Origin of the sequence: Pseudomonas sp. MH9.2 (assembly GCF_034353875.1) — a bacterium.
In the GTDB taxonomy this organism is placed as follows: Bacteria; Pseudomonadota; Gammaproteobacteria; order Pseudomonadales; family Pseudomonadaceae; genus Aquipseudomonas.
On record NZ_CP133784.1, the window covers coordinates 57672 to 173014 of the forward strand.

General features: G+C 57.3%; 101 protein-coding genes and 13 pseudogenes (2 of these 114 cut by a window edge). 61 read left to right on the plus strand and 53 right to left on the minus strand.

Annotated elements, in window-relative coordinates; genetic code table 11:
• Nucleotides 1-546 carry the 5' end (the start) of an ABC transporter substrate-binding protein gene (locus RHM55_RS00230; protein WP_322178975.1) on the minus strand. It extends 639 nt beyond the left edge of the window, so only the first 546 of its 1185 coding nucleotides appear in the window; its start codon is at nt 544-546; the stop codon falls past the left edge of the window.
• A gap of 314 nt (nt 547-860) precedes the next feature.
• Here RHM55_RS00230 and pedF point away from each other — a divergent pair, with 314 nt between their 5' ends.
• From pedF to RHM55_RS00290, 12 genes are all read left to right on the plus strand, one after another.
• Nucleotides 861-1298 (plus strand): cytochrome c-550 PedF, encoded by a 438-nt coding sequence (pedF, locus tag RHM55_RS00235; protein WP_322178976.1) that lies wholly within the window; start codon nt 861-863, stop codon nt 1296-1298.
• 5 nt (nt 1299-1303) lie between these two features.
• The gene (locus tag RHM55_RS00240) at nt 1304-2179 is read left to right on the plus strand and encodes a substrate-binding periplasmic protein (protein WP_322178977.1); all 876 of its coding nucleotides are present in this window, start codon (nt 1304-1306) and stop codon (nt 2177-2179) included.
• A gap of 40 nt (nt 2180-2219) precedes the next feature.
• Nucleotides 2220-3005: a quinoprotein dehydrogenase-associated SoxYZ-like carrier gene (locus RHM55_RS00245; protein ID WP_322178978.1), complete on the plus strand. Its 786-nt coding sequence runs from the start codon at nt 2220-2222 to the stop codon at nt 3003-3005.
• Nucleotides 3006-3034: 29 nt separating this feature from the next.
• Entirely contained in the window at nt 3035-3973 is a 939-nt protein-coding gene (locus RHM55_RS00250) for a quinoprotein relay system zinc metallohydrolase 1 (protein ID WP_322178979.1), read from the plus strand.
• A 132-nt stretch (nt 3974-4105) separates the two neighbouring features.
• Nucleotides 4106-5881 (plus strand): PQQ-dependent methanol/ethanol family dehydrogenase, encoded by a 1776-nt coding sequence (locus RHM55_RS00255; RefSeq protein WP_322178980.1) that lies wholly within the window; start codon nt 4106-4108, stop codon nt 5879-5881.
• Between the two features lie 228 nt (nt 5882-6109).
• The gene (locus tag RHM55_RS00260) at nt 6110-7630 is read left to right on the plus strand and encodes an aldehyde dehydrogenase family protein (protein WP_322178981.1); all 1521 of its coding nucleotides are present in this window, start codon (nt 6110-6112) and stop codon (nt 7628-7630) included.
• A 229-nt stretch (nt 7631-7859) separates the two neighbouring features.
• The gene (pqqA, locus tag RHM55_RS00265; protein WP_010209364.1) at nt 7860-7931 is read left to right on the plus strand and encodes a pyrroloquinoline quinone precursor peptide PqqA; all 72 of its coding nucleotides are present in this window, start codon (nt 7860-7862) and stop codon (nt 7929-7931) included.
• 112 nt (nt 7932-8043) lie between these two features.
• Nucleotides 8044-8370 carry a pyrroloquinoline quinone biosynthesis peptide chaperone PqqD gene (pqqD, locus tag RHM55_RS00270; protein WP_407074671.1) on the plus strand — a complete coding sequence of 109 codons (327 nt, stop codon included), beginning with the start codon at nt 8044-8046 and terminating at the stop codon, nt 8368-8370.
• A gap of 175 nt (nt 8371-8545) precedes the next feature.
• The gene (ercA, locus tag RHM55_RS00275; RefSeq protein ID WP_322178982.1) at nt 8546-9709 is read left to right on the plus strand and encodes an alcohol dehydrogenase-like regulatory protein ErcA; all 1164 of its coding nucleotides are present in this window, start codon (nt 8546-8548) and stop codon (nt 9707-9709) included.
• Complete coding sequence (locus tag RHM55_RS00280) at nt 9693-11423, plus strand: NahK/ErcS family hybrid sensor histidine kinase/response regulator (protein WP_322178983.1); 1731 nt, start codon at nt 9693-9695, stop codon at nt 11421-11423. The genes ercA and RHM55_RS00280 overlap by 17 nt, the downstream gene beginning before the upstream one ends.
• Nucleotides 11424-11618: 195 nt before the next feature.
• Nucleotides 11619-12617: a response regulator gene (locus RHM55_RS00285; protein WP_322178984.1), complete on the plus strand. Its 999-nt coding sequence runs from the start codon at nt 11619-11621 to the stop codon at nt 12615-12617.
• A 3-nt stretch (nt 12618-12620) separates the two neighbouring features.
• Nucleotides 12621-13574 carry a diguanylate cyclase gene (locus RHM55_RS00290; protein WP_322178985.1) on the plus strand — a complete coding sequence of 318 codons (954 nt, stop codon included), beginning with the start codon at nt 12621-12623 and terminating at the stop codon, nt 13572-13574.
• 65 nt (nt 13575-13639) lie between these two features.
• Here the strand turns inward: RHM55_RS00290 and RHM55_RS00295 are convergent, their stop codons facing one another.
• The 7 genes from RHM55_RS00295 to ribBA form a co-directional block, all read right to left on the minus strand.
• Entirely contained in the window at nt 13640-14683 is a 1044-nt protein-coding gene (locus tag RHM55_RS00295; protein ID WP_322178986.1) for an LLM class flavin-dependent oxidoreductase, read from the minus strand.
• A gap of 60 nt (nt 14684-14743) precedes the next feature.
• The gene (locus RHM55_RS00300; RefSeq protein ID WP_322178987.1) at nt 14744-15229 is read right to left on the minus strand and encodes a flavin reductase family protein; all 486 of its coding nucleotides are present in this window, start codon (nt 15227-15229) and stop codon (nt 14744-14746) included.
• Nucleotides 15230-15401: 172 nt separating this feature from the next.
• On the minus strand, nt 15402-16556 hold the full coding sequence (locus RHM55_RS00305) for an ABC transporter ATP-binding protein (RefSeq protein WP_322178988.1): 1155 nt from the start codon (nt 16554-16556) through the stop codon (nt 15402-15404).
• A gap of 17 nt (nt 16557-16573) precedes the next feature.
• Entirely contained in the window at nt 16574-17383 is an 810-nt protein-coding gene (locus RHM55_RS00310; protein WP_322178989.1) for an ABC transporter permease, read from the minus strand.
• 6 nt (nt 17384-17389) lie between these two features.
• A complete protein-coding gene (locus RHM55_RS00315) occupies nt 17390-18334 on the minus strand; it encodes an ABC transporter permease (protein WP_322183131.1) in 945 nt (314 codons plus the stop codon).
• Nucleotides 18331-19356, minus strand: a complete 1026-nt coding sequence (locus RHM55_RS00320; protein WP_322178990.1) for an ABC transporter substrate-binding protein — start codon at nt 19354-19356, stop codon at nt 18331-18333. The genes RHM55_RS00315 and RHM55_RS00320 overlap by 4 nt, the downstream gene beginning before the upstream one ends.
• 272 nt (nt 19357-19628) lie before the next feature.
• The gene (gene ribBA / locus RHM55_RS00325) at nt 19629-20738 is read right to left on the minus strand and encodes a bifunctional 3,4-dihydroxy-2-butanone-4-phosphate synthase/GTP cyclohydrolase II (protein WP_322178991.1); all 1110 of its coding nucleotides are present in this window, start codon (nt 20736-20738) and stop codon (nt 19629-19631) included.
• 86 nt (nt 20739-20824) lie between these two features.
• On the opposite strand from ribBA, the gene RHM55_RS00330 reads away from it, so the two are divergent.
• Nucleotides 20825-21118 (plus strand): DUF1330 domain-containing protein, encoded by a 294-nt coding sequence (locus RHM55_RS00330; protein ID WP_322178992.1) that lies wholly within the window; start codon nt 20825-20827, stop codon nt 21116-21118.
• A 16-nt stretch (nt 21119-21134) separates the two neighbouring features.
• On the opposite strand, the gene RHM55_RS00335 is transcribed toward RHM55_RS00330, so the two are convergent.
• The 18 genes from RHM55_RS00335 to RHM55_RS00420 form a co-directional block, all read right to left on the minus strand.
• Nucleotides 21135-21698, minus strand: a complete 564-nt coding sequence (locus RHM55_RS00335) for an NUDIX hydrolase (protein ID WP_322178993.1) — start codon at nt 21696-21698, stop codon at nt 21135-21137.
• A 2-nt stretch (nt 21699-21700) separates the two neighbouring features.
• A complete protein-coding gene (locus RHM55_RS00340) occupies nt 21701-22453 on the minus strand; it encodes a GntR family transcriptional regulator (protein WP_322178994.1) in 753 nt (250 codons plus the stop codon).
• 125 nt (nt 22454-22578) lie between these two features.
• Nucleotides 22579-24030 (minus strand): NAD-dependent succinate-semialdehyde dehydrogenase, encoded by a 1452-nt coding sequence (locus tag RHM55_RS00345; RefSeq protein WP_322178995.1) that lies wholly within the window; start codon nt 24028-24030, stop codon nt 22579-22581.
• 66 nt (nt 24031-24096) lie between these two features.
• Nucleotides 24097-24582, minus strand: coding sequence for a flavin reductase family protein (locus tag RHM55_RS00350; RefSeq protein WP_322178996.1), 486 nt, complete (start codon nt 24580-24582; stop codon nt 24097-24099).
• 13 nt (nt 24583-24595) lie between these two features.
• Complete coding sequence (locus RHM55_RS00355) at nt 24596-26077, minus strand: aldehyde dehydrogenase (protein ID WP_322178997.1); 1482 nt, start codon at nt 26075-26077, stop codon at nt 24596-24598.
• Complete coding sequence (locus RHM55_RS00360) at nt 26074-26907, minus strand: alpha/beta fold hydrolase (protein WP_322178998.1); 834 nt, start codon at nt 26905-26907, stop codon at nt 26074-26076. Before RHM55_RS00360 ends, RHM55_RS00355 begins: the two co-directional genes overlap by 4 nt.
• 25 nt (nt 26908-26932) lie before the next feature.
• On the minus strand, nt 26933-27523 hold the full coding sequence (locus RHM55_RS00365) for an amino acid synthesis family protein (protein ID WP_322178999.1): 591 nt from the start codon (nt 27521-27523) through the stop codon (nt 26933-26935).
• Nucleotides 27524-27860: 337 nt separating this feature from the next.
• Entirely contained in the window at nt 27861-29186 is a 1326-nt protein-coding gene (gene yegQ, locus RHM55_RS00370; RefSeq protein WP_322179000.1) for a tRNA 5-hydroxyuridine modification protein YegQ, read from the minus strand.
• A 143-nt stretch (nt 29187-29329) separates the two neighbouring features.
• Entirely contained in the window at nt 29330-30112 is a 783-nt protein-coding gene (locus tag RHM55_RS00375; RefSeq protein ID WP_322179001.1) for an IclR family transcriptional regulator, read from the minus strand.
• Between the two features lie 110 nt (nt 30113-30222).
• Nucleotides 30223-30906 (minus strand): sarcosine oxidase, encoded by a 684-nt coding sequence (locus RHM55_RS00380; RefSeq protein WP_322179002.1) that lies wholly within the window; start codon nt 30904-30906, stop codon nt 30223-30225.
• Between the two features lie 2 nt (nt 30907-30908).
• Nucleotides 30909-33848: a 2Fe-2S iron-sulfur cluster-binding protein gene (locus RHM55_RS00385; protein WP_322179003.1), complete on the minus strand. Its 2940-nt coding sequence runs from the start codon at nt 33846-33848 to the stop codon at nt 30909-30911.
• Nucleotides 33835-34140, minus strand: a complete 306-nt coding sequence (locus RHM55_RS00390; RefSeq protein WP_322179004.1) for a sarcosine oxidase subunit delta — start codon at nt 34138-34140, stop codon at nt 33835-33837. Before RHM55_RS00390 ends, RHM55_RS00385 begins: the two co-directional genes overlap by 14 nt.
• Nucleotides 34141-34152: 12 nt before the next feature.
• Nucleotides 34153-35394, minus strand: coding sequence for an FAD-dependent oxidoreductase (locus RHM55_RS00395; protein ID WP_322179005.1), 1242 nt, complete (start codon nt 35392-35394; stop codon nt 34153-34155).
• Nucleotides 35394-36314 carry a bifunctional methylenetetrahydrofolate dehydrogenase/methenyltetrahydrofolate cyclohydrolase FolD gene (folD, locus tag RHM55_RS00400; RefSeq protein WP_322179006.1) on the minus strand — a complete coding sequence of 307 codons (921 nt, stop codon included), beginning with the start codon at nt 36312-36314 and terminating at the stop codon, nt 35394-35396. The genes RHM55_RS00395 and folD overlap by 1 nt, the downstream gene beginning before the upstream one ends.
• Nucleotides 36311-37177, minus strand: a complete 867-nt coding sequence (purU, locus tag RHM55_RS00405; protein WP_322179007.1) for a formyltetrahydrofolate deformylase — start codon at nt 37175-37177, stop codon at nt 36311-36313. The genes folD and purU overlap by 4 nt, the downstream gene beginning before the upstream one ends.
• A gap of 283 nt (nt 37178-37460) precedes the next feature.
• Nucleotides 37461-38675 carry a type II toxin-antitoxin system HipA family toxin gene (locus RHM55_RS00410; protein ID WP_322179008.1) on the minus strand — a complete coding sequence of 405 codons (1215 nt, stop codon included), beginning with the start codon at nt 38673-38675 and terminating at the stop codon, nt 37461-37463.
• Nucleotides 38675-38998: a transcriptional regulator gene (locus RHM55_RS00415; RefSeq protein ID WP_322179009.1), complete on the minus strand. Its 324-nt coding sequence runs from the start codon at nt 38996-38998 to the stop codon at nt 38675-38677. The genes RHM55_RS00410 and RHM55_RS00415 overlap by 1 nt, the downstream gene beginning before the upstream one ends.
• Before the next feature lie 106 nt (nt 38999-39104).
• Nucleotides 39105-39698, minus strand: a complete 594-nt coding sequence (locus RHM55_RS00420) for a helix-turn-helix domain-containing protein (protein ID WP_322183133.1) — start codon at nt 39696-39698, stop codon at nt 39105-39107.
• A 379-nt stretch (nt 39699-40077) separates the two neighbouring features.
• Here RHM55_RS00420 and glnT point away from each other — a divergent pair, with 379 nt between their 5' ends.
• The 5 genes from glnT (at nt 40078) to RHM55_RS00445 (ending at nt 45927) form a co-directional block, all read left to right on the plus strand.
• Nucleotides 40078-41412, plus strand: coding sequence for a type III glutamate--ammonia ligase (gene glnT, locus RHM55_RS00425; RefSeq protein ID WP_219059887.1), 1335 nt, complete (start codon nt 40078-40080; stop codon nt 41410-41412).
• Between the two features lie 93 nt (nt 41413-41505).
• Nucleotides 41506-42411 carry a glutamine amidotransferase family protein gene (locus RHM55_RS00430; RefSeq protein WP_322179010.1) on the plus strand — a complete coding sequence of 302 codons (906 nt, stop codon included), beginning with the start codon at nt 41506-41508 and terminating at the stop codon, nt 42409-42411.
• Nucleotides 42412-42421: 10 nt separating this feature from the next.
• The gene (locus tag RHM55_RS00435) at nt 42422-43105 is read left to right on the plus strand and encodes a protein glxC (protein WP_322179011.1); all 684 of its coding nucleotides are present in this window, start codon (nt 42422-42424) and stop codon (nt 43103-43105) included.
• 22 nt (nt 43106-43127) lie between these two features.
• Complete coding sequence (locus tag RHM55_RS00440; RefSeq protein WP_322179012.1) at nt 43128-44450, plus strand: FMN-binding glutamate synthase family protein; 1323 nt, start codon at nt 43128-43130, stop codon at nt 44448-44450.
• Nucleotides 44451-44595: 145 nt separating this feature from the next.
• On the plus strand, nt 44596-45927 hold the full coding sequence (locus RHM55_RS00445; RefSeq protein WP_322179013.1) for an ammonium transporter: 1332 nt from the start codon (nt 44596-44598) through the stop codon (nt 45925-45927).
• 58 nt (nt 45928-45985) lie between these two features.
• Here RHM55_RS00445 and RHM55_RS00450 read toward each other — a convergent pair whose 3' ends face one another.
• Nucleotides 45986-46198: a DUF1059 domain-containing protein gene (locus RHM55_RS00450; RefSeq protein WP_322183135.1), complete on the minus strand. Its 213-nt coding sequence runs from the start codon at nt 46196-46198 to the stop codon at nt 45986-45988.
• Between the two features lie 967 nt (nt 46199-47165).
• Here RHM55_RS00450 and RHM55_RS00455 point away from each other — a divergent pair.
• The 3 genes and pseudogenes from RHM55_RS00455 to RHM55_RS00465 form a co-directional block, all read left to right on the plus strand.
• Nucleotides 47166-47600, plus strand: a complete 435-nt coding sequence (locus RHM55_RS00455) for a GNAT family N-acetyltransferase (protein ID WP_322179014.1) — start codon at nt 47166-47168, stop codon at nt 47598-47600.
• A gap of 148 nt (nt 47601-47748) precedes the next feature.
• A pseudogene (locus RHM55_RS00460) lies at nt 47749-48228 on the plus strand (DNA/RNA non-specific endonuclease); the annotation flags it as partial.
• Between the two features lie 101 nt (nt 48229-48329).
• Nucleotides 48330-48715 (plus strand): annotated as a pseudogene (locus RHM55_RS00465) (DNA/RNA non-specific endonuclease); the annotation flags it as partial.
• 83 nt (nt 48716-48798) lie between these two features.
• On the opposite strand, the gene RHM55_RS00470 reads toward RHM55_RS00465, so the two are convergent.
• The gene (locus RHM55_RS00470; protein WP_322179015.1) at nt 48799-49764 is read right to left on the minus strand and encodes an endonuclease; all 966 of its coding nucleotides are present in this window, start codon (nt 49762-49764) and stop codon (nt 48799-48801) included.
• A gap of 516 nt (nt 49765-50280) precedes the next feature.
• Here RHM55_RS00470 and RHM55_RS00475 point away from each other — a divergent pair.
• The 5 genes and pseudogenes from RHM55_RS00475 to RHM55_RS00495 all read left to right on the plus strand — a co-directional run.
• Nucleotides 50281-50607: pseudogene (locus RHM55_RS00475) on the plus strand (DNA/RNA non-specific endonuclease); the annotation flags it as partial.
• A 22-nt stretch (nt 50608-50629) separates the two neighbouring features.
• Nucleotides 50630-52048, plus strand: a complete 1419-nt coding sequence (gene gmtY, locus RHM55_RS00480; protein WP_322179016.1) for a gamma-mobile-trio recombinase GmtY — start codon at nt 50630-50632, stop codon at nt 52046-52048.
• 316 nt (nt 52049-52364) lie between these two features.
• Nucleotides 52365-55079 carry a VPA1269 family protein gene (locus tag RHM55_RS00485; protein ID WP_322179017.1) on the plus strand — a complete coding sequence of 905 codons (2715 nt, stop codon included), beginning with the start codon at nt 52365-52367 and terminating at the stop codon, nt 55077-55079.
• A complete protein-coding gene (gene gmtX / locus RHM55_RS00490) occupies nt 55076-55768 on the plus strand; it encodes a gamma-mobile-trio protein GmtX (protein ID WP_322179018.1) in 693 nt (230 codons plus the stop codon). The genes RHM55_RS00485 and gmtX overlap by 4 nt, the downstream gene beginning before the upstream one ends.
• Before the next feature lie 193 nt (nt 55769-55961).
• The gene (locus RHM55_RS00495) at nt 55962-59003 is read left to right on the plus strand and encodes a VPA1269 family protein (RefSeq protein ID WP_322179019.1); all 3042 of its coding nucleotides are present in this window, start codon (nt 55962-55964) and stop codon (nt 59001-59003) included.
• Between the two features lie 112 nt (nt 59004-59115).
• On the opposite strand, the pseudogene RHM55_RS00500 reads toward RHM55_RS00495, so the two are convergent.
• The 8 genes and pseudogenes from RHM55_RS00500 to RHM55_RS00535 form a co-directional block, all read right to left on the minus strand.
• Nucleotides 59116-59778 (minus strand): annotated as a pseudogene (locus RHM55_RS00500) (IS3 family transposase); the annotation flags it as partial.
• Between the two features lie 10 nt (nt 59779-59788).
• Nucleotides 59789-61214, minus strand: a pseudogene (thiC, locus tag RHM55_RS00505) (phosphomethylpyrimidine synthase ThiC); the annotation flags it as partial.
• Between the two features lie 205 nt (nt 61215-61419).
• Entirely contained in the window at nt 61420-61650 is a 231-nt protein-coding gene (locus tag RHM55_RS00510; protein WP_322179020.1) for a CDGSH iron-sulfur domain-containing protein, read from the minus strand.
• Nucleotides 61651-61753: 103 nt separating this feature from the next.
• Nucleotides 61754-62394: pseudogene (locus tag RHM55_RS00515) on the minus strand (peroxiredoxin).
• Nucleotides 62395-62442: 48 nt separating this feature from the next.
• Nucleotides 62443-64233, minus strand: a complete 1791-nt coding sequence (locus RHM55_RS00520; RefSeq protein ID WP_322179021.1) for an NADPH-dependent assimilatory sulfite reductase hemoprotein subunit — start codon at nt 64231-64233, stop codon at nt 62443-62445.
• Nucleotides 64234-64252: 19 nt separating this feature from the next.
• Nucleotides 64253-66001 carry a diflavin oxidoreductase gene (locus RHM55_RS00525; protein WP_322179022.1) on the minus strand — a complete coding sequence of 583 codons (1749 nt, stop codon included), beginning with the start codon at nt 65999-66001 and terminating at the stop codon, nt 64253-64255.
• Nucleotides 65998-66345, minus strand: a complete 348-nt coding sequence (locus RHM55_RS00530; RefSeq protein ID WP_322179023.1) for a BolA/IbaG family iron-sulfur metabolism protein — start codon at nt 66343-66345, stop codon at nt 65998-66000. Before RHM55_RS00530 ends, RHM55_RS00525 begins: the two co-directional genes overlap by 4 nt.
• A gap of 101 nt (nt 66346-66446) precedes the next feature.
• Nucleotides 66447-67055, minus strand: a complete 609-nt coding sequence (locus tag RHM55_RS00535; protein WP_322179024.1) for a MarR family winged helix-turn-helix transcriptional regulator — start codon at nt 67053-67055, stop codon at nt 66447-66449.
• 152 nt (nt 67056-67207) lie between these two features.
• Between RHM55_RS00535 and RHM55_RS00540 the strand changes: the two genes are divergently transcribed.
• Nucleotides 67208-69184 carry an aconitate hydratase gene (locus tag RHM55_RS00540; protein WP_322179025.1) on the plus strand — a complete coding sequence of 659 codons (1977 nt, stop codon included), beginning with the start codon at nt 67208-67210 and terminating at the stop codon, nt 69182-69184.
• 145 nt (nt 69185-69329) lie between these two features.
• On the opposite strand, the gene RHM55_RS00545 is transcribed toward RHM55_RS00540, so the two are convergent.
• Entirely contained in the window at nt 69330-69923 is a 594-nt protein-coding gene (locus RHM55_RS00545; protein ID WP_322179026.1) for a MarR family winged helix-turn-helix transcriptional regulator, read from the minus strand.
• Between the two features lie 136 nt (nt 69924-70059).
• Between RHM55_RS00545 and RHM55_RS00550 the strand changes: the two genes are divergently transcribed.
• The 21 genes and pseudogenes from RHM55_RS00550 (at nt 70060) to RHM55_RS00650 (ending at nt 89805) form a co-directional block, all read left to right on the plus strand.
• The gene (locus RHM55_RS00550; RefSeq protein WP_322179027.1) at nt 70060-70425 is read left to right on the plus strand and encodes an iron-sulfur cluster assembly accessory protein; all 366 of its coding nucleotides are present in this window, start codon (nt 70060-70062) and stop codon (nt 70423-70425) included.
• Between the two features lie 67 nt (nt 70426-70492).
• The gene (gene erpA, locus RHM55_RS00555) at nt 70493-70861 is read left to right on the plus strand and encodes an iron-sulfur cluster insertion protein ErpA (RefSeq protein ID WP_322179028.1); all 369 of its coding nucleotides are present in this window, start codon (nt 70493-70495) and stop codon (nt 70859-70861) included.
• 40 nt (nt 70862-70901) lie between these two features.
• The gene (gene sufB / locus RHM55_RS00560; RefSeq protein ID WP_322179029.1) at nt 70902-72338 is read left to right on the plus strand and encodes a Fe-S cluster assembly protein SufB; all 1437 of its coding nucleotides are present in this window, start codon (nt 70902-70904) and stop codon (nt 72336-72338) included.
• A gap of 20 nt (nt 72339-72358) precedes the next feature.
• A pseudogene (gene sufC, locus RHM55_RS00565) lies at nt 72359-73134 on the plus strand (Fe-S cluster assembly ATPase SufC).
• Nucleotides 73131-74504: a Fe-S cluster assembly protein SufD gene (sufD, locus tag RHM55_RS00570; RefSeq protein WP_322179030.1), complete on the plus strand. Its 1374-nt coding sequence runs from the start codon at nt 73131-73133 to the stop codon at nt 74502-74504. The pseudogene sufC and the gene sufD overlap by 4 nt, the downstream one beginning before the upstream one ends.
• Entirely contained in the window at nt 74501-75760 is a 1260-nt protein-coding gene (locus tag RHM55_RS00575) for a cysteine desulfurase (protein ID WP_322179031.1), read from the plus strand. The genes sufD and RHM55_RS00575 overlap by 4 nt, the downstream gene beginning before the upstream one ends.
• Nucleotides 75760-76245, plus strand: a complete 486-nt coding sequence (gene sufU, locus RHM55_RS00580; RefSeq protein WP_322179032.1) for a Fe-S cluster assembly sulfur transfer protein SufU — start codon at nt 75760-75762, stop codon at nt 76243-76245. The genes RHM55_RS00575 and sufU overlap by 1 nt, the downstream gene beginning before the upstream one ends.
• A 47-nt stretch (nt 76246-76292) precedes the next feature.
• Entirely contained in the window at nt 76293-76535 is a 243-nt protein-coding gene (locus RHM55_RS00585) for a BolA family protein (protein ID WP_322179033.1), read from the plus strand.
• A 20-nt stretch (nt 76536-76555) separates the two neighbouring features.
• Nucleotides 76556-76873: a Grx4 family monothiol glutaredoxin gene (gene grxD, locus RHM55_RS00590; protein WP_322179034.1), complete on the plus strand. Its 318-nt coding sequence runs from the start codon at nt 76556-76558 to the stop codon at nt 76871-76873.
• A gap of 328 nt (nt 76874-77201) precedes the next feature.
• Entirely contained in the window at nt 77202-77762 is a 561-nt protein-coding gene (locus RHM55_RS00595; RefSeq protein WP_322179035.1) for a NifU family protein, read from the plus strand.
• A gap of 188 nt (nt 77763-77950) precedes the next feature.
• Nucleotides 77951-78517, plus strand: a complete 567-nt coding sequence (gene folE, locus RHM55_RS00600; RefSeq protein ID WP_322179036.1) for a GTP cyclohydrolase I FolE — start codon at nt 77951-77953, stop codon at nt 78515-78517.
• 58 nt (nt 78518-78575) lie between these two features.
• The gene (lipA, locus tag RHM55_RS00605; RefSeq protein WP_416152036.1) at nt 78576-79547 is read left to right on the plus strand and encodes a lipoyl synthase; all 972 of its coding nucleotides are present in this window, start codon (nt 78576-78578) and stop codon (nt 79545-79547) included.
• Between the two features lie 62 nt (nt 79548-79609).
• Nucleotides 79610-79933 carry a rhodanese-like domain-containing protein gene (locus RHM55_RS00610; RefSeq protein WP_322179037.1) on the plus strand — a complete coding sequence of 108 codons (324 nt, stop codon included), beginning with the start codon at nt 79610-79612 and terminating at the stop codon, nt 79931-79933.
• A gap of 132 nt (nt 79934-80065) precedes the next feature.
• Nucleotides 80066-81328: a P-loop NTPase gene (locus RHM55_RS00615; protein WP_322179038.1), complete on the plus strand. Its 1263-nt coding sequence runs from the start codon at nt 80066-80068 to the stop codon at nt 81326-81328.
• Entirely contained in the window at nt 81321-82004 is a 684-nt protein-coding gene (locus tag RHM55_RS00620) for a NifU family protein (RefSeq protein WP_322179039.1), read from the plus strand. The genes RHM55_RS00615 and RHM55_RS00620 overlap by 8 nt, the downstream gene beginning before the upstream one ends.
• A complete protein-coding gene (locus tag RHM55_RS00625) occupies nt 82001-83803 on the plus strand; it encodes a protein adenylyltransferase SelO (RefSeq protein WP_322179040.1) in 1803 nt (600 codons plus the stop codon). The genes RHM55_RS00620 and RHM55_RS00625 overlap by 4 nt, the downstream gene beginning before the upstream one ends.
• Nucleotides 83800-85500: a SagB/ThcOx family dehydrogenase gene (locus RHM55_RS00630; RefSeq protein WP_322179041.1), complete on the plus strand. Its 1701-nt coding sequence runs from the start codon at nt 83800-83802 to the stop codon at nt 85498-85500. Before RHM55_RS00625 ends, RHM55_RS00630 begins: the two co-directional genes overlap by 4 nt.
• A gap of 160 nt (nt 85501-85660) precedes the next feature.
• The gene (gene moaA, locus RHM55_RS00635) at nt 85661-86764 is read left to right on the plus strand and encodes a GTP 3',8-cyclase MoaA (protein WP_322179042.1); all 1104 of its coding nucleotides are present in this window, start codon (nt 85661-85663) and stop codon (nt 86762-86764) included.
• A gap of 109 nt (nt 86765-86873) precedes the next feature.
• Complete coding sequence (gene ilvD / locus RHM55_RS00640) at nt 86874-88553, plus strand: dihydroxy-acid dehydratase (protein ID WP_322179043.1); 1680 nt, start codon at nt 86874-86876, stop codon at nt 88551-88553.
• Between the two features lie 368 nt (nt 88554-88921).
• Nucleotides 88922-89140: a BPSL0761 family protein gene (locus RHM55_RS00645; protein ID WP_322179044.1), complete on the plus strand. Its 219-nt coding sequence runs from the start codon at nt 88922-88924 to the stop codon at nt 89138-89140.
• 188 nt (nt 89141-89328) lie between these two features.
• Entirely contained in the window at nt 89329-89805 is a 477-nt protein-coding gene (locus RHM55_RS00650; protein WP_322179045.1) for an antitoxin Xre/MbcA/ParS toxin-binding domain-containing protein, read from the plus strand.
• A gap of 507 nt (nt 89806-90312) precedes the next feature.
• Here RHM55_RS00650 and RHM55_RS00655 read toward each other — a convergent pair.
• A pseudogene (locus tag RHM55_RS00655) lies at nt 90313-91128 on the minus strand (transposase); the annotation flags it as partial.
• Nucleotides 91129-91297: 169 nt separating this feature from the next.
• On the opposite strand from RHM55_RS00655, the gene RHM55_RS00660 reads away from it, so the two are divergent.
• Entirely contained in the window at nt 91298-91459 is a 162-nt protein-coding gene (locus tag RHM55_RS00660) for a hypothetical protein (protein WP_322179046.1), read from the plus strand.
• Between the two features lie 788 nt (nt 91460-92247).
• On the plus strand, nt 92248-92946 hold the full coding sequence (locus RHM55_RS00665; RefSeq protein ID WP_322179047.1) for a metallophosphoesterase: 699 nt from the start codon (nt 92248-92250) through the stop codon (nt 92944-92946).
• 404 nt (nt 92947-93350) lie between these two features.
• Here RHM55_RS00665 and RHM55_RS00670 read toward each other — a convergent pair whose 3' ends face one another.
• Nucleotides 93351-95045 (minus strand): hypothetical protein, encoded by a 1695-nt coding sequence (locus tag RHM55_RS00670; RefSeq protein ID WP_322179048.1) that lies wholly within the window; start codon nt 95043-95045, stop codon nt 93351-93353.
• A 618-nt stretch (nt 95046-95663) separates the two neighbouring features.
• Here RHM55_RS00670 and RHM55_RS00675 point away from each other — a divergent pair.
• Nucleotides 95664-96065, plus strand: a pseudogene (locus RHM55_RS00675) (DNA/RNA non-specific endonuclease); the annotation flags it as partial.
• Nucleotides 96066-96228: 163 nt separating this feature from the next.
• Here RHM55_RS00675 and RHM55_RS00680 read toward each other — a convergent pair.
• A complete protein-coding gene (locus tag RHM55_RS00680; RefSeq protein WP_322179049.1) occupies nt 96229-97128 on the minus strand; it encodes a LysR family transcriptional regulator in 900 nt (299 codons plus the stop codon).
• A gap of 139 nt (nt 97129-97267) precedes the next feature.
• Here RHM55_RS00680 and RHM55_RS00685 point away from each other — a divergent pair, with 139 nt between their 5' ends.
• Nucleotides 97268-97882, plus strand: a complete 615-nt coding sequence (locus RHM55_RS00685; RefSeq protein WP_322179050.1) for an FMN-dependent NADH-azoreductase — start codon at nt 97268-97270, stop codon at nt 97880-97882.
• A 49-nt stretch (nt 97883-97931) separates the two neighbouring features.
• On the opposite strand, the pseudogene RHM55_RS00690 reads toward RHM55_RS00685, so the two are convergent.
• A pseudogene (locus tag RHM55_RS00690) lies at nt 97932-98438 on the minus strand (IS66 family transposase); the annotation flags it as partial.
• Between RHM55_RS00690 and RHM55_RS00695 the strand changes: the two are divergent.
• A pseudogene (locus RHM55_RS00695) lies at nt 98428-99048 on the plus strand (DMT family transporter); the annotation flags it as partial. The pseudogenes RHM55_RS00690 and RHM55_RS00695 overlap by 11 nt on opposite strands.
• A 175-nt stretch (nt 99049-99223) precedes the next feature.
• Here RHM55_RS00695 and RHM55_RS00700 read toward each other — a convergent pair.
• The 3 genes from RHM55_RS00700 to RHM55_RS00710 form a co-directional block, all read right to left on the minus strand.
• Nucleotides 99224-99586, minus strand: coding sequence for a DUF167 family protein (locus RHM55_RS00700; RefSeq protein ID WP_322179051.1), 363 nt, complete (start codon nt 99584-99586; stop codon nt 99224-99226).
• 193 nt (nt 99587-99779) lie between these two features.
• On the minus strand, nt 99780-99941 hold the full coding sequence (locus RHM55_RS00705) for a DUF2986 domain-containing protein (RefSeq protein ID WP_322179052.1): 162 nt from the start codon (nt 99939-99941) through the stop codon (nt 99780-99782).
• Nucleotides 99942-100119: 178 nt separating this feature from the next.
• Nucleotides 100120-101055 (minus strand): aromatic alcohol reductase, encoded by a 936-nt coding sequence (locus tag RHM55_RS00710; RefSeq protein WP_322179053.1) that lies wholly within the window; start codon nt 101053-101055, stop codon nt 100120-100122.
• A gap of 98 nt (nt 101056-101153) precedes the next feature.
• On the opposite strand from RHM55_RS00710, the gene RHM55_RS00715 reads away from it, so the two are divergent.
• Nucleotides 101154-101567 carry a helix-turn-helix domain-containing protein gene (locus tag RHM55_RS00715; protein WP_322179054.1) on the plus strand — a complete coding sequence of 138 codons (414 nt, stop codon included), beginning with the start codon at nt 101154-101156 and terminating at the stop codon, nt 101565-101567.
• A 313-nt stretch (nt 101568-101880) separates the two neighbouring features.
• On the opposite strand, the gene RHM55_RS00720 is transcribed toward RHM55_RS00715, so the two are convergent.
• Together RHM55_RS00720 and RHM55_RS00725 are read right to left on the minus strand one after the other, a co-directional pair.
• On the minus strand, nt 101881-102450 hold the full coding sequence (locus tag RHM55_RS00720) for a nucleotidyltransferase family protein (protein WP_322179055.1): 570 nt from the start codon (nt 102448-102450) through the stop codon (nt 101881-101883).
• 343 nt (nt 102451-102793) lie between these two features.
• A pseudogene (locus RHM55_RS00725) lies at nt 102794-103776 on the minus strand (aldo/keto reductase).
• Nucleotides 103777-103877: 101 nt separating this feature from the next.
• Here RHM55_RS00725 and RHM55_RS25755 point away from each other — a divergent pair.
• The 3 genes and pseudogenes from RHM55_RS25755 to RHM55_RS00735 form a co-directional block, all read left to right on the plus strand.
• Nucleotides 103878-104081 (plus strand): annotated as a pseudogene (locus RHM55_RS25755) (LysR family transcriptional regulator); the annotation flags it as partial.
• Nucleotides 104044-104289, plus strand: coding sequence for a LysR substrate-binding domain-containing protein (locus tag RHM55_RS25760; RefSeq protein ID WP_407074645.1), 246 nt, complete (start codon nt 104044-104046; stop codon nt 104287-104289). The pseudogene RHM55_RS25755 and the gene RHM55_RS25760, both read left to right, overlap by 38 nt.
• A 224-nt stretch (nt 104290-104513) precedes the next feature.
• A complete protein-coding gene (locus RHM55_RS00735) occupies nt 104514-104861 on the plus strand; it encodes a hypothetical protein (RefSeq protein ID WP_322179056.1) in 348 nt (115 codons plus the stop codon).
• Nucleotides 104862-105059: 198 nt separating this feature from the next.
• Here the strand turns inward: RHM55_RS00735 and pcsA are convergent, their stop codons facing one another.
• Nucleotides 105060-105779: a phosphatidylcholine synthase gene (gene pcsA / locus RHM55_RS00740; protein WP_322179057.1), complete on the minus strand. Its 720-nt coding sequence runs from the start codon at nt 105777-105779 to the stop codon at nt 105060-105062.
• 281 nt (nt 105780-106060) lie between these two features.
• Entirely contained in the window at nt 106061-108592 is a 2532-nt protein-coding gene (locus RHM55_RS00745; protein WP_322179058.1) for an arylsulfatase, read from the minus strand.
• A gap of 346 nt (nt 108593-108938) precedes the next feature.
• Here RHM55_RS00745 and RHM55_RS00750 point away from each other — a divergent pair, with 346 nt between their 5' ends.
• Together RHM55_RS00750 and RHM55_RS00755 are read left to right on the plus strand one after the other, a co-directional pair.
• Complete coding sequence (locus tag RHM55_RS00750; protein ID WP_322179059.1) at nt 108939-109979, plus strand: formylglycine-generating enzyme family protein; 1041 nt, start codon at nt 108939-108941, stop codon at nt 109977-109979.
• 194 nt (nt 109980-110173) lie between these two features.
• A complete protein-coding gene (locus RHM55_RS00755) occupies nt 110174-110896 on the plus strand; it encodes a GNAT family N-acetyltransferase (RefSeq protein WP_322179060.1) in 723 nt (240 codons plus the stop codon).
• 18 nt (nt 110897-110914) lie between these two features.
• On the opposite strand, the gene RHM55_RS00760 is transcribed toward RHM55_RS00755, so the two are convergent.
• Both RHM55_RS00760 and RHM55_RS00765 read right to left on the minus strand, forming a co-directional pair.
• The gene (locus RHM55_RS00760) at nt 110915-111766 is read right to left on the minus strand and encodes a CAP domain-containing protein (RefSeq protein WP_322179061.1); all 852 of its coding nucleotides are present in this window, start codon (nt 111764-111766) and stop codon (nt 110915-110917) included.
• A 134-nt stretch (nt 111767-111900) separates the two neighbouring features.
• Nucleotides 111901-112671: a phytanoyl-CoA dioxygenase family protein gene (locus tag RHM55_RS00765; protein WP_322179062.1), complete on the minus strand. Its 771-nt coding sequence runs from the start codon at nt 112669-112671 to the stop codon at nt 111901-111903.
• Between the two features lie 148 nt (nt 112672-112819).
• On the opposite strand from RHM55_RS00765, the gene RHM55_RS00770 reads away from it, so the two are divergent.
• On the plus strand, nt 112820-113440 hold the full coding sequence (locus tag RHM55_RS00770) for a cell wall hydrolase (RefSeq protein WP_322183137.1): 621 nt from the start codon (nt 112820-112822) through the stop codon (nt 113438-113440).
• Nucleotides 113441-113487: 47 nt separating this feature from the next.
• Here the strand turns inward: RHM55_RS00770 and thpR are convergent, their stop codons facing one another.
• Nucleotides 113488-114033 carry an RNA 2',3'-cyclic phosphodiesterase gene (thpR, locus tag RHM55_RS00775; protein WP_322183138.1) on the minus strand — a complete coding sequence of 182 codons (546 nt, stop codon included), beginning with the start codon at nt 114031-114033 and terminating at the stop codon, nt 113488-113490.
• Nucleotides 114034-114118: 85 nt separating this feature from the next.
• Nucleotides 114119-114424 (minus strand): pentapeptide repeat-containing protein, encoded by a 306-nt coding sequence (locus RHM55_RS00780; RefSeq protein WP_322179063.1) that lies wholly within the window; start codon nt 114422-114424, stop codon nt 114119-114121.
• A gap of 189 nt (nt 114425-114613) precedes the next feature.
• Between RHM55_RS00780 and RHM55_RS00785 the strand changes: the two genes are divergently transcribed.
• Nucleotides 114614-115003, plus strand: coding sequence for a hypothetical protein (locus RHM55_RS00785; RefSeq protein ID WP_322179064.1), 390 nt, complete (start codon nt 114614-114616; stop codon nt 115001-115003).
• Between the two features lie 100 nt (nt 115004-115103).
• Here RHM55_RS00785 and RHM55_RS00790 read toward each other — a convergent pair whose 3' ends face one another.
• Nucleotides 115104-115343, minus strand: partial view of a GNAT family N-acetyltransferase gene (locus tag RHM55_RS00790; protein WP_322179065.1) — the 3' portion only. The gene runs 189 nt beyond the window's last position; only the last 240 of its 429 coding nucleotides appear in the window; the start codon falls outside the window, past its right edge; its stop codon occupies nt 115104-115106.

A 115343-nucleotide genomic window follows, 5' to 3' on the forward strand; every position in this document is an offset into this window, starting at 1 on the left:
CTGGCCGACGATCAACAGCCAGCGGTTCCAGCGCCTCACGGTCAGAAACTGGGCCAAGGCGTCGGTCAGCATGGCCCGGCTCGGCAGGGTGTGCAGCACGTTGTTCAGGCACGCAGTGCTGCGCAGGCTGTCATCGGCGCTACCGGCATTAAACAGAAGGCTGTCGGGCAGGGCGGCACTGAGCTGGCGCAGGGTTTCGGCGGGGGCGTTGACGACAAACAGCCGCAGGCCTTGCTGGTGAAGCGCTTGCGCGGCATCGAGCAAGGCTTGCGGGCTGTCGGCGTTGGCGGTTTGCAGGGTGTAGCTGTGATTGAGAAAGCGCCCGGTGCTATTGCTGTCGATGATCGCCAGTTCAGCGCCGCGGAGTCCGGCGTCACGGGGTTCGGGGATAATGTTCGACAGCACCGGGCCTAGGTCTGGGATGAAAGCCAGGTAGCCGATTTGAACCTTCATCTCCTCATTGGCGGCATGGCTTTGGGGCGCCAGCAAGGTCGCTGCGGCGAGGGTTAGCAGATAGATCAATCCGTAACGGACACGCTGACGCATAAGGCACTCCATACAGGTAGTGCCAGCATAGAAACCGATCGGAGGGAGGGGAATATGTAGAAAGTACCAGTCAGCCAGTACCAAGGTAGTAGGTTTGCGGGGTCGCATTGGCTTGGTTGGGCACTACCCCGTCTGGTGCAGGAAATCTTCTGTGTTGCGGGAATGGTTCTCTTGGCCCGCTCATCAAGGCAATCGCCACATGCCCTACTACCAAGGGAGGAGATGGCGGCCACCAAAGCAGCATTCGGTTGCGCTGACTGGGTTCATAAGATGGCGGCATAGCTTTTTTTGCGTGCAATCTCGAGGGCATAACAATGACAACAAAACGCAACGCCTTACTGATAGTGGGTTTGCTGGCTGGCTTGGTCGGCAGCGGCCTTGCTTCGGCGCATGGCGACGTCGTACCACAACCGGTGGCTACCGATGGTTTGACCCCGCTAGGTCCTGAATGGCGCACCGAAAACCCCTATCGCACTTCCAAGGATCATGACCGGGCGCTGGAAATCGGTTCGTCTGCCTATAACCAGAACTGCGCTGCCTGCCATGGCCTGGAAGTCATCTCCGGCGGTATCGCCCCAGACCTTCGCATGCTGGAGCCTGGCGCTGCTGGCGACGAATGGTTCGTAGAGCGGGTGAGAAACGGCGCCGTGCGCGATGGTCGGGTCTATATGCCGAAAATGGCCGACTACCTGAGCCAGGAAGCACTCTGGGCCGTCCGTACCTATCTGGACAGTGTGCACGTCGAGGAGTGACGGCTATGCGTTTTTATGCGCTGTTGTTGAGCGGCTTGCTGTTGTGTTGCCAGGCAGTGCAGGCGCAAGTTCGTAGCTACGACACCATGATCGAATCCGGAGTGCTCAAGGTGGCGGTCTACGAAGACTTCGCGCCTTACAGTTTCCAGGACAATAAAAAGCCACGCGGTGTCGATGTTGACCTCGCCGCTGCATTGGCCAAGGCCTTGGGTGTACGTCTGGAATTGCTCTGGGCGCCACCGGGGGAAAAGCTTGACGACGATTTGCGTGACTCCATTTGGCGCGGTAGCGAATTGCGTCATCAACAACTGGCCGATTTGATGATGCGAGTGCCCTATGACCGGGACTACTCGCTCAAGCGCGACGATCAGGGTGAACTGGCAAACGGTCATGTGGTGATGTTTGGACCCTACCAGACTGAATGTTGGCAGGTCGCTTACGACCGTCGGCGAATGGACGCCGTGCCCAGTGTTGCTGTGTTTCAGGAACACCCTATCGGTGTTGAAGTGGACAGCATCCCTTCGTTCTACCTGACGTTCGTGTTCAACGGCATGCTCAGCGCCAAGACGCATCACTACCCAAGTGTGCAGCAGGCTTTTGTCGCCATGAAGGGCGCCGAGGTCGATGCGGTGATGGGCATGCGCGGGGAAATCGACTGGCAAGTGCACCAGGCCAATGATAAGAACCTGGCTCTGGGGGAAAACGCTTACCCAAATATGGGCCGGCAACGCTGGGAAATCGGCATGGCGGTGCACGAGAGCAATCACCAGATGGCCTATGCCATAGAGGAAGCGCTGGAGGCCCTTATTCGTGACGGCAGTGTGCAAAAAATCTATGCCAGTTACGGTCTGCGTTATGACATTCCGGAGATGTATCAATAAGCGTGACTCTACAAAAACAAGTCATCAGGAGCGATGCGCGATGAACTGGCGAGTGACCTGTTTGCTGGCGGCCTGCCTGCCGATGTGGGTGCTGGCGGCGGGTGCCGACCCGGACACATCGCTGGAGAGGGCGCAGGGCAAGGATCCAGTCACCTCGGTGATGTGGGATTTCTATCACCAGAAAATGCTCAAGGGCGCGCCCTACGTTTTCGACCAGCAGGTGATCCTGCGGGCGCCACCGTTCGCTGAGGATTCGCGTCAGGTGCCTATCGAAATCGATGCCAGGGCCTTCAAAGGCCAAGTGGTGCGCATCCTGGCTTGGGCCGAACTCAATCCGCTGCCACAGATCGTTGACTTCCAGCCGGGGGATCAGATTTTGCCGTGGCTGGCGATTCGTATTCGCATCGAGCAGTCCACACCCCTGCGCGCGGCGGTGCTGACCCGCGATGGCGTATGGCACGTCGGCTCCACCGAGATATCCGCTGCCGGAGGCGGGTGTACGGCACCCAGTGTGGTGCGTACCCAGGCAGGCTGGGAAGAGCATATCGGCGAGGTCTTGGGAGGACGCTATCCCCGCAGTGATTTCAGTCGTTTAAGGCTGCAGATTGCCCATCCGATGGATAACGGAATGGTCAGTGGCATTCCCGAGTTCTACATCAATCACGCTGAATTACGTGACGCCAACAACAAGACCCTGGCGACACTTGAGCTGTTTCCAGCGGTCAGTGAAAACCCGACCCTGGGGTTTGACGTGCAAGGTGCCGGGCAAACCCGGCTGTTGCTGCGCGACAACAGCGGCAACGAATTTAATGCGGTCGTCAATTAACGGCTGCGGGCTGCCGTGCGGAGAGCGCCATGCGTGTGTTGATCTTGTTATGCCTGTGCCTGAGCCTGAGTCAGCCGGCACTGGCCGATCTGGACTATGCTCTGCAGCCTCGACAAATTGCCGAAGGTACCTGGTTGCTGGAGGGCAGCACCGATAATTTTACCAAGGCCAATGGCGGCAATATCGTCAATACAGGCTTCATTGTCACTGACAGCGGGGTGGTGGTGATCGACACGGGGCCGTCGCGACGCTATGGCGAAGCCCTGCGCAAGGCGATTGCCGCCACCACCGACAAACCGGTGATTCAGGTGCTGCTGACCCATCATCACCCTGACCATATGCTGGGTAATCAGGCGTTTGCCGATGTGCCCATCGGCGCGTTGCCAGGGACCATCGAGTTGATGCGCCAGCAGGGCGATGGCTTGGCTGAAAACATGTACCGCATGGTTGGTGACTGGATGCGCGGCACCGAGCTGCGGCTGCCGACCCAGACCCTGGAGAGCGGTACGCTGACGATTGGTGGTCATCCTTTGCGGTTGCTGGCCCTGAGTGGGCACACCGGTTCGGACTTGGCGATTCTCGATGAGAAAACCGGCGTTTTGTTTGCCGGGGATCTGATTTTTTATCAGCGGGCCCTGACCACGCCCAATACACCGGGCCTTGGCGTATGGCTGGCAGATATCGACCAACTGGAGGCTTTGCCGTGGACGGTCATCGTGCCCGGTCATGGCCCATTGGCCGAGGACCATCGACCCTTCGTCCAGATGCGAGACTACCTTGTTTGGCTGGACACACTGATGACGGAAGGTGCTGCCACTGGCGCAGACATGTCCGAGTTGATCCGCAGTCCGATACCTGAGCGCTTTGCCAGTATCAACCTGAGTCGCTACGAATTGATTCGTAGCGTCAGCCACCTGTATCCGCGTTATGAAAAGCACGACATGAAGCGGCTCGACGTCCGTCAATAAACCGCTCTACCTACTAAGGGATTAGAAAACTCCATATTGCGGGCAATTGTTGTCGAGGCGCCTGCCGCGAAGAATCTGCAACAGACCGGGAGGCTCTCCCGAACAAACAAAAAAACCGCAAAGGTAGCCGTCATGACCCAACCCGCACGTCGCCAACCCTTCGCTCTGAGCCTGCTCTTGAGCGCCATGCTGTTGTCAGGTAGCGCCCTGGCAGCCGTGACCGATCAGGATATTCTCAACGATCCCAAGAACCCTGAGCAGGTCGTTACCAACGGTCTTGGCGTTCAGGGCCAGCGCTACAGCCCGCTGGACATCATCAATAGCGACAACGTCAAGGATTTGCGCCCTGTCTGGGCCTTCTCCTTCGGTGGTGAAAAACAACGCGGCCAGGAAGCGCAGCCGCTGATCAAAGACGGCGTGATGTACATGACCGGCTCCTACTCGCGGGTGTTCGCGGTAGATGCTCGCACTGGCAAGAAGCTGTGGCAATACGATGCACGTCTGCCCGATGACATCCGTCCTTGCTGCGACGTGATCAACCGTGGTGTCGCGCTGTATGGCGACTTGGTGTTTTTTGGCACACTCGACGCCAAGCTGGTGGCCTTGAACAAGACCACCGGCAAGGTGGTCTGGAGCAAGGAAGTCGCCGATCACAAGGCCGGTTATTCAATCAGTGCCGCACCGCTGGTGGTCAATGGCAAATTGATTACCGGGGTCGCCGGCGGCGAGTTCGGCGTGGTCGGCAAAATCGAGGCTTACGATCCGAAGAACGGTGACCTGCTCTGGACCCGACCTACCGTGGAAGGTCATATGGGTTATATCTACAAAGACGGCAAGGCCATTGAAACCGGCATTTCCGGCGGCGAGGCGGGCAAGACCTGGCCCGGCGATCTTTGGAAAACCGGTGGCGCGGCGCCTTGGCTGGGCGGCTACTACGACCCGGAAACCAATCAATTGTTCTTCGGTACCGGCAACCCGTCGCCTTGGAACTCGCACCTGCGCCCTGGCGACAACCTGTTCTCTTCCTCGCGTCTGTCGCTCAATCCGGACGACGGCACCATCAAATGGCATTTCCAGAGCACGCCGCATGATGGTTGGGACTATGACGGTGTTAACGAGCTGGTCTCGTTCAACTATCAGGAAAATGGCAAAACCGTTCAGGCCGCGGCCACCGCTGACCGTAACGGCTTTTTCTACGTGCTTAACCGTACCAACGGCAAGTTCATCCGTGGCTTCCCGTTTGTCGACAAAATCACCTGGGCAACCGGCCTGGACGCAAACGGCCGTCCGCTCTATAACGAAGCCAGCCGTCCCGGCGCGCCAGGTGGCGCAACCAAAGGTACTTCAGTATTCGTAGCGCCAGCCTTCCTCGGTGCTAAAAACTGGATGCCTATGGCCTACAGCCAAGACACCAAGCTGTTCTATGTGCCGTCCAACGAGTGGGGCATGGAAATCTGGAACGAAGACATCACCTACAAGAAAGGCGCGGCGTACATCGGTGCAGGCTTTACCATCAAACCGCTTAACGAGGACTACATCGGCGTACTGCGTGCGATCGATCCGGTCACCGGTAAAGAGGTCTGGCGTCATAAGAACTTCGCGCCGCTGTGGGGTGGCGTAATGGCCACCAAGGGTAATCTGGTGTTCACCGGCAACCCTGAAGGCTTCCTTCAGGCGTTCAATGCCAAGACGGGTGAAAAAGTCTGGGAATTCCAGACCGGCTCGGGCGTATTGGGCTCTCCAATTACATGGGAAATGGATGGCGAGCAGTACGTCTCCGTATTGTCCGGTTGGGGCGGCGCGGTTCCATTGTGGGGCGGCGAAGTGGCCAAGCGAATCAAGGATTTCAACCAGGGCGGCATGCTTTGGACCTTCAAGTTGCCGAAGGAGTTAGTGGCCAAGCACTGACTTTAATCAGAGGCAGCTGGTTACTCTGCGAGTGCGAGTGCGAGTGCGAGTGCGCGTGATGCGGTGTGTCTGATCACGCGCCTACGCAGGGTTCCAGCACCCTCTAATTACGACCAAAGAACGAGACTCCCCCTGCCAACGGCGCATTCGTTTGGCGCCTGCGGCTGTCTACCATCGGATCATCGCTTGTTCGACCGACAGGCAACGACCCGTACAGAGGCCACAATAATGATCTACGCACAACCCGGAACCCCAGGCGCTGTTGTTACGTTCAAACCGCGCTATGGCAATTACATTGGCGGTGAGTTCGTGGCACCGATTAACGGCGAATACTTCACCAACACATCGCCTGTCAACGGTGAAGTCATCGCCGAATTCCCGCGTTCCACCGCCGCTGATGTCGAACGCGCGCTGGACGCCGCTCACGCCGCTGCCGATGCCTGGGGCAAGACCTCGGCTCAGGATCGTTCGCTGGTGCTGCTGAAAATTGCTGATCGTATCGAGCAGAACCTTGAAATGCTCGCCGTTACCGAAACCTGGGACAATGGCAAGGCTGTACGCGAAACACTGAACGCCGACGTCCCGCTGGCTGCTGATCATTTTCGTTATTTCGCTGGGTGCATCCGGGCTCAGGAAGGCGGCGCTGCAGAAATCAACGAACTGACAACTGCTTACCACTTCCACGAGCCTCTGGGCGTGGTCGGGCAAATCATTCCCTGGAACTTCCCGCTGCTGATGGCCGCCTGGAAACTGGCGCCGGCGTTGGCGGCAGGCAACTGCGTGGTGCTCAAACCTGCTGAGCAAACGCCGCTGTCTATCATGGTGTTTGCCGAACTGATCAACGACTTGCTACCGCCGGGCGTTTTGAACATCGTTCAAGGCTTTGGCCGTGAAGCCGGTGAAGCCCTGGCAACCAGCAAGCGTATCGCCAAGATCGCTTTCACCGGCTCCACTCCGGTAGGCGCGCACATCATGAAATGTGCGGCCGAGAACATCATTCCGAGCACCGTGGAACTGGGTGGCAAGTCGCCGAATATCTTCTTCGAAGACATCATGCAGGCCGAACCGCAGTTTATCGAGAAGGCCGCTGAAGGCCTGGTGTTGGCGTTTTTCAACCAGGGCGAAGTCTGCACCTGTCCATCGCGTGCCCTGGTCCAGGAATCGATCTACGACGCGTTCATGGTCGAAGTGATGAAGAAAGTCGTCAAGATCAAACGCGGCGACCCACTGGACACCGAGACCATGGTCGGCGCTCAGGCGTCCGAGCAGCAATATGACAAGATCCTTTCGTACCTGAAAATTGCCCAGGAAGAGGGTGCTGAGCTGTTGACTGGCGGCGCGGCGGAACGTCTGGAAGGCGATCTGTCTACTGGCTACTACATTCAGCCGACGCTGCTTAAAGGCAACAATAAAATGCGCGTGTTCCAGGAGGAGATCTTCGGCCCAGTGGTCGGTATCACCACCTTCAAGGACGAAGCCGAAGCCCTGGCGATTGCCAACGACAGCGAGTTTGGCCTGGGTGCCGGTCTCTGGACCCGCGACATCAACCGTGCGTACCGCATGGGCCGGGCGATCAAGGCCGGTCGCGTCTGGACCAACTGCTATCACCTGTACCCGGCGCACGCCGCGTTCGGTGGCTACAAAAAGTCCGGTGTCGGCCGTGAAAACCACAAGATGATGCTTGATCACTACCAGCAGACGAAGAACCTGCTGGTCAGCTACGACATCAATCCGATGGGCTTTTTCTAATCTAAAGCTTCAAAGCGGGACGCGCAGTTGCATGCCTGCTGCCACGGGATTCGCAAGGATCCGTGGCAGCAGGTTTGCCTGGGAAAAGCCATGACGGTGTCTCTGGCAGCGTCATGACCCCCTACCAACGCACCCCACAAACACCCCCCAAAGTAGCATTCGAACCTATACCCCTCACGTGTATTAATTGACTTACCGGAATTGACCGGCCCAAGAAGAGGATTGACCTATGTGGACCAAACCCGCGTTTACCGATCTGCGCATTGGCTTTGAAGTGACCATGTATTTCGCCAGCCGTTGATCAATCAAGTCCCGGCCTATCGTTGCGTTGGCCGGGGCGTTTCTTGTTCGCTGGAGCACTCAGTATGCTCACCCAGAATTTCGGGTCTGCCGCCGGTGGCGGATGCCCTCCAATGACACAGTCCCCCCTCAATGGCGCGAGCGTCCTGCTCGACAGCACGATGAGTGCCAGCAAACGTGAGCGCATCCCGGCCCTCAGACACGGTTTTCGTCTGCAATGGGAGCCGCACCAGCGCTGTTGGGTTCTGCTTTACCCTGACGGCGTGGTCAAACTCAGCGACAGCGCCGGGGTCATTCTTCGCAAGGTCGATGGGCTGCGAAGCACGAACGTGATTATCGAGCAGCTGTGCGAAGGATTTCCCGCTACGCCGGGGGTCGATGACGACATCCTGGTCTTTTTAGAAATTGCCTATGCCCAGCACTGGATTGAGTTCCATTAACCGGTCTGGCCCGCTGCTCTGGCTGTGGGTGGATTGACTTACCGCTGCCCGTCTGTGCTCGCAAATGAAAGGCTTCTCGACTGATCTTCAAGGCATGAGCAATGGTCTGATTGCATTCGCCCAGAGATGGTTTAGGCTGGCGCCCATCTCCGATAACAACAAAAACAGGCTTTGTATGAGCCCTAGCATCAGCCAATTGCGTAAATTCGTTTCTCCAGAAATAATTTTCGGTGCCGGCAGTCGGCACAATGCGGGCAACTACGCCAAAACCTTCGGTGCCCGTAAAGTGTTAGTGGTGACCGATCCCGGCGTAATCGCTGCGGGTTGGGTCGCTGACATTGAGGCCAGCCTGCGAGCGCTGGACATCGAATACTGCCTGTACAGCGATGTATCTCCTAACCCGCGGGTTGAGGAAGTGATGCGTGGTGCCGAGCTTTACCGTGAGAATCATTGCGACGTGATTATTGCTGTAGGCGGCGGTAGCCCTATGGACTGCGGCAAGGCCATTGGCATCGTTGTCGCCCATGGGCGGAGCATCCTCGAGTTCGAAGGTGTGGACATGATTCGGGTGCCAAGTCCGCCGCTGATCCTGATCCCGACCACCGCAGGGACCTCCGCTGACGTTTCGCAATTCGTGATCATCTCCAACCAGCAGGAACGGATGAAGTTCTCCATCGTCAGTAAGGCTGTGGTGCCGGACGTCTCGCTTATTGATCCGGAAACAACACTGAGCATGGATCCGTTCCTCTCGGCCTGTACCGGCATCGATGCGTTGGTGCACGCGATTGAAGCCTTCGTTTCTACCGGTCACGGGCCGCTGACCGATCCTCATGCGTTGGAAGCCATGCGTCTGATCAATGGCAATCTGGTGCAGATGATTGCCAATCCTGGCGACATTGCATTGCGCGAAAAAATCATGCTCGGCAGCATGCAAGCTGGGCTGGCGTTCTCTAATGCGATCCTTGGTGCGGTGCATGCGATGTCGCACAGCCTGGGCGGTTTCCTCGATCTGCCCCATGGCCTGTGTAACGCCGTGCTGGTCGAGCACGTGGTGGCGTTCAACTACAATTCAGCGCCGGATCGTTTCAAGGTGATTGCCGAGACCTTTGGCATTGATTGCCGGGGCCTCAATCACCGGCAGATCTGCCAGCGCCTGGTGGAGCATCTGATCGCTCTCAAACGTTCTATCGGCTTCCATGAAACCCTTGGCCTGCATGGCGTCAGCATGGCGGACATTCCGTTTCTTTCGCAGCACGCGATGGATGATCCCTGCATTCTCACCAACCCGCGGGCGTCCAGCCAGCGCGATGTTGAGGTGGTCTATGGCGAAGCCCTCTGAGGACCAGCAGCGCGCCCTCGCGGGGTTGCTGGGGCTGGGTAATCATTCGACGCGCAAGAGCCACTACCCGGAGCTGGCGGTACGTCTGGATGAACTCGAAAAAGAGCGCAATCGCTATAAATGGCTGTTCGAGCATGCGGTGCACGGGATTTTTCAGGCAAGCCTGAAAGAAGGCCTGCGCGCGGCCAACCCCGCTTTAGCGCGAATGCTGGGCTACGACGATCCGCAAGAGGTGTTGTTTTCCCTGGCCGACCTTGCCGGCAACTTGTTTGCGGGCGGTGCAGCGGAGTTGGAGACCATCGGCGACATACTGCTGCGCGAGCGTAGCCTGTTGGGCTATGAAACCCAGTTGCAACGCAAAGACGGTAGCCATGTCGATGTGCTGATGAACCTGCTGCTCAAACCTGATCAGGATGGCCTGGTCGAAGGCTTTGTTGCTGACATCACTGAACGCAAGTTGGCCCAGCAGCACCTGCAGCAGCTCAACGATGAGCTGGAGCAGCGCGTGATTGCGCGCACCAATGAGTTGCTGGACGTGAACCGCAACTTGCAGCAACAGATCGTCCAGCGGGCGGAAATCGAGCGGGCATTGCGCGAAGCTCGTGACGCCGCTCAGGCTGCCAATCGCAGTAAAGACAAATACCTCGCGGCCGCCAGCCATGATCTGTTGCAGCCACTTAATGCTGCTCGGTTGCTGATCTCGACCTTGCGCGAGCGGCAATTGCCTACGGCTGAGCAGGTATTGGTGGAGCGGACCCATCAGGCGCTGGAAGGCGCGGAAGACTTGCTGACGGATTTGCTGGATATTTCCAGGCTGGATCAGGCCGCGATCAAGCCCGACATCGAATTGTATCGACTCGACGAGCTGCTGGCGCCGCTGGCCTCGGAGTTCCAGTTGGTGGCCGAAGCGGCAGGATTGAACCTGCGCGTGCGCATAGGGGACTTCGCAGTACGTACCGATCTGCGCTTGCTGACGCGGATTATGCGTAATTTTCTCAGCAATGCCTGCCGTTATACCGCGCAGGGCAACATTTTGCTGGGCGCACGGCGGCGGGGCGATTATTTGCGCCTTGAAGTCTGGGACACCGGGCGAGGCATTGCTGAAGACCGCCTCGATTCGATTTTCCTGGAGTTCAATCAACTGGATGTTGGCCGTGCAGCCGACCGCAAGGGGGTGGGCCTGGGCCTGGCAATCGTCGAACGCATCGCGAAGATTCTGGGTTATCGGGTTCTGGTGCACTCACGACCGGGACGGGGTTCGATGTTCGCCATTGAAGTGCCTCTGTCGCACGACGTTCCGCTACCGGCCAATGTCGTGGTGCAGCAGCATCCTGTTGCGGGCAATCCTCTGCCGGGTCGCCGCCTGCTGGTGGTGGACAACGAACTGAGCATTCTCGAAAGCATGGCTGCGTTGTTGGGGCAGTGGGGCTGTGAGGTCCTGACGGCCACCGATCAGGACAGCGCGCTGGCGGTACTGCAAGGGCAACCACCGGAGCTGATTCTGGTCGACTTCCACCTGGATCATGGGGTGATAGGTTGCGACGTGGTAACGCAACTGCGCGAGCATTTCGCGCAATCCATTCCTGCCGTAATGATCACCGCTGACCGCAGTGATCAATGTCGTCGTTCACTGCAAAAGCTGGGGGCACCGCTGCTGAATAAACCGGTAAAACCCGGAAAACTGCGGGCGGTGTTAAGTCAATTGCTGGGTTAGGCTCCTGAATACAGCATAAGCACAAAGATTGCATAAGCACGGAGCGCGGGTTAATAAGGGGGTCTTTATATCCATTGGCTCTAAGAATGCTTCAGGCATTTTGGCGGCGGCGATCTGATTGGTTTTCTTGTGTAACAAATAGCATCCGTACTTGGGTCTAAACCCTGAAACTCTTTTGCAGTGAGAAAGAACACAATGCCCATGATCCCTTTGCTGATATGCGACGACTCCAGTATGGCGCGCAAGCAGCTATTGAGGGCTTTACCCGCCGACTGGGGCGTATCGGTCACCATGGCGGCCAATGGCCAAGAGGGACTCGAAGCCATTCGTCAGGGGTTGGGGCAGGTGGTGTTGCTCGATCTGACGATGCCGGAAATGGACGGGTATCAGGTCCTGGCCGCTGTCCGTGAGGAAAACCTGCAAGCGAAGATTATCGTGGTTTCCGGCGATGTGCAGACGGAAGCGATACGACGTGTGCTCGAACTGGGCGCCTTGGCCTTCCTGAAAAAGCCTGCCGATCCAGACGAGCTCAAAAGAACGCTCGCAAGCCTTGGTCTGCTGGGCGAGCCTCAAACGGCTGTCGCCATCGCGCGGGAAGTTCCTGAGACGCAGACCAGCTTTCAGGATGCGTTTCGTGAAACCATCAACGTCGCCATGGGGCGTGCCGGGGCGTTGCTGGCCCGAGTGCTGGGTGTGTTCGTCCAGTTGCCGGTGCCGAATGTGAGCATGCTGGAGGTGGGGGAATTACACATGGCGTTAGCCGACGCACAGAACGGTGACCGGTTGACAGCAGTCTGTCAGGGGTATATCGGCTGTGGTATCGCCGGCGAAGCGTTGCTGATTTTTCACGGCTCTGAAATTGCTGATATGGCGAAATTGATGCAGCGGGACTCGGTCGAGTATTCGGACATGGAAATGCTCCTGGACTTGTCGACGATTCTGATTGGAGCCTGTTTGAGCGGGATAGCCGAACAAATTGACGTGGTATTTTCCCAGGGCCACCCGCAAGTACTCGGTGAGCAGGGAGGCATCGAAGAGTTGATCCGGGTTAATAAGCAGCGCTGGAAGAAAACCCTGGCAGTGGAAATCAGCTACAGCCTTGAGGGCCACAATATTCATTTCGATTTGTTGATGTTGTTCACCGAAGACTCGGTAGAGCGGCTTTCAAAAAAACTCGCCTACGTGATGAGCTGAGCCATGAACGATCACATCGATATCAAAGAGCTTCACTGGTTGCTAACCATCGTGCAGTGCATCGACGTGGGTGTCGTAGTCTTCGACCGGGATTTCCGGGTCCAAGTCTGGAATACTTTTATGGAGAACCGTTCCGGCGTTGTGCCGAACGAGGCCAGCGGCCAATCGTTTTTCACCCTGTTTCCCGAAATCAATGAGGCCTGGTTTCGCAAAAAGGTCGATAACGTGATCACCCTCGGTACGCCTGCGTTCACCATCTGGGAGCAACGACCATATCTGGTGCATTTCAAGAACTACCAGCCGATCACCGGCCAGGAGGACTTCATGTACCAGAACACCACTCTGTTTCCGCTGCGCTCGATCAACAACGAGATTGGTCACATTTGCCTGGTGATCTATGACGTGACAGACGTGGCCACCCACTCACATCAGTTGCAAGCGGCCAATAGTCAGTTGCAGACGCTGTCCAACACCGACCGACTGACCGGCTTGTACAATCGTGGACACTGGGAGGAGGCCCTTAAACTCGAATACGCCCGCTATCTTCGGTACGACACGGCCACAACGTTGGTCATGTTCGATATCGATCACTTCAAACGTGTCAATGACACCTACGGCCACCAAGCGGGCGACAAGGTGATTCAGCTCGTTGCCGAAACCGTACGTCAGCACATCCGCGATGTTGATATTGCAGGTCGTTATGGCGGTGAAGAGTTCGCAGTCTTGTTGCCCGACACCAATAAAGCAGGGGGCGCGGTGTTTGCCGAACGTTTGCGCAAGGCGATCGAAGCACAAGAGGTCATCCACGACGGCCATTCAATCCGTTGCACCGTCAGCCTTGGCGTTGCAGACATGAGCCAGCCTACGTCCGACTACAAACACCTGATCGAATCGGCCGACCAAGCGCTGTACGTTTCCAAGACCAATGGCCGTAACCTGGTGTCGGTGCATGAGTAAGGGCTGAGTCGCTGATCGTGCACAGTCGGCCCCCTACAGGTACGACGGTGCACAGAACTGCCAGCTTATTCGAACGCCGGCATGACCTGCTTGATGAACAGTTCCAGCGATTTCTTTTTCTCGGCGTGGGGCAAGCTGTTGTCACACCAGAAGCTGAACTCATCAACGCCCAGTTCCTGGTAGTACTTGATCCGGGCAATGACCTCTTCCGGGGTGCCAATCATGGTGTTCTTGTGGATGTTTTCAAGTTCGAACTCCGGGCGATCCGCAAATTTCTCTTCCGGGCTCGGCGCAAGGAAGCCATTGACGGGCACTTGCTTGTTGCCGAACCAAGCGTCGAACGTGCGGTAGAAACGCGAGATGGCCTTGGCGCCGACTTTCCAGCCTTCGGGGTCGTCGACACTGTGGACGTGGGTGTGGCGCAGTACCATCAGTTGAGGGCGCGGAACCTCTGGATTATTGGCCAGCGCGGTTTCGAACTTGTTCTTCAAGTCGAGCACTTCTTCGTCGCCTTTCATCAGCGGCGTGACCATGACGTTGCAGCCGTTTTTCACTGCGAAGTTATGTGAGTCAGGATCGCGGGCGGCAATCCACATGGGAGGATGCGGTTTCTGGATTGGCTTTGGCACGCTGGTGGAGGTGGGGAATTTCCAGATATCACCGTCATGGGCATAGTCGCCTTCCCACAGCTTGCGCACCACCGGGACCATTTCACGCAGGTGATTACCCCCTGAAGCAGCGGGCATGCCACCGGCCATACGGTCGAACTCGATCTGATAAGCGCCACGAGCCAGTCCGACTTCCATCCGTCCATTGCTGATCACGTCAAGCAGGGCGCATTCACCCGCGACGCGTAACGGATGCCAGAACGGCGCGATGATCGTACCGGCGCCCAAGTGGATGGTGGTCGTACGGGCTGCGAGGTAAGCCAGCAGCGGCATCGGACTCGGGGAGATGGTGTATTCCATGGCGTGATGTTCGCCGATCCAGACCGTACGGAAGCCACCGGCCTCGGCCATCAGGGTCAATTCGGTCAGGTCTTCGAACAATTGGCGATGGCTGACTTCCTCATTCCAGCGCTCCATATGCACGAACAAAGAAAATTTCATGACACATTCCTCAAGTCTTTTTAGTGGGCCTGTCAGGTGCAGGCGTGCGACGGTTTCGGATCAAGCAAAGGCTGGCAGTGCGCCCATCTTGCCGCGGCAGTACACCAACGGGCTGGTCTGTTGCTGAGGGACGATAAGGTTTTTCACCGCACCGACCATGATGGCGTGATCGCCGCCTTCGTACTCACGCCACAGTTCACACTCAATGATCGCGGTGGCATTGTTCAGCAGCGGATTACCCAGCTCGCTGAGCGTCCACTCGATACCTTGCGCCTTGTCTTTGCCTTTGCGGGCAAAGGCAAAGGCTTCAGTTTGCTGTTCGCCGGAGAGAAAGTGGATAGCGAAGCGTTTGTTCTTGATCAGTACCGGGTAAGAGTCTGAACTGTAGTTGGGGCAGAACAGCACCAAGGCCGGCTCCATCGACAGCGAACTGAAGGCGCTGGCCGTCAAACCGACGATTTCGCCATTGTCATCCAGCGTGGTTATCACCGTCACCCCGGAGGGGAAGGAACCCATGACTAATTTGTAGACATTTGCATCGATCATTGGATTTTCCTCAGGTGACGGTGGCACCAGGCCTAATTGTATGGATTGTGTGTCTGATGGTATACCGTAATACCTTCTTTGCAAGTGGTATTTTTCCCGTGCGACGAAGACGATATTTCAGGCATAAAAAAGCCGACGCCTGGGTAGAAGCGTCGGCTTGGTGGGGAGTGGATCAGTGTGCGCCAGCCGCCTTGTTCAGGTCGCTTTCGGTCCATTGGGTATAGATACATGCATCGGCGGCGGCCCAGCGCACGCGCACCGGGTCCCCATCGTGGAGCGGCATTCCAGAGGCCGACAGCGCCTTGACGGTCATTACGGTGCCGCCTGCGGTGACAACGCTGCAGGTCTGACTCTCTCCGAGGAACAGGACTTCAGTCACCTTGGCAGCCACTTCGTTCCAGCCTGCTGCGAGAGGCTCGTTCCGGGCCTGTTCTACGCTCAGGGCCTGGGCTTTTTCCGGACGTACCATCAGCAGCAGGTCCTGCTCGGTCTGGAGCCCGGAGGTCAGGCGGATCGACAAGGGTTGGCCTTCAAAGACGCCCACGGCATTGCCCTGAGCCTTGAGCTTGAGGAAGTTCGAGTTGCCGAGGAATGACGCAACGAACGCATTTGGCGGGTTCTGGTACAGGTCATAACCGCTGCCCAGACCGACGATCTTGCCATGGCTGAAGATCGCTATGCGTTGCGACAGGCGCATGGCTTCCTCTTGATCGTGGGTTACGTAAACGATGGTGATGCCCAGCCGACGATGCAACTGACGCAGTTCATCCTGCAAATCCTCCCGCAGCTTTTTATCCAGCGCGCCGAGGGGTTCGTCCATCAACAGGATGCGCGGTTCGTAGACTAGGGCCCGAGCAATCGCCACGCGTTGCTGCTGGCCACCTGACAGTTGTGAAGGGCGGCGATGGGCGAACTGCTCGAGCTGAACCAGCTTGAGCATGGCGTCGACCCGGCGTTCGCGCTCGGCGCTGGCGAGTTTGCGGATGACCAGCGGGAAACCGATGTTGTCGCGTACCGACAGGTGCGGGAACAATGAGTAGCGCTGGAACACCATGCCAATATCGCGCTTGTGCGGCGGTACGTTGACCAGAGACTGACCATTGACCAGGATCTCCCCGGAACTGGGTGTCTCGAAACCGGCCAGCATCGACAGGGTGGTACTTTTGCCGGAGCCGCTGGAGCCGAGGAAGGTTAGGAATTCACCGTCCTGGATATCCAGCGAGATGTTGTCCACGGCGGCAAAGTCGCCGTAGTGCTTGTTCAGGTTGCGCAAGCTGACCAGGGTCTTGTTGGCCTGCTGCGCAGGGTCTTTGATCACAGCACTCATGTCGTACTCCTAGGCGCTCAGGCGCTGACTTCGTTGCGCCGGCGCACAGCGGCGGCGATCACCATGACCAGCACCGACAGCGCGATCAGCAGCGTCGAGGCGACGGCGATCACAGGTGTCAGGTCCTGACGCAGGGTGGTCCACATTTTTACCGGCAAGGTTTGCAGGGTCGGGCTGGCCATCATCACGCTCAGCACCACCTCGTCCCACGACACCAGGAAGGCGAACAGGGCGCCCGCCACCATGCCGGGGCGAATCGCCGGGAATGTCACCCGGAACACCGCCTGCAGGCGCGAAGCCCCACAGATCACAGCGGCGTCTTCGATGGACTGGTCGAACAGTTTCAGTGAGTTGATGATCGAGATAATGGTGAACGGCAACGCGACGATCACATGGCTGACCACAAACGCAAACATCGTCCCGGTGTAACCCAGTTTGAGGAACAACGCGTACACGGCCACGGCGATGATCACCAGCGGCACGATCATTGGCAGGGTGAACAGGCCGTAGAGCATTTCCCGGCCCCGGAAGCGCCCGCGCACCAGGGCAAAGGCGGTCGGCAAGCCCAGAGCTACAGCAAAGATCGTGGTCAGGACCGCGACCTTGAGGCTGGCGAAGGCGGCGTCCATCCAGTCGGCATTGGAGAAAAACTGGCTGTACCACTTCAACGTCCACCCTGGTGGCGGGAACACCAGCCACTGAGATGAACCGAACGACAGCAGCACGATGAACACGATGGGCAGCAGCAGAAACAGCGCAATAGCTCCGGTTGTGAGGTAAAGGCCCAGACGCATGCGCCGGCTCATCGCATTGGCGGTCAATAACATGATGGTTTACCTCGAGTTGCTGGAGCCGACCGGGGATTCCGGTTGCAGCTTCAGGTAGAAGTAGAACAGCACCAGAGTGATCAGGATCAGCAATGCTGCACCTGCACTGGCCAGACCCCAGTTGAGGAAGGACTGCACCTGCTGGATGATAAATTCCGGCAGCATCATGTTCTGCGCGCCACCCAGCAGGGCCGGGGTGACGTAGTAGCCCAGAGACATGACGAACACCATCAAGCCGCCGGAGAACAACCCCGGACGGCACAATGGCAGGAACACCCGGAAAAAATTGCTCCATGGGCTGGCGCCACAAATGGAACCGGCCTGGAGGACCATGGGGTCAATCGCTTGCATGGTGGCCTGCAGCGGCAGAACGATGAACGGGATCATGATGTAGCTCATGCCAATCACCACCCCGGTCAAGTTGTGCACCATTTCCAGGGGTTGATCGATAATGCCCATGGCCATCAAGGCCTTATTGATCACCCCGGAAGCCTGGAGCAGCACGAGCCAGGAATAGGTCCGCGCCAACAGACTGGTCCACATCGACAGCAAGACGATATTGAGTATCCAGCGCCCCCAGCCACGAGGGACCAGGGTGATCGCCCATGCCAGGGGAAAGCCCAGCAGTAGACTGAATACCGTTACCAGACCCGCCACGGCGAAGGTGTTGAACAGCACACGGGCGTATGCGGAATTGGCGAACAACTCGGCATAGTTTCCCAGCCCCGGCGTGGGCTCAAGCACGCCGCGCAGTAACAGGCTGACCAGCGGCGCGAAGAAAAACAAGCCGAGGAACAACAGCGCCGGGATCAGGTTGCTGGCACCGCGCCAACGCTGCATCAGTGGAGTGGAATGCTTCATGACCGCAGCCTTGTCTGGAGCCGGGACGGCAGCGCCAGAGGCGCTCCCGACCGGGTTGGATTGACGGAGCGCGGTGGCCGTCATTTTCATTTGAGAAGCCATTCGTTCCACCGTGTCGCGATGGTCTGACCATTCTTGGCCCAGTACGCGAAGTCGAGAGTGATCTGATCCTTAGCGTAGGCAGTCGGCAGGTTAGGTGCCAGTACTGAGTCCAGACGTTGCACGCTGTCGGTGTTGACCGGTGCATAGGCGGTCAGGTTAGAGAAGTCGGCTTGGCCTTTGGCAGAGCTGGAGTTGGCCAGGAATCGCATGGCCGCATCCTTGTTCTTTGATCCTTTAGGGATGACCAGGAAGTCGGCCATGACCAGGTTCTGTTTCCAGCTCACACCGACCGGTGCGCCATCTTCTTGCAGTGCATGGATACGGCCATTCCAGAATTGACCGAGGCTGGCTTCACCGGAGGCCAGCAGTTGTTGGGATTGCGCGCCGCCGCCCCACCAGACGATGTCTTTCTTGATAGTGTCGAGTTTCTTGAACGCGCGATCCAGGTCCAGCGGATAGAGCTTGTCAGCGGGCACACCGTCGGCCAGCAGCGCCAGTTCAAGCACGCCAGGGCTCGGCCATTTGTACAGGGCGCGTTTGCCGGGGTAGGTCTTGGTGTCGAATAGTGCTGTCCAGTCCTGTGGGGCTTTGCCGCCCAGCTTGCCTTCGTTGTAGCCGAGGACGAAGGAAAAGAAGAACGAACCAACGCCATAATCGGAGACGAAGCGCGGGTCGATCTTGTCGCGCTGGATAACCTTGAAGTCCAACGGTTCAAGCAGACCTTCAGCCGCTGCGCGCAGGGCAAAATCAGCCTCTACATCGACCACGTCCCATTGCACGTTGCCACTTTCGACCATCGCCTTGAGTTTGCCGTAGTCGGTTGGGCCGTCCTGAACCACCTTGACCCCACTGGCTTTGCTGAAGGGATCGGCCCAGGCCTGCTTTTGCGCGTCCTGGGTGGAGCCGCCCCAGCTGACGAAACTCATGCTGTCGGCGGCGATGGCCGCGTTACAAGTTACTGCCAGTAAGCTTGCCGCGAGTACCGCAGCTGCACGTTTATTCAACACCATTTTCACGCCCTCATTTGTTGTGTTTTGAGCGGGCTGTTGACGCCCGCCTATCGGGAGCAGTAGGTCCATTGGAGCCTTGAACATTGACCGTGCCAGGCGCTGTTGTTGTGTGCTGTCCCTTTCAGGCGCACCTGGAAAACTATCCGGTCTATGGAATATCATATTATGGTATTCCAAACTTTCTGCAAGGGTTTCGCCTCACCGATTGTCTGTCTTTGTCTTGTTTTTTTGTTCTGTTTGGTTCGTCACCTGCCTGAGCGTGTTTGACGCCATCAGCCCGTAAACGGAATGCTTTCCACCACCTCCAAGTTGTACCCCGTCAACCCTGCATATTTCAGTGGCGGCCCGAGGTGGCGTAGTTTTCCCACGCCGATGTCTTGCAGAATCTGTGCCCCCGTACCGACTTCTGAATAGATGCGCGATTGCGAGCGGGTGTATTGCCGTGGTGGCTGGGTCAGTTGCGGAATCCGCTCAAGCAGCGCCTGCGAAGATTCATGGTTGGCGAGTACCACCACCACGCCGCAGCCTTCTTCGGCTACTTTTTGCAACGCTGCCCACAGCGTCCAGTTCGACGGTCCAGTGTATTCGGCACCCACCAGATCGCGCAGTGGATCGATCACATGCACGCGCACCAAGGTCGGGGCTTCGCGACGAATATTGCCCATGACCATGGCCATATGGACGCCACCTTCGATCCGGTCTTCGTAGGTGATAAGCCGAAAAGTACCGTGAACGGTAGGGAGTTCGCGCTCGCCGATGCGGGTTACAGTGCGTTCGGTGCTAAGCCGGTAATGGATCAGGTCGGCGATGGTGCCGATCTTGATACCGTGTCTGGCCGCGAACACTTCGAGGTCGGGACGGCGGGCCATGGTGCCGTCATCGTTCATCACCTCAACGATCACCGACGCCGGGGTAAAACCCGCCAGGCGCGCGAGGTCACAGCCAGCCTCGGTGTGCCCAGCACGGGTCAGCACGCCGCCTTCCTTGGCCCGTAATGGAAAGATATGCCCCGGCTGCACCAGGTCTTCTGCTCGGGCGTTGGCTGCGACAGCGGCTTCGACAGTGCGAGCGCGGTCAGCAGCGGAGATCCCGGTGGTGACACCGCTGGCGGCTTCGATGGAGACCGTGAACGCCGTGCTGAACGCACTGCCATTGCTCGGCACCATCTGTTCCAGGCCCAGGCGCTGGCAATGTTCGTCGGTCAGCGTAAGGCAGATCAGGCCGCGTGCTTCCCGGGCCATGAAGCTGATCGCCTGAGCCGTGCAGCGGTCGGCGGCGAGCAGCAGGTCACCTTCGTTTTCTCTATCCTCATCGTCGACCAACAGGACCATTTTGCCTTGGCGGTAATCTTCGATGATTTCTTCGATGCTATTGAAGGCCATGCTTGGGCTCTCTGTATGGCGAATGGTAGAGGGTTTGTTTTTCTGGTATACCATAATACAAATTAAACCGAAATAACGAGGTCGCCATGAAGGCTTACTGGATCGCTCACGTCGATGTCACCGACTTGGATCAATACGCGCAATACACCCAGCGTGCGCCAGCAGCGTTCGCGCTTTTTGGCGGCAAACTGCTGGCCCGTGGCGGGCGTTCCGAAGCGATGGAGGGCAGGGCGACGCCGCAACGCAGCGTGGTGATCGAGTTCGAATCCTACGAGCAGGCGCTGGCGTGCTACCACTCGGAGCAGTATCAGCAGGCGTGCGAGTACCGCCAAGGTGCGGCCAAGGCGGAGGTGATTATCGTCGAGGGGTATGAGTCTTGAGCGCTAGCCGGAGGGTTCAGCGGATGAAATGGATTTTTCCGCTGTCGTCATTGCCGATATAGATACCGTAGACCCCGGCTTGGCGTTCTTCTATGTAGCGTTCGAGGATCTGCCGGATGGCCGGGTAGTAGATGCTGTCCCAGGGAATGTCTTCGGGTGCGAAAAAGCGGCAGTCGAGGGTTTCCGGGCCATATTGCCCCGTGTTCTCCACGGCGATGGCGCGGAAGATAATGTAGACCTCGCTGATCTGCGGCACGCTGAAGATAGAGTAGGGCGAGATGATTTCTGCACGCACGCCCGTTTCTTCCCAAACCTCGCGCAGGGCTCCTTGCTCGGTGGTTTCGCCACTTTCCATAAAGCCTGCGGGGAGGGTCCAGGTGCCGGGACGTGGCGGGATCGCACGTTGGCACAGCAGGTACTTGCCGTCCTGCTCGATGATGCAGCCGGCAATGATCTTCGGGTTGATGTAATGAATGTAACCGCAGCCGCTGCACATCAAGCGCTCATGGGTGTCGCCAGGCGGGAGCTGATGACCGAGATCACTGCTACCGCATTGCGGGCAAAAGCGCGGGCTGGGCATGTTCAGCGACCTATGCGCGGTTCTTTGAGGGCGATGGGCGAGACGATTTCACGCACCTTGCCGGTTTCGTTCTGCTTCAACTTAAGATAGTCCAGCGCCACTTTGGCGGCTGCCCGCACATGGTCGACCGAGGCCTGATGCGCGGCCAACGGATCGCCACTCTTGATCGCCTCGACCATGCGTTCCATTTCCAGATTGCTGACGCCGCGACGGTTTTCCTGGGACACGGAGGTGGCCCGCAGGTAGCTGATGCGGGCCTGCAACTGGCGCAACTGGGTCGCCGCGACGTGATTGCCCGAGCCTTCCAGCAGAACGTCGTAGAAGCCTTGCACCGAGTCGAGTACTTGCTGCAGTTCGCCGTCTTTGAGCGCCTTGCGGTTCTCCTCGAGAGCTTTCTCCAGGGCGCGAATGTCCTTGGCTTTAGCTCTGAGGGTGAATAACTGGACGATCAGGCCTTCGAGCACGCAGCGCAGCTCATAGATATCGCAGGCGTCTTCCAGGGTGATGATGGCGACACTCGGACCCTTGGCGTCGGCGAATTCAACCAACCCTTCGGATTCCAGATGGCGCAGGGCTTCACGAACCGACGTACGGCTGACGCCCAGACGCTCGCAAAGATCTCGCTCGACCAGACGGTCTCCCGGCAAAAGCTGGAAGTTCATGATGGCGCTTCGCAGTTTATCCAGCACGATTTCGCGCAGGGTAATGGGGTTGCGATTGACTTTGAAGCTGTCGTCAAGTGGCAGGCGTTTCATTGGGGCCGCTCTGAGTGGGGCTGTCCATGCAAAAGGAGCACCTTGATCGAGGATCTGCGGCGCTCCAGTCATTATTCAAAACAATGGCGGAGTTTATCATGTCGGGTTCTTTAAGCGACAAGCCCTCAAAGCCCCCCCATCAAGGTGTATTTGAGTTCCAGGTAATCTTCAATGCCGTATTTCGACCCTTCGCGGCCGAGGCCCGAGGACTTGATTCCACCGAAGGGCGCGACTTCTGTGGAAATCAGCCCCTCGTTGATCCCGACCATGCCGTACTCCAGGCCTTCGCTCATGCGCCATGAACGGCCCAGATCGCGGGTGTAGCAATAGGCTGCGAGACCAAACTCAGTGTCGTTGGCCAGGCGCAAGGCCTCGCTTTCGCTGTCAAAGCGGAATACGGCGGCCAACGGACCGAAGGTCTCTTCGCGGGCGACTTTCATCTCGTGTGTCACCTCCGCGAGCACCGTTGGCTGGAAGAAACCATGGCCCAGCGCATGCCGTTCGCCGCCGCAGACCAGGCGAGCGCCTTTAGCCAGGGCATCCTGCACATGGTCCTCGACCTTGGCCACTGCCCGATCGTTGATCAATGGGCCTTGGCTGACGCTCTCGTCGAAACCGTCGCCGACCTTCAGTTCGCGGACACGCTCCTCAAGCCGGGCGACGAAAGCATCATGGATGCCGCTCTGCACGAGGAAGCGGTTGACGCAGACGCAGGTTTGTCCGGCGTTTCGAAATTTGGCGATCAAGGCGCCTTCGATCGCGCGCTCCAGGTCGGCATCGTCGAACACAATGAAGGGGGCATTACCGCCGAGTTCCAGAGAGACCTTTTTCAACGTCGAGGCACATTGGGCCATCAGTAACTTGCCAATGGTCGTGGAGCCGGTGAAGGACAGTTTGCGCACCTCGGGACTGCTGGTCAGCTCGGCGCCGATGGCAATAGCATCGCCCGTAATTACGTTGAAAATCCCTGCGGGAATGCCCGCCTGTTCCGCCAGCACGGCCATGGCCAATGCCGAGAACGGTGTTTCCGGGGCCGGTTTGACGATGCACGGGCAACCGGCAGCCAGTGCCGGACCGGCTTTGCGGGTGATCATCGCCGCCGGGAAATTCCACGGAGTGATCGCCGCGACGACGCCAATTGGCTCCTTGCTGACGACGATCCGCGCATCGCCCTTGTGGCTGGGAATGGTGTCGCCATAGATGCGTTTGGCTTCTTCGGCGAACCACTCGATGAAACTGGCGGCATAGAGGACCTCACCCCTGGCTTCGGCCAGTGGCTTGCCTTGCTCCAGAGTAAGGATCTCGGCCAGGGCGTCGGCGTTTTCCAGCATCAACGCGTGCCAGCGCTTGAGCACCGTGCTGCGGTCTTTGGCCGTGCGTGCGCGCCAGGCCGGCCAGGCGGCATGGGCTGCGGCGATGGCTTCTCGGGCTTGTTCTGCACCGAGGTTCGGCACGTGACCGATGACTTCACCCGTGGCCGGGTTGTAGATGGCGTGGCGAGTACCGTTTTGGGCGTCACACCATTGGCCATTGATAAAGGCCTGCTGGCGAAACAGTTGCGAGGCTGCTGGGGTCATGCCGGCTCCCGGAAATAAAAAGGGGCCGCGACCGAATAGGGTGGCGTGCGGCCCTGAAACATTTGCTCAGGCGAGGGTGGGCAAGGGGCCCAGCTTGCCACGGTGATAGATCATCGGTGTCACCGGCTGATCAGGCAGAATCAGGTTCTTCACTGCCCCAACGATGATCGCGTGGTCGCCGCCATCGTATTCGCGCCACAGTTCACACTCGATGATCGCAGTGGCCTTGGCCAGCAGCGGGTTGCCGAGTTCGCTCAGGTGCCACTCGATGCCTTTGGCTTTGTCCTTACCTTTACCGGCGAAGGCGTAGGCCTCCGCCTGCTGATCCGCCGACAGCAAATGAATGGCGAATCGTTTGCTGTTGCGCAGGATCGGGTACGTATCGGAGGCGTAGTTGGGGCAAAACAGCACCAGTGCCGGGTCAATCGACAGCGCGCTGAAGGCGCTGGCAGTGATGCCGACGATGCCGCCTTCGGGGTCCAGGGTGGTGACCACTGTGACCCCGGAGGGGAAGGAGGCCATGACCTCCTTGTAAATGCCAGGTTCGATCATCTCAGGTCACCTCTCAACGCATGACAAAGGGGTCGGGCATCGGCGCCGACGACAGGTTGATCCACACGGTTTTCAGTTCGGTATAGGCCAGCACCGAATCGATGCCGCTTTCGCGACCGTAGCCGCTGTTCTTGAATCCGCCAATGGGCGCCATGGCCGAAACAGCACGGTAGGTGTTGACCCATATGATCCCGGAGCGCACATCCCGCGCCATGCGGTGAGCGCGGCCCAGATCACGGGTCCAGATGCCTGCGGCGAGACCAAACTGCGAATCGTTGGCGATGGTCAGCGCCTCTGCTTCGTCCTTGAAACGGATCACTGACGCGACCGGGCCGAAGACTTCTTCTTGCATGATCTTCATCGAATTGCGGTCACATTCGAACAGGGTTGGCTCGTAATACCAGCCGTCATTGTCCATCTGCGGGCGCTTGCCACCCAGGCGCAGATGAGCACCTTCGGCGATGGCGTCGGCCACCAGGCCTTCGACGACGGCCAATTGCTGTGCGGTGGCCATCGGGCCCATCTCGCTGGCGTCGTCCTGCGGATTGCCGATACGAATCCGCTTGGCCCGTTCAACCAAACGCTCGACGAATTCGTCGTAGATTTCGTCTTGGACCAACAGGCGTGAACCGGATACACAGCTCTGTCCGGATGCGGCATAAATACCGGCGATGGCACCGTTGATCGCGCTGTCGAGGTCGGCGTCGGCGAAGATTATGTTCGGTGATTTGCCGCCCAGTTCCAGCGACAATTTGGCAAAGTTCTCGGCACTGCTGCGTACCACATGACGGGCCGTTGCCGCGCCGCCGGTAAAGGCGATTTTGCGCACCAGAGGGTGGCGGGTCAGGGCTGCACCGGTGCTGGGGCCATAGCCAGTAACAACGTTGACTACGCCTGGTGGGATACCCGCTTCCAGAGCCAGACGGGCCAGCTCGAGAACCGTTGCGGACGCATGTTCCGAGGGCTTGAGGACGATGGTGTTGCCGGCCGCGAGGGCTGGCGCCAGCTTGATCGCGGTCAGGTACAGCGGGCTGTTCCAGGGGATGATTCCGGCTACCACGCCCATGGGTTCATGCACGGTGTAGGCAAACAGGTCGGGCTTGTCCAACGGCAGGGTGCCGCCTTCGAGCTTGTCGGCCAGGCCTGCGGTGTAGTGAAAAAACTCGGGCAAGTAATTGACCTGACCCCGCGTCTCGCGGATCAGCTTGCCGTTATCGCGGCTTTCCAACTGCGCCAGTTGCTCTTTGTTTTCGGCGATCAGATCGCCAAGACGTCGCAGCAGTTTGCCGCGAGCGGTGGCGGTGAGACCGCGCCACGCCGGACTCTCGAATGCCTTTTGCGCAGCCTGGACGGCGCGCTCGACATCGGCTTCGTCTGCATCGGGCAGTTCGGCCCAGGCTTGGGCCAGTGCCGGGTTGAAGCTTTCGAAGGTCTTGCCGGAGAGGGCATCGACCCATTGGCCGTCGATGCACATTTGGAAGCGTGCGAGCGTCATGCAACGTTCCCCTTTGTTGGGTGTTGTCGGGTTTGTGCGGAGGCGAGAAAGTCCAGCAGCACCTGGTTGACCAGTCGCGGCGACTCCACCAGCATCATATGCCGTTGCTCGTCGAGGACAGCAACTTGCGCGCCAGGGATCCGTTCAGCCAATTGTCGGGCCATCTCCGGTGTCGAACCGGGGTCCAGCGCGCCGGTGGCAATCAGGGTCGGCACCTGAATGCTGCCCAGGTCCTCGGCGCGGTACATGTCTTGGGTGGCGAACAGCTCATACGTGGTCAGATAGCCCTGTGGGTCATTACCGGCCAGCGTCTGGCGGATCGCGGCAATCTGCCCAGGATTAGCAGCCTGGTATTCACGACTGAACCAGCGTGACAGCGCCGCCTCGGCATTCGCATCAGGGCCATGTTCGGCGGCTTGAGTCGTCCGCTCGTTGACCCCGGCGCGCTGTTCGGCGCTACGGTTGAACACGCTGTTGAGCACCACCAGCCCGAGCATGTGCTCTGGATAGTGCAAGGCGAACGCGCGAGCGACCAATCCACCCATGGAGAAACCAATCACCGTGGCTTGCGGCAGCTGCAAATGGTCGAGCAATTCCAGTAACTGATCGGCGTAGCCAAGCAGCCCGGTGCCTGGTTCCGGGCGCGGGCTGGCGCCATGCCCCAGCATGTCATAGGCAATCACGCGGTAGTGCGGAGCGAGACCAACGATCTGGCCGCCCCACATCTCTTTATTCAGGCCCACGCCATGGATCAGTACCACGGGTTGGCCTTGGCCGGTCGCCAGATAGCTGGTGCCGGCCGGGGTACGTTCAGCGGTGAGCCGAATCATGGATCGCTCCTGCAAATCTTATGGGTTACTGGGCTTTCTCTGCGGCCAGTTCTTCCAGATCGATGTAACGATTGCCGATGCGTGGGTGCAGACGACCCCCGTTGGCACAACCGAGGACAACAACGATCTCATCCGCGCGCGGGGCGTCTTCAATCTGCATTTCCAGGGTGATGTAGTGCGAACGCAGACCTTCATCGTCTTTATGCATCATCGGAATCTGGATCGACGTGCCTGGACCACCGCGCTTGTTAGTGAAGCTCAAGTAGCTTTTGGCTTTGACTGCTTCGCGGTAATGGTTGCCGAAACGCAGGGTGTGGATCACCGCAGAGGCGTGCTCGATTTCTCCATCGGCGCCGACCACGGCCGCTTTGCCATAGGCTTCGATCTTGTCCGCACCGCCGATGGTGGCAATCAGACGCTCGACCATCAGTGCGCCCAGATCGGAGCAGTTGGTCCGAATTTCTGGCTTCAAATCTTCAACAAAACCACGACCCAACCATGGGTTTTTGATGACAACAGCCAAGCCAACCATGGTCACTGGCGTGTCGGTGGCTTTGCCGCCCTCGATGAAGGTTTCTTCGATGTAGCTGACGATTTTGCGAATTTCAAAACTCATGAGCGGCTCCAGAAAAGAGGGAGGGGGAATGCGTCGCTGTATGATGGTATACCATAATATTGCGTATGCAAGCCCCAGCTGCATGTTCATGAAAGGGGAAGACGACGGAAGGTAGGGACGTGAAGCGTTGGCCGGTTAAGGATGGGTATTGCGGGGGGCAGGCGGCGGTGTTTGCGCTTAAACAGGAGGGAGTCGCCGCCTGACAGGACGACGCGGTGGGCATCACCGTTCGGCAGTTCGGGCATGCGCACTACTACATGGACGCCGGGCACCGCTGGTTTCGCGGTATGGATGCCCGGATCTTGGGTGCACCAGCAATGGGGGGATTAGGGTGCCTTCAGCTCACACTTACATCCCGCATCAACAACCCGAAATGCAAGTCCACCGCATCCGGTATTGGTAAATACACCGTATGACCGTCCCCTGGTGCAACCTCGGTCGGCTCACCTTTGACGTTCTGCAACTGATGCAGATCGAAGTGGAAGTTGCCCTTGGGCGTCATCAGCTCCATGTGGTCGCCCAGGCCAAAGCGATTCTTGACCTTTACTTCGGCCAATCCATCACGCCGCTCGCCGGTCAGTTCGCCGACAAACTGCTGTCGCTCCGAAACCGAGCTGCCGTTCTGGTAGTTCTGGTATTCATCATGCACATGCCGACGCAGGAAACCTTCGGTGTAGCCGCGCTGAGCCAGGGATTCCAGATCGGTCATCAGGCTACGGTCGAACTCGCGGCCAGCCACCGCATCGTCGATTGCCTGGCGATAGACCTGAGTGGTCCGCGCGCAATAGAAGTGAGATTTGGTCCGGCCTTCGATCTTCAGTGAGTGCACGCCCATCTGCGTCAGCCGCTCGACATGCTGTACGGCGCGCAAGTCTTTGGAATTCATGATGTAGGTGCCGTGCTCGTCCTCGAAGGCCGGCATCAGTTCATCCGGTCGATTGGCTTCCTGCAACAGGAACACCTGATCGGTCGGCGCGCCGGTACCCAGAGTCGGTTCGGGCTGGAAGGTCTGAACGATCTCGCCGAGCTGATTTTCCGTGGCTTCCTGGGCCGAGTATTTCCAGCGGCAGGCATTGGTGCAGCTACCTTGGTTAGCATCGCGCTTGTTCATGTAGCCCGACAGCAAGCAGCGGCCGGAGTAGGCCATGCACAGCGCGCCGTGGACAAACACTTCCAGTTCCATGGCTGGCACTTGCTGACGAATTTCAGCGATTTCTTCCAGGGACAGTTCCCGGGACAGAATGATCCGGCTCACGCCCTGTTGCTGCCAGAACTCGACACTGGCCCAGTTCACCGTGTTGGCCTGCACTGACAGGTGGATCGGCATCTGCGGGAAGTGTCGGCGTACCAGCATGATCAGGCCAGGGTCGGACATGATCAGCGCGTCCGGGGCCATGGCAATCACCGGCTCCAGGTCTTTCAGGAAGGTCTTGAGCTTGGCGTTGTGCGGCGCGATGTTCACCACCACGTAGAAGCGCTTACCCTGGGCCTGGGCTTCTTGAATGCCGAGGGCCAGGTTGGCGTGATCGAATTCGTTGTTGCGCACTCGTAAGCTGTAGCGCGGCTGGCCGGCGTACACCGCATCTGCGCCGTAGGCGAAGGCATAACGCATGTTTTTCAGGGTACCAGCGGGGGCGAGCAGTTCCGGGGTTGAGAGGGTCATGGCAGCGTCGGTCGCAAAAACCGCTGAGGGTAATCGGCTTGCCCGTGGGGTTTATTGATCTGGATCTATGCTTGGTGAACAAACGCATGGCACTACAAATTGCTGTTGGTATAGAGCCGGGTGCAAAGAGCCTGCTCTGAGTGTCAGGCGTTGAAACCCATCTCGGCAGAGATCAGGCGGGCGCTGTCCAGCAGCATGTTCTTGAAGCGTTCGCGATTTTCAGGATTGTCCATGATCGCGTCTGGCCCGGACAGGTTGATGGCCGCGACCACGGCGCCCCGATGATCACGAATGCCGGTGGCGATAGCGGTGGAGTAGTCAGAGCGGTGCAGTACCCAGCCCAGTTGCCGGTCCTGCTCGGCGATTTGTTGCAGCTCGGGCAAGGTTTTGGGCGCGGGTGCCGGGTAATCGTCCAAGCGTACGTGCTGATACAGGCTGATCAGGGTGGCTTCGCTCACGTCGCTGAGCAGCACCCGGCCCAGCGCCGTGCAGTGACAGGCGATCCGGGTGCCAATGGGCACGTTGACCGACAATCGTTGAGAGGCGAAGGCGCGGTAGATATAGACGCTGTCGGTCTGCTCGCGCACAGCCAGGTGGCACGACAGCGAGCTGCGATCACGCAGGATGTTGAGGTAGGGGATCGCGACGTCCACCAAGTCGCGGCTGGCCAGGTAGGTGAAGCCATCGGCGATGACCTGCGGGCCGAGTTCATAGGTGTTCTTCGCGACTTTCTTCAGGTAGCCCATGCCATTGAGCGTCTGCACGATGCGGTAGATCGACGACACGCTGACCCCCAGGCGTTCGGCGATGTCGTTCATGCTCAGCACCCGTTCGGCGCTGCTGAACAGCTGCAAAATCCACAGCCCGCGTTGCAGGGCCGGAACACGGTAATCGCTGTCTTGCGAGGGCTCTTCAATGCTGTTCACAGCGTCTCCTGGGTGTCAGCGGCGATCATAAATCCATTGCAGGAGCTGCCGAAGGCTGCTCCTGCAGAGGATTGCGATCTCCTGTGGGCGAATTATTTCGCGTTCATGGGCTATGCCAACAACGCATCGACCCCAACAGGCTTGCCACCAAACTCCTGCATGGCATCCAGTAACGCGTCCCACAAATATTGGGCCGAAGCCCGATCACACAGGATGTGGAACAGTGGCAAGTCCGGTTGCGAGCCGTTGATGATGATTGCGCTCATCCGTGCCACTGAGGTTTGCGCCACGGCACCCGGGGCGAATGCCTGTTGGCGCAGATCGACGCCGCAGACCTTGGCCATTACTGAACTGATGTGTTCGCCGGTCAGCACCAGCCATGCGTGACTGTCCTGACGTGGCAGCAAATAGCAGCCCTTTTCGGATAACTGCCACTGGTCTTCGAGCTTCTGCAAGCGTGCACCGGCATCCTGAAAACTGCCCAGCAGGAAATACTCGGTCTGCGAAAGGCGGGCGACATGGCTGCCATCGCCTTGCGTTACACAGCGATTGGGTGCGGTCGGCAGATCGAATTGCTCCGCGTGCAGATGCGCAGCGGCATCGACCCCACGAAAGCCGACCCGCGCCAGATTACTCAGGTCAAGCAGGGCGCAGCGGGCCAGTTGTGCTGTTTCGTCCTGCTCGGCATAGCGGCTGACGATCAGGCTGTCACCCAGGCGTGCCAGTCGGGCGGTGGCCTGCAGCGTATACAGAGGGCTGCGCTGGCGAAAATCTTTGGCGTTAAGAGTGACCATGCTTACAACTCCTGGCGTTTGCTGTCGACATCGAAGAACGGCAGTTTGACCACCGTGGCCTGTACCACTTCACCGCCTTCCACCCGAATCGGAATCTGCTGGCCGGGGACGCTTTGATCGACGGCGGCATACGCCAGACCGATGATCATGCCCAGCGTCGGCGAGTACTCGCAGGAGGTGACGTTGCCGCTGATGTCCGGTCCTTTGAGCACCAGATGACCTTCCAGTGGCTGACTGCTGCCTTTGGGCAGGCTGAAACCGACCAGTTTGCGCTTGAGCGGCTGGGCTTCGAGGATGTCCACGGAGCGGCGTCCGACAAAAAACGGTTTCTTCCGGGAGATGGCCCAGCCCATGTCGATCTCTGCCGGATGGGTCATGCCATCGGTGTCCTGGCTGATGATCACGTGGCCCTTTTCCAGGCGCAGCAAACGTTGGGCTTCGACGCCGAACGGGCGAATGCCGTGTGCCTGACCCGCGTCCATCAGCGTGTCCCACAGGTATTCGGCATAACGTGCCTGCACATGGATTTCATAACCCAGCTCGCCGACGAAACCGACGCGCATGACCCGCGCCGCGATCCCGGCAACGGTGCCCTGACGCACGCCCAAATACGGGAAGGCGTCACGCGACAGGTCGATATCGACGCAGAGCTTTTCCAGTACTTCGCGCGAGTGAGGTCCGGCCAGGTTGACTGCTGCGATGGCGGCAGTGACGTTGGCGATATCGACGTTCAGACGCCATTGCACGTTCCACTTGAGCATCGCCTGGTAGATCCGGTCGACGCCGCTGGTGGTGGCCGTGACATAAAAATGCTGATCGGCCAGTCGCGCACAGACACCGTCGTCGATCACTACCCCGTGTTCGTTGGTCATCAGCGCATACCGAGTGCGGCCGATGGGTTGTTTGGCAAAGGCGAAGGTGTACATCCGCTCCAGCAGCTCGGCGGCGTCCGGGCCACGAATATCCAAGCCGCCAAGGGTCGAGACGTCGATCAGCCCGACGCCCAGGCGTACGTGAAGAGCTTCTTCCTGCATGCAGCGTTCACGTGTCGCTGGCTGACCTTTTTCATCCTTGAAAGCGTAATAGGCCGGACGTTGCCAGTTGCCTGCCGGCATCATTTTCGCGCCCGCTTGCAGGTGGCGGTTATGAATCGCGGTACGACGAATCGGGTCAAAGCTGCGTCCGGCGATATGCGCCAGTTTTTCCGCTTCGAAGGGCGGACGCGCCGTGGTAACCCCGGTTTCGCTGACGGTGCGCTGGGTACTGGCGGCAACCAGTCGCGCCGTTGGCAAGGCGGAATGACGGCCTTGGGACGGCCCCATGCCCACCGTGGAAAAGCGTTTGACCAACTGCACGTCGCGGTACCCGTGGCGTGTAGCGTTGATGATGTCGCGGATTTGCAGGTCTTCATCGAAATCGACGAATTCCTTGCCACTTGGGTGGGGGAAAATCGGCCAGTCGAAGTTAACCCGCTGTTCCGGGCTTAAGGTCTGCTCCTGATAGTCCGCTGACAGTCCCAGTGCCGCCGCCGCTTGTGCACCGACTTTGGCGCCATCCTTGAGTACGTTTTCCAGCAGATGACGACCGTTCACGGAGCCGGCGATGGCCAGGTTTTTCGGCAGGCCAGTGATGGCGAACTCGGCCGAAGGGTCGGCGTAGGCCAACTTACCGCCTGCCTGACACGCCAGTTGATAGACCGGCATGTAACCGGCAGTCATGCACAGCAGGTCGCAATCGAGTTGCAGGCTGCCTTGGTCGACTTCGCCACGGCGTGTGATCCGCCGGACATCGACGCCGCTGATATGGCGCATGCCCTTACTGTGCAAGGCTTCATAAACCGTGTGTTGCAGGTGCACGGTGATGCCCAGGCGTTTGAGCTCTGCAGCCAGGCGCGCATCGTCTGCGCTGTTGCGCATGTCGACCACGGCGGCGACGTCGACACCCTGTTCTATCAGGTCCAGGGCGGTGCGATAGCCGTCGTCATTGCCGGTAAGGACCACCGCACGCTTGCCGGGTTTGACCGCGTAAAGCTTCATCAGGCGCTGGGCTGCGCTGCACAGCATCACGCCGGGCAGGTCGTTGTTGCGGAAAATCACCGGCTGGTCGAAAGCGCCGGAGGCGATGATGCATTGGCTGGCGCGCACTTTGTACATGCGCTTGTCTTTGATCACCGGCAGGTAATTGTCGGTGAACCAGCCATTACACGTGGCTTCGGTGAGAACCTGGATGTTGGCATGCTGGCTGACTGCATCTACCAGTGCCTGGCGCACTTTATCGGCTTGCGTGCCCTGTACGTCGAAGCGTGCATAGGTGAGCGCACCACCCAGCAGACGCTGTTGTTCGATCAGCAATACCTTGGCCCCGGCATTGGCGGCGGTCAGTGCCGCCTGCAAACCGGCGGGACCGGCACCCACCACGGCCAGGTCGACGAACAGGTAAGCCTTGTCGTAATACTCGGGTTTGAAGTCCAGGTTGAGGATGCCCAGCCCGGCTTTCTTGCGGATCAGCGGCTCCCATATTTTCCACATGCCCTTGGGCTTGTAGAACGAACGGTAATAAAACCCCACGGGCATGAACCGTGAGAACTTGCCCAGCAGCGCATCGCGGTCGTTGTCCAATGTGCCGCTGTAGTTCTGCCCACTGACTTCGGCACCGGCTTGCAGCCAATGGGTATCGGCCAGCACGTTGGGTTCATCTGGCAGTTGCACCAGGGTGTTCGCATCTTGCCCGGCCATGGTCAACGGTCCGCGAGGGCGGTGATATTTGAATGAGCGCGAGAGCAAATAACGGCCATTGCCGAGCAGGGCGCTGGCGATGCTGTCGCCGGCAAAACCGGTATAGGCCTTGCCATCGAAGTTGAACGCCAGTGGACGCTGACGATCAATCAGCAAGCCCATGGGCAACGGCAAGCGGCTTTCAAAAGTGGAATCAGGCTGGCTCATTGCTGTGCTCCGCAGGGCTGAACTCGACGCGCTGGTTATAGACTTCCCGGGCATCGAAGGTACGCAGGATTTCATCGGTGACGGTGTGTCGTTCGGCCAGGAACCAGTAGCTGGACGCGTTGTGCATCCACCACTCACGGACCACGCCTGCGGCGTTTTCGCTGTTGAACACGTAATGTGCCCATTGCGCATCGCTGCAGGTGGTCGGGTCAGGCATGTCCTTGAACTCGCCGCCGTAGGTGAATTCGGTGATGTTTCGCGGCCCGTTCAGCGGGCAATTCATGACTTTCATACGGTTTGCCCCTTAGTGGCTGGCCGCCGTAGCGCCCATCTCGTTGACTTGCTGGAAGGTCGAAAACCGCTCCAGACCGAAGGGTTTGATCAGGTCCGGCACCTTGCCGCCGGAGGCGACCAGTTCGGCCATGGTCTTGCCGCAGATCGGCGTGGCCTTGAATCCCCACGTGCCCCAGCCCGCGTCGAGGTAATAGTTTTCGACCGGCGACAGGCCCATGATCGGGCTGTAGTCGGGGGTCATATCGGTGATGCCGGCCCACTGGCGCATCAGTTTGGCGTTGGCCAGGAAGGGGAACATTTCGATAGCAGCGGAAATCAGGCTTTCCTTCAGGTCCAGGGTCGAGCGGGTGTTGTACAGCGGGTAGGGGTCGGAACCGCCGCCGAACACCACTTCGCCACGGCCGGTCTGCTGCACATAGCAGTGCAGGGCCGACGAACTCACCAATGGGTCGAGAAATGGCTTGAACGGTTGGGTGACCATCGCTTGCAGGGGATAGCAGACGATGGGCATTTCGATCTTGGCTTTTTTGGCCATCAATGAACTGTGCCCGGCCACGGCCTGTACCGCGCAACCGCACTGGATCGTGCCGCGGTTGGTTTTTACGGCGGTGATCCTGCCGTTTTCGATGATCAGGTCCTGAACTTCGGTCAGCTGATGGATTTCGACTCCGCGTTTCGCTGCGCCCTTGGCATAACCCCAGGCCACGGCGTCATGACGCGCAGTGCCGCCGTCGATATGCCACAGCCCGGCCAGTACCGGCAGGTGCCCGGGGTCTAAATTGAGGCTCGGCACCAGTTCGCGAATCTGCTGGCGGTCGACCATTTCCGTACGGCCGCCGAAGTGCTTGTTCACTTCCGCGCGTTGGCGGAAGGCGCGTACGGTGGCGTCGGTGTGGGCCAGGGTCAGTTGGCCTCGCTCGGAATACATGATGTTGAAGTCGAACTCGTTGGACAGGTCCTTGAACAGCTTCACCGACTCGCTGTAGAACTTCACACCCTCGCTGGTCAGGTAGTTGGAACGGATCACCGCTGTGTTACGTGCGGTATTGCCGCCGCCCAGATAGGACTTTTCCAGCACAGCGACGTTAGTGATGCCGTGGTACTTGGCCAGGTAATAGGCAATTGCCACGCCGTGACCACCGCCGCCGATGATGACTACATCGTAGGAGGACTTGAGTTCCTTGGGCGGCGGCAGGTCCATTTCTGCCGTGTACTCGGCAGAAAGGCCATATTTCAAGAGATTGAATGGCATCACGCCTCCTGAGGCGAAGTGTGAGTGGTCGCGAGTTCAGCGGCGCGCAGCAACTGTCTGCGCGTGGCGGTCACGGTGTTTTTCAGCAGAAAGGCGATGGTCATCGGGCCGACACCACCGGGAACCGGGGTAATGGCGCTGGCAACGGTGCGGGCGCTGGCGTAATCGACGTCACCCACCAGTCGGCTGCCCTGTTCGGTGTCGATGCGATTGATCCCGACATCGATCACCACCGCGCCGGGCTTGAGCCAGCTGGCGTCGATCATCTGCGGGCGGCCGACGGCAGCCACTACGATGTCTGCCAGACGGCACAGCGCGGCAGCATCGACGCTGCGCGAGTGCACCACGGTGACCGAGCAATTGGCTTGCAGCAGCAGGGTGGCCATGGGTTTACCGACGATGTTCGAGCGGCCGATGACCACTGCATGCTTACCACTCAGGTCGCCGCACGTGTCGTGCAACAGGCGCATGCAGCCGCTAGGTGTGCAGGGCGTCAACACGTCCTGGCCCTGGACCAGCCCGCCGACGTTTTGCCGATGGAAACCGTCGACATCTTTAGCCGGGTCGATGGCTTGAATGACCACACCTTCGTCAATGTGGGCAGGTACCGGCAGTTGCACCAGAATGCCATTGACCTCAGGGTTGGCATTCAATTCGGCGATGACTGCCAGCAATTGCGCCTGGCTGGTGGTCGCGGGCAGACACTGCTCCAACGAGCGAATGCCGGCTTCTTTGGCGCGCAGGATCTTGTTGCGCACGTAGACCTGACTGGCCGGGTCTTCGCCCACCAACACCACGGCCAGCGTGGGCGTGACCTGTTGCAGTGCGAGTTCGCGGACGTCGGCAGCAACTTCACTGAGTACTTGGGCTGCGATGGCTTTCCCGTCGATATCGCGGGCGAGTTGAGTCGGGCTGTTCATCGGAAGATCACCGTTTTTTCGCGATTGATAAACACTCGGTGTTGCAGGTGATATTTGACGGCCTTGGACAGCGCGACCGTTTCCGTATCGCGTCCGATACTCACCAGATCGTCGGCTTTGTGCGCATGATCGACGCGTTGCACTTCCTGCTCGATGATCGGGCCTTCGTCCAGGTCCGAGGTGACGTAGTGGGCCGTGGCACCGATCAGCTTGACCCCGCGCTGGTGGGCTTGATGGTACGGCTTGGCACCCTTGAAACCCGGAAGGAACGAGTGATGGATGTTGATCGCCCGGCCCGACAATTGCTTGCACAGGTCATCGGAGAGGATTTGCATGTAGCGCGCCAGCACCACCAGATCGGTCTGCGTCTCTTCAACGATTTTCAGCAACTCGGCTTCCTGCTGGGACTTGGTGTCCTTGGTCACTGGCAAGTAGATGAAGCGGATGCCCTCGCGCTCGGCCATTGGCCGTAGGTCCAGGTGGTTGGAGACGATGGCGGTGATCTGCATGTCCATCTCGCCTTTGTGGTGGCGGTACAGCAGATCGGTGAGGCAGTGGTCGAATTTGCTGACCATGATCAGCACGCGCATCGGGTTGGCGACTGAGTGCAGTTGCCAGTCCATATTCAGCGCCGTGGCCACTTCATTGAAGTCCAGACGCAGCGCATCGATGTCGCCCTTGACGCCGCTGTTGAAGCGAAACACGGCGCGCATGAAGAACTGGCTGGTTTCTTCGTCGTCGAACTGGGCCAGCTCGCTGATGTAGCAGCGGTTGTCGGCCAGAAAAGACGTCACGGCGGCGACGATACCCGACGTCGCGGGACAGCTGATCTTGAAAATGAAGTGGTCCGGATCGGTGCTCATTACGGGTCCTCGCAGGGAGACATGCACGCTGAATGTTCATGGGTGGGGATTAAATTCAGGGATGAAGAAAAATTCCTCACGCGAATAAAATATTCCTGTGGAGCTTTTTATAGGTGAAATAAAAATCCGCGTCCAGCACTGTTTGGTTTTTTTTGCGGGGGAGGGTGGCGAGTCGCGGGGACGCGCAGGCGTGTTTGCGAATGCAGCGTGTCAGGTACACCGCATCAGGGGATATGCAGGGGCGACGTCTGGTTGCTCACCTGCGAGGAGGTAAGGCAACGATCTACGCTTTCATGCGTGCCGAGCCGATTGCCGCGAGGGCAAGCATCAACTCAGTCCCTTTGAGGGTGTGCTTGTAGTGCGTCCGTAGATCGGACTCCCAGGCGATCACTTCAGCCAGGGTCGCGGCCGCTTGATCGGCGGTAAGCGCAAAGTGTGCGCAATGGCTCAACAGGTTGGCGCGACTGATCACCCGGCCCTCACGGCCCACGGCCATTGCGAGGTTGGGCGGAGAATACCCTTCGAGGCACGGCACCACGTCGTACATGGGCGCCAGCCGCCAGCCGCTCTTTAGCCAGAGGATAGCGTGATTCTTCGGGTGATCGTCGTCGTTGCCCACCAAGGCGTTGAAGCACATTCGCTTAAACAACTCCTGGAGGTCTTGCGCCGGCACACCACGGCGACTCATCTCGTTAGCGACGGAGGCATAGACCCAAGCGCTGCGGTCGGTGGTGTGCCATTCGGCGTCGAGCAAGGTGAGTGCGCTGAGCATCGGTATCCGAACGCTCATGTCAGCAGGCGGCATGCGGTCGAAACGCTCCACCAGCAAGGTCGAAGGCTTTTCGGCATACAGCGCGGTACGGGCGACATTCAAACCTTTCCCGGCCGCGAATGTCATGCAGGCATGTTCCAGTGCCGGAATATCGCACTGATCATAGCGGTCACGGGGTTTGACCAGAATCAGCACGCCGTGGTTCTGCAGGGTACGCTTGGGGCGGGCGCCTCCTAGAGAAGACCGTTGCCTGCGTAGCTTGAGGGTCTGAATCGCCTCTTCATCCAGTTGGTTATCGAATATGGCTTCGGTGGCCTGGATGAAGGGCGTGAGGCCCTTGAGCGACGGTAACGGATCCTGTCCGATACCGGTTGGCGGATGGCGCGTCTGGCCTGCCAGAAGGTTGCCCGCGCGATCATTGTTCGGGGATTTCAGCAGGTAATCGATAGGCCCCAGTGCGTGTCGATGGATGTCTTTCAAGACCCGCTCACCCCAGCCATCGGGCATCGCGTCGTTGATGAAGCCGGGTATTCCCTTGTTTTTGGTTATCGGGCCGAACGTTTCGCTGCGCAGCGGATAGCGAACCGGGTCGGGCACCCAGCCACGGGTAGTAACGTACTCTGGATCGTAAGTGAACTCGCCGACCCCGTTGACGATGACCAGTCGACCCAGAGAAACCACCTCGGCGGTTTCAGGATGCTCCATGTAGACGTAGGCCCTGGACATCAGAAGTCCTCACTTTGTGGTTTGGCCAGGCGAACTCGATGCGATGCATGGGGATCATTGGCTTGCAGCTGTGAGGAGGACTCGATGCCGTCGAGGCTGCGAAATACTTCCTGGGTGAGTCCCAGGTGCCAAAGCACCATCATGAACGAGCGTAATTCCACAAGGGGGTCGCCGCCCTCGATTTTACGTACCGTCTGCTCGGAAATTGAAAGGGACAGGGCCAGGTCTTTTTGTCGAAGCCTGGACTGCAGACGCCTGCTTTTTACCAGAAGCCCTATTCTATATAGGTTGTCGGCGCATTCCAGTGGAAAAAAGCTTTTCATAAGCCGTCTTTTAGCAGTGCTAAAAATAGATAAGCAGCACTATAGCACGCCTAAAGCATTGCGAAAGAGGGCGGGGAAGCTTGCTGGATGTCCGAAAGCCAAGCGGTCAGTCGTCGCCGTAGTTCATGATCGACAGCAGATGAATCGGAACCTTTACCAGCTGCTCCGGGCCATGCGGAACTTCACCATCGAAGGTCAGGCTGTCGCCGGGTTTCATGTGGTAGAGCTGATCGCCATGACGGTAGACGATCTCACCTTTCAACAGGTGCAGAAACTCGGTGCCGGGATGGGAGAAGGTCGGAAACTCTTCGCTGGCATCGTCCATGGTGACCATGTAGGCCTCGAACGTCTTCTTCGGGCCACGGGTGTGATTGAGCAGGTGATAGGTGTGGCCTTTCTCGGTACCACGGCGCACCACCTGCATCCCTTCGCCTTTGCGCACAAGCAGGGCGCCACTGCCTTGTTGATCGTACTGGCTGAACAGCTTCGACATCGGCATGCCGAGGGCATCGCACAGGCGGCTCAAGGTATCGAGGCTGGTGGAAACCTGGGCATTTTCGATCTTGCTCAGCATGCCTTGGCTGATGCCTGCCAATTGTGCGACATCAGCAATCTTCAGTTCCTGCAATTGACGCTGTCGCTTGATTTGCATGCCCAGGTACTGCTCGAGCCTCAAGCGTGGCTCGGCCTCGGTGGAAATCACTTTGCTCATGCTTCATTTCCGGTCATGAATATAAATTTCGCACTATGAATGTGCGATGCACCCTTGTTGCTGTCCGCCCGATTTACAGCGCGAGCGGCTGCAGCATGTCTGAAGTTTTCTTCACGCGACACTCATTTCCCTGGCGAAGCCTTGAAAAGCCTGCATTGCAAGATTAAGGACGCCCAGAATTTCCTCGTGGCTAATCATTTTGGCAAGGCAATTGCATTCTCATTAGGAAAGTAACTTTCTTGTTGAGAATACTCGGGTCGGCTTCAGGTCATGTCCAGACGAATTCTAGCACTGGGCAATCATTAACGACTGACGCCGACCCTAGATGCAGATCCCGCTGTTTTGCCTTGCTCGAGGAGTCCAAGTGATGTTGCCACCAGAAACACAACGAATTATCGATGAGCACAAAATCAAATATGTGCTGGCTCAGTTCGTGGATATCCACGGTTCGGCCAAAACCAAATCGGTACCGGTCTCCGGGCTGCAAACCGTCATCGACAGTGGCGCTGGCTTCGCAGGCTTTGCCATTTGTGGTATGGGCATGGAACCCCATGGCCCGGACTTCATGGCCAAGGGCGACCTGAGCACCTTGACTGCCGTGCCATGGCAGCCTGGTTACGGACGCATCGTCTGCGTCGGCCACGTCAATAACGAGCCGCACCCTTACGATTCGCGTTACGTGTTAATGCGTCAGGTAGAACGCCTTAATGCACGCGGCTGGACCCTCAATACTGGCCTGGAACCTGAGTTCAGCCTGTTCCGTCGCGATGCCGAGGGCAAGCTATGCAGCGTGGATGCCAGCGATAACCTGGACAAACCCTGCTACGACTATAAGGGCTTGTCGCGTTCGCGGCAGTTTCTGGAAAACCTCACCGAGGCGCTGCAAAAAGTCGATTTCGACATCTATCAAATCGATCACGAAGACGCCAATGGTCAGTTTGAAATCAACTACACCTACAGCGACGCGCTGACCTCCGCGGATCGTTTCACCTTCTTCCGTATGGCCGCCGGCGAAGTGGCCAACGATTTGGGAATGATCTGCTCGTTCATGCCCAAGCCTGATCCGAAACGTGCGGGCAACGGCATGCACTTCCACTTGTCCATCGCCGACGCGGTGAACAAGAACTTGTTCCATGACGCCAGCGACTCGCGCGGCATGGGCCTGTCGAAAATGGCCTACCACTTTGCGGCGGGTCTTCTGGCTCACGGCCCTGCGTTGTGTGCCTTCGCCGCACCCACCGTCAATTCATACAAACGCCTTGTGGTCGGCCGCTCGCTGTCAGGCTCGACCTGGGCTCCAGCGTTCGTTGCCTACGGCTCGAACAACCGCTCGGCCATGGTTCGGGTGCCTTACGGTCGCCTTGAATTCCGCCTGCCGGACGCGGGCTGCAACCCCTATCTGGTCAGCGCAGCGATCATCGCCGCCGGCCTGGACGGCATTGACCGCAAGCTGGACGCAGGTGAGCCGTGCAACGAAAACCTGTACTCGCTGAGCCTGGAAGAAATTGCCGGTCGGGGCATCGCCACTTTGCCGCAAAGCCTCAAGGAAGCCTGTGACGCGCTGGAGGCTGATCCCCTGTTCCGCGAAACGATGGGCTCGGAAATCATCAACGAGTTCATCGAGCTCAAGCGCATGGAATGGGTCGAGTACAGCCGTCACGTCTCCGATTGGGAGATCAAGCGCTACACCGAATTTTTCTAAGCGGTTTTCTGTAAAGACACGTTTTCAACCACTCGATTTGAATCAATCCGGGTCTTTTGAATCAGGAACCGGCTGCCAAGCAGGAGAAAGTGTATGTGCGGAATCGTAGGTCTGTACTTGAAGAACCCGGTGCTGGAGTCCCAGCTCGGCAAGCTCTTCGAACCCATGCTGCTGTCGATGACCGACCGTGGCCCGGACAGCGCCGGCTTTGCCATCTATGGCGATGAAGTCGCGGATGGCTGGATCAAGCTGACATTGCAGGCGACCACAGAGGACCAGGACTGGAAGACCCTGATGGGCGAACTGGAAGGGCGCCTGGGTTGCTCCCTGGAGTGGTTCCAGAACGCGACCGCCGTGGTATTGAAAATCAAGACAGAAGAGGCGTTGGTCCGCAACGCGTTGGCCGAGCTGGCGCCGACCGTGCGCATCATGAGCGCCGGGCAGAGCATCGAGATCCTCAAGGGCATGGGCTTGCCGAAAGAGATCTCCGAGCGCTTCAACCTTAAAGGCATGAAAGGCAGCCACATCATTGGTCACACCCGCATGGCCACCGAAAGTGCTGTGACCATGGAAGGCAGTCACCCGTTTTCGACCGGCGCCGACCTATGCCTGGTGCACAACGGCTCGTTGTCCAACCACTTCCGTCTGCGCCAAGAGCTCAAGCGCGAAGGGATCGTGTTCCAGACCGAAAACGACACTGAAGTGGCGGCGGGTTACTTGGCCTGGCGCCTGCAACAGGGCGACTCGCTCAAGCAAGCCTTGGACAACTCCCTGGAAAACCTCGACGGCTTTTTCACCTTTGCCATTGGCACCCGCAACGGTTTCGCGGTGATTCGTGATCCGATCGCGTGCAAGCCCGCGATTTTGGCCGAGACCGATGACTACGTCGCCATGGCCTCGGAATACCAGGCGCTGTCCAGCCTGCCTGGCATCGAGAACGCCAAGGTCTGGGAACCAGCACCTTCAACCATGTACATCTGGGAACGCCAAAGCGCCTGAGGAGCACCGTATGAAAGCTATCGATCTATCTGTCAGTGAAGTACGCGAGCTCAATCAGGGGCTGCACGATCAGGCCAAACAATTGACTGATGCGGAGTGGGTCGTGACCCATTCCAATGGCAAACACAACCTCGCGGTGGGCGTCGATCAAGAGCTGTCCATCGATATTCAGGGTCACGCCGGTTACTACTGCGCAGGCATGAACAAGAAGGCCCACATCACCGTGCACGGCAACGTCGGCACCGGCGTGGCGGAAAACATGATGTCCGGTTCGGTGCGGGTCAAGGGCAGTGCCTCCCAGGCTGCTGGCGCCACCGCTCATGGCGGCTTGCTGGTGATCGAAGGCGACGCGGGTGCCCGTTGTGGCATCTCCATGAAAGGCATCGACATCGTGGTCGGCGGCAGCATTGGCCACATGAGCTGCTTCATGGGCCAGGCCGGACGCTTGGTGGTGTGCGGCGATGCAGGCGATGCCTTGGGTGATTCGCTGTACGAAACCCACATCTACGTGAAGGGGAAAGTGGAATCCCTGGGCTCGGACTGCATCGAGAAAGAGATGCGCGCTGAGCACCTGGAAGAACTGCAGGAACTGCTCAATCGTGCCGGTTTCGACCACAAGGCAGCCGATTTCAAGCGCTACGGCTCAGCCCGTCAGCTTTACAACTTCAAAGTCGATAACGCATCCGCGTATTAATTCGCGTATCAAGGAGTACACCATGAGCGACAAACCCACTCCGGTCCTGCGCGAATCCGCGACCTTCGACCGTCTGACCATTCAGGAAATCCAGCGTGCCGCCGAAACCGGCATCTACGACATTCGCGGGGGCGGTACCAAGCGCAAGCTGCCGCATTTCGATGACTTGCTGCTGCTGGGCGCCAGTGTTTCCCGCTACCCGCTGGAAGGTTATCGTGAAAAGTGCGGCACTGACGTAATCCTCGGCAATCGCTTCGCCAAGAAACCCCTGCACTTGAAAATCCCGATAACCATCGCGGGCATGAGCTTCGGTGCACTGTCGGCCAACGCCAAAGAAGCATTGGGCCGGGGCGCGACCATCGCCGGGACCAGCACCGCCACGGGTGATGGCGGTATGACCCCGGAAGAGCGCGGTCAGTCCGAGCAGCTGGTTTATCAGTACCTGCCATCGCGTTACGGCATGAACCCCGATGACCTGCGCAAGGCGGATGCCATCGAAATCGTCCTGGGGCAGGGCGCCAAGCCAGGTGGTGGCGGTATGTTGCTGGGGATGAAAGTCACCGAACGTGTCGCCGGCATGCGCACATTGCCCATCGGTGTCGACCAGCGCAGCGCCTGCCGTCACCCGGACTGGACTGGCCCGGACGACCTGGCGATCAAAATTGCAGAGATCCGTGAAATCACCGATTGGGAGAAACCGATCTACGTCAAAATCGGCGCCAGCCGTCCGTACTACGACGTCAAACTCGCGGTTAAAGCCGGTGCCGACGTGATCGTGCTCGACGGCATGCAAGGCGGTACCGCAGCGACTCAGGAAGTGTTCATTGAGCACGTTGGCATCCCGATTCTGCCGGCTATCCCGCAAGCGGTTCAGGCGTTGCAGGAAATGGGCATGCACCGCAAGGTGCAACTGATCGTCTCTGGCGGTATCCGCAACGGTGCCGACGTGGCAAAAGCCATGGCCCTCGGCGCTGATGCGGTGGCCATCGGTACGGCGGCGTTGATCGCACTGGGTGACAACCATCCGCGTCTGGACGAGGAATTGCGCAAGCTCGGCTCGGCGGCGGGGTTCTATGACGACTGGCAGAACGGTCGTGACCCGGCGGGCATCACCACTCAGGACCCGGAGCTGTCGAAGCGTCTGGATCCTGTGGAAGGGGGGCGTCACTTGGCTAACTACCTGCGAGTATTGGTCCTCGAAGCACAGACCATGGCCCGTGCCTGCGGCAAGTCACACCTGCACAACCTCGACCCCGAGGACCTGGTGGCCTTGACCGTCGAAGCCGCCGCCATGGCCCGCGTGCCATTGGCCGGGACCTCGTGGATACCGGGTCAAAAATACTGACTTTTCGACGCCGCCGTGATGGGCGGCGTTTTCTCTAGCTGCCAACGGGCACAGATCCGTATGCACCGCGAGCCTGCAGGGCCTCGCGATCCCTCTTTCTGCCAGTCCCTTGTGTCGACTTCCCTGTTTATGGAGCTTGCTGACTATGATTTCTGACTCGTTTATACGACCTCTTTCAAGGACGACCCTGGCGCTGCTCGCATTGAGCTTGTCGCCATTGGCCTCGGCAGCCGACGTTACTCTGGACACCGGCACCACCGCCTGGATGATGACCGCGACGATGTTCGTGTTGTTGATGTGTATTCCGGGCCTGGCGTTGTTTTATGGCGGCATGGTCCGGGCCAAGAACTTTCTTTCGGTGTTCACCCAGTTGTTCGCGGTCGCTGGCGTGATCGGCGTGCTGTGGGTGGTCTACGGCTACAGCATCGTCGTTGATGCGACGGGGATGGTCGCTGGTGAAGTCAATCTGCACAGCTTCATCGGCGGCTTGAGCAAGGTATTCATGCTCGACATGACCCATGACAGTCTGGTGGGCAACATTCCCGAAGGCGTCTACAGCGTGTTTCAGATGTCCTTTGCGATCATCACGCCGGCGCTGATTGCCGGTGGTTTCGCCGAACGCATGAAGTTCAGCGCGGCCGTGGCGTTTATGGCGCTGTGGTTCACCTTCGTCTATGCGCCTATCGCACACATGATCTGGGGCGGACCTGGGGGGTTGATGGTCAACTGGGGCGTTCTGGATTTCGCCGGCGGCACTGCGGTGCATATCAATGCGGGCGTTGCGGCGCTGGCGGCGTGCCTGGTACTGGGCAAGCGCAAAGGTTACCCGAACCTTGCCATGCCCCCGCATAACCTGGGCTTCACCCTGATGGGGGCCGGTTTGCTGTGGGTTGGCTGGTTCGGCTTCAACATTGGTTCGGGCGCTGCGGTGAATACTGGCGCGGGTATCATCATGCTCACGACCCAAGTCGCAGCCTGCGCAGGTGTTGTCGGCTGGATGCTCACCGAAACCCTGATTCATGGCCGTCCCAGTGCCTTGGGCGCGGCATCCGGTGCTTTGGCCGGTCTTGTCGGCATCACCCCAGCCTGTGCCTATGTTGGTCCGGCGGGCGCCATTGCAATAGGCTTGATCACCGGCGCGGTGTGTTTCTTCGGCGTCAGCCAGCTCAAGCAGAAACTGGGTTATGACGACACGCTGGACGTGTTCAGTCTGCACGGCATCGGCGGAATCGTCGGCGCACTACTGACCGCAGTATTCGCGTCTCCTTCGTTGGGCGGTTATGTCGAGAACCTGGACATCGGTGCTCAGCTACTGACCCAATTGAAGGGCGTCAGCTTCACCTTCGTTTACTGCTTTGTCGTGAGCATGACCCTCCTCAAAGTGCTGGAGTGGACCATAGGCCTGCGTGCCAGCGAAGAGAATGAAACGATGGGGCTTGACCTCGCGGAGCATGATGAGCGGGCGTATAACGTTTAATTGATAGAGGTAGTCGAAACGCCTCACGGAGTGGGGCGTTTTGACAAGGTGCCAAAGGCTACGCGTGACGTGGTGATTCAACAGGCGGTGTGCCGTCGTGAAATAGAGTCTTCAGTTGTGCGCGTAACTCCGGTGAATCGGTATGCTTATGAACAGTGACCGCATGCTGTGCAGCCGCCTCAAGCAATTCTTTTTCAGAGTCTGCGGATAGCGCGATCGAGCAGTTGATTTCGCTCGGGAATTCGCGGCAATCGATGTATTTGCGGGCCATGATGTTCTCCTCATAAGAAGGCAGGCCAAGAAGCCTGCGTGAACGACCGCTCGACACATTGCGCGGAATACATTGAACACGACTGCGCGTGGCATCAAGCGTAATCATTTTTAAAGTATAGAGCGGGTGCCAAGTTTGGGTTTCTTGAAGAGACAGGAGGCGTTCACCCAACATTTGAGTTGGCTATTCGAGGACGGAAATAAGGTTTAAAAAAACGAAAGCCGCTACGTGTAAGCCTTGGGCGCGGCGCGGCGCGGCCGTGGGTGGACAGTCCACCCTCTGCGCAAGGTCTCAATGGGCATAAACAATCTTCCTGAGAATCGCTTGGCGCACTACGAAAAAGCCCGCACATGGCGGGCTTTGAAAATCAAGTAGGTGGCCGGCGCTGGTCTCCGGCTTACAAGGTTTATCAGGCCTCTCACAGAAAAGTTTTGTGCCTTTCTGCTTCACACGGCGTAAGGGCTGGATCTCAGCGCGGAGATCTTTCTAACCGTGTACCCTTCGGAACGCGCCCCACGTTTCCTTGCTATCCTCTTGCGCATCAGTCTGCGTCTTCACCTACAACTTCAGAATAGCAAAAAGTCCTAAGCGTTAGCCGGATTTTTTAGAACGATTTTGATCCGGGGGAAGGGGGGCAAGATGGAAAACTACTATCCCGCGAGACTGCGGCGATATCTCGGCCTATGACGGGGCCGTGGAAGACTATCCGAAGGGATGAAAATGACGTTGACTGATGAAAGGTTGGTCAGGATAGCAATGGCCAATCCAATAAACGCTCAAATTACCTCACGCTTGCCTTCACTCGGTTTGAGTCAGTCCATGCCGCGAGCCTGGACTGGCTCTCGGGAGCTGCGATTTCAGCGCTGTGCCTTCAGATGTATGTTGGGAGAGTGGTCGTTTGGGAAACGTCTGAGTTGTTTCTGCTAGTCTGCCAAGCCCGGAAATTAGCAAAGCCAGGCTCAACCCTATGATCAATATCCGTGTCATGACTATGGACGATTACGATGCCGTCATCGACCTCATGAAGCGTACTCCAGGCATCTCCTTTCGTGCAGCGGACTCTCGTGAATCGACCTCGAGTTATTTAGAACGAAATCCCGGGATGAGCTTCGTTGCTGAAGCCGGAACCGCTCTTTGCGGTTGCATCATGTCTGGACACGACGGCCGCAGAGGATATTTGCAGCATTTGATTGTCCTTCCCCAGTATCGGCGTCAAGGCATAGCAAACGCGTTGGTGGAGCGCTGTCTTTCAACTCTTGAGAAACACGGAATACTTAAATGTCATCTCGACGTGTTCAAGACAAATACGACAGCTGCTGACTATTGGCACAGCCAAGGTTGGCAGCTTAGGTCTGATATCGATCGGTATTCGTTTACCCGATCAAATAATGAGAACGCATGATCGAGTAGACCGAACCAGAATCAGTCGTGTGATAAAGGATATTGAAAACATGCTCGCCGCAGCATAATCAGAACCGCTTCCCCTCAAGCCCCGTGACTCGGGGCTTTGTCGTAAGTATCCTCCTCAATCCAATTCGAAGATGTTAAGCATGAACCTACGCAAAATTGCAGTGGGGCTGTCGGCCCTTATTTTGTTCACGACGGGTGCGGCAGAAGCTCGCAGCCTGCTGGACTTCATCAACCCGCCCAGCCAGCATCAAGAGCAAGGGCATCGCTCTGGCTCAATCAGCCAGAGCGTGGCGATTGACCTCTATTCAAGCAAAGAGAAACAGGCATCGTTTGATGGGTGTGCCGACCTGTTCCCGGCAGCCAAGCCGATAAGCATGGCTACTGTGCCAGCAGCGATGAAGCCTTTGGCCCTGTGTTCCGACAACTTTGCGGTGCTGTACTCGCAAACCAGCAAGACGCCGATGGTTGTAGTTGAGCGCCTTAATTCAGCCCAGCTAAATGATGCCAAGGGAGAGGAACGAACCAATCAGTTCTATCCGGACCCACGTATTCCCAAGAGCGGGCGGGCAGAGTTGAGTGACTACCGTGGCCAACATCCGGCAGTGGATCGTGGTCACCAACAAAACCCGGTGAAAAGTATACTCAACGCTTAAGTGCGTACCTCTCCATTGAGTACTAATACTCAATTTCGCATACTCGATCCAATTCGAAGATTTAAAGCATGTACCTACGCAAAATTGTAGTTGGGCTGTCGGCCCTTGTTTTGCTCTCCACCGGGCGCAACCCCGCAGTCTGCTTGATTTCCTCAAAGCGCCCGCCCAGCACCAGGAGCACGTGTCCCGCTCGGGCTCGATCAGCCAGGGCGCGGCCTTGGCACTCTATTCAAACAAACAGAAACAGACCTCGTTTGACGGCTGTTCCGAGCTATTCCCGGCCACCAAACCGATCAACACGGCGACCGTGCCTGCCGCGATGAAACCTCTTGCTCTGTGCTCTGATAACTTCGCGGTGCTGTACTCACAAGTCAGCAAGACACCGTTGGTGGTGGTCGAACGGCTTAATGCAACCCAATTGCAGGACGCCAAAGGGGAGGAGCTCAGCAACGAGCTGAGCGCCTACGTGGAAGGTGGTTTTGCCAAAAGCATTGAGCACGCCTAGCGCCGTGCCCGCATCCTTCCCACAAGGAGCAACTATTTGCAGTTGCCAGCCTTTCGATAACCAGCCGCCTGTGCCGCGGATTCAGAATCAAAAGATATTTGGTTTTTCGCAGACACCTGACTATAACCAGGGCACCCCATTGAGAGGTGGTAGACCTGGCTTTTCCGGTTGCCAATGATAGAACCTACTCCGCTCGCGCTTGCTAGGGTTGGCTGGACTGGTGCCCTCTGAGGACTAACTGGAATGGCGCTAACTACCCCATCCCCAACCGCTTTGTATCCATGCGACCATCGACGCTCGCCAGTTACGAATGGATTGGAGTGCCCCATGATTGCTGCAATGCGTTTATCCCGCTCTTTCTCCCACGCCGAAACCGGGTACTGCTTGTCCCAGGCCATCAGTAGTTGTTGCTGTTGACGAGACATACTGAGGTTGTATCTGTCGAACATGTAAAAGGTTGTCCTGGCGACCAGTCCTTTCACCTCGTCACGTGGTTCTGCAGCACGTTGATCGAAATCAACCCGCGTCTTACATTGCCCATACTGCGGCGCTACGCCGGTGGCCATACCATAGTTGAAATTGCTACGGTCGCCATTCACCTCACCTACAGATGGATAGAGGTTAAAAAGGTTGGCCTCCATCGCTCGAAAAACTGGGTCATCGTCTACGCAATGCTCTCGACCACCGTTCTTCCAACATTGGCGTTGGTTACCGAATGTCCAGGCTGGAACTATGTGTTCCCACTCAGTGCGCTCTGCCCGATTCTCTTGCTTTCTGGCCTTAAGGCCGCATGACTCAGCATCGATACGACCACCTGATTTGCCAACCCACGTCCATTTGCAGCCGCAATACAACTCGCCCATGGAGCTGTTCGCCTGGTCTAGGTAAATTTTCTGTTTCGCTACGACCTTAGCTTCGGAAAAGGTCGATGGAGGGCTTGAGAAGGCGGAGGTAATTACAAAGAGAGCCAGCGTTACTACAGACAGCAATTTTTTCATTGGAAAGCATTAGCAAATTAGGGGAGGCGCATTGTACGCACGATGCCCCACGCCCATCGCAGCATTTTTCAGTTAAACGCAGTCTCCATAAATGCCTCCAGCGCCTTGTCTTCCAGTATCTCGATAGAGATGCGTAATTGCATGGATTTGACCACCCATTTGCATTGCCACTGACCAGTAGTTTGCATTCGACTTGACCTATACACGCCGTCGTGACGACCGGCAGAGAACGGCCGATTCTGTTGAAAAAGTCGGACTTTCAGCTGGCCCGAACTCAGGCACGACCACCACTGAAGAACCTACTCACTGTTGAGGCCGATGCCGAATTGACCCAGGTGCCGACGCACGACTGTCCCACCTCCAAATTGGCACAAACCCTGCGAAGGCAATGTTTTTCGAGGAATCAGGCTGGGTCACTAACATCTCGGCAACTGGGTCATTTCGGCGTCAGCGTCAACACCCATCAAAGCTTCATACCTGTATTATCCGTCCTAACTTTCTTTAGGCCCCAGATCGCAAGACCCCACCAACAATCGGAAGATCTGGAGCAAGGTCGAGGCTGATGTGAGGAAGTTCGTCAAGCGCGCCAAGGGCAATGTCTTTGTCTTTACCGGCTCGTTGTTTGACCCGGGCCACACCACCATTGGCGACAACAAGGTCTGGGTGCCGACCCGCCTGTTCAAACTGGTCTATGATGATTCATCTAAGCGGGCTTGGGCCTACGTGCTACCCAATGCGGAAGCCCGGATTGAGAGACCGATGGACTATGCCACGTTCGTGAAAACTACGGGGCTTAATCTATTGGACAATCTTCCCGTATACGGCTCGGTTAATCGCTCCTGAGCGTCGAGAGGCCATTGTCTTAATGATCAATACGGAGACTGTTGTCGTTCAAGACAAAATTCGTGCTTGTACGCCCACGATATTGCTCATTGTGGGCGTTTCTCCTTTTCAGCCGTTGTTGGAATTCTTTCGGGAAAGATGTCTGTCTATTTCGGCCGAGCGTACCTACGCCCAAGCAGTTGGTCGGTTCATTGAGTGGTTGTCCATTCGTACGGATGAATTCAAAGAGACATCGAAACGTAGTCTCCTGTACACCGCATTCGTGTATGACCTACGTTTCGGTACCTATCAGGACGGTCACGATGCCCATGGTCTCCACTGGTCGCCCACCACTCATCAGAATCTGAAGCGACTGACTCGAGCGCTATTGGAGTTTACTGACTGGCTCAGTGAGCGCTATGGCGCCATGATGCTGAACCCGATTCATCACCAAGCTTCATTTACTGATCAGCTTATATTCTGGCGCAAATGGGACAATAAGAAAGCCAGCTCTCTATTGGCTAGCATTAAGAGTCGTCCTGGATCAGCTTTTGAAGCTATGGCCGGGCGACAGGCTGGCATTCCAAGGAGCCGAAACGATGTTTTGCCAGAGGCAAAAGCCTACCCTAGCGAGTGCATAGACGACTTGCTTTGGTGTGGATTTATTAACCCAGGAAAACAGAACGACCCGCGTCCTTGGGTGAAATATAACCTGCGAGACATTCTGATCACTCTGCTTTGCGCCTATGGAGGGTGTCGAGCCTCGGAACCTCTCCATCTCTGGGCGGATGACGTCTTCGTAGACCCGAGCGCCTCTGACATGGCTCTGGTTCTGATACATGAGCCTAGTGATGGAATGGTCTGTTACACAGACCCTATTAGCGGCAATCAACTTAAAACTTCTAGAGGAGATTTCCTGCAACGCTTCTGCTCAGGACGAAAGCCTCTCACTTTAGAAACAGGGCGCAGGCATGCTGGCTGGAAAGGGTGCTTGCTTACCCATGCAGAACGAAAGGCTTTTCAGGTGTTCTGGATTGATAAGAATGCTGGGCGCCTTTTTTTAACTCTGTGGCGACTTTACATTCAGCATGTTCGGCCCGTTACACCGCGAGCGCCTTGGGCCTTTCTCACGAAGGATGCTCAGCCACTTGGGGTCAAGGGATTTGACGATTCATTCAGGGCCGCAGTTCGACGTGCCGACCTGATACCCGCCAAATGGGCTGGTACTTCGAGTCATGGACTGCGGCACCGCTATGGTCAATGGCTCAATGAGCTTGGGTTGGGCGATAAGGAAGGCCAAGTCGCCATGCATCACCTGAACGCTAAAAGCCAAGAGGTTTATCGTCAAATGAGCTTGGCTCAGGTAGCTGATGCCATTGACCGGCGGCTGTCAGTTTCGACCTTGCCATTTTTCAAGGAAAGCGAATCAAGGATAGCGAATGCCCCAGATATGCCAACTTGACCAATATACTACCGTTGTCAGTGAACTAACGGGCCGAACCGTGTACATCAACGATTCAATGGACCAGTATTTGATCTCACCTGACATAGATTTATGCAAGGTTGCAGTGGTCGTTGCTGACTGGCAGGCGAGAGTCAAGGCAACTCAACCTAGTGATTGGCCACCGCTTCGTATGTACTCCGCGGTGGCTGAGCTTGCAGATTGCTGCACTCGTGAGGCCTTGTCTAGAGCCTTGCACACAGTTCTTGTGACTGAGTATCGAGACCTTTTGCACTCCAGCTCGGTAGTAAGTTGTGAGTCGCTTCTGGTTACACTAATGTTGCAGCTCTGGTCTTGTGGTGCAGTAGCCTGGCCGGTCATGGAGCAAGTCCCATTCGGCAATATTCCGCTTATGTTAAAAAACGCGGGCTTCACCGAGGGGCCCTTATCCTATCTAACCACAATTCGCGCATACCTCAACCGAGGAGGCAGCGATGACCCAACCACTTTTCGATTCGTGCTCGACCAGATCCTGTCTCGAGTTGGAATTGTCACCATTGGTGACCTAACCCCCAAAACGTTCTACCTCAGCGAAGAACGAAGCCGGAAGGGAAAGTTACGCTCGCTCGGTATACAGGCTGTATTGAGCGTTGTACGCGATGAGCATTATAAGCAAACCATCGGCTGGACACCCGAAGACTTCGGGTTCCTCCAAGCCAATTTGGCCCGCATGGTTCGGGATGATAACTTCACCTGGCTGATTTCGAAAGATCCTGCGATGACCGAGTGGGCCAAGTTGGGCATTGAGCACCTACAGACCAATCCGACTAACTTCTATTCGCGAAAGTGGGCCGTAAAACATTTTCTGGATTACTACTTGGAGCATCCTGAGCTTCCACGTAATCCCGCTGAATATTTTGACATTCGGCTCCGGCCGGCGGCACTGTTTAATATCCCGGGACGAAAGGGTCTTAAATCCATGCCGGTCATTTATGAATTTCTCAATCAGGTGTTGTTCAAGGTCTGTGCTCTGCCAGGCCATAATGAAGTACCAATTTTGATGCCCGGCTTTGCAAATCCACTTCCCAAGCCAAGTTACAAGAGCACAAATTTAGGTGAGACGCACCGTGAAGCAATGCCAACTCGACTAATTAGCCTCGCTATGCATATTCTGATGGATAACGATTTTGCGTGGGCGAAAGAAGTGGGTCGCATTAAGGATGTCTTCCGCCGACTCAATCCCGAAACTGGAGAGTTTGAGACTATATGGAGCCCTATACGGGTTTATGCAATTCTCATGAAACTCCTGCTGCCAGCCCGAACCTACCAAGTTCGGATGCTTGATAGTGGTGAGGGGGATACCTATCGCTATCGAGGTGATGGGATGTGGGAGACGAACATGCGCGCCCTCCATCCATCCGCTAGCGGAGAACTCGTAGAGCGCGGAGTATTCCGGCGATATACCCGAAAAGACGGGAGTGAAGGTGCGATATTTTACTTCAATACGAACAAGACGGCTGATATAGATAGTAGTGTGATGGGCTATGTTATGCGTTGGGAAAAGAAGGACGCGTTGCAATTGCTAGTTGAGCTAAGAAACTGGCAGGAGAAGTTCAATCCAGTAAAAGGGCCCTCCGCGTGGTCAGACCTTACTGAACTGAAAAAAGTAAAACATTCCGATGAGTTGTTGAAAATTGGGTCTAGTTTCTTTTTGTTTCGAGACCCTGCCAATATAAAGCGCCCGGATTTACCGGTAACCGACGTTCGAGTACGCGGGCTTTGGCTGAAGCTAATGGAGGAGATGGAAAAGCGACTGGCAAATGCTGGTGAGACTTTGAGCGATGGAAATCCAATTCGCATTATTTCAACTAGAGACAAAAAAACAGGGCAGCCCTCGTCAGCCGTTTTTGACCTGCACAGCCTTAGAGTGTCGATTATTACTGCTATGTACGAAGAAGGTGTTCCACCTGAATACCTAATGAAAATTGTAGGTCATGCTACAGTATTGATGACGCTCTACTATACGAAGCTCAGTGCGGAAACATTGAGCCTTCGGATAGATGAAGCGCTGATAGAGCATCAACGCAAGTCACAGTCAGAAATGGCTGGCTTCATCAAGCGAGCTAGCCGACAAGAACTGGAGGACGCCTTCGCCTTCCGACACCCTTCGGCTCTGGATGCGGCGGCAAGCGGCACCGGAGTCGGCTTGCTGGTCATGGATCATGGCATCTGCCCTGTATCTGCGAGCCGCTGCCATGAAGGGTTGGCGGTTTGCGACCCCGCAAAGAGTGTCACCCGTTTTCAGGCTGTACCGGGTGGTGCGACTAATTGTTCTCGCTGTCGATTTTTCATGACTGGCCCTGCATTCCTGATTGGACTGGAGGCTCATGTAAACGACTTGGCTTATCGCCTCAAGAAGGCATCGTTTGCCTTCGAGAAGACCCAGGAGAAATTTGACGCATTGGCCGATGCCTACGCAGCCGCTCTTGACGAAGGCGAGCCATTCCATCGGCAGCGGGAGTTAGAGATTGCCGAGTGTGCTTTTGAATCAGCTACAACTGAGGTTGATAACATTGCTTTGAGTCTGCAAGCCGCTTACGCGCTGACTGAGCAATGCATCCGCATTAGTGCGCAGGACAGGGGCAACGGTTTGTCATTAGTTGTAGTTGGTGGCACAGGCCAATTGGAGGCGGTATTGTCAGAAGGGCATGAGTTTGAACAGCTCAACCGTATCTGCGTGAATGCAACCCTGTTCGATGGATTGAACATCAACTGGCAACAGCCTAATTTGGAACGGGCACGGTTATTTGACCGGATGCTGCGCAATTCCGGTCACGAGTCCCGATTCTTTTTATTGAATGATGAAGACGCCTTGCACGTAGCCAACGCCATGGCGCAATTTCTCTATGCTCGTTTGGATGCCAGCACCGTTCATGCATTGGTAGACGGACGCACCACGCTGCGTGCAGTTGGCTTGGAGGAAGCTTTCGTCTCCCAGTTGGATAACCTAAAACCCAGTACTTTTGCCACAAACATCTTGGGGCTAGCATGACACTAAATCATCAAGCCACAACAACAGATATTCTAAAAAACGCTCGTCAACTATACAAGGCCCACCGCGCCGCAACCAATAAGGCTTCCAAGGCCGAAAATTTAGATAGGGTGTGGGAAGTTCTGGAAACTATCCGTGATGAAGGTTTTCGGGATTATTCCTTAGCTGAAATTGGGCGCCGATTGGAGAGAGTTGGCGGGCCGAAGACTCAAAGCCTGCGGAATTCACAAGGTTCCGATTACCGTGAGATTATTTCAGCATACGCTCATGCCGTCAGCGGCTCGACTCGGTATGTAGCAAAAACAAAATCGAACCTAGAACAGGCTCTTGAACTTATCACTGACCCCAGTATTAGAGCAACTATTCGTATTGCGCTTGATGAGGCCAAGAGATTAAAGGTCGTCAATGACAATCTCCACGCAGCTTTTAAGGCGCTTAAAGTAGGTACGACATTAGTGCCTCAGGCGTCAGTCGATACTGTGCCAGCGTTGCTTGCTCCAATCCAAGAATCAAAAAGTCTGTCTCCCAGATTTCTTAGAGCCTTGCGCAAAGGGATTGATAGTACTCGACTGGCCCAGCAAGGGTTACATGTGGGTGAGGAGGGAGGTATTGAAAACGAGCATGGTGACAAGATTTTCCCGCCGGCTTTTGTTTTTGCCATCCAGGCGTTACTCGGCCAAAACGAGTAGGCATAAAAAAAGCTTTAGCGTCAGACGTTGTGCGGGATATGAAGAAGGTCGCTTTATAGAAGTCAATTATTCCGGCGCTTTGAGCAATGCATCACTTGAGCGCCCAAACATTATCGATGGATGAGCTTGCTTAGGTATATTTTGCTATCAATCCGCTGCTGGTTTCGGCCATGCCTCAAGTCAAGGAAAGCGAATGAACCAGATTTGCCAGCTTGATCAGTATTCTGCAGTTGTCAGTGAGCTTACTGGCCGAACTGTGTACATCAACGACTCGATGGACCGGTACTTGATTTCACCCGAAGTGGACCTTAGTAAGGTTGCAATAGCCGCAACTGATTGGCAGAAAAGAGTCGAAGCTGTTCGCCCTCGCGTGTCGCCTGGACTGTGCTCGGCTGTGGCTGCGCTTATAAATTGCAGTACTCGAGAGGCCGTGGCCAGCGCCTTGCACGTAGTTCTTGTTGATGAGTTTCGAGACCGCAAGGCCAACGCTTCTGTAACACGGTGCCAGCCTTTAATGGTCACACTGATGTTGCAGCTCTGGTCTTGTGGTGCTGTCGCCTGGCCGGTCAAAGAACAGGTGCCGTTTGCCTCCCCGACTCTGAACCTGAACAATCCAGGATTGACCGAGCAACCCTTGTCCTACCTGACGAGAATTCATGAATACCTCAAACGAAGCAAGAGCCAGGGGACGGCCAATTTTCAGTTCATCCTCGACCAGATCCTGTCCCGAGTCGGGATTGCCGGCATCGGCGACCTAACACCTAAAACGTTCTATCTTAGTGAGGACCGCAGTCGGCTAAACAAGATGCGTGGGCCTGGAATTCAGGGCGTACTGAGCGTTTTACACGATGAGCATTATGAGCGAACCATTGACTGGACCCCCGAAGACTTTGGGTTCCTCCAAGCCAAGATGGGCCACCTGGCTCGGGATGACAACTTCACCTGGCTGGTCTCGAAAGATCCTGCGATGGACGAGTGGGCGAAGTTGGGCATTGAGCACCTGCAGTCCTATACGACGAATTTCCGTAAACGCAAGTCGTCTATCAACAATTTTCTGAAGCACTATCTGGAGCACCCTGAGCTTCCACGCAATCCCGCTGAGTACTTCGACATTGAGCACCGACCAACAGCATTGTTTCACTTCCCAGGAAACAAGGGGCGCCAAACCATGGGAGTCATCAATGAGTTTCTGAGTCAGGTTTTGTTCAAGGTATGTGTTCTGTCAGATCACAACGAAGTGCCCATTTTAATGCCCGGTTTTGCAAACCCACTCCCCAAACTGAGTTACAAGAATGTAAATCAATGCGAAACACACCGGGAAGCAATGCCAATTCGGCTGATGAGTCTTGCAAGGCACATTCTGACGGAAAATGATTTTGCCTGGGCGAAAGAGTCAGGCCGTATCACGGATGTTTTCCGCCGATTCAACCCCGAAACTGGAGAGTTTGAGACCGTGTGGAGCCCTGTACGGGCTTTTGCGCTCCTCGTTAAACTCCTGCTGCCTACTCGAACCTATCAGCTTCGGATGCTTGATAGCGGAGAGGGGGATTTCTATCGCTATCGGGGTGACGGGACGTGGGAAGCGAATCTGGGGGTCCACCGCCCAACCGCTGATGGAAAGTCTATAGGGTGCGGAGTATTCCGGCGGTATACACGGAAAGACGGAAGCGAAGGTGCGCTATTTTACTTCAATACGAACAAGACGGCCGATGTTGATAGCCTAGTGAAGGGCTATGTTATGCCCTGGGAAAAGAAGGATGTCCTACAACTGCTGGTTGAGCTGAGAGACTGGCAAGAGGAGTACAACCCTCTCAAAGGGCCTACAGCGTGGTCCGACATTGTCGAATTGAAGAAGGTCAAGCATGCCGATGATTTGGCTAAGATGGGGTCTAACTTTTTCCTGTTCAGAGACCCGGCCAACGGACATCGTCCTGATCTGCCGGTAACCGACATTCGAATACGTGGGCTGTGGCTGAAGCTCATGGATGAAATGGAGCGTCGTCTGATAAAGTCTGATGATGCGCTTAGCAATGAAGCCAATGTCAAATTGATACTGACCCGTGAAAGGGGCCAGCCCACGTCGGCTGCATTTGACCTGCATAGTATGCGAGTATCGGTTATTACTGCGATGTACGAAGCGGGAATGCCGCCGGAATACTTGATGAAGATCGTTGGCCACGCTACGGTGCTGATGACCCTTTACTACACAAAACTCGATACTGAAACAATGAGTCTTCGGATGGATGAAGCTCTTTTGGAGCGTCAACGTAAGTCGCAAACCGAAATGGCTGGCTTCATCAGTCGAGCGAGCCGACAGGAACTGGAGCAGGCCGTCGCCTTCCGACACCCTTCGGCGCTGGATGCTGCGGCAAGCGGCACCAGCGTCGGCCAGCTAGTCATGGATCATGGCATCTGCCTAGTATCCGCCCGCCGTTGTCATGAAGGTTTGGCGATCTCCGACCCAACTACGGGTGTTACCCGTTTCCAGGCTGTACCGGGCGGTGCGACCAATTGTTCTCGCTGTCGATTTTTCATGACTGGCCCGGCATTCCTGGTTGGACTGGAGGCCCATGTAAACGACTTGGCTTATCGCCTCAAGAAGGCATCGTTTGCCTTCGAGAAGACCCGGGAGAAATTTGACGCATTGGCCGATGCCTACGCCGCCGCTCTTGACGATGGCGAGCCATTTCAGCGGCAGCGGGAGCTAGAGATTGCCGAGTGTGCTTTTGAATCAGCTACAGCGGAGGTTGATAACATTGCTTTGAGTCTGCAAGCCGCTTACGCGCTGACTGAGCAATGCATCCGCATTAGTGCGCAGGACAGGGGCAACGGTTTGTCATTAGTAGTAGTTGGCGGCACAGGCCAATTGGAGGCGGTATTGTCAGAAGGGCATGAGTTTGAACAGCTCAACCGTATCTGCGTGAATGCAACCCTGTTCGATGGATTGAACATCAACTGGCAACAGCCTAATTTGGAACGAGCACGGTTATTTGACCGGATGCTGCGCAATTCCGGTCACGAGTCCCGGTTCTTTCTATTGAATGATGAAGACACCTTGCATGTAGCCAACGCCATGGCGCAATTTCTCTATGCTCGTTTGGATGCCAGCACCGTTCATGCATTGGTAGACGGACGCACCACGCTGCGTGCAGTTGGCTTGGATGTAGCCTTCATGTCCCAATTGGATAAGCTAGAGCCCAAGACTCTCGGCACCCAAGGCGCATCAATACCGTAATCTTTTGGCCGATTTCTACCTTTCGTGAGGCTGCAATCGACCTGCAATTACTTGTTTGTTGGCGCCGACGCCGAATTGACCCAGCGGGGATGCGGACAAAAACTTGGACTGGTTATGCCGCGAAGCCCAGGCTTTCACGATACTCAATGGGACTGAGCGCGCCGAGGGAAATCTTTATACGTTTTTCGTTGTACCAGCGAATGTATGAATCCAAGGCCTGAATGAACTGCTCGATGCTCGTTGACTGCCAGTTGCGAGGATAGAACAGTTCCGTTTTCAGTCGGCCGAAGAAACCTTCACAAGCCGAGTTGTCTGGTGAGCAACCTTTGCGCGACATCGAACGAATCAGCTTCGCATCAGCGATGCGCGATAACCAGCCGGGCCAGCGGTAGTGAGCGCCACGATCGGAGTGAACAACAGGCCGTTTATCGTTGCTGGCCACCGTTTCGATAGCGGCATCCAGCATCGTGTTCACAAGCTCGGCGTCGGGACGCGTGCCGATCGACCAACTGATTACCTTCCCATCGAAGCAGTCGATCATGGGGGACAGGTACACCTTGCCTGCCGGGATCTGGAACTCCGAGATGTCGGTCAGCCATTTCTCATTCGGAGCTAGGGCCGTGAAGTCGCGGTTGAGGAGGTTTTCCGGCGCCGGACTGATCTCCCCGAGGTAGGAACCGTATCGACGCCGTTTCGGCTTGGCGACGACTAGGCACTCCTGCTTCATCAAGCGCTGCACCACCTTCTCTGAAAGGCGCACACGCTGCCTGCTCAACTAAGCTCGCATCCGACGGTAGCGGCCCGAGGGTGTAGAACGGTGCCTCATGGCACTTGTCCAACTGCAGTTGCATGTTTTCTTTGATCATGTACATCGGCACGTGACCGGGGCCTTCGATCATGACTTGCACGTCGTGTTTCCAGGCGATTTTGGTCAGCTCGCCGAGAGTTTTTAATTCGGCGAACTGCGCTTCGTCATTGGCGTCGTAGATCGAACCGGGACGCAGACCATCACCCAGACTGAAGCTGACGTCATAGGCCTTCATGATCTCGCAGATGTCTTCGAAATGGGTGTAGAGGAATGACTCCCGGTTATGCGCCATGCACCACTTGGCCATGATCGAGCCGCCACGTGAAACGATGCCGGTCATACGCTTGGCACACAGCGGCACATAGGCCAGCAACACCCCGGCGTGGATGGTGAAGTAGTCGACGCCTTGTTCGGCTTGCTCGATCAGCGTGTCACGGTAGATTTCCCAGGTCAGGTCCTCTGCCTTGCCGTTGACTTTTTCCAGCGCCTGATAAATCGGCACGGTGCCGATTGGCACGGGCGAGTTGCGGATGATCCATTCACGCGTCTCGTGGATATTCTTGCCGGTGGACAGGTCCATCACATTGTCGGCACCCCAGCGGATCGCCCAGGTCAGCTTGTCGACTTCTTCGCAGATGCTCGAGGTGGTGGCCGAGTTGCCGATGTTGGCGTTGATCTTCACCAAGAAATTGCGGCCGATGATCATCGGTTCGATTTCTGGATGGTTGATGTTGACCGGGATGATGGCGCGGCCACGGGCAATTTCTTCGCGCACGAACTCGGGTGTTATTTCCACCGGAATGCTGGCGCCGAGGGACTGGCCGGGATGTTGGCGGCCCATCAAGTCGGCCCATCAAGTCGGCCATTCGATTGCCCATCGGGCCGGATGCCTGCAGCTCTGCGAGATACTCCTTGCGGCGCATGTTTTCGCGGATTGCAACGTATTCCATCTCCGCCGTGATGATGCCTTGCCGGGCGTAGTGCATCTGCGAGACGTTTTTACCGGGTAATGCGCGACGCGGCTTGCGGGTGAGGTTAAAGCGCATGTCGTCAAGCGTGGGGTCATTCATGCGCTCAATGCCGTAAGCCGAACTTGGGCCGGCCAACTCCTCGCTGTCAGCGCGCGCAATAATCCAGGGCGTGCGCGGCGTTTGCAGGCCGGAACTGATGTCGATGCTGACCTGCGGATCGGTGTACGGCCCGGAGCAGTCATAGACATAAATCGGCGGGTTCTTTTCCACGTCGTAGGGGGCGGCGGTATCGGACTGGCTGATTTCGCGCATCGGTACTTGGATATCGGGGCGTGAGCCTTCGACAAAGATTTTGCGCGAATTGGGCAGTGGCAGGATGGCGCGTTCATCTACTGTGGCGGTGGCGGCGAGGAATTTCGAATTGGCGTTCATTGGGCTCCTTGGCAGGCTTGATTTGGGTCAGGTCAGGTTAGGCTGCGCAGTGATACGCAGGTAGGGCTTGATGACGGTGTAGCCTTCGGATACGAGAACAAACGGCCCCAACGGGTGCCGTGCGAGGCGTGAAAACGCCGCGCTCGTGCTCGAAATTCGGACGTATGCTCCGGTGAATCAGGAGAATTGCGCCATGTACACCCAGCTACTCCGACGGTGCGTGCAGGTCGGGATGGTTCTCTTTCACTTCGTGACGGCTTCCTTGCACGTCGTACCAGTAAAACTTTTCGGGCTCTTCAGTCTTTGCGGTGGTTTTATGAGTACCGTCACAAAACGGCTGCTTCTTCGACAAGCCACAGCCGCATATGTACTTAGTTTTCTCGCCCACCGTCACGGGATACGGACCTGTCCGGGTTATTTTGACGATTCTTGCCATGATCTATCCTTAAAAATTGTGTATGCGAGGAATTGAAACGGCGGCGTATCTTTTATGCCTCGATGTGAAGCTCCCGTCGCCGGATAATTTGAGCCTCGTGCGTTTAATTCAGGTCAGGTTGCGGGGTGATGCGCAGGTAGGGCTTGACGACGGTGTAGCCCTTCGGAAATTTCTGTTGCAACACCTCTGGGTCCTGCAGTGACGGCACAATGATGACGTCATCACCGAGGTTCCAGTTGGCGGGTGTGGCGACGCTGTAGCCGTCGGTCAGCTGCAGCGAATCAATCACCCGCAGAATTTCGTTGAAGTTGCGGCCCGTGCTCGCCGGGTAAGTAATGGTCGCGCGGATCTTCTTTTTCGGATCGATAAAGAACACCGAGCGCACCGTCAGGGTGTCGTTGGCGTTCGGATGAATCATGTCGTAAAGGTCGAAACGGTGCGCCCCGGATCAGCCAGCACGGGGAAGTCGACGTTGGTGTTTTGCGTCTCGTTGATGTCATCGATCCACAGGGCATACGACTCGAGCGCGTCGACGCTGACGGCCAGCACCTTGACGTTGCGGCGTGCGAACTCCTCATTGAGTTTGGCGGCTGCGCCCAGTTCGGTGGTGCACACGGGCGTGAAGTCTTTCGGGTGCGAGAACAACAGCCCCCAACTGGTGCCGAGCCAGAGGTGAAAGTCGATGTCGCCGAGCGTCGATGTCTGCACAAAATTGGGTGCGGTGTCGCCTAAACGTAATGCCATGATGATTCTCCTGGGTAACCCTGAGCAGGAAGTTCAGGGTTTAAGCTTTTAGCGGCGCGCTCCGGTGTTCTGATGGAAATCGGCGCTGTTGACGGTCGCGGCGATAAAACCCGCACGGAGGGTGTAATCGCCGAAGTGTTCGCCGTCCTGCCGCTCGCGCTGGTAAGCAGCGAAGATCGGTTCTAGATTGGCGATGATCGAGCCGTGGTCGAGATTTTCGGCGTAGAGCTTGGCCAGTCGTGAGCCGTCGAAAGCGGCCCCCAGATAGAGGTTATAGCGGCCTGGGCCTTTGCCGACCAAACCGATCTCGGCGATATACGGCCGCGAGCAACCGTTGGGGCAGCCGGTCATGCGGATCACGATGTCCTTCTTGGCCAGCCCGTGCCCGGCCAGACGCTCTTCCAGCGCAGTGACGAGCTCGGGCAGATAGCGTTCGCTTTCGGCGAGTGCGAGCCCGCAGGTCGGCAGCGCGACGCAGGACATCGCATTGCGCCGCAGGGCCGAGGCGTCGGTTGTCAGCCGATGCTCAGCGACCAGCGCTTCGATGGCCCGGCGCTGCGCCTTCGGGACGTTGGCGATGATCAGGTTCTGGTTGGCGGTGAGGCGATAGTCGCCGTCATGCTGCTCGGCGATCCGCCGCAGGCCGGTCAGCCATTGCGCGCCGCCCGGCACATCCTTGACACGGCCGTTCTCGATAAACAGCGTCAGGTGCGCGTAGTCGTTGCCGCTTTCGTCGCTTCGGTCACTTTCGGTCCAGCCGTAGCGGTCGCCGGTTGAGGTGAAGGTGAACGGCTTGGCTGCTTCCAGCGTGACGCCACTGCGCAGTTCGACCTCGGCACGGAAGGCATCCAGACCGCGATCCTCAATCGTGTATTTCAGGCGCGCATGCTTGCGCTCGATACGGTCGCCCCAGTCGCGCTGTACGGTGACAACGGCTTCGGCCACGGAAAGCACCTGCTCCGCTCGGCAATAGCCCATGACGTCGGCTGTGCGCGGATACGTCTGCGTCTCGCCATGGGTCATGGCCATGCCACCGCCAACCGTGACGTTATAGCCCTCGATCACATGCTGGTTGCCGAGCGTGAAGTTATAGTCGTCATTGATCTGACGCTGCTGGTCGAGGATGGCGATAAAGCCGAGGTCATGCGCATAGATGTCGACGTCGTTCGACGGCGGCACGGCGATGACGATTTTGAATTTGCGCGGCAGGTAGGTTTTGCCGTAGATCGGCTCGACCACCTCATCCTCATCCTCACCACCGGCGATGCGCTCGCCATCCAGCCAGATCTCACGATAGGCCGTCGTGCGCGGCAATAAATGGTCGGACAGGGCACGGGCGAGCGTGAGCGAAGCGGCGTGGGCGGGTGACTGATAGGGGTTCGGATTGCACATCACGTTGCGATTCACGTCACCGCAGGCCGCAATAGTGGTCAGCAGCGCGGCGTCCATCTCGCGCATCGTCGTTTTCAGGTTCGACTTGATGATGCCGTGCAACTGAAAAGTCTGCCGCGTGGTCAGGCGCATCGTGCCGTTGCCGTAGGTGCGCGCGATATGGTCCATGGTCAGCCATTGCTGCGGGGTACAGACGCCGCCGGGCACCCGCACACGAATCATAAAGGAGAAGGCCTTCTCCATTTTCTTGCGCCCACGCTCGCTGCGCAGATCGCGGTCGTCTTGCAGGTACATGCCATGGAACTTCACCAGCTGCGCATCATCCTCGATGATCGCGCCGGTGATCTCCTCGTGCAGGCCTTCGCTGAGCGTGCCGCGCAGATACCCGCTGGCGGCCTTAATGTGCTCGTTGCGTGAGAGCTCTTTGCTTATGTGTTTTTGGCTCATGTGGACTCCGGATGTACGCTTAATAAATGTCCTGCAGATAGCGGTGCTCACGATCGAGAGCCTTTACCGCTTGCTCGGCGTCTGCCACGCTGAGCGCCTTCACATCGACATAGGCGCGCACGAGTGCCGCCCGCACATCCTTGGCCATCGCCTTGGCGTCGCCGCAGACATAGAAATAGGCGCCATTGTCGAGCCAGTCGATGAGGTCTTGGCGCTGCTCCCAAATGAGGTGCTGCACATAGCGTTTGTGCGGCGTGTCGCGCGAGAAGGCGAGGTTCATGCGCGTCAGCGAACCATCCTTTAAGGCATCCTGCCATTCGAGCTGGTAGAGGAAGTCGTGGGTGAACTGGCGGTCGCCAAAAAACAGCCAGGAGCGGCCGCTCGCGGCGGTGGCACGGCGCTCCTGGACGAAGGCGCGAAACGGTGCGATGCCAGTGCCCGGCCCCACCATGATGATGTCGCGCTCTGGCGCGGGAAGCGCGAAATGCCGGTTGGGCCGCAACTTCACCCGCAGACGCTGGCCTTTCTTTAATTGGTCGGCGACATGGCCGGAAGCGACACCTTTGCGCACGCGCCCGAAGCTCTGGTAGCGCACCGCCGAGATCAGCAGATGCACCTCATCGCCCACCTCGCGGCGCGACGACGCAATCGAATAGGCGCGCGGGGCCAGCGGCCGCGTTAGCTGGCGCAGCTGGTCGGCAGACAGCGCCACGGGAAACAACTGGAGCAGGTCGATCAGCTGCCGACCGGCGATCCAGGTGCGGGCATCCTCAGATGCGAGCAGCGCCTTGACCTGCGGGTGGTTGGTGGTGGCGGCGTAGCTTGCCAGGGTCTTGAGCGATAGCGTCGTGACATCTCGGGCCTTGATTAGCTCGGCGCGCAGCGCAACGTCGGACGCAAGACCTGTCGCCTCCAACAGATCGTCCACGTAGGCCGCATCGTTCTCAGGGTAGATATCAAGTGAATCGCCAGGTTTATAAGGTGGCGCAGCGCCGTCGAAACTGAGTTCGAGATGGATCGTGACTTTTTCCGACTGCGATGAGTTGAGGTGGATTAGTTCGGTGATCTCGGCCTCGACCGGAGCGAGATCGGCGCTGCTCGTTGCCTTCGCGGCAAAATCGACAGCAATGATGCGGCTTTGGCCGACGTTTTCGGCCGGGGCCAGAGCCTTGAGCGCCGTCTCGATCCAGTGCCCGGCAGGTTCTGCGAAGTCGAGATCGCAATCGACGCGGGCGACGACGCGCTTGCCGCCGAGCGCTGCAAGTCTTGCGTCCAACGCCTTGCCAATCGCGCAGAACTTGGCATAGGCGGTGTCGCCGAGCGCGAGAACGCCGAACCGGACGTCATCGAGGCGTGGCGCGCCTTCTCCCATGAGTTCAGCGTAAGCGCGAATGACCCGTGCGGGCGGTTCGCCTTCACCCCAGGTCGCGGCGATGACGACGAGCCGGCGTACCGAGGCAAGGGTCGCCACATCGAGATCAGCCATGTCGACGATCGAAGGCTTCAATCCGAGTTTGCGCGCCGCCTTGGCTATGTCCGCCGCGAGCTGCTCGGAGTTTCCGGATTCGGTCGCATAGAGGATGGTCAGCGGCTCAGTGGTTTGCGCGCTGCCTGCGGGTTGAGGTGCCGTCGTGGCGGCGTCCATTCCGGCGATAAAGCCGGCTAGCCACGCGCGCTGTGTGGGGCTGGCGGATCCCATCACGCGGTTGAGGATTACTATCTCTTCTTCGGCGAACGGCGCCGTATTCGGGATCGGCAAAAAATTCATGTGCGCCGGCCAGTAGTCTGTTGCGCCTCAATAGCGGGTGGACACGCATGGCGGGTAAAGCCTGGACCAACACGTGCGGGCGCTCGCGTCTGCAGGCTGTCGACGGCGCGCACCGGGGACGCAGAACCTTGCAGCAGATGGCCGATGGCGACATACACCAGCCACTGGCTCTCGAGCATGCTCAGGCCTGCGAACGCGGGCGAGGTCACGTCGATGCTGAAGTGTCCGTTGCCACCGCCGTTGACTGTGGCGACGGCGGCCCGTGAATGCGGGATCCGCTGCTCGATAGCCGCGCGCAGCGCGTCGCTGATGCAGCCCTGAAAGTCAGTGGGCGTGGATGACATGGCGGTCTCCTTTATGTGGCCGTGTTGGGCTGTGCCGAGCGATTACTGGGCGTTCTGCCGAGGTATTCAGCGCGCCGTTTGCGCCCGTTGCGCGAACAGGGTCATCGCCGTGCGCCTCCGCTGACAGGGCCCTTCACCGTCACGGGCTTGCGCGGGATGAAATTGATACAGACCCCGTCGAGCTCTTCCAGCCGCAGTGGCTGGTGGCTGATTCCGCAGGTATAAGACGCCTGACTTTCCCGGTGGCAGCCGCAGCCTTGCAGATGTTGACACGAGGTACAGGTGCCGAAGGGCGGTTTGCCGCGCTCTTGCGCCACCTGGCCGAGCATGCGCTGCAAGGTAGTGGCGAACTGGCTTTGGACACTGGGAGGCAGGGCCTCTGCGGCACGGGCCAGGGATTCGAAGGGGTCGCTGGCAAGAATGCCCCAGGCTTGGTCGGTCAGTACCAGGCGGACACTGCGCTTGTCGCCTTCTGCGCGAATGCGGCTCAGAAATCCGAGGGTTTCGAGGCTTTTGATGGTCTGTGATGCCGTACCGCGGGTCGTGCCATGGAACGCGGCGAAGGCCGATGGCGTTCGCGAGAAGCGGTTGGCTTGGGCAAAGTACCTGAGCGCGGCCCACTGGGCTGCAGTGAGCCCCTCCGCGAGCCCCTCGCCAGTGGCGATGCGGCCCAAGTGAAATACCAGCTCCGCAATCGCACGACTGTTCATGACCATCTCCTTTATCAGGCAAATATAGTAGCGTCTAAAAACTATATAGACAATAATGTAATTTCGTATCGATACTATTTTACCGCTCAGGAAGGTTGCGTAAGCCGGCTCAGGGCGAGTGCCGCGACTTTTTCGAACTTGGGAGAATGATCATGAGCATGAATGTCACGCAGAAACTGATTCAAGCGCATCTGGTATACGGCAACATGCAATCCGGTGAGGAGATCGGTATCAGCATCGACCAGACACTGACCCAGGATGCTACCGGCACGTTGGTGATGCTGGAGTTTGAGGCGATGGGCTTAGACCGGGTGAAAACCGAGGTGAGCGTTCAGTACGTGGACCACAACATCATCCAAGAGGACTTCAAGAACCCCGACGATCATCTTTTTCTGCGCAGCGCCTGCCAGCGTTTCGGCCTGTGGTACTCGCGGCCTGGTAATGGGGTCAGCCATCCATGCCATCAGGAGAACTTCGGCAAGCCGGGCAAGACCCTGCTTGGCTCTGACAGTCACACGCCGGCGGGCGGTGCGATCGGCATGCTGGCTATCGGCGCTGGCGGGCTGGAAGTGGCGTTAGCCATGGCCGGCGAGCCGTTCTTCACGCGCATGCCGCAGATCTGGGGCGTTAAACTCACGGGGAGCTTGCCTGATTGGGTGAGTGCCAAGGACGTGATTCTGGAGATGCTGCGCCGCCACGGCGTCGACGGTGGTGTCGGTCGGATCATTGAGTATTACGGGCCGGGGCTGGCCACGCTGAGCGCGATGGATCGACATGTGATCGCTAACATGGGCGCCGAACTGGGCGCCACAAGCAGTGTTTTCCCTTCCGATCAGGAGGTGCGCCGCTTTCTGCGTGCCTGGCAGCGCGAAGAAGACTGGGTCGAGTTGGTCGCGGATACCGGCGCGAGCTACGACTTGTTTGAGGAGATCGATCTGTCCAGCTTAGTGCCGCTGATCGCCATGCCGTCGAGTCCAGGGAATGTGCATCCGGTCAGCGAAGTCGCTGGACAACGGATCTACCAGACCTACATTGGTTCGTCGGCCAATCCCGGTTTTCGCGACTTTGCTGTCTCTGCGCTGATGGTGCGCGGTCGTAAAGTGCACGATCGTGTGTCATTCGATATTAACCCTACGTCTCGCGCTCAGCTGGAAACCTTGGTGCGCGACGGCCACATCGCCGACCTGCTGCACGCCGGCGCGCGGCTGCACCAGGCCGGCTGCAACGGCTGCATAGGTATGGGCCAGGCGCCGGCCACTAATGAACTTTCTCTGCGCACAGTACCGCGCAATTTTCCAGGCCGTTCTGGCACGCGCGAGGATAAGGTTTGTCTGGTCAGCCCTGAGACGGCTACGGCGTCGGCGCTTACCGGGGTGATCACCGACCCGCGCACGCTCGGTATTGCTTATCCGCGCGTCATGGACCCGGACCATCCAATCATCAACCGTGAGATGTTCGGGGCGCCATTGCCGCTTGCAGAGGCGCTAAAAGTTGACCTCGTGAAGGGTCCGAACATTGCCTCACTGCCGCCCTTCGCACCGCTGCCCGATGAGATCGAAGTGCCGGTCCTACTCAAAACGGGAAACGACGTTTCCACTGACGAGATTATGCCTCCAGGGCTTCGCGTGCTGCCGTTTCGCAGCAATATTGCGAAGATCGCCGAGTTCTCCTTTGATCGGCTCGACCCCACCTACGCGGTGCGCGCTAAGCAGGTGCCGGGGCACATAGTAGTGGGCGGCAGCAATTACGGCCAAGGCTCGAGCCGCGAGCACGCCGCCCTTGGCCCGCAGTACCTAGGCCTACGCGCAGTTCTGGCCAAGGGGTTTGCGCGAATCCACGCGCAAAACCTGATCAACTTCGGCGTACTGCCGCTGACATTTATCGACCCCGCGGACTACGACGGTATCCAGGCCGCAGACTTGCTGCGCCTAACAGATCTTAAGCACGTACTGACAGAAGGTGGCGAGCTTGTGGTCGTAAATGTCACTCGCCAGGTCAGTTTTCAGGTGCGTCACCACATGTCGCCGCGACAAGTGCAGTTCTTGCTCAGCGGCGGATTGATCAACTGGATGAAAGAGCGACTGACCGCGGAGGGCTCTGCGGCTGATCGGGCTCTGGCGTCGGATTAACGGCAGAGGCAGAGCGATGTAGAATTGGTGAAATGTAAGCGTAACCATGGTTAGTCGTTGCAATAGTGCTGACGCTGCGGCTAACCACAACAGCCAGCGCATGCAGCGATTAACCCACTAAGCGCCAGAGTAATCGCCGTGCGGCTCAGCTGGCTGGGCCCTTCACCGCCGTGGGCTTGCCGGGGATGAAGTTGATGCAGACCCCATCGAGCTCTTCTAGATGCAGCGGCTCGCGGGTGAACCCGCAGGCATAAGGTGCCTGATTTTCCCGGTGGCAGCCGTCGCCCTCCAGATGTTGACACATTGTACAGGTGCCGAAGGGCTGCTTGCCGCGCTCTTGCGCCACCTGGCAGAGCATGCGCTGCAGGGCATTGGCGAACTGGCCTTGGAGGCTAGGGGGCAGGGCATCTGCGGCACGTACCAGTGATTCGAAGGGGTCGCTGACAAGAATGCCCAAGGCTTGCTCGGTCAGCCCGAGGTGGACGCTGCGCTTGTCGTCCTCTGCGCGTAGGCGGGTCAGATAGCCAAGGGTTTCGAGGCTTTTGATGGTCTGTGATGCCGTACCGCGGGTCGTGCCATGGAACGCGGCGAAGGCCGACGGCGTTCGTGAGAAGCGGTTGGCTTGGGCAAAGTACCTGAGCGCGGCCCATTGGGCTGCCGTGAGCCCCTCCGCGAGGCCTTCGCCAGTGGCTATGCGACCTAAGTGAAAGACCAGCTCAGCAATCACACGACTGTTCATTTCCAGCTCCTCATCACGCTAGCATAGTAGCGTTTTAAAACTATATTTGTATTGATATGATTTTGAAACGATACTATATTCATGTCACCGCCACGCTTGTCTTGCGGTTCTCTTTGCGTACGTTGGAGCTTGAGTTATGGCAATTACATTGACTGAAAATGCGGCAAAACAGATTCGCCAGCAGCTTGCAAAACGCGGCAAGGGGCTTGCCCTGCGCATCGGCGTGAAGCGCGTGGGCTGTACCGGTCTGGCGCACACCTTCGACATTGCCGACGAAATTCTCCCAACAGATTACAGCTTTGAGTCGCATGACGCCCGTGTGCTGATTGATGCCGCCGCATTGGTGTTTCTCGATGGTTCGCGTATCGACTTCGTCACCGAAGGGCTTAAGCAGATGTTCAAATTTGATAACCCCAACGTCGATAGCGAGTGCGGCTGCGGCGAGAGTTTCAAAATCAAAGAGCCCGCGCTGGCTGTGAAAAAAACCGAGGTCACAGCATGAACATAAACGCGCTGTGCCGCGCCAAGGCTAATACGCAGTGCGCAGTGCGCAGCACGGAGGGTGCCTGATGAACGCGGTTTCTGAAAGCATCCAGAGCGAAATACCCGGCGCTTTTGTGTTTACCGACAGCGCTGCGGCCAAACTGGCTGATTTGATTGCGCAAGAAGGCAACCCCGCGCTGAAGCTCCGGGTTTTTGTCCAGGGCGGCGGCTGCTCCGGCTTCTCTTATGGCTTCACCTTTGATGAAGTTGCCCTTGAAGATGACACCACGCTGAGCAAAAACGGCGTGTCAGTGTTGATTGATGCGATGAGCTATCAGTACCTAGCGGGAGCCGCGATTGATTACCAAGATGATCTGCACGGTGCGCAGTTCGTCATCAAGGACAATCCCGGCGCCAAGTCCACCTGCGGTTGCGGGTCGTCTTTCTCGATTTAATTTAGTCACTTATTTGGCTACTTAGGTAGGAACCAACATCATGAGCGCAGTACTGCAAAGCCTGGTCAATCAGCCCTACAAGCACGGTTTCGTCACCGATATCGAGTCTGATGTCGCGCCCAAAGGGCTAAATGAAGACACCATCCGGATGATTTCGACCAAGAAGAACGAGCCGCAGTGGCTGCTCGACTTCCGGCTTAAGGCATATGCGGCCTGGCTCAAGATGGACGAGCCGACCTGGCCTAACGTGCACTTTAAGCACATTGATTATCAGGCGATCAGCTACTACGCCGCCCCCAAGCAGAAGCCGAAGCTAAACAGCATGGATGAGGTCGATCCGGAATTGCTGCGCACCTTCGAGAAACTCGGCGTGCCGTTGCACGAGCGCATGGCGCTGGCCGGTGTGGCGGTTGACGTGATTTTCGACAGCGTGTCGGTGGCGACCACTTATAAGGCCAAGCTGGCTGAGGTCGGGGTGATTTTCTGTTCGTTCTCCGAAGCCGTAAAAGAGCACCCTGAGCTGGTGCAAAAATACATGGGTTCAGTGGTGCCGACCGGCGATAACTTTTACGCCGCGCTCAACTCGGCGGTATTCACTGACGGCTCGTTCTGCTTTATCCCCAAGGGCGTCAAGTGCCCGATGGATTTATCAACCTATTTTCGCATCAACACCGAGGAAACTGGGCAGTTTGAACGTACCCTGATCATTGCCGAGGAGGGCGCGTCGGTCTCCTACCTCGAAGGCTGTACCGCGCCCGCCTTTAGCTCTAATCAGTTGCACGCGGCGGTGGTTGAGTTGGTGGCGCTGGACAACGCCGACATCAAATACTCGACGGTGCAGAACTGGTATGCCGGCGACGAAAATGGCGTCGGCGGGGTGTACAACTTCGTCACCAAGCGCGGCCTGGCCAAGGGTGTGAACTCGCGTATTTCCTGGACCCAAGTCGAGACCGGCTCGGCGATTACTTGGAAGTATCCATCGGTGATCCTGCGTGGCGACAACTCGGTCGGTGAGTTTTATTCGGTCGCGGTGACCAATCACCTGCAACAGGCCGATACCGGCACCAAGATGATCCATCTCGGTAAGAACACCCGCAGCACCATCGTTAGCAAAGGCATCTCAGCCGGGCGCTCGAACAACAGTTACCGCGGACTGGTGAAGATTTCGCCGACCGCCAGCGGTGCGCGCAATTATTCGCAATGCGACTCCATGCTGATCGGCGACCAGTCTGGCGCGCACACCTTTCCCTATATCCAAGTGGGCAACAGTAGCGCCCAAGTTGAGCACGAGGCCTCGACCTCGAAGATCGGCGAGGACCAGCTGTTCTATTTCGCCCAGCGCGGGATCTACGCCGAGGCCGCCGTGTCGATGATCATCAACGGATTCTGCAAAGACGTATTTCAACAATTGCCGATGGAGTTTGCAGTCGAAGCGACCAAGCTCCTCAGTTTCAAATTAGAAGGAAGTGTCGGATGATTTACCCAGACAGCAAAACCATACTCGAAGTACGCGGGCTGCGAGCAACCGTCAACGGCATCGAAATTCTCAAAGGCCTCGACTTCACCGTGAAGAGCGGCGAAGTGCACGCCATCATGGGCCCGAACGGCTCGGGCAAGAGCACCTTCGCCAAGGTGTTGGCTGGCCACACGGCGTATGAAATCACCGGCGGCAGCGTGCTGTTTGAAGGCAATAATCTGTTTGATCTGCCCCCCGAAGAGCGTGCCCGTGCCGGGTTTTTTTGGCCTTTCAATACCCGATTGAGATACCCGGGGTCGCCAACAGCCAGTTCCTGCGTTTGGCGTACAATACCGTGCAGGCGCAGCGCGGCTTTGATGAACTCGATCCGCTGGAGTTTGACGACTTCGTGCGCGAGAAGATGAAGCTGCTAGAGATGAGCCCCGATTTTCTCGAGCGCAGTGTTAACGAAGGTTTCTCGGGCGGTGAGAAAAAGCGCAACGAAATCTTGCAAATGGCGCTGCTCGATCCGCGCTTGGCGGTTCTCGATGAGACCGATTCGGGCCTCGACATCGACGCGCTGCGGATCGTCTCGCAGGGCGTTAATCAGCTGGCCAATAAAGACAACGCGATTGTGCTGGTGACGCACTACCAGCGGCTGCTCAACTACATAGTGCCGGACTTCGTGCACGTCATGGAGGCGGGACGCATCATCAAAACCGGCGGCAAGGAGCTGGCGCTGGAACTTGAAACGCGTGGCTACGACTGGGTCGCGGCCGAGCACCAGGAGGCGATGGCAGCAGGGGTGACGGCATGAGCACACTGACGGCAGTGCTACCTAACCTGCTACCTAAGGTGTTGCCCGGCGCGCTTCGTCGCCCCGCGCCGGCTTACCTTGACACGCTGTTGAGCGGCACGCGGCAATTGTCGGCCAGCCCCTTGGCGTGGTTCAACGCGCTGCGCACCGCGGCGGCCAAGCGGCTCGAAGTGTTGCCGCTGCCTACCCGGCGTGACGAAGACTGGCGCTTTACCGACATTGCACGGCTGACTAAACTGTCGTTTACGCCGTCCTTGCCAGCCGCCGATGCCTTAGAAAACACAGATGTCGAGCATTTTTATATTCAAGAAGCGACCACCCGCTTGGTGTTTGTTGACGGTATCTATGCGCCGCAGTTGTCCTGTGTGGCGGCCAGCAGCGATGCCGTGGTGGCCAACCTGCCGAGTGTACTGAGCAGCCATGCCGCGCTGCTCGAAGCGCATCTCGGCCGCCACCAAGACGTCCATGAGAATCCATTTGCGGCGCTGAATACGGCCTTTCTGCAGGATGCGGCGGTGATTGTGTTGCCGCGCAACGTGACGCTGGCAGCGCCGGTGCATGTGCTGTTTATTGCCACGCAGGCCGGCGTGCTGAGCACTCCGCGTTGCCTGCTAATCGCCGAGGCGGGCAGCAGCGTGACGCTGATCGAGGACTACGTGGCCTTGCATGATGTCTCCGCGCACGATGCCGCCGACCTGGTGAACCCGGTGAGCGAAATTGTCCTGGCAGACAATGCCCGGGTGAACCACATCCGTGTGCAGCGCGACAGCCCGCAGGCGTTTCACCTGGCCAATTGCGCGGTGTCCGTGGGCCGCTCGAGCAACTATCAGTCGGTCAGCGTCGCGCTGGGCGCGCAGATTTCGCGTTACAACCTCAACGTGCTGCTGGCCGAGGGCGCTGAATGCGCGGTCGACGGGCTGGCCCTGATCGCTGCCGATCAGCTGGCCGATAGCCATACCTGCATCGACCACTTCCAGCCGCACGGGGTGAGCCGCCAGCTGCACAAATGCATCGTCGGCGGCAGTGCGCACGCCGTGTTCAACGGTAAGGTCATGGTCCGCCAGGGCGCGCAGCGCACCGACTCGGTACAGTCGAGCCGCAACCTGCTGCTCAGCAGCAATGCTCAGGTTGATACCAAACCACAACTTGAGATTTTTGCCGACGACGTGAAATGCGCGCATGGCGCGACCATCGGCCAGCTCGACAGTGAGGAAGTGTTTTACCTGAACAGTCGCGGCCTGTCAGACAGCGTGGCGCGTAGCCTGCTGACCTATGCGTTCGGCGCCGAGATCATCCAGCGCATCCCCGTAGCATCACTCAAGCAGCGGCTTGAACAGACGGTGCTCGAACACACCGGTAGCCTGTCATGAACGCCGCCCAACGAGAAGTCAATCAGCCTTCGGCCGCTACCTTTGAAGTCGAACGCATACGCGCCGATTTTCCGATCCTGCAACTGCAGATCGACGGCAAGCCGCTGGTCTATCTCGACAACGCCGCATCGAGCCAGATGCCGCAGCAGGTGATCGACCGTTTGGTGCACTACCACAGCAATGAGCACGCCAACATCAACCGTGCGGTGCATTATTTGTCGGAGACAGCGACCGCCGAGTTCGAGGAGGCGCGGCGCAAGCTGCAGCGCTTTATCAACGCGGCTGAGGAGCGCGAAGTGATCTTCACCAGTGGCACCACCGATGCGATTAACCTGGTGATGCACGGCTACGGGCGCAAGTTTATCAAGGCCGGCGACGAGATTATTCTGACTACGCTGGAGCATCACTCGAACATCGTGCCGTGGCAGATGCTGGCTGAAGAAACCGGCGCTGTCATTCGTGTGGTGCCGATTAACGATGCCGGAGAATTGCTGATCGATGAATACCAACAGCTGTTCAATGAGCGCACCAAGTTTGTTGGCGTGATGCACGTTTCGAACGCGCTGGGCAGTATCAATCCGGTCAAACAGATGATCGCTTTTGCCCACGCGCACGGCGTGCCGGTGCTGGTTGATGGCGCGCAGGCGGTGCCGCACATGGCGGTCGACGTGCAGGATTTGGATTGCGACTTCTACGCCTTCTCGGGCCATAAACTGTGCGGCCCGACCGGTATCGGCGTGCTGTACGGCAAGGCCGCGCTGCTGGAAAAAATGCAGCCGTTCAAGGGCGGCGGCGACATGATTCTGTCGGTGAGTTTCGAGAAAACCACCTACAACACTATCCCGCATAAATTCGAGGCCGGCACGCCGCCGATTGCCGCCGCCATCGGGCTGGGTGCCGCTGTCGATTACCTTTCGGCCATTGGCATGCAGCTAATTGCCGCGTATGAGCTCGAGCTGCTCAATTACGCCACCGAGCAGATGAGCCGCATGCCGGGCGTGCGCATTATCGGCACCGCACAAAACAAAGCGGCGGTCATTTCGTTCGCGATTGACGGTGTGCACCCGCACGACATCGGCACTCTGCTTAATCAGGAGGGTGTCGCGGTGCGCACGGGTCATCATTGTGCGCAGCCGGTGATGCAACGCTTCAAGGTGCCGGCCACCTCGCGGGCCTCGTTTGCGTTCTACAACACACGGGCCGAGGTCGATGCACTGGTTGCCGGTATTCGCAGCGTGCAGCAGGTGTTTGCCTAATGGCCAACTATAAAGCGCTGTACCAAGAGGTGATCCTCGATCACAACAAGAAACCGCGTAACTTCGGTGTGCTGGCGCAGCCGAGCCACCACGCGGTGGGCCACAACCCACTGTGCGGCGACCACATCGACGTGGCGCTGAATCTCGCCGGCGAGTGCGTCGATGGCATCGCGTTTCAGGGTGAGTCGTGCGCGATCTGCAAGGCCTCGGCGTCGATGATGACGGTCGCGGTCAAGGGCAAAACCCGTGCGCAGGCGGAAGTTCTGATCAAGGAATTTCTCGCCATGGCCACCGGCAAGCTCGACTTAAACAGCCCGAATCAGATCGGCCGGCTGGCGGTGTTCGCCGGTGTGTGCGACCTGCCGACCCGGGTTAAATGCGCGATTTTACCCTGGCACACCCTGCACGCCGCGTTCAATTCGCTGGCCAGCACCTCGACGGAAGCCGATGCCGACCCGATGCATGCTCCGATCGGCAACGCCTGATGGGTTGCCATTTTTTGCCACAGAGACCCTAGCGAGAGGAGCAACCGATGACTGCCAATGAACTCAGAAACACCATCCTGCAGGGCCTGGCCTGTGAGCACGTCGAAGTGCTCGGCGATGACGGCCAGCACTTCGACGCGCTGGTGGTGAGCGCGCAATTTGCCGGCAAAAATAAGGTGCAGCAGCATCAGCTGGTGTATCAGGCGCTCGGCGATCGTATGCGCGCAGAAATCCACGCGCTGGCCATGCGCACCATCACGCCCGAGGCCTGGGCACAATCAACCCGCTAATAACCTTGGAGCAATACACGATGAACGTACAAGAAAAAATCCGCCAGCAGGTCACCGACCATGCAGTCGTGCTGTACATGAAAGGCACACCGCAGGCCCCGCAGTGTGGTTTTTCCGGAGCGACGGTACAGATACTGAATGCCTGCGGCGTGCAGGGATTTACCGCCGTCGACGTGCTGGCCGACCCGCAAATCCGCGAGGGCATCAAGGCGTACAGCAACTGGCCGACCGTTCCGCAGCTGTACATTGCAGGTGAGTTTGTCGGCGGCGCCGATATCGTGCGCGAGATGTACGACCAAGGTGAATTGCAGCCGCTGCTCAATTCCGCGCTGGCTTGATGGGATTGAAAACGGGCGGATGGCACTCCTAGGGTGTGCTTAGCCTGCGGCGTAGCCCACCCGCTTTAGGACGACTACTAGGCTTGTGCCGCTTAGATTTCGCCGTGTCCGTTATGTGTAACGAGCGTCGTTAACGGTCAACATGCGCAACCTTTGGGAGCGAGCTTGCTCGCGAAAGTCGCCAACGCAAAGCTTCGCTGAGGCGCTCGTTTGGATTTTTTGCCGTGTCCGTTGGCGGGTTAAGCCGCCCTACCAACGCGCATCCAGTCACGGTGCGTTTGGCGACGTTGCGAGGCCCAAATGCGCGTCACATTTTCAAGAGGTTGAAATGCCCAAAATAGCCGAAATCGAAGGGACGCCCAATCCGAACGCGAGGAAATTTATCCTCAAGGACCCGCTGACTTGGGGGGTAACGCGCTCGTATGAAAACGCCGAGCAGGCCAAAGATGATCCGCTCGCGTGTGCGCTGTTCGCCATCGAGCATGTGAGTAACGTGTTTTACGTGGATAAATGGCTCACCGTGACCCAAGACGGTGACAGCGACTGGGATGAGTTGCTGCGCAAAGTCGCCGAGCCCATCCGCGCCGCACCGGCGGCGGATGCGCAAACCGCAGTCACCGTGGCAGCGGCGAGCGCGGCGCATGCCAACCTCAACCTCGCCGACCAGAAACGTCTCGATGCGATCAACGAATTGCTCGACGAGGAGATTCGCCCTCATCTGCAAAACGACGGCGGCGACCTGCACGTGGTCAACCTCGACTACAACCTGCTCAGCGTGCATTACCAAGGCGCGTGCGGCTCCTGTCCGAGCTCACTATCCGGCACTCTCAGGGCCATCGAAAATCTGATTCGTTCGATTGAACCCGACATCGAAGTGGTGGCGGTTTAGGGAGGGGCTATTGGTTGTTTTGTCCTCTCCCCGGCCCTCTCCCATAAATGGGCGAGGGGAGAATAAATGCACCGCGTAATCCACCCACGCGCGCCCAACCACTAACGACTGCATAGCCAATCAAAACCTCACGCTGAGAATGCGCGGAAACTTTTTTACCCGTATCAACCCCGACAGGAACCGCGCAGATGTCAGAAGCACCCTTTACCGAGCAGGATTGGCGTCGATTTCTAACCAGCGTGGGCGAGGACCCTACGCGCACGGGGCTGCTCGAAACGCCGTCGCGCGTCAGCAAGGCCTGGAAGCACTGGACTGCCGGTTATGCCCAAGACCCGGCGCAATGCCTGAAAGTGTTTGAGGACGGGGCCGAGGAGTACAACGAGCTCATCGTGGTACGCAACATTCCGGTGTATAGCCATTGCGAGCACCATCTCGCGCCGTTCTTCGGTAAGGCCACGATTGGCTATGTGCCCAACGGCAAAATAGTCGGCCTGTCAAAGCTGACGCGCTTGGTCGATTGCTATGCCAAGCGGTTGCAGGTGCAGGAGCGCCTGACCATCCAAATTGCCAACGCCTTGCTGACCCATCTGCAACCGAAAGCGGTGGGTGTGGTGATTCGCTGCCGGCACCTGTGCATGGAAAGCCGTGGTATTCGCACCCAAGGAGAGGAGACCGTCACCTCCGCCATGCTCGGTGAACTGCTCAATAATCAGGCGCTGCGTGCGGAATTTTTTGCTTTAGCGCGGGAGGCGTAAGGTGCTTACTCCGGAAACTATAAACAGCGAAGCCACGGCGTTAGCCAGCGAAACCACGGTGCTGAGCAGCGCAACCCCGGCGTTAAACAGCATAACTGCCGAGCGCTCAGACAAGCAAAGAGGCCCGCTCAAAACCAAGCGCGCCGAGAGCGATCCGGCGCAAAGATTGCCCAAACCCAACTGGATCCGCGTCAAGGCGGGGTCAGCCTCGGCGCGCTTCGCTGAGATCAAGGACATCGTGCGCGTCAATCAGCTGGTGACAGTCTGCGCCGAGGCCTCTTGCCCGAACATCGGCGAGTGCTGGAGCAAAGGCACCGCGACCTTCATGATCATGGGCGACAAATGCACGCGGCGCTGCCGGTTTTGCAATGTCAGCACCGGCCGGCCGAATCCGCTCGACCCCGACGAGCCGGCACGCTTGGCGCACACCATCGCGCTGATGAAGCTTAATTACGTGGTCATCACCTCGGTGGATCGCGACGATTTGCGCGACGGTGGCGCCGGCCATTTCGTCGAGTGCATCCGCCACATTCGCGCACTGACGCCCAACACCTATATCGAGATTCTCACCCCCGACTTCGGCGGCCGGCTGGATCTTGCGCTGGACATCCTCGGCACTGCGCCGCCAGACGTGTTGAACCACAACATCGAAACCGTGCCGCGTTTATACAAAGAAGCGCGCCCCGGTGCGGACTTTCAAAACACCCTCAACTTGTTGCAACGCTTCAAGGCCCGGCATCCGAAGATACCGACCAAATCCGGCCTGATGGCCGGGTTGGGCGAAACCGATGAGGAGATTTTGCACGTGCTGCGCGCTCTGCGCGCCCACGATGTAGACATGTTGACCATCGGCCAGTACCTGCAACCGACCGGCGGCCACATGCCAGTGCGCCGCTATGTGCATCCGGACACCTTCAAGATGTATGCAGAAGAAGCCCGCAAAATGGGCTTCCTGCACGCCGCCTCCGGCCCGCTGGTACGCAGCTCCTACCATGCCGATGAACAGGCGCATGCGGCCGGGGTGTTTTGATGGATGCTCTGCGCAATTGCGTTATTTACCCACGGTTTTTGCCCGCGAGAGGCACCTAAGCAATGCAAAATTTGACTGCAGCAGAACTGGCCGCGTGGCTCGCGAATCAAACACGCGAGCAACCGCTATTACTCGACGTACGTGAGCCGTGGGAGTTTCAGACCTGTCACATTGCCGGCGCGTTGCCGATGCCGATGCATACCATCCCCGGGAAATTGTCCGAGCTGATTGCCGCGCAGCCGATTGTCTGCATCTGCCACCACGGCGTGCGCAGCCTGCAAGTCGCGTTGTTTTTAGAGCAGCAGGGCTTTACCCAGGTGGTCAACTTGACCGGCGGCGTGCATGCCTGGGCTGAGCAAGTTGACGGCGCGATGCCGACCTATTGAGTTGCCACGGCAGCGACTCTCGAAAACCTGACAGCAGGTAATAAACACATGAATTTGGATCGGATGTTCTTCTGGCGGCAGAGCTCGCGGCCAGCAACTCCCCCGTTAATTGACGATACAAGGCACTTGGCCATGCAGACCCCTGAGCAGAACCACGAGCAACGCCCCGCAGCGGCCCCGTCATCTCAGCCCTCCCCGCAGGCGGTGAGTGCCGACAAGCTGCCGGGTATCCGCCATATCATCGCCGTCGGCAGCGGTAAGGGCGGCGTTGGCAAGTCCACGGTGAGCGTCAATCTGGCGCTGGCGCTGCAGCAACTCGGCGCTCGCGTTGGGCTGGTCGATGCCGACATTCTTGGCCCGAGTATCCCCGGCATGCTCGGCATTGCCACCGATCAGCCGCCAGCGATGACCGCCGAGGGCCGGATGATTCCGGCCGAGCGGCACGGCCTTAAAGTGGTGTCGATGGGCATGCTCACCGGCGACGACAACCCGGCCGTATTGCGCGGGCCGATGGTGGGCAAATACCTGAAAATGTTCGTCGGCGGCGTGCAATGGGGGCCGTTGGATTACTTGATTCTTGATCTGCCGCCCGGCACCGGCGACACCCAACTGACGCTGGCGCAGAGTATGCCTCTGTCGGGGGTGGTGATCGTCACCACGCCGCAGGTGGTGAGCCTGAAGATCGCCCGGCGCGGTTTGCGCATGTTCGAGAAGGTGCAGGTGAAGATTCTGGGGCTCGTCGAGAACATGCGCACCTTTACCTGCCCGCACTGTGGCGAGAACACCGATATCTTCCGCCACGGCGGTGGCGAGGCGATGAGCGAGGAGCTTGGCGTGCCTTTTTTGGGTGCCTTGCCGCTGGATATCGATGTGGTCATCTGCGGTGATGAGGGCCGGCCGATTGTGGCGGCCCAGCCAAACTCGGTCAGCGCCAAGGTATATGCCAGCATCGCCACGGCGCTGATGGAGCAGGTCAACGCGGCGGTCTCCGTGTTGAAACCCTTCGTCTGGAAGTGGCACAGCAACGACGGCGCGCCCGGCTGGATGGCAGACGCGGCCCGGCCTGCTGGGTCGCAGAAGACTCCGATTGGTTTCCTGCGCCGCGATCCGCGGACTTTGTCGATCCTCTGGGAGGACGGACAGCGCGACGACTTCGACGTGCGCGACCTGCGCTTGGCCTGTCATTGCGCCCTCTGCGTCGAGGAGATGAGCGGCCGCCCGCTGCTCGATCCGCAGACGGTGCGCGCAGATGTCAGCCCGCAAAAGATCGTCAGCATCGGCAATTACGCGATCCAGTTCGATTGGAACGACGGCCATAACAGTGGGATCTATGCGTTTCACGACCTGCGTGCCTTAGGCGCGCGCGCGGCGACGGCGAGCGTTGAAGATGTCTGAGCGCCTGGCTGCCGAGCTGCCTGCGAGTCTGTCAGCGAGTTTGCCCGTGAGTCTGCCGGACAGCATGCCGGTGAGCATTCGTGCGCAGGTGTCACTGGCCGACCCCGACAGCTGCACGTTCGTGGTCAGCCGCCCCGTGCATCCGGGCGGCCCGTTCTTTTTCGGCAATAAGCAGCGGGCCGCCGGTTCGCCGCTTGGTGAGCGACTGTTCGCACTGCTCGGCGTGGCCAACGTGCTGATTGCCGAGAACGTGCTGACCGTTGGCAAGGCACCGAGCGCCGCGTGGTCAGGGCTGAAAGCCAGCATCGGCACGGCCATCCGCACGCAGCTGTTGAGTGGCGTGCCGGCGATCTTGGAGGTGCTTCTCTACAGCGGTGCGACTGGCAGATCCGATGCCGAGCTGCATGCGGTGGTTCAGGAGCTGCTGGACAAACAGGTGAATAAATCCATCGCCAATCACGGCGGCAAGATTTCGATTGTCGAGATTCTGCACGGCAAGCTGTTTATCGTCATGAGCGGCGGCTGTCAGGGCTGCGCGTCCTCGCAGGTGACGCTGCGCCAGGGTTTTGAAGTTATGCTGAAAAGAGTCGCCCCCGAAATCGAAGAAATTGTCGATACCACTCACCACGCAGCGGGCAAACAGCCGTTCTTCCCGCGCCAAGAGGTGCCCTTATGAGCAATCGACTCGCCCTAGAAAGCGTCGCAGCGTCTGCCACCGTCGCCACCGTCGCCACGCTCGACGATCTCGCCACGTTGGCCAACTACTCGCTGATGGACACGCTCAACTGCGATCCTCAGGCGACAGCTGACGGCGACGACCATGCGCCGCGCCAAGTGTTCAGCGGCCACTATGTGCCGGTCAAACCCACGCCCATCGACTCCCCGGAGTACGTCGCACACAGCCAAAGCTTGTTCCGCGAACTGGGTTTTGCCGACAGCCTGGCGCAGTCGGCGGATTTCGTACGGATGTTTTCCGGCGACCTCAGCCAGGTTCCGCCGCCGCTGCGCAAGGTCGGCTGGGCGACGGGCTATGCACTGTCTATCTACGGCAAAGAATATTACCAACAGTGCCCGTTCCGCACAGGCAACGGCTACGGCGACGGTCGCGCTGTGTCCGTGCTGGAGGCCGTGATCAACGGTCGTCGCTGGGAAATGCAGCTCAAAGGTGGCGGCCGCACGCCGTACTGCCGAGGTGCGGACGGTCGCGCCGTGTTGCGCTCGAGTGTCCGCGAGTTCCTCGCACAGGAGCACATGCACGCGCTCGGCGTGCCAACCTCGCGATCGCTGAGTTTGTACGTGTCGAAAAACGAGCAGGTCCAGCGGCCGTGGTACTCACCGGGCTCGTACGCGCAGGACCCCGACCGGCTGGTAACGGAGGCCGTCGCCATCACGACGCGGGTTGCGCCGTCATTTATTCGGGTCGGCCAACTCGAGCTGTTCGCTCGCCGTGCGCGCAAACAGGAGCACCCGCAAGCGCTGCAGGAACTGGAGCAGTTGGTGTTGCACTTGATCGCGCGTGAGTACGCGGAGGTTATCGACCCGCAGCTTGGCACCCGCGCAAAAGTGCTGTTGCTGGCGCGTGCGTTCCGCAGCCGGCTGACCTCGCTGGTGGCCAACTGGATTCGCGTCGGCTACTGCCAGGGTAACTTCAACGGCGACAACTGCGCGGCCGGTGGTTTCACCCTCGACTACGGTCCGTTCGGGTTCTGCGAAGTGTTCGACCCGCACTACCAGCCGTGGACGGGTGGTGGAGAACACTTCGCGTTCCTCAATCAACCGGTGGCAGCGGAGCGCAACTTCCAGATGTTTTGCGCGGCCTTGCGGCCGTTGCTGAGCGCGCATCAGGGCGCTCTTGATCAGGAATGCTTGGATCAGAACAGCTTGGTTCAGGACAGCCTGCAGCAGCTCGAGGAGATTCGCAGTGGCTTTGCGGCAGTGATGCAAACGCAAATGGAGCAGATGTGGGCGGCCAAACTGGGGCTGGATAGGTTTCACCCCGCGTTGTTCAGCGAGCTGGAAACGCTTATGCGGCAAACGCCGGTCGATTACACCGTGTTCTTCCGCGAACTCTCGACGCTGCCTGACGACATGGGCCCACTGAAAAAAAGCTTCTATCCGGGCGCACAACAAAACAACGACGGGCTGCAGCAGCGTTGGTCCGAGTGGCTGACGTTATGGCAATCGTTGGTCGGCATCGGCAGTACCAGCAACACCAATACCGCAGCCCGCGACCGTGAGGCGCTGGCGAGGCAGATGAAACGGGTCAACCCGAAATACACGTTGCGCGAGTGGTTTCTTGTGCCAGCGTACAGCCACGCGAGCGCGGGCAACTACGCGCTCGTGCGCGAGCTGCAGGCCATCATGACCCAGCCCTACGCCGAACAGGCGCAGGCGGTGGAGGACGGCTACTACCGGCGCAAACCGGCTGAGTTCTTTAATGTCGGTGGCTTGTCGCATTTGAGCTGCTCGTCATGACGTCTCGAATACTGACGGGGGCGGCAGAGGCCGCTGCCGACGAGGCCGTCGTCGCCTACCACGAGCGGACTAAGCATCACTTTCACCGCTACGCCGCCGCGCTGGGCTACATGGATTGGGCAACGCAGCCCGACCCGTTTCGGCGCTACGCGGGAGCAGAACTGGTGCGTCTGCCGCTGCCCAAATCCGGCCGCCCGCTGGCGTATTGGCAGCTGTATGCCAGCGCGAGCGTGCCGCCGCTGCCATTATCGCTGGCGTCGGTCTCACTGTTTTTCCGCTATGCACTGTCGCTGACGGCATGGAAACAATCGGGTGATATCACCTGGCCGTTGCGGGTAAATCCCTCCAGCGGCAACCTGCATCCGACCGAGGGCTATGCCCTGCTGCCGGCGATTGAGCAGCTCGGCGTGGCGCCCGCCCTGTACCACTACGCGCCGAAGGAACACGCCCTGGAACGGCGCGCGGCGCTCACTGCTGCGCGCTGGAGCGAGCTAACCGAGTCCCTTCCGGCGGGCTCCTTCTTGGTCGGGCTGTCGTCGGTGCATTGGCGAGAAGCCTGGAAGTACGGTGAGCGCGCTTACCGTTACTGCCAACATGACGTGGGACACGCGCTGGCCAGCCTGCGTATCGCGGCAGCAGCGCTCGGCTGGAAGTTGCTACTCATCGACAACATCAGCGATAGCAGCTTATCCAACCTGCTGGGGCTAGACCGCGATGAGGATTTCACAGCGGCGGAACGCGAGAACGCTGATCTACTCGCGGTGATTTCCCCGAATATCCCCGGAACGGATTTAATCACCGCGCCACTGCGCGAGTCTGCGCCGCTGCCACAGCACGGCAGTGACGTGCTATGGCAGGGCAGGGCCAATCCACTGAGCCGCAACAACCGCGTCGAGTGGCCCGCAATCGACACCATTGCCCAGGCCACGCGCCGCGCCGCCAGCGCGCCTATTCAGGAGGATTTCGTAGGCTTTGCGGCGGAGAATGCGTTGTTCGACACGCCCATCCGTCAAGGCCGACTCACGGCGGAACAGGCTATTCTTGGCCGCCGCAGCGCAGTCGCCATGGATGGTGCGACGGCTATCGCGCGCGCCACACTCTTCGCCATGCTGGGCCGGCTGCTGCCAACCCAAGAGCGCAGTGCTATGCCCTGGGACGCAATCTCTTGGCGGCCGCGCATCCACCTCGGGCTGTTCGTGCACCGTGTCGACGGCTTGGTGCCGGGCCTCTACGCGCTGGTTCGTGATCCGCACAAGGTCGATAGCCTGAAGCGCGTGATGCATGCAGATTTTTTGTGGCAGCGCGTACCCGACTGTCCGCCCGGACTGCCCTTATACCTGCTGCGCGAAGGCGACTGTCGAGCGCAGGCGAGCGCCGTCTCCTGCGGCCAGAACATCGCCGCCGATGGTGCTTTTAGCGTGGCCATGCTTGCCGACTATATGGACAGCCTCGCGACCTATGGCGGCGGTTTCTACCGTAATCTGTTCTGGGAAGCCGGCATGCTTGGCCAAGTGCTCTACCTTGAAGCCGAAGAGGCGGGCATCCGCGCCACTGGAATCGGCTGCTACTTCGACGACCCCGTGCATGCCGCCTTCGGCATCGACACCCGCGAGTGGCAAAGCTTCTACCACTTCACCGTGGGCGGCCCAGTTGAAGACAATCGCCTGACAACCTTACCTGCGTGCGATTTTGAGTGAGCCCATGGCCAAAAAACTAACGCCACAGTTGAACGAAATCCACCTGATTGAAGCCGGTATGAGGCGTGGCGAAGAGATCGCTAGGAGCCATGAGCATGTGCACCACTCAGTGCAGTCACCTTATGTTTAAACCGCAGTCAATCCACGCAGCAAGGCCCTTATGACTACTCAGGTAATTACCCTCCTTGACCTGAGCGCCGCCAGCCCAGTATCTGTGATTGCGCCGCCCACGCCGGCCTCCGGCAGCACGCTCGCGGACACGCGCGGGCGGCTCTTGCGTGACCTGCGCATTTCGGTCACCGACCGTTGCAACTTCCGCTGCACCTATTGCATGCCCAAGTCTGTGTTCGACAAGGACTACCGTTTTTTGCCACAAGGCGAACTGTTGAGTTTCGATGAAATCACCCGCATGACGCGCCTGTTCGTCGCGCAGGGCGTCGAGAAAATTCGCCTCACCGGCGGCGAACCACTGCTGCGTAGAAACATCGAGGTGTTGATCGGGATGTTGAGCACGCTCAACACCCATGACGGCAAGCCCTTGGACATAGCCCTCACCACCAATGGTTCGCTACTGGCCAACAAAGCCCAAGCGCTCAAGGCGGCGGGCTTGCGGCGCGTCACGGTGTCGCTCGATTCGCTCGATGAGACTATCTTCCGGGCCATGAACGACGTGGCTTTTCCGGTGAGCGATGTCTTAAATGGCATCGACGCTGCACACGCTGCGGGCTTTACGGCCATCAAGATCAATATGGTGGTGAAGAAGGGTGTCAACGATCAGGACGTCGTTGCGATGGCTCGGCACTTCAAGGGTAGCGGGCACATTGTGCGCTTTATCGAATTCATGGACGTGGGCTCCTGCAACGGCTGGCGCATGAACGATGTCGTGACCTCGGCCGATATCGTGCGCATGATCAACGCCGAGATGCCACTCATCCCAGCGCAATCCAACTACCGTGGTGAAGTCGCTCAGCGCTGGGCGTATGCGGATGGCAGCGGCGAAATCGGTGTGATCTCCAGCGTGACGCAAGCCTTTTGCGCCACCTGCACGCGCGCCCGACTCTCTACCGATGGCAAGTTGTACACCTGCCTGTTCGCGCAGTCAGGGCATGATTTGCGCACGCTTATGCGTGCGGGTCAGAGCGACCAGCAAATCGCCGCTGCGATAGGTTTGATCTGGACCCCGCGTGAAGACGGCTACTCGCAAATTCGCACAGAGCAGACGGCGCGAAACAAGAAAGTAGAGATGTCTTATATCGGCGGCTGATTACACAAGCGCATTGGTCCAAACCAGGCTGCTAGGCACCCATGGGCTACTTATTGACCCAGCGCGGCATGCGTATATGTTCGCGAAAGCCACTTTAAGGATTTTCGAGATGACTGAGACCACTGACAATATGCGCAAATATTCCTCCCTCGTGGTGGATGGCGTCGAGGCCGCCCCGGCGCGCGCCATGTTTCGTGCCGTCGGCTTCACCGACGAGGACTTCAAAAAGCCGCAGATTGGCATTGCCTCGACCTGGGCCAATGTCACACCCTGCAACATGCACATCAACAAGCTCGCGCAAGAGGCCGAGAAAGGTGCCAATGCAGCGGGCGGCAAGGCCCTGATCTTCAATACCATCACCGTGTCGGATGGCATCGCCAACGGCACCGAGGGCATGAAGTATTCGCTGGTATCGCGTGAAGTCATCGCCGACTCCATCGAAACCGTGGTCGGCTGCGAAGGCTTCGACGGGCTCGTCGCCATTGGTGGCTGCGACAAGAACATGCCCGGTTGCCTGATCGGCATGGCGCGGCTGAACCGCCCGGCAATTTTCGTCTATGGCGGCACCATCAAACCCGGCTCCGGTCACACCGATATTATCTCGGTGTTCGAGGCCGTAGGGCAGCATGCCAAGGGCGATCTCGACCTGATTCAGCTTAAGCAGATCGAAGACACCGCCATCCCGGGCCCAGGCTCCTGCGGCGGCATGTACACCGCCAATACCATGGCCTCGGCCATCGAAGCCCTAGGCATGTCGCTGCCGGGCTCGTCGGCGCAGGACGCGATTTCCTCCGACAAGGCCTCGGACTGCTTCCGCGCCGGCCAGCAGGTGCTGGAACTGCTCGCTCGCGACATCAAGCCGCGCGACATCATGACGCGCAAAGCCTTCGAGAACGCCATCCGCGTCATCATCGCGCTGGCCGGTTCCACCAACGGCGTGCTGCACTTGTTGGCCATGGCCCATGCCGTGGATGTGCCACTGACCCTCGATGACTTCACTGAAATCGGCAAGACCACACCGGTGCTGGCCGACCTGCGTCCTTCTGGCCAGTACATGATGTCGGAGTTGGTCGCCATCGGTGGTATCCAGCCGCTGATGAAGCGCATGCTCGACGCCGGCCTGCTGCATGGCGACACGCTCACCGTCACCGGTAAGACCCTGGCCGAGAATCTCGCCAATGTCGCCGACTACCCTGCCGGTCAGGACATCATTCGGCCCTTCGACAACCCGATCAAGAAGGACTCGCACCTGGTCATCCTGCGCGGCAACCTCGCGCCGACCGGCTCAGTCGCCAAGATCACCGGCAAGGAAGGTCTGCGCTTTGAAGGTACTGCTCGTGTCTACCACGGCGAGGAAGCCGCGCTGGCCGGCATCCTTAATGGCGAAGTGGTCGCCGGCGATGTCATCGTAATCACTTACGAAGGCCCCAGGGGCGGTCCTGGCATGCGTGAAATGCTCTCGCCAACCTCGGCAATCATGGGTAAGGGGCTGGGTAAGGACGTCGCACTCATCACCGATGGCCGCTTCTCCGGCGGTTCGCACGGTTTTGTGGTTGGCCACATCACGCCGGAAGCCTTTGATGGCGGCCCGATTGCACTGATCGAGAACGGCGACAAGATCACCATCGATGCCGAAACCCGCGAGATCAGCGTAGGTGTCAGTGCTGCCGTGCTGGCCGAGCGCCGTGCGCGTTGGACACAACCGGCCCCGCTCTATACACGAGGTGTGCTGGCTAAGTACGCAAAGCTGGTGTCCAGCGCCGCGCAAGGAGCCGTTACCGATAAGTAGACCGAGCAGTTGTCGATTGATATATATGAAAAGGAGCGCTTCAGGCCCCGATAATTGGAGAAGTCACCTACACGTAAAAGCGTATCTACAGCGTATTAACGTTGTACGTATCCATAAATAATGCTCGCTGTACAGGAAAGCACTCGTCATCGGATATGGTCACTCCTGGGGCACGACGGAGGCTGGCGGAATTCACTGACCCAGCCGAACACTAAGCGAATGATCATCTTGCGCTGAATTTCAGCGGCTCCATGTAGGGCAGTAAAAATCAGCAGTGTAGGCTGTAGGCGATTTACTAGGCAGAAAACTGCGTCGGACGCAAGCTTATAGCGGCTGGACCGTGCACGATTCGTGCGAGGGAGGACACCATGACAATGCCGAACGAGCGCACGCGCGCACTCATCCAGACGCGAGACTTTCTGGCCGAGCTTGCAGAAGATTCCGCGCTTTCAGCGTCCATGCGACGTCAGGCCCGCCAGCTGTTACGGCATTATCCCAATGCCAACGAGATCCTGCGGGCCGGGCAGCTCGAAGAGCGAAGGGTCGACCGACTGACCGAGCCCTTCCTGAGCTCCAGCATCGATTGACCGTAGTGGCAACTCATCATCAGCCCAAAGCCGCTGATCCTGGTCTGTGGATACGTAGAGGGTAAATGGCTCCATCGCCTTATCGACCTAGGGCGTTACGGAACTCCACTGGCGCTCAATGGCGCTTCCGGTTAGACAGGCGTTAGCTCATATTCCTTTGGATGGGCAATCATTGGGGGGAAGTGTTAATGAGCACTTCAACTGCGACTCGACGTCCGGCAAAAAAGAAAGAGGTGTCCCGAGAGGAGGGCATCGCTGCCTTTTGGCGATTCAGTTCCGATCGAGAGCCGCTGACGGAGTCGGAGCGGCTGCACCAAATAAAAGTAGGGTTTCCCACTGACCTAATCCAGGTTGTTCGCTTGGCCTTTGACCTTCAAGACCGCCACCTGGAAACGCTGCTCAATGCATCAACTTCGGCGCTTGAACGACGGCGGCGCGAGCAAAAGAACCTTGATCCTGTGGCCTCCGAGCGTTTGGACAGAATTGCTGTGGTCAGTCACTTGGCCGAGGAGATATTAGAGACACCAGTGACTGCCGCACATTGGATGTCGACACCGAATAAAGCGCTCGGAGGGACTGCACCGATCATGCTCTGCGAAACTGAGATAGGGGCCAAACAAGTTCGCCGTGTCCTTCAGGCCCTTGAATGGGGCGGTTCAGCCTGATGAGGGTATGGCGAGGTGCACGCTGTTAGGGAAAGGAATCTTTCCCCTAACCGCATAAAACAGCCGCAAGGACAAAAATTGTTTACTTAAGCCTAAAGCTCTACGCACAGCGTAAGCAGCGCGCCAAGTACGAAATGCAGCCACCGAGAGCCCTCGATCGTATCGGAATTTACCAGCATTCCCCCAGTGAAGACTCGCAGAGCACTCCTCTAACCAACCTAAACACAGGCAAGGCCGCGCCGAAATAATGCACGGAACTGTTAACGCCGTGAATGGTTAAGCAGTATGACTATGATGGCTTTTTGCTAACTTTCCATTCGGCCTCTGCGCTGCAGTGGCGCCGTTGTGACCACTCACACAGGATGTGTTTCAGACATGCATGCAGCGCTTTTCCAAGGACCTGTCATTGGCCGATGCGCACGAGGAGCATTCTACGGGAGGCTTTTTGAACAGTTTCCGAATGGAACTTGAGCGCTGGGCGGGACCGAGAGTCGACGCCATGGGCTAAGCGGTATCGCCGATGAGGCGATCCGGCTTGATATCGAACTGTTCCTCGACCCGCTCAATCATGATCTTGGTGCTTTCGACCTCGGCTGTTCGATGAGCCGGTGTTGGCTCCACATCCATGATCACACCATGCTCGACATTAATCAGGTAGTTCGTCGAGTACGCGAAGAACGCCGGGCCTCCTGGAGCTGCTGTCCAACGAGATAGTGGATCGGTCAGCGATAGGCGCTTGGGTAGTGTTTCTGCAAGCGCCTCTTCATCGAGCGCTTCAAGATACTCACGTACGGCACGAGTGCTGAGCAACGGGTCACTCCAGTTGACCTATTCATCGCCTGGTACGCCACGCTGCCGACTGGCATCCGCCTTGATGACGCTGGCGTCCACGGCAAAGCCTTAACCCTTGACCAGACCTGCGTCCATGCAGCGACGGAGCACCTCGTTGAATAGCCAGCGAAACAGAGAGCTGTCGCGGAAACGACCGTGCCTATTCTTGGAAAACGTAGAATGATTGGGGACTTCGTCTTCGAGGCTCAAGCGGCAAAACCAGCGATATGCCAGGTTCAAATGAGCCTCTTCGCACAACCTGCGCTCGGAGCGAATACCGTAGCAGTAGCCCACGATCAGCAGGCGAATCATCAGTTCAGGATCAATCGAGGGACGCCCTATCGGGCTGTAAAAGTCGGCGAGGTAGTGGCGTAGATCGCTCAGATCGAGGCATCGATCAATATTGCGCAGGAGGTGATTTGATGGGATGTGATCTTCAATGTTGAACGAGTAAAACAGCCGCTCCTGTCCACTCAACAATTGTCCCATCATGCTGCGAATCCTCCCGCTGGCTGATGACCTTATTTTGCCGCAGGCCAGGCAGGAGATCTACTTTTTCAACAGAATCGGCCAAAAGCTGACGTTCCATATCACCAGCGAGGTGACCAACCAGAATCAAATTATGAGCTAAACTCAGAAAATTTGATGGGGAGATAGCGAAATGGCTGACGAAATTAAAAGAGTTGAATCATTGAATATCCCTGTGGGTGTTATCTCCACGCACCTCAGGCACATACCGGCAGCAATGACAAAGGCGTATGTGAGAAGGGAGCAGCTAGCTGGAGAGAGGGAGGCGTTCAGCCAGAAACAAAAGCCTCAATAGACCATCGGTATTTACCTCGACAGGGTCGCTTGTGGCAGCAGCGGTATGTTCGCGCTGTCGCCACAGTGAGCTATGGGTCGGTTGCAGTCTTCGCGTCAGGCAGAAATCGGCCCAGAGTGTGTAAAAACGCTTCGCCAAAATTGAAGTGTGCGCGGCTACGTTAAATCTGAAATTTATTGGCACGTCTGCAGATGTGGATTTTGCGTAGACGCGTGATTTTCAGTCTGGTTTTGAGTACCTGTCGCGCTGAAAAACGTTTTTACACAGCCTCGGCCAGAAGCGGCCATTCGGAGGCGTCTAGAAGTTAAGGGGCAATTCAAGTAGGCTTGTGCCAGCGCCTGACTAAGAAAAATTCATACTTTCAAAAAAATGGCTGAAAATCTTTACCCCCTTCTATCAAGCCAGTTCGCCCTCTTTTTTCAAATATGTATGTGGTGCATACGGCGTTCAGCACTATCAAATTTTTTTATTCTGTTAGAGGGACGTTCATGTATCGGGAAAAAATTATCAAAATCTAAAGGTACATCTATGGTGAGACTATCATCAATTTAACTGCGAATGCCAATTATATTCAAAAGCTCATGGCTTTGGAGCGTTAAAGTGCGAAAATTAAACGACTCTATTTGATATATTTTGAGATCAATACTGCCTTAGGGGTGTATCGGAAAGAGTTCGTGTGCGCGCAGGTTTATTGAAGAAATTAGTATAAGCGAGCCCCTGTAGTCGCGAATCGTGAGAAAAGGCAAAAACAGGGAGCGATAATCAAGAAATAAGGGAGGGATGCCGCAGTGAGCAATAACGAATCCAGAAAAATAAGTTGGTTGCATTTGTCTGACTTTCATATGGGGAAGGAAGGGTATTCCCAGCGCTCCGTACTGAGAAAAATAGTTGATAAGGTTAAAGAGAAAGTTGAAAAGGAGGGCGAGCCCGATTTTATTTTCGTTACGGGAGACATCGCTAACAATGGACTGAAGGCCGAGTATGAAAGTTTTTGGGAGCAGTTGGTCGAACCGCTTGAAGCGTTCATGCCCACATTGCTGACCGACAAACTGTTCATGATCCCTGGTAACCATGACCTCAACAGGGATAAAAACGATGCGTTTGATCGAACTCTTCTCCTGAAGCCTACTGGGCCATACTTCTATCCAGAGGAAAGCTCCCTGAAACGCCGCGATATTGTAGTGACAAGGTTTGAAGATTTTATCGCGCACGATATAACGGGATATTCTGACCTCTTCAATAAAAAGGAGGGGGCATATTCAGTGACGATTGAAAAAAATGGGTGTGCTGTTGGTATTGTGGGAATAAATACCGCGTGGCTCTGCAAGGACGAGCATGATTACAAGCGATTAACTCCTGGAAAATCTTTAGTAGAAACTGCCCTTTCCAACACAAAGGGGGCAGAGTTGACTATTGTGCTCGGTCATCATCCAATAGACTGGTTTTCTACCGACCACGGTCGGCCGAGATTGATTATGCTTGTATAGAGTTCACTGCCCGGTGGGTCTTCGATTTTCGATGTTGACCAGTCGTTGCCCAGCGCGAAGGTCTACTTTTGGCCGATTGTTGTCCGTGGCGAAGGGTTGAAAACGACCGATTCTGTTGAAAAAGTCGGCCTTAGTTTCCATGGCAAAAAAGTACGCGCCTGAGATTGAAATCAAGAATTCTCGCAGAGGCATTCGGACTGAGATTTCACGTAGCAGCGTGCTAAAAGGCGCTTTCACCGATCAATTTTTCGGCCGTTTGAGAAAACCGACTTTTTCAACACAATCGACCCATTCCTGACGTTCACGAGACATCATAAATTAGCCAGAAGCATTCCGTCTGGATATGCCCGAAGGGCACCTCTACTAGCCGTTTGGACTAACTTAAGCCAGGTTTTTGGAGTGGCTCAGGTTTTAATCTTTCTAATGGTGAAGCTGAATATTCGGAAAATATAGTGGGTTAATATTAAAAAGCCGATGACGGCTACTACAGACGCACCTATTCCGACTAGTTTGTCGACTTGGTCGTTAGCGAAGGTAATTCCATAGAGTTTAGCAAGAGGCTGCATTAACTCCGGTGATAGCGTGGCGGATGCAATGATTCCGAAGATAATAGTGATTCTGCGAGTATAAGACTCCGACATAACTTTGTCATCTAATTCAAGAGCCTTGCGAACTGTCTCGATTTTTTTGTGTAGGAGTTTGCATACTGTAGTCAAATGGTCTCCACGTTTGACTTCTTCTAGGTATTCAGCTATCTCTCCATACTTATGTGCGGAAATTAACGACTCTTCAAACATTAGTATTTTCAGTTCTAGCCGCGCCACATCGATCGCTGTCTTGCATGTATTGAGGCCTAGCGAAGCGTATGAGTAGTATATTCGGACAAAATGCGACGCTTCATTCAATACCTGAATGTCTGAAGTCAGATTATTGAAAGTGTAGACCTTATCCTGTTCGATGAAAGACTCTACCTGTGCCGATGATAGCACTAGAGAAACCGCCTCAGAGTAGAAGTTATTAAAGTCGTCGAAGTTGCGCATATCGCCATGAGTTAAAGCGGCATGAGCTGCGTTGCTAGGAAGATATGTCCGAGTCATCACGCTATTTACTAGACATTTATGTGTGGCCCAGTTTTCGATTGAGCTCACTTGTTGTCTGGTATGCTCTCTAATATAGATGATGGGCTTTCCGTTCCAGTACTCACCAATTGAATCATCACGATACTGCCTGCCAATCCAGTTGATACTCGTTTTGACCGATCCACTAGCTACTGCCTTGGCAACTACTGATAGCAGGTTTCTTGCAATATCGGTGAGTGTGAATTGGTCGGTGTGTACAAGTTCGTAAGTTGTTAGGCGCTCATCTAAAAACTTTAGTTCTTCCGGTGCATTCAGAGCCGATTCAATAGTGACTTCGAAAGCTTTTCTCTGCGAAACTCTCTCTTGTAGAGTCAGTTGTGATATTTGACACTCGGTACAAGCCAAGTACAATTCTTTTTCGCAAAGAACTGAGTTTATATTGCGCTGCGACTTGTTTACCTCGTTGCCAATTACCTCGCGAACAGTCGCGCCTTCAAAACCAAACACTGATGACATAGATATGCTTATTATTCCACCTGAATAAATTCTAATATATGGAATAAATGCTTCATACTCTTCATTGTCTTCGGCCTTTATCGCAATTGGTCGCATGAAGATTCGTGCGCTTTCAGCAGGAAAACCAAAAGCTGTATTAAATAATTTCTTATCTGACAGCAGTAGATTAAGAGCGTTGGATAACGAATAAATATTAGAGTCGCCGGGGTTGGCGCTAACAAAGTCATCGTGCCCGCTGATGGTCATGCCTTGTTCGGAAATTGTCGTTTCAATGCTAAGTAGCTTTATTCTCAGTCTGCCGTTTTCTCTAAAAAATATCTTGCCACTGCTGTCCAGCGCAAAGCTAAATGCTTCCGACGTTACAAGTGTTTCACAAATGTCAGCAATATCTACACTTCCATTTATTTTGGAGGAATAGAGGAAATTCACCTCGCCCGAATAATTATCTTCCTCCGTCGTTTTACTGCCTTGTTTTGGTTCTGCTTCTAAGTTAGGAGCTTCCATTAACTAGTTTTCCTTGTAGCTAATGATCGATGCGGGCGGGTTGAGAGATTGACACTACTCCCGGCAAGTATCAATGATCGCATGCTGGGTACTTCCTCGCTACGACAAAGCTTAAGCCAGTCACGGAAGATGGCGGAAAGAGTGAGTGCTATGTCACTGAATAGCCCAGCGCTTCCTTGACGCAATACAGAGACGAATACGAGCTCCCTAACGGGCTGCTTTTGGCCGATTCTGTTGAAAAAGTATCTCCCCTTTGGCGCTTGCGGCAAAATTGCTGCATTGGTCTTCGGAGGTGTTGCCGCTGACAATGGTCACGCTCCGGACGCTTTGCCGACCTCTACAGTCCTAGACCTAGCAATGCACATCCTTATCCTGAGGATCGCTTCGCGTCACATGACCCGAGGCAGGAGCCGTATGCGGTAGTTCCGCACGTACGGATTTGTGGGTGGCGGCAGGTAACTGCCATCCCTACCGCGACTCGAATGCCTAGCCAGAGGTAATGTATATCCGCAAAAGTCTGACCAATAGGACAGGGCTTCGCCGCCCTTTGCCCAAACTTCGTGCTTTGAACCTCCGGCTTATAGATAAACATTGAGTATGAATCTCTGCCGGGAATTTCATCAGTCTCCGGCAGCAGATGCACCGAATCCGAATGCAATGGCCCAGCCCTTTGCGCTTTCGAACATGGTGCCGCAAGACCCCACCAATAACCGGAAGATCTGGAGCAAGGTCGAGTCTGATGTCAGAAAGTTCGCGAAGCGAGCCGATGGCAATGTCTTCGTCTTTACCGGACCGCTCTTTGACGCTGGCCATACCACTATTGGCGACAACAAGGTCTGGGTACCTACTCGCCTGTTCAAGCTGGTCTACGACGCTTCGTCCAAGCGGGCCTGGGCCTATGTGTTACCCAACGCGGAAACCCGCATCGAGAGACCCATGGACTATGAGACATTCGTGAAAACCACTGGACTCAACCTGTTGGAGAACCTACCGGTCTCTGGTTCGGTGGTTCGTTCTTGATCTTCGAGAGTCCACGGTAAGCGGGCAGGCTCACACCTTGGCTTGCGAAATACGCACAGACGATCACGGCTCGGGCAGTCCCTGCACAACCGGTTCGATCAACCGCATCAGCCCTTTGGCCAACGGGGTAACCAAACCGCTGACGTTAGTCGTCTTTGTATCATCACATGCACAGGCGACGGGTCAGATCATTCAGAAGCCATCGGCCCGCTTTGCCTAAAGCGCGATCTTGCATGTGCGCTGCGTAGATCGTCAGTGTGTCTGGTGTGCGCTGAAGTTCGGCGGTTAACTCAAGCGGCACGAGGCGTCCTGAAGTCAGATGATCCGCGATGAGATGCTCCGGCATTCGGCACCAGCCGAACCCGGCGAGTAAAAAATCCAGCCGTCGTGCCAGATCTACAAACAGCCACTGGTGGCTGCCCGTCACCCCATAGCTAGGGCCGTCGGGAGCGACCGGATCGGAAAGTACCAGTTGCACAAAAGGCTTGAGGTCTGCACTTGTTGCCCGACGGCCTAACATAGCCAGGGGATGCCCGCTGGCGACTACTGGCCTCAAGTCGACACTCAGCAGCGGCAGTGCGATGACATCGTCGGGCACTGTCGGAATCAATGTGCAAAGCGCCAGTGCCGCATCGCCGTTGCGCAATCGGCGCTCTGCGCCGCCTAAGCCTTCTGTAGAAAAACTCACTGCCAGATGCGGAAAAGCCTCACGGAGAGCGCGGAGGCTTTCGATGAGCGGTGCGCTAGGGACTAAAGGGTCTATGGCGAGAGCTAACTCCGGCTCAACCCCTGCTGCGGTACTGGCGGCCATTGCTTCAAACTGGGCAGCGCTTGCCAGCACAGCGCGCGCTTGAACCACTAGCACTCGACCTACCTCAGTGATAGTTGGACGATGTCCGCTCCGATCAAACAGCCTCACACCTTGAACTGACTCAAGTGTGGCAATCGACTGGCTAATGGCAGATTGAGCACGCCGCAGGTGACGTCCCGTTGCCGAGAAACTGCCTGTATCAGCAATGGTTACAAGGATCCGCAACTGATCCAAGCTGAGATTTCCGATCATGACCCATCACTTAAACAGATGGATTCAATCATATTTACATCACTCCTGCGTAGAGATCGCATTGGGTAGAGTGTGTAGCACATCGCCTAAAGCGACAACGCAAAACATACCGCCGCGTCACCGCGCAGGAGTTACTTTCATGTCCAGGCTTCTCTCCATTGAAACCAGTCCACGTGGAGAGGCTTCAATCTCCCGGCAGCTCACGCGCCAATTTGTGGCCGCGTGGGAAACTGCACACCCAGGCGGCGTGGTCAAAATACGGGATCTAACGGACACTCAACTTACGTTTGTGACCGCTCCCTGGTTACAGGCTTACTTCACCCCGCAAACCCAACATTCGCCTGAAATGAAAGCTGTGTTGCAGCTATCCGATGAGCTTGTGGCCGAGTTGCTGGAAACCGATCACCTGGTTATTTCAACGCCGGTCTACAACTATAACGTCCCTGCGGCGCTGAAGGCGTGGGTGGATCACGTGGTACGTAAAGGCCTGACCTTGGGCTTTGATGGTAAAGGGCTGGTGACCGGTAAAAAGGCAACGGTGCTGCTCGCCTCGGGCGGTGTCTACACCCACGACTCTCCGATTAGAGACCGTGACATTGCGACCCAATATTTGAAACTGATCCTGAATGTCCTGGGTATCACTGACGTCACCTTTATTGCGGCCGGCGGCGCTAAAGCTGTAGATCTCGGAGAAATCAGCATGCACGATTTTCTAGATACATTTGATCATCAAATTCAAAAGTCGCTGGTTTAGACAGCATTTCTCCTAGCCCATACGATTCTGCTCTATCGACTTCGCGTGGTTAAACGGGCATCCACTTATGCGGCAGCAACTGATCGATTTCACTCGCCCGCTGCGTTGGCAGGCGCGTGAGGACGACCTTCAAATAAGCATACGGATCATGCCCGTTGAGTCGCGCCGATTGGATCAAACTCATGATCGCCGCTGCCCGTTTGCCGCTGCGCAGCGAGCCCGCAAACAGCCAATTCTTGCGACCTAGCGCCCACGGCCGAATCTGGTTTTCGGCCCAATTATTGTCAATGGGTACGGCCCCGTCTTCGAGATAGCGAGACAACGCCGTCCAGCGTTTGAGGCTGTAATCCAAAGCCTTGCTGATCGCCGAGCCGTCGTGCACAAGTAGGCGCTGGGCGATCATCCAGGCATGCAAAGCGTCCATCACCGGTATGGCTTTTTCTTTCCGTATTCGACGGCGTAAATCCGGCTCCAGATCGTAGACTTCAAGCTCGATTTCGTACAGCTGCTGGATGTAGCGCAAGGCCTGTTCGGCGAGCTGGCTCTTGTTGACTGCGCTGGCTCTACAGTCTGTGACGTCCGCGCATTCCATCATCTTTCTTGGTCTGTTGCCGCTCGCCACCGCCGTTTTCGGTGTTTTGCGTGGTGGCGAGCGCCTTCGGCCTGCGTTCTGGTTTTTTTCGGTTCTGGGAAGCGTGCTGGTTATGGGGTTCGCCTTTTTCCAGGGTCTGACAGCGTCTGCCGAAGGAGACATTCTGATGCTGTTGGCAGTCCTTGCATGTGGTCTTGGTTATGCCGAAGGGGCGAAGCTTTCCAGAACACTGGGAGGTTGGCAGGTAATTTCCTGGGCATTGGTTATTTCGACACCTGTTGTGGCACCGCTGACTTGGTTCCTGAGACCCAATTCGTTCTCGGGGATCACTACGCCTGTATGGTTAAGCCTGGCTTACGTCTCGCTCTTCAGCATGCTGATCGGTTTCGTATTTTGGTATCGCGGGCTTGCCCAAGGGGGTATTGCTGCCGTTGGACAGCTTCAGCTTCTACAGCCTTTCTTTGGATTGGCGCTGGCGGCCACATTACTTCACGAGCAGGTCAGCATTGGCATGCTGGGGGTAACCGTTGCCGTGATCCTCTGCGTTGCTGGAGCGAGAAGATTTTCCAAGTAGCCGCTCATGGCCAAAGTTGCCTTGCAACGCAGGAGTGATTGGGTACTTTATCTTCAAGGCTCGACCGGCAGAACCAGCGATCCCTGGCAGTTGCTGTCTTGTCGGCAAGCGGACACTGGAACAGTCCATGACAGCAGGGCGATTCATTAGGGCGCGTCGGGCTTTTAGCGAATGGTCAGGTATTTTTTTCTTCCGCCAGGGCCTTGGCCACTACGGCAGGTAAGCTTCCGGGCGCCCTTATACGCATCTGCTTGTTCAAATTAAAACGACCGAACACAACCGTGATGTCAGAAACCGAGACGTCAAACTCTCGGGCGAGAAACTTGACCATGTGGTCAGTCGCCCTGCCTGCTACGGGTGCGGCAGTGACGCTAACCTTGAGTTGACTTCCTTTCGCCTTGCCGATGGCATCCTTTTTTGCACTCGGAGTTCCAAGTATGTTCAGAACTAGAACCTCTCCATCCCACCCACAAAACGAGGACATCTCAACGCCACGGCCGGAGGATTTTTTACTGGTAATTGCTCGTGCTTTTTTCACATGGATCCTGCAGAGGTCGGATAAAAATGCCTAGCTGTAAATAGACATCAAATGGTGCATATCTGGTTCGATTCAGAGCTGCGAAGCGGCTTCGGCTTGAATGGGTTGTTAGGCCGCGTCCTTGCGGTACGTGCCATCGGAATGAATAACCCAATCAAATTTGTAAATTCCGGTGGTGCATAAGCTACATAGATCAGCTCTCAGAAGAAATGATTGAGTCGTGACTGGATTCAGCCGCTAGCTTCAATCGGTCAGCTTTATTAATGTATTTAGACTTGCTTGGCGGTGCCAATTTGTCACTGGCCTTTTTGGCGTGAGCCTTTAATAACTGTTTTATTTTTTTACGACGATTCATATTTCTTTTGCTCGGTTTGTAAGTTCTTGCATGATATCAGCTTGAAATATTGGGCCAGATCCCTGTGGTGCGCAATTAGTGCATAACCTTGAAAATAGGCGATGAATCGCCCCTGGCATCCTGAAAGCCTCCGAATGACCGCCCCTGGCGGAATGACCAAGACAGAAGCTTGCCTTATTCACTTCAGATTCTGCTCGATCCAATCCGCCGCCGTCATCAGATCAATACCGTTTGCAGCATTGAAAGTGTTGTGCTTATCCCAAGCGACTCCTTTGCCTTCAGCGAACACGGCTCGATACTTTCGCATCTGTTCGTCTGGAGCAGCAGCGAGATCGTTGTTCAGTTTGGGAACGCTCCATTCGACGCGAGATACTGTGCGATTGAGTGTTGCATCAACTGTGTCCGCCAATTGTGTATAGGTCAGGGTGTCTCCAGCGATGAAAATCACCTCGTTGGCGAGGCGTGGGTCGGCGAATATAATCTTCGCCGTCAGCATTCCTATGTCCTTCGGCGTTGTTACGGTGACCTGGGTGTCCCAGCTGCCTAGCGCATGAACCGTATTCTGTGCAAGATCAACCACGCCAAACGCTGGCTCGAACAGGAAGCTTGTGAACATCCCGGTCGAAATGATGATCCATTCGGTAGTGCGTTGCGCACGCAGTAGCTCGCGGACCTCAAGTTGCTCATCAAACAGATCCTGCGGACTGCCTTTGCCGATGACGTCGTAGTCCACCCCAAATTGCCAAGGCACATAGCGCTTTACGCCTGACACAAGCGCGGCGCGCGCAAGCTTCAGCTGAGTGCCGGCTCCTGCGATAAAACCTACGCAACTGACAACCGTGTCGAATCGGCCGAAATGCTCTGCAAGTTCTTCAATTGAATCGTGAATGACATCAGCCTGCAAAGTGTCTATGCCTAGCCCACGCAATTCTGCAATCGCGTGCATCTTTGAAGCGTCTTGAGTGGTGACCGCCGATGGACGCAGCAGTACAGTAATGCGAGCGCCACCTTTGCTTAACGCGACCATAGCAAGCTCGCGCAGTACAGACATGCCGAGCTCCCCAGCCCCCAGCACCAGAATATTGACCGTTTCTCCAGGAATTACCGCGTGCATAAACTTCCTCCAGTTTGCTGTTCAATGGTGAGTGGTTGTTATCCTGTCATCATTGGGGCCTGCTCATAAGTAGGCACACGAGTGATCCTGGGGGGCGAATGGATAACGAAGAAATCATCAGGCAATCTCAAGCCGCGTGCGAAGCATTGAGTGCAGAAGACGACGGATTGAAGCGAGAAGTGCTCACTCACGCAGGTAATCGCTGGTCTTTGGGAATCGTCCACACATTAGGTGTGGAAGGGCCGTTGCGGCATGCGGAAATAGGTAGGCGTATGAATGGGGTGACGCAACGAATGCTGACTCGCAGCTTGCGACAGCTGGAAAGGGACGGTTTGGTTTTACGTCGGGATTACGGCGAAATACCACCGCGTGTCGACTATGAATTGTCGGAACTGGGGTATGGACTTCTTGCGCGGATGATTCCGTTATGGATGTGGGTCGCCGAAAACGCTGAAAACTTTCGTGATGCTCGTATTCTCTACGGCTCTGAAAATTTGACGGGTACAAAGTGACTGCTCTTGGCCGGCTCCTGCTTGTCACAATTGACAGAAATCGATCCTGAATAAACCCATCGAGTTCGAATGGCGTGATGTGTAGATCGGTACTGAACGTCCCGCCGGCATTGGCGATGCCTGCGCTTTGAGACGCTTGCCCAATTGTGCGATGGTGGCTTCCCCGGGTTTCTCGCTCCAGGCGCCAGCTCGACTGAAAACGGTTGAGATAGTTGTATATGTAGATATTCAGCAGGCTCGCGGGATGATGAACCGGTCGGCCAGTATCTGCCGACGTGTCTCGATTCAACGGTACCGTGATGATGTACGGTCTTTATGTAATGTCGGTTTCTATGATCCTGAGCCAAGGCCAGCGAGCTTGATAACTGTTCGCCTTCTGCTCGAACAAGTCTGGCTGGTGATTTTTGGGATTGATACGAAGAACCCCCTGCTCGACGTCGGCCAAGCCGTAGGGCGCATAGATCTCACCCGTTTCAGCATCCAGCCCAATACACGTACCCGCAATCAGGTAACGATCAATACCGTCTTTAACCGACAGAAGTTGAGGATAAGACCTGCCAAACCGCTGACTGTACCAAAGGTGGACGCGAGCCTGATTCTTGATATCAACGTTAACGTCAAGGTCTTGGAAGAGACGCTGAGCCGAGTTGATGACCTCATTCTCGGCCTCCCAAGACAGATCGTTGTCGAAGTAAAAAACGTCGTAATCCTTTACTCCCCACGCTGACGGCAGGTGCGACTGATGATTCCAGACCGCTTGGAACAGACAGCCCGCAGTGAGCATGCATTGACTCAAACCGAGTGAGGGCAAGCGTAAGGTAATTTCAGCGTTTATTGGATTGGCCATTGCTATCCTGACCAACCTTTCGACAGTCAATGTCATTTTTATCCCTTTGGAGTCGATCGAGCCCGAGCGACCGACAATACATCAAAGCATAATAAAATTTCGCGAAGGACAGCCCTTTTACACGCTCGGGGCCATAAGCAGCGCGCCGACAGTGCCAACTTCGTCCGGGGTGTCGCGGCGTTTTTACCCGCCGATACCTCAATCATGTGCCGGTATCCCTCACCCCGAGGATCGATCAATCATCTCTCGCGAGTGGGGTAGAGATGACGATTACATGGGGCACGGTCAATTCTCTTTTTGCTTAGAAAAAATACCGGGAGTCATGATTTCGACGGTACCGCCGCTCGCTGATGTGCAGTAGGCGGTTATTAACCGCCTGTCATTCGTAGTACGGCTCGGGCAACCGGGCACCCTGCACCACGATCTTTGACGCGGCCGAATCAATCATTCGCAGGTCATCGCCGGTGAGCTCCACTGCCATCGCGCCGAGGTTCTCGTCGAGCCGATGCAATTTGGTCGTTCCGGGAATGGGCACAATCCATGGCTTTTGCGCCAATAGCCACGCGAGTGCTATTTGTGCAGGCGTCGCATCCTTGCGCAGCGCGACGTCGCGCAGCAGATCGACCAGCGCCAGATTCGCCTTGAGCGCTTCTGGAGCGAGGCGCGGAACACGCGAGCGGAAGTCGGAACTGTCGAACCGTGTGTTCTCGTCCATTTTGCCGGTCAGGAAGCCCGCACCCAATGGGCTGAAGGGTACGAAACCGATGCCGAGATCTTCGAGCGTCGGCAGCATTTCGGCTTCCGGTCCCCGGAAGAACAGGGAGTATTCGCTCTGGACCGCTGTCACCGGCTGCACGGCATGCGCTCGGCGAACCGTGGCCGCTGCTGGCTCCGAGAGGCCGAAGTGGTGAACCTTGCCTTGCGCGATCAGGTCCTTGACCGCTCCGGCCACATCTTCGATAGGCACGGCCGGGTCGACGCGGTGCTGGTAGAACAGATCAATTGCGTCAATCTTGAGGCGCCGTAGCGAGGCTTCCGCGACCGCCTTTATGTGCTCGGGCCGGCTGTCCAGTCCGCCTCGGCGCTGTGCCGTCTCCGTGTCGAGGTGGAAGCCGAACTTGGTGGCAATGGAAACCTGGCCCTTGAACGGCGCGAGCGCCTCGCCAACAAGCTCTTCATTGACGAATGGGCCATAGACCTCGGCCGTGTCGAAGAATGTGACGCCTCTCTCTACCGCCATACGGATCAGCGCGACATCTCTTGCTTGTCGGCCGGAGGGCCGTAGTTGGCGCTCATGCCCATGCAGCCCAGACCGAGCGCCGAAACGGTGAGACCATTGTGGCCCAGTTGACGTGTTTTCATGTGCGTGTCCTTGTCGTTAACCGATGACAATTACTTTAGGCAGCCTGCCTCGGAATGACTAGACTGCTGAATCGACATGCACTTAGTAGGTAGGCTTATCAATGGCGCGCTTCGATGACTTGGCCAGTTTTGCGGCCGTGGTACGCGCGGGCAGTTTCACCCGCGCGGCCGCACAGCTAGGGGTGACGCAATCCGCGCTCAGCCAGACCATCCGCACTTTGGAACGGAGACTGGACCTGAAGCTTCTCAACCGGACCACGCGCAGCGTTGCTCCCACCGAAGCGGGCGAACGCTTGTACCAAACTGATCGTCGCCGCAGCGCTGTCCGGGAACGGTCTGGCATGGCTGCCCCTCAATGCTGTCGAGGAACACGTTGCGCAGGGTAGGCTGGTGTCGGTACTTGACGAGTGGGCGACAACGTTTACCGGCTACCACGCTTACTACGCCAGTCGACGTGCCTCGCCCGCATTGATGTTGGTCGTGGAGGCGTTGCGGCCTCCAGAAAACCGGTGAAGGTATTGGGGCAGTGGAACCGTTATAGGTTGCAGATTGATGCAAATCAGCGATGCCTTGGCTGACGTGTCGATCTGCCCGTACTCCGTCACGGGCAAGGCGGAAAAAGCACGCTAGACTAAAAATCATGTGCGGCGCCCGGCAAGTCCGCATCAACCAGTACCTGGGTCTAGGCGTATGGGCTTCCAGGTTTAAGCGGGTCATTGGTGGCCCTGGGAGACGTGATGAGCAAGCTTCAGCAGTGGTTGAACTCGCAGGGTAGCACCCCGCTGTGGGTGGTCTTCTGGCTCTATGGCGTAGTGCTCAGCAATGTACTGTTTGGCCTGATCCTGATGGCCTTTAATCAGGTTGTCACGTCTCTGTTTGGCCTCATGTTGCTAAGTTTTGTGGTTTATACCGCTTGCGTGCTCAATGCTGTATGGCGCAATGCGGATAATGTCGGTGAGCCCATGTACGGTCAGATCGCTCGCTTTCTAACGGTGGCCTGGTCGATCAATGCGGTACTGGTTTCCGGTTTTCTCTTCCTGAGCCACCTGAATGCAGTGGTTTCCCCACTGCCGTTTCCCTTCTAATCCACAATAATTCAAGGCCCGCAATGCGGGCCTTGGACATTTGCTCAAATCAGCCGGAAGCAGCTCTTCGGATGTGCCTGCAAAATCAGGGGCGATTCACTGTGTGAAAAATCCGAGTGGAGCGTTCGCCTGCCCTCGGCGCTGTCTGCGGCATTATGTTGTGCCGGGGCCTGCCTGCTGCCGCTGATCCCATTATCTTCATGCACGCGAACTGTCGAGCCACTCCACTGACGTGCGCCAGGCGCAGATGCCCAAAAAATACGCTGACATCGCGAGCCACAGCCCTATCACCATCGGGTTGCTGGAGGGATGGTTTACAACCAGCGACAGGCTGCACAGTAGCCAAATGGACGTCACTGCAATGTTGATTGGCATGAACCGACGGACGCGGAAGGGGTGAAGGAATTTGATCCGGGTCAGGGTCAATAGTGCCAACCCGATAATGGTGATCAGCGTTAGCCAGGGCGTTGGGGAGATGATGTAAATACACAGGGTGACGACGTTCCACGCTGCAGGGAAGCCTTGAAAGTAGTTGTCCTTGCTCTTCATGTTCACGTTGCAGAAGCAAAAGAGCGACGACACCAGGATTAGCGATATGGTCAGCAGCAGCGTGTAGTCCGGCAGCGGGATATAGCGATAGATGAACAGGGCCGGGATAAATACATACGTCAGGTAGTCGATGACAAGATCCAGGACGGACCCGTCGAAACCCGGCAGTACGGATTGAACATTGACCTTGCGGGCCAGCGCACCGTCCAGTCCATCCACTATCAGAGCGACGCCTAACCACAGCAGGCAGGCTTTAGGTTGATTCTCGAATAATGCGATGGTCGCCAAAAAAGCAGTGACCACGCCGGTGGCGGTAAAACCATGGGCGCCCCATGCTTTGAGTCTGGCTATGCGTAGAGTCGATATCACGGGGACGTTCTCCAGGAAGTAAAGCAGTCCGGTGACCACCCTCGACGGGGTCACCGGAAAAGCAAGCTAGGTTGCAACTATCGACCGGGTATCCGGTGATAAGGTTCACCGGCAAGACGTATTTGGGGCTGCGACTCACTTTGTGGCTTGGCAGGACAGTACTTCTAAGCTGTGTTGCTCGCAGTGGCTGCGAGCGGCAAACAAAAAACTCTACAACTATGGCGTGGCTTCAAGGGAAGCCGGTCGAAAGGTCTCCCGCGGTTCGCTTTCGACCTCGGGCCTTACTCTTTGCCGCTTTCGATGGCGCGCTGGGCTTGCTCCAGTTTCTCGATATCGGCTTTGCTTAGCTGAGGCCGGTCGATCTTCAGGGTGATCTTGTTCAGCTTGCCGGTGAAGGTGAACGGCGGCAGATAATCGGCGTCGTTGACCCCGGTGAGGGTGTCAGAGCCGATATCCAGACTTTCGTCCCATGCCAGGGTGAAGGGCAAACTGTGGTCCATTTTGTGTTGATCCGCCACCTTGCCATCCACCTTGAGGGTGCCCATACCGCCGCGACCGACACCGGAGAAATTGTTGAACCCCAGAGTTTCAGCGCCCAGGCCGTCGTACTTGAAGTCGAACTCCAGCACATGCTTACCCGGCGTGAGTGCGTCGGCACCTTCCCCGCGCACTCGCTCCAGATCGATCAGGTTCCACAGGAACACCGGTTTACTCTTCAGGACATAGAAACCGTAGCCGGCGAAGCGTCCGCCTTGGGTGATCAGCATGCCTTCGGCGCCGTTTTGCGCAACCTCCACCTCGGCAGTGAAGGTGTAGGAGGTATTCAGCACGCTCGGCGCGTCACCATTGGGCGTACCAATCAGCGGATGGGTCCAGGTAAACATATTGCGCCCGGCTGTAATGCTCGGTCTCGGGGCGATCATCCGTGGCAGTACCGAGGTATCCAGCGGCAGTACCTGATACTTGCGCGCCTCGTCCATAAACATGGCCTGCATCTGCTTGAGCTTTTCGGGATGTTGCGTCGCCAGATCGGTGGACTGCGAGTAGTCCTCGTTCAGGTTGTACAGCTCCCATTCCATCTTCATCGGATCGGTTGCTTTGGCGGTCATGTCCCACGGTGCCCGCACGACCTTGGTACTGGCGATCCAGCCGTCGTGATAGAGAGCATGGTCGCCCATCATCTCGAAGTACTGGGTCTTGTGGGTAGAGGGCGCTTCGGCGTTGGCCTTGTCGAAGGTGTAGAGCAGGCTGGTGCCCTCGATCGGTTTCTGGACAATGCCATTCACCAGCTTTGGCGCACTGATGCCGGCGGCCTCCAGGATGGTCGGTACGATGTCGATGACGTGGTGGAACTGGGAGCGGATGCCGCCCTTGTCAGTGATCCGCGCAGGCCAGGAAATCGCCATGCCCTGGCGCACGCCGCCCATGTGCGAAGCTACCTGCTTGACCCACGTGAAGGGCACATCGAAGGCCCAGGCCCAGCCAGCGGCCATGTGGTTATAGGTCTGGTCGGTGCCCCAGGCGTCATAGAATTTCTTCAGCTGCAACTCGACCGGTATTTGCACGCCGTTGAACATGGCGACTTCGTTGGGTGTACCGAACATCTGCCCTTCAGAGCTGGTGCCATTGTCGCCAGTGATATAGATGATCAGGGTGTTGTCCTGCTTGCCCATATCCTCGACAGTCTGGATCACCCGGCCAATCTCGTGGTCGGTGTAGGCCTCATAAGCGGCGAACACCTCAGCCTGGCGGATATACAGCTTCTTCTGGTCGGCGCTCAGGCTGTCCCATTCGGGTAGCAGATCTTTTGGCCAAGGCGTCAGCAGGGTATTCGGCGGGACCACGCCGAGCTTCTTCTGGTTGGCGAAAATGGTCTCGCGCAGCTGGTTCCAGCCGCCGTCGAAGAGGTGCATGTCGCTGATTTTCTTGATCCACTCCTGCGTCGGGTGGTGCGGCGCGTGGGTGCCTCCGGGCGCGTAGTAGACAAAGAACGGTCGGTCCGGCGTCAGCGCGTTCATGCGTTGCATGTAGTCGATCGCATCGTCGGCCATCCCCGTGGTCAGGTTCCAGCCGGGCTTGCCCTCGAACGGATAGATCGGTGTGGTGTTGCGGAACAGGTTGGGTTGCCACTGATTGGTGTCACCACCGACAAAACCGTAGAAGTACTCAAAGCCCATGCCGGTTGGCCACTGATCGAAGGGGCCGGCCTGGCTGGCCTGGAAGGCGGGAGTGTTGTGATCCTTGCCGAACCAGGAGGTGTGGTACCCATTCTCCTGCAGTATGCGGCCGACAGTCGCCGTGTCCTTTTCAATGACGCTGTCATAGCCGGGATAGCCGGTGGCGGCTTCTGAAACAGTCCCGAAGCCGACCGAGTGATGGTTGCGTCCGGTAATGAGCGCTGCGCGGGTAGGCGAGCACAGTGCGGTGGAGTTGAAGTCGTTGAAGCGCAGGCCGTTGGCCGCGATGCGATCCATGCTCGGCGTCGGGATCACCCCGCCAAAGGTACTGGACACACCATAGCCGGCGTCGTCGGTGATTATCAGCAACACATTCGGCGCGCCCTTGGGCGGGACTATCGTCGCCGGCCAGTAGGGTTTTGAGCTTTGCGCGATGTCCGTGATCGAGCCCTCGAACGGCAGGTCGGGCGGGGGTAGCTGCTGCCCGGAAATCACTCGGGTGGTGCTGGTTGCGCCGGGGGGGCCATTGAGTTGATCGGCGTGTGCGCAGCCGATGAATACACCGAGGCCAAGGGCGAGGCATCGTAGTAAGGGGTGGACAGTTCGCCGAGCTGAGGTTGAACGAGGGACACTCATCATGTGCTCCGGTGCGGGCATGCGCCGCTACGTGTCGGTTACTGCTCAGGCTGATGATAGCTTTTGGTTCAAATTTGGCTCGGGTTGTCCTGTTTTAACCGACAGCCGTAAGCCTGATCAATCTCGCCGTGCGGCTCGCTGGCGCTGAAGTTCTGGCGCTGTCTGTAACCCGTATGCCCTTTGACAAGAGAGGTACGGTGTCTATAACTGATCCTGACGTCAGAAAGGCTGAGCAATGACCTCAGCCTGAAGGAAACCAAGGGGCGCACAAATGCTTGTCAGGAAACGGCGCTGGGGCATTGCCATAGTCGCAGTCGGGGTAGTGTCTGCCTGCCTGGCTTTTGCTGTGAATCAGTACATTCGTGGTCCATCGCCTTTGACGCTGGGTGATGGGAAAAATGGCCCTTTGGATATGGTCTGGATTCCTCCCGGTGAATTCTTGATGGGGAGCGATCATAAGAAGGCGCGACCCAATGAGGGGCCTGCCCATAAGGTTCGACTCGATGGTTATTGGATTGACCGCAACGACGTTACCAACGCAGATTACGCCCGTTTTATTTCTGAAACACATTACGTGACCACTGCCGAACGCAAACCCAAATGGGATGATCTGAAAGTACAGCTATCACCTGGTACGCCAGAACCGGATGACAGCGTCATGGTGCCCGGGGCATTGGTTTTTGTGGGCGCAGACAGGCCAATCCCCCTGAATGATTTCAGCCAGTGGTGGGCGTTTGTCCAGGGGGCTGACTGGCGCCACCCGTCTGGCCCCGACAGTACAATCGAAGGCAAGGAAACCCATCCGGTCGTTCAGGTTTCACATGAGGATGCAGAGGCGTACGCAAAGTGGGCACACAAGCGCCTGTTGACCGAGGCTGAATGGGAATACGCCGCAAGAGGCGGGCTGGAACAAGCGGACTATGCATGGGGGAGTGATTTCACGCCGGGCGGCGAAAAGATGGCCAATACCTGGAATGAGGTACAACCGTTCCCTGTTACAGGGTCCCGCAATAAATTCAAGATTGGCACCCAGCCTGTAGGCAGTTACAGGCCCAACGCTTATGGGCTGTACGACATGTCAGGGAACGTTTGGCAGTGGATCGCCGATTGGTATCGCGCTGATGCGTTCAGAGTAGGGCTCAAGCTTCAGCCGGCTGGCGAAGTATCGTTTAACCCGATGGGTCCGCTCCAGAGTTATGACCCGGCACTCGGGGTAACAGCCAATGCACCGCAGCGTGTGATTCGCGGTGGATCTTTTCTTTGCAGTGACAGCTACTGCACGAGCTTTCGAACCAGCGCCAGGCAGGGGGCGGATCCGATGAATGCCATGTCGCACCTCGGGTTTCGCTTGGCGATGAGTAATGATCAATGGGGAAAAAGCCGCTGAATGCGATACGCAGGCGCGAAGAAGGTATAGCGGTTTATCAACGCGGTAGCGCCGCAACGACGTTCTGGCGGCTGGGGGAGGGCAGAGGGCAAACCGCGCAACACTTTGTTAGCGTGAAGACACGTTATGATGAGCCCGCCCGGCGCTGATCCTTCAAGTCACGGGCACGCCTTAGTCCCGGAGTCAGATACGTAATGTCCACCATCACCCTCTTTGAAACCCCGCCGCCCGAGTCCATCAAAAGCCAGATTTTGCAGATGGTCGTCGATTACGTAACCGACATTAGTATGGTGGCGATCGCACCGAGCAATCCCCTCTACAACCTGTATCAATACGGTATCGGATACGAGGTTCATCTCTATCTGGACGCTATGGACGGCTCCAAAGGTATTCCGGTCGAGTTGATCGTAGCGTTGGATGCTCAGGACCCTTGCGCAGTCGTCGGCTTCTTGCTGTATCTGCCAGTGAAGAACGATCCAGAAGCCTGTGCAGTGGCCTATATGGCTGTGCAGGCAAGTCACCGACGTCGGGGTGTTGCGCGCGCGATGCTGCAGGAAATGGTCGGTCGATACCCTCATGCCGAGCTGGCCTGCTTCGTTGCCAAGGTGCCGTATTTCGAGTCAATGAGGTTTCAGGTTGTGGGCGTGCGCGGTCCTCAGGTGCTCATGAATACCCGTGACCACGGTACGGACAGCCTGTTGGCGGTGCTGGACGTAGCGCCTATCTATAAAACTGTGGAGGTGCGGCAGATTCATACTTATCTGCTTCAGCAACATGGGAAAAAAGCGATGGTGGATGCCGAGAAGCAGCGCGACCGACATCTCGACCAAATGACACGTCACGCGAAGGCCTTTGTGCTGGAGCGTCTTGGAGAGGCTGCGGCGCAAAACAGCGGGCGTGGGCCACGCGTGCTCTAGGATGATGCGTTCAGGCACTCACTGCGAGCCGAACATAGCCGTCCAGTAAATCCCCGCATCACTCTTCGGATCAACCGCATAGGCTGCGCCCAGCTCGCGGAATTGTGGGTTCATCAGGTTGGCGCAGTGACCGGAGCTGGCGAGCCAGCCATCGACCACCTTGCGCGCGATGTCCTGCCCGGCGGCAATGTTTTCGCCGATTTGCTGACCGACGTAGCCTGCCAGTTCAGCCCGGTCGCCCGGTGTGTGGCCATCGCGGCCTTTATGATCAAAGAAGTTGTTGTTAGCCATTGCTCGGGCATGGTTCTCGGCTGCCGTCGCGAGCATCGCGTTCCAGGTCAGCGGTGTCGTGGCCGCAAAGGATTGGGCGCCGCACTGGCGCGGCCGCGTGCGTGCGGTGTTGATCATTTCGAGGAGCTTCTGTCCTTCCGCTTGCCAGTCGCCCAAGCGCCCAGCCAACAGCGGACGCGCCAGCACGATGCGCCACTCACGGCCCTCCTGGCTCACGCCGATATCGACGAATTGCGGGTCCAGCACGACTTGGCAAAAGCTCTCTCGCACAGCCGTCATGGCCGACTGCGCATCACGCGGCCCGGACAGGCTGATCGCCTGCACGTTGACCATCGGATAGGTCGCCCGCGCCAGCGCCTGCTGCAGGTCTCCGACACTATTGGCGGGCAGGACCAGGCGCGGATCGGACGCTAGCGGTGGCAACTCCTGGGATGCCTGGCCCGCGCAGCGCTGCACTTGGCTGCGGTAAGCGTTGATCGACTCGACCAGTTGGGTGTCCTCGGTCGCCACGGCAGTGGCGGCGCACACCAGGCCCAGGGACAATGCGGCAATACGCATAACGGATGATAGGACGCGCATGGAAGTCTCTCTTTAACTGACTGCGCCCATGATGCGCGATTTCGCCCCACCTAGCGCAACGCCTTTTCACGTCGAACCGAAAATCGTTTGGCAGATGCGACATATTTCGCGTCAGGTGACATCAAGTCAAAGGGTCAATCGTATTCCGCTTCCTGATGCTCTCCCAACAGACGCCGCTGACGTGGCGAGGCCGCCGCCAACACTATGGGGTTGAAGCGCCAGAGCAGGTAGGGCGAGAATTTCTGTGCCACCATGCGTCGGCCGTAGTGCACCTGCAACAGGTAGCGCGTGCGGTCGAGGGTTCGGTTGTTGCTACCTGCGTGCCACAGTTCGCTACGGAACATCAGTACGTCCCCGGCCTGGCACAGCACCGGCTGCGCAGTACGGCCCTGCCACTGGTTTTCACCGTCAGTCGGCGGACGCCCGGCCCGGTGGCTACCCGGGATAACCCGAGTGGGGCTGAGGTCTGCATCAATATCGTCGAGGTAGAGGTGCGCGGTGCAGATCTGCATCGGCAACTCGAAGGAGGGGTTGGCCAGCAGGCTTTGCGGCAGCTCCATCACCAGGTAGTCCAGATGCAGTTCGGTACCGACGAAGCCGGGATGGCAGCGCCAGGCGGTCTGGCCGATGATGTGGCAATCGGTTCCTAGAGCAGCCTCGGCCAGCTCGATGATCCCGCTCAGGTCGAGAAACGGCAGCCACAACGGGTCGCGGTTGAACACGCACTTGTAATGATCGAGCAGGCCGCTGTAGTCCCAATGCTGCGGGTCAAGGCAGTCGATAGCCTTGCGCAGCGTGGTTATTTGCGAACCCTCCAGCACTCCGGGCAGCAGTACGAAGCCGTCTTGGTGCAACGCCTCAAGACGGCTGGCGGTCATTGATGACAATATCTCTGTGGCGGTCATGTCGCGCCCCCGGAAAACGCAGATAGCGCCAACTCATACTGGCACTGAGGGCTTTTCACCAGTGGCCGAGTGGTCAGCTGACAGCAAAAGCGTAGCATGTAGTCTGTTGGAATGATTTGACCACTACATGAGTCAAGAAGGTTCGACTATGCGCCTCATAGGGATAGCAATCTGCTTCGCAATAGCCCTTCTCGGGAAGCCGGCGATTGCGGCTGACCAAGAGCAAAATAAAGAAGCGGCGGTGGACAAAGCCCAGGTCCTGGAGCAGAAAGCTGCAGAGAAGGGGAGCGCGACACCTGCGCCCAAGGCCGAGGCCATCACGCAACCTGAAGCGCAGGCGGTCGATCCAGTAGGGAAAGCACCTTTGGACGATGCAATTACCTGTCTTGCACGCTCCGTCTACTGGGAAGCCAAAGGCGGGGCCTCTGCCGACATGGAAGCCGTCGCCAGCGTTGTCATGAACCGACTTGGCCATGAGGGCTTTCCAGATACGGTGTGCGCGGTGGTCAAGCAAGGCTCTGAAAAGCATGCCTGTCAGTTTTCGTGGTGGTGTGATGGGCGTTCGGATCAGGTAGAAGAGGACGCTCCTTATGCGATTGCCAAGGAAATAGCGCGAAAAGCGCTCAACCAAGAACTCACAGACCGAACCCACGGCGCTATGTATTTCCACGGCAAGAACGTGTCGCCCGACTGGGCCAAGGACTATATCAAAACAGCCGAGACCGGGAAGTTTCTCTTCTATAAGCCTCACGATGGCACAGCACGATAGGCCTTGGCTGAGCAGACAATACCTATCCGAATGGGCGGGGCGGGCGTCTACGAAACCAGAGGCCATTCGGCCAGCGGTCGATAGCGGCCTTTGTGCGACTCGAATAGGATGAGGTGTCTGGCGCTTAGGTGAAAGTCTGGTGGAGTGTTGGACTCAGGGACAGGTGCTCGATAGTCCCGCATCAAGGTCAGGTGAGGGCGAAACTCACGGGTGGCGTCCACAAACCCAAGGGGTAACAGCGCCTGTTGCAAGGCATAGACCAGCTGGCGTAAAACCCGTGGCGACTGTGCTGGAGCGAGTAATAAAACGTTGGATTGAGGCCATACATCCAGGCGGTCGAGAGGTACAGTCCACGGCCTGCCTGGCGTTCTAATCCGTGCGGCAGCGGCGCAGATGTCCGGGATTTGGCTCACAGCAACAGAGCCCAGAAACATCAGCGTCAAATGAAAATTTTCCGCAGGCACTGGGCGTCCGCCGCTTAGCTCAAGAGCGCTTCGCCATTGGGCGATGGCCCGGCGTTGTGCATCTGCGCAGGGCAGGGCGAAAAACAGACGCTTGAGCGGTTCGCCTTGCTCACGAGCTTCACGACCCATGCCTTGCCCCTCCAGGTCGCAGTTTGACTTGGTTGAAATGAGTGCCATTTGATCACTCACGATAGCGCAAAGCATCCGGTCAGGCTCACGCTACCGTAAGGCCCAGGCCGGACAGCAACATCCCGGCCTGGGCTCTCGAGATGATCGATCCCTTGAACAGCTTGGCGTCAGTCAGCTTCAGCCCTTGAAGACTGGTATCGCGCAGATCCGCATTGTCGAACCGCGCACCGTTCACTCGGGCATTGGCCAGGCTGCCACCGACGAACACCGCATGGCGAAAGTCGGCATCAGTCAGCTCCGCATCGGACAGATCAAGGTTGTCGATTTCCGTCTTGTAGAACGAGAACCCCGGCAAATACGCGCCAATAAGAAGCGTATCGCTGAACGTCATGCCAAGCGCCGACACTTGGGTGAAGTTGGCTTCGGTCAGCTTACAGCCGGTGAAGCTTGCCTGATTCGGCTCAGTGGGGAGGGTCGTACGCCTGCGGCGCTGTGCTGCATGTTGGTATCCAGGGCAAAGCTGTTAGCATGCTGGCTTCAAGCCATCATGGCGTGTCATTCGGAAAAGGAGTTTGCCCCCATGTCGCAAAACATCAGCATCGCCGTGATCGGCGCAGGCCGTACCGGCTCACCGCTGCTGCGTGAACTGCTGCAGTATGACTACATTCAGGTTCTCGGTGTCGCGGACCTTGATCCCAACTCCACCGGGATGACCTTGGCCCGCGAGCAGCAGATCCCCTGCTTCTCGGACCCGATAGCGATGGTCGAGGCCGTTGGCGAGGTGGATATCCTGGTTGAGGTCAGTGGTGATCGGGACCTAAAGGCAAAGATCAAGCAGCACTACGAAACTGCGGGCAACCGCCACACCATTATCTTGCATGACCTGGTGGCGCGGCTGGTGATTAGCCTCTGCGATCGTAGCCCGACCCTGGTGCCATCGCGACATCCCGACGATCACGGTATTGGCTGAGGGCGCGCGTTACGGGTAGAGATCCACCCAAAGCTGACGCCCAGGCTATGGAAAGTAAATCTACCCCGTTTTCCCGGGATCGATAAACCGGACAATAGCCTTACTCCTTGAGTGTTTTTTTCAGGTAGTAGCGCTGGTGTCCGGGCGGGCAATCTTCCAGCACGCCCATTATCTGGAAGCCCTGCTTCTGATAGAAGTCGGGCGCCTGGAAGCTGTAGGTGTAGAGGAACAAGCCCTTACAACCCCGACGTTGCGCTTCATCCTCTGCTCTCTTCAGCAACTTACCGCCTAGACCATGGCTGCGCAGGGTATCGTTCAACCAAAGATAGTCAATGTAGAG

What these genes read in the sequence shown, in the direction of transcription:
- grxD (WP_322179034.1), top strand. Translation starts at nt 76,556, where the DNA reads ATGAACGTACAAGAAAAAATCCGCCAGCAGGTCACCGACCATGCAGTC.
- RHM55_RS00455 (WP_322179014.1), top strand. Translation starts at nt 47,166, where the DNA reads ATGATCAATATCCGTGTCATGACTATGGACGATTACGATGCCGTCATC.
- RHM55_RS00445 (WP_322179013.1), top strand. Translation starts at nt 44,596, where the DNA reads ATGATTTCTGACTCGTTTATACGACCTCTTTCAAGGACGACCCTGGCG.
- RHM55_RS00610 (WP_322179037.1), top strand. Translation starts at nt 79,610, where the DNA reads ATGCAAAATTTGACTGCAGCAGAACTGGCCGCGTGGCTCGCGAATCAA.
- RHM55_RS00315 (WP_322183131.1), bottom strand. Translation starts at nt 18,334, where the DNA reads ATGAAAATGACGGCCACCGCGCTCCGTCAATCCAACCCGGTCGGGAGC.
- RHM55_RS00360 (WP_322178998.1), bottom strand. Translation starts at nt 26,907, where the DNA reads ATGATTCGGCTCACCGCTGAACGTACCCCGGCCGGCACCAGCTATCTG.
- RHM55_RS00545 (WP_322179026.1), bottom strand. Translation starts at nt 69,923, where the DNA reads ATGAACAGTCGTGTGATTGCTGAGCTGGTCTTTCACTTAGGTCGCATA.
- erpA (WP_322179028.1), top strand. Translation starts at nt 70,493, where the DNA reads ATGAACGCGGTTTCTGAAAGCATCCAGAGCGAAATACCCGGCGCTTTT.
- RHM55_RS00495 (WP_322179019.1), top strand. Translation starts at nt 55,962, where the DNA reads ATGAACCAGATTTGCCAGCTTGATCAGTATTCTGCAGTTGTCAGTGAG.
- RHM55_RS00745 (WP_322179058.1), bottom strand. Translation starts at nt 108,592, where the DNA reads ATGAGTGTCCCTCGTTCAACCTCAGCTCGGCGAACTGTCCACCCCTTA.
- RHM55_RS00340 (WP_322178994.1), bottom strand. Translation starts at nt 22,453, where the DNA reads ATGAAACGCCTGCCACTTGACGACAGCTTCAAAGTCAATCGCAACCCC.
- RHM55_RS00540 (WP_322179025.1), top strand. Translation starts at nt 67,208, where the DNA reads ATGAGCATGAATGTCACGCAGAAACTGATTCAAGCGCATCTGGTATAC.
- RHM55_RS00630 (WP_322179041.1), top strand. Translation starts at nt 83,800, where the DNA reads ATGACGTCTCGAATACTGACGGGGGCGGCAGAGGCCGCTGCCGACGAG.
- RHM55_RS00485 (WP_322179017.1), top strand. Translation starts at nt 52,365, where the DNA reads ATGTTGCAGCTCTGGTCTTGTGGTGCAGTAGCCTGGCCGGTCATGGAG.
- RHM55_RS00660 (WP_322179046.1), top strand. Translation starts at nt 91,298, where the DNA reads ATGGCTGACGAAATTAAAAGAGTTGAATCATTGAATATCCCTGTGGGT.
- RHM55_RS00710 (WP_322179053.1), bottom strand. Translation starts at nt 101,055, where the DNA reads ATGCACGCGGTAATTCCTGGAGAAACGGTCAATATTCTGGTGCTGGGG.
- RHM55_RS00365 (WP_322178999.1), bottom strand. Translation starts at nt 27,523, where the DNA reads ATGAGTTTTGAAATTCGCAAAATCGTCAGCTACATCGAAGAAACCTTC.
- RHM55_RS00385 (WP_322179003.1), bottom strand. Translation starts at nt 33,848, where the DNA reads ATGAGCCAGCCTGATTCCACTTTTGAAAGCCGCTTGCCGTTGCCCATG.
- RHM55_RS00530 (WP_322179023.1), bottom strand. Translation starts at nt 66,345, where the DNA reads ATGTCATCCACGCCCACTGACTTTCAGGGCTGCATCAGCGACGCGCTG.
- RHM55_RS00715 (WP_322179054.1), top strand. Translation starts at nt 101,154, where the DNA reads ATGGATAACGAAGAAATCATCAGGCAATCTCAAGCCGCGTGCGAAGCA.
- pedF (WP_322178976.1), top strand. Translation starts at nt 861, where the DNA reads ATGACAACAAAACGCAACGCCTTACTGATAGTGGGTTTGCTGGCTGGC.
- ribBA (WP_322178991.1), bottom strand. Translation starts at nt 20,738, where the DNA reads ATGGCCTTCAATAGCATCGAAGAAATCATCGAAGATTACCGCCAAGGC.
- RHM55_RS00250 (WP_322178979.1), top strand. Translation starts at nt 3,035, where the DNA reads ATGCGTGTGTTGATCTTGTTATGCCTGTGCCTGAGCCTGAGTCAGCCG.
- RHM55_RS00305 (WP_322178988.1), bottom strand. Translation starts at nt 16,556, where the DNA reads ATGAGTGCTGTGATCAAAGACCCTGCGCAGCAGGCCAACAAGACCCTG.
- RHM55_RS00780 (WP_322179063.1), bottom strand. Translation starts at nt 114,424, where the DNA reads ATGACGTTCAGCGATACGCTTCTTATTGGCGCGTATTTGCCGGGGTTC.
- moaA (WP_322179042.1), top strand. Translation starts at nt 85,661, where the DNA reads ATGACTACTCAGGTAATTACCCTCCTTGACCTGAGCGCCGCCAGCCCA.
- RHM55_RS00260 (WP_322178981.1), top strand. Translation starts at nt 6,110, where the DNA reads ATGATCTACGCACAACCCGGAACCCCAGGCGCTGTTGTTACGTTCAAA.
- RHM55_RS00285 (WP_322178984.1), top strand. Translation starts at nt 11,619, where the DNA reads ATGCCCATGATCCCTTTGCTGATATGCGACGACTCCAGTATGGCGCGC.
- RHM55_RS00415 (WP_322179009.1), bottom strand. Translation starts at nt 38,998, where the DNA reads ATGAAAAGCTTTTTTCCACTGGAATGCGCCGACAACCTATATAGAATA.
- RHM55_RS00350 (WP_322178996.1), bottom strand. Translation starts at nt 24,582, where the DNA reads ATGATCGAACCTGGCATTTACAAGGAGGTCATGGCCTCCTTCCCCTCC.
- RHM55_RS00510 (WP_322179020.1), bottom strand. Translation starts at nt 61,650, where the DNA reads ATGGCAAGAATCGTCAAAATAACCCGGACAGGTCCGTATCCCGTGACG.
- RHM55_RS00280 (WP_322178983.1), top strand. Translation starts at nt 9,693, where the DNA reads ATGGCGAAGCCCTCTGAGGACCAGCAGCGCGCCCTCGCGGGGTTGCTG.
- RHM55_RS00320 (WP_322178990.1), bottom strand. Translation starts at nt 19,356, where the DNA reads ATGGTGTTGAATAAACGTGCAGCTGCGGTACTCGCGGCAAGCTTACTG.
- RHM55_RS00295 (WP_322178986.1), bottom strand. Translation starts at nt 14,683, where the DNA reads ATGAAATTTTCTTTGTTCGTGCATATGGAGCGCTGGAATGAGGAAGTC.
- RHM55_RS00345 (WP_322178995.1), bottom strand. Translation starts at nt 24,030, where the DNA reads ATGACCCCAGCAGCCTCGCAACTGTTTCGCCAGCAGGCCTTTATCAAT.
- RHM55_RS00575 (WP_322179031.1), top strand. Translation starts at nt 74,501, where the DNA reads ATGAACGCCGCCCAACGAGAAGTCAATCAGCCTTCGGCCGCTACCTTT.
- RHM55_RS00670 (WP_322179048.1), bottom strand. Translation starts at nt 95,045, where the DNA reads ATGGAAGCTCCTAACTTAGAAGCAGAACCAAAACAAGGCAGTAAAACG.
- RHM55_RS00680 (WP_322179049.1), bottom strand. Translation starts at nt 97,128, where the DNA reads ATGATCGGAAATCTCAGCTTGGATCAGTTGCGGATCCTTGTAACCATT.
- gmtX (WP_322179018.1), top strand. Translation starts at nt 55,076, where the DNA reads ATGACACTAAATCATCAAGCCACAACAACAGATATTCTAAAAAACGCT.
- RHM55_RS00735 (WP_322179056.1), top strand. Translation starts at nt 104,514, where the DNA reads ATGAGCAAGCTTCAGCAGTGGTTGAACTCGCAGGGTAGCACCCCGCTG.
- sufD (WP_322179030.1), top strand. Translation starts at nt 73,131, where the DNA reads ATGAGCACACTGACGGCAGTGCTACCTAACCTGCTACCTAAGGTGTTG.
- thpR (WP_322183138.1), bottom strand. Translation starts at nt 114,033, where the DNA reads ATGGGTCGTGAAGCTCGTGAGCAAGGCGAACCGCTCAAGCGTCTGTTT.
- RHM55_RS00520 (WP_322179021.1), bottom strand. Translation starts at nt 64,233, where the DNA reads ATGAGCCAAAAACACATAAGCAAAGAGCTCTCACGCAACGAGCACATT.
- RHM55_RS00255 (WP_322178980.1), top strand. Translation starts at nt 4,106, where the DNA reads ATGACCCAACCCGCACGTCGCCAACCCTTCGCTCTGAGCCTGCTCTTG.
- RHM55_RS00410 (WP_322179008.1), bottom strand. Translation starts at nt 38,675, where the DNA reads ATGTCCAGGGCCTACGTCTACATGGAGCATCCTGAAACCGCCGAGGTG.
- RHM55_RS00585 (WP_322179033.1), top strand. Translation starts at nt 76,293, where the DNA reads ATGACTGCCAATGAACTCAGAAACACCATCCTGCAGGGCCTGGCCTGT.
- purU (WP_322179007.1), bottom strand. Translation starts at nt 37,177, where the DNA reads ATGAGCACCGATCCGGACCACTTCATTTTCAAGATCAGCTGTCCCGCG.
- RHM55_RS00380 (WP_322179002.1), bottom strand. Translation starts at nt 30,906, where the DNA reads ATGGTCACTCTTAACGCCAAAGATTTTCGCCAGCGCAGCCCTCTGTAT.
- sufB (WP_322179029.1), top strand. Translation starts at nt 70,902, where the DNA reads ATGAGCGCAGTACTGCAAAGCCTGGTCAATCAGCCCTACAAGCACGGT.
- RHM55_RS00595 (WP_322179035.1), top strand. Translation starts at nt 77,202, where the DNA reads ATGCCCAAAATAGCCGAAATCGAAGGGACGCCCAATCCGAACGCGAGG.
- folE (WP_322179036.1), top strand. Translation starts at nt 77,951, where the DNA reads ATGTCAGAAGCACCCTTTACCGAGCAGGATTGGCGTCGATTTCTAACC.
- RHM55_RS00470 (WP_322179015.1), bottom strand. Translation starts at nt 49,764, where the DNA reads ATGAAAAAATTGCTGTCTGTAGTAACGCTGGCTCTCTTTGTAATTACC.
- RHM55_RS00615 (WP_322179038.1), top strand. Translation starts at nt 80,066, where the DNA reads ATGCAGACCCCTGAGCAGAACCACGAGCAACGCCCCGCAGCGGCCCCG.
- glnT (WP_219059887.1), top strand. Translation starts at nt 40,078, where the DNA reads ATGTTGCCACCAGAAACACAACGAATTATCGATGAGCACAAAATCAAA.
- ercA (WP_322178982.1), top strand. Translation starts at nt 8,546, where the DNA reads ATGAGCCCTAGCATCAGCCAATTGCGTAAATTCGTTTCTCCAGAAATA.
- RHM55_RS00525 (WP_322179022.1), bottom strand. Translation starts at nt 66,001, where the DNA reads ATGAATTTTTTGCCGATCCCGAATACGGCGCCGTTCGCCGAAGAAGAG.
- RHM55_RS00245 (WP_322178978.1), top strand. Translation starts at nt 2,220, where the DNA reads ATGAACTGGCGAGTGACCTGTTTGCTGGCGGCCTGCCTGCCGATGTGG.
- RHM55_RS00765 (WP_322179062.1), bottom strand. Translation starts at nt 112,671, where the DNA reads ATGACCGCCACAGAGATATTGTCATCAATGACCGCCAGCCGTCTTGAG.
- RHM55_RS00240 (WP_322178977.1), top strand. Translation starts at nt 1,304, where the DNA reads ATGCGTTTTTATGCGCTGTTGTTGAGCGGCTTGCTGTTGTGTTGCCAG.
- RHM55_RS00785 (WP_322179064.1), top strand. Translation starts at nt 114,614, where the DNA reads ATGTCGCAAAACATCAGCATCGCCGTGATCGGCGCAGGCCGTACCGGC.
- RHM55_RS00650 (WP_322179045.1), top strand. Translation starts at nt 89,329, where the DNA reads ATGAGCACTTCAACTGCGACTCGACGTCCGGCAAAAAAGAAAGAGGTG.
- RHM55_RS00430 (WP_322179010.1), top strand. Translation starts at nt 41,506, where the DNA reads ATGTGCGGAATCGTAGGTCTGTACTTGAAGAACCCGGTGCTGGAGTCC.
- ilvD (WP_322179043.1), top strand. Translation starts at nt 86,874, where the DNA reads ATGACTGAGACCACTGACAATATGCGCAAATATTCCTCCCTCGTGGTG.
- pqqD (WP_407074671.1), top strand. Translation starts at nt 8,044, where the DNA reads ATGACACAGTCCCCCCTCAATGGCGCGAGCGTCCTGCTCGACAGCACG.
- RHM55_RS00290 (WP_322178985.1), top strand. Translation starts at nt 12,621, where the DNA reads ATGAACGATCACATCGATATCAAAGAGCTTCACTGGTTGCTAACCATC.
- RHM55_RS00395 (WP_322179005.1), bottom strand. Translation starts at nt 35,394, where the DNA reads ATGCCATTCAATCTCTTGAAATATGGCCTTTCTGCCGAGTACACGGCA.
- RHM55_RS00310 (WP_322178989.1), bottom strand. Translation starts at nt 17,383, where the DNA reads ATGTTATTGACCGCCAATGCGATGAGCCGGCGCATGCGTCTGGGCCTT.
- RHM55_RS00335 (WP_322178993.1), bottom strand. Translation starts at nt 21,698, where the DNA reads ATGCCCAGCCCGCGCTTTTGCCCGCAATGCGGTAGCAGTGATCTCGGT.
- RHM55_RS00330 (WP_322178992.1), top strand. Translation starts at nt 20,825, where the DNA reads ATGAAGGCTTACTGGATCGCTCACGTCGATGTCACCGACTTGGATCAA.
- yegQ (WP_322179000.1), bottom strand. Translation starts at nt 29,186, where the DNA reads ATGACCCTCTCAACCCCGGAACTGCTCGCCCCCGCTGGTACCCTGAAA.
- RHM55_RS00685 (WP_322179050.1), top strand. Translation starts at nt 97,268, where the DNA reads ATGTCCAGGCTTCTCTCCATTGAAACCAGTCCACGTGGAGAGGCTTCA.
- RHM55_RS00390 (WP_322179004.1), bottom strand. Translation starts at nt 34,140, where the DNA reads ATGAAAGTCATGAATTGCCCGCTGAACGGGCCGCGAAACATCACCGAA.
- RHM55_RS00435 (WP_322179011.1), top strand. Translation starts at nt 42,422, where the DNA reads ATGAAAGCTATCGATCTATCTGTCAGTGAAGTACGCGAGCTCAATCAG.
- RHM55_RS00535 (WP_322179024.1), bottom strand. Translation starts at nt 67,055, where the DNA reads ATGAACAGTCGTGCGATTGCGGAGCTGGTATTTCACTTGGGCCGCATC.
- RHM55_RS00300 (WP_322178987.1), bottom strand. Translation starts at nt 15,229, where the DNA reads ATGATCGATGCAAATGTCTACAAATTAGTCATGGGTTCCTTCCCCTCC.
- folD (WP_322179006.1), bottom strand. Translation starts at nt 36,314, where the DNA reads ATGAACAGCCCGACTCAACTCGCCCGCGATATCGACGGGAAAGCCATC.
- RHM55_RS00755 (WP_322179060.1), top strand. Translation starts at nt 110,174, where the DNA reads ATGTCCACCATCACCCTCTTTGAAACCCCGCCGCCCGAGTCCATCAAA.
- RHM55_RS00760 (WP_322179061.1), bottom strand. Translation starts at nt 111,766, where the DNA reads ATGCGCGTCCTATCATCCGTTATGCGTATTGCCGCATTGTCCCTGGGC.
- RHM55_RS00355 (WP_322178997.1), bottom strand. Translation starts at nt 26,077, where the DNA reads ATGACGCTCGCACGCTTCCAAATGTGCATCGACGGCCAATGGGTCGAT.
- sufU (WP_322179032.1), top strand. Translation starts at nt 75,760, where the DNA reads ATGGCCAACTATAAAGCGCTGTACCAAGAGGTGATCCTCGATCACAAC.
- RHM55_RS00450 (WP_322183135.1), bottom strand. Translation starts at nt 46,198, where the DNA reads ATGGCCCGCAAATACATCGATTGCCGCGAATTCCCGAGCGAAATCAAC.
- RHM55_RS00705 (WP_322179052.1), bottom strand. Translation starts at nt 99,941, where the DNA reads ATGAATCGTCGTAAAAAAATAAAACAGTTATTAAAGGCTCACGCCAAA.
- RHM55_RS00440 (WP_322179012.1), top strand. Translation starts at nt 43,128, where the DNA reads ATGAGCGACAAACCCACTCCGGTCCTGCGCGAATCCGCGACCTTCGAC.
- RHM55_RS00625 (WP_322179040.1), top strand. Translation starts at nt 82,001, where the DNA reads ATGAGCAATCGACTCGCCCTAGAAAGCGTCGCAGCGTCTGCCACCGTC.
- RHM55_RS00720 (WP_322179055.1), bottom strand. Translation starts at nt 102,450, where the DNA reads ATGACATTGACTGTCGAAAGGTTGGTCAGGATAGCAATGGCCAATCCA.
- RHM55_RS00550 (WP_322179027.1), top strand. Translation starts at nt 70,060, where the DNA reads ATGGCAATTACATTGACTGAAAATGCGGCAAAACAGATTCGCCAGCAG.
- RHM55_RS00645 (WP_322179044.1), top strand. Translation starts at nt 88,922, where the DNA reads ATGACAATGCCGAACGAGCGCACGCGCGCACTCATCCAGACGCGAGAC.
- RHM55_RS00770 (WP_322183137.1), top strand. Translation starts at nt 112,820, where the DNA reads ATGCGCCTCATAGGGATAGCAATCTGCTTCGCAATAGCCCTTCTCGGG.
- RHM55_RS00620 (WP_322179039.1), top strand. Translation starts at nt 81,321, where the DNA reads ATGTCTGAGCGCCTGGCTGCCGAGCTGCCTGCGAGTCTGTCAGCGAGT.
- gmtY (WP_322179016.1), top strand. Translation starts at nt 50,630, where the DNA reads ATGATCAATACGGAGACTGTTGTCGTTCAAGACAAAATTCGTGCTTGT.